The sequence below is a fragment of the Hydrogenophaga aromaticivorans genome (assembly GCF_013387465.1).
Classification (GTDB): Bacteria; Pseudomonadota; Gammaproteobacteria; order Burkholderiales; family Burkholderiaceae_C; genus Hydrogenophaga; species Hydrogenophaga aromaticivorans.
In genome coordinates this window covers 228,900-328,894 of sequence record NZ_VYGV01000015.1, presented here as the reverse complement: position 1 = coordinate 328,894, position 99,995 = coordinate 228,900, and the positions used below count along the sequence as shown (strand labels likewise).

Genomic DNA, 99,995 nt, shown 5'->3' with positions numbered 1-99,995 from the left:
CTACGGCGGTGACGGCGCTGGTCAACGAGCCCTTTTTTCAGGTTGTCAATGATCCCAAGTTCTGCCTCGGACTTGCTGTTGCCTACGCGTGGTCGTCGTTGGCGGTCATGACAATTGCCTGGGTTGGGGGACCGCCGGTTGGGTGGCCTTTGCCGGGGGGGGGGGGGGTGGCGCGGAACAGCGCGGGGGGTCGGAGCCGTAGGCCGGTTGGCCCGCCGCTAGCCGGCGCATTGGCAACAGCGCCGGGCACCGCGGACTTGAGCGGCCCCACGCCCGGGCCGGCCCTCGCCGTCGACAGCGGCAGGCGCGCCCGCATGTCGGCGATGCGCTCGCTGGTCAGCGGGTGGCTGCGCAGATAAGGGAACGAGCCGTCGTCGTTGAGGCGCGAGGCCTGCTGCAGACGGTCAAACATGTCGACAAAGCCCTGCCCCTCAAAGCCCGCGCCGGTCAGCACGCCAAAACCCACCCGGTCCGCCTCGCGCTCCATGTCGCGCGAAAAATTCAGCTGGGTCTGCATCGCCACCGCCTGGCTGCCCACGATGGCGGCATTGGCCACCTCGGTGTTGGCGCGCGCGGCCAGCGCACCCAGGATCATGGCGCCCAGCATCCAGGGCGCCAAACGGTCCTGGCTCGACACCAGGCGCGCGATGTGGCGCTGCGAGACGTGGCTGAGCTCGTGCGCCATCACCGCAGCGAGCTCCTCGGGCCGTTCGGTCACCGCCAGCAGGCCGAGGTTCACCCCCAGATACCCACCCGGCAAAGCGAAGGCATTCACCCGCCGGTCACGCGAGATCATCAGTTCCCAGGCCAGCCGCTCCGACAGCTCGGGCGGCACATCGCCGCGCGCGCGCGCCGCGCCCAGCAGCGGCTGCCAGATCGCCGACAGGTAGTCGCCCAGCACCGGATCGTCCAGGTAATCGGGGTCGCGGTAGATGTCGCGCGCGATCCGGTCGCCCAGGCGGCGCTCGGCCGCGATCGACATGTCCTGCTCGTCACCCAGGCTGGGCAGACCGCCCCGTGTCGCACCAGCCCCCGGCGCGCCACTGGGCGCCGGATTCGTCTGTGCGTTCGACAACGACACCGGTACCGCCGCCAGAGCGGCCAGCAGCACGGGGACTGAAAAGAGACGGCGGGACAACGGGAATCGGGGGGTCGTCAAAAGGCGCATCCTCGTATGATGCCGCCAACGCCCACAGGTTTCTGTAAAGACCGAGCAAAGATCCCGCCATGACCCACCCGACCACCCCAAAACCCAGCCCGCTCACCCATTTCGACGCCGAGGGACAGGCCCACATGGTCGACGTGGCCGCCAAAGCCAGCACGCACCGCGTCGCCGTGGCCGAAGGCCGCATCACCATGGAGCCCGCCACGCTCGCGCTGATCCAGAGCGGCAGCGCCAAAAAAGGCGACGTGCTCGGCATCGCCCGCATCGCCGGCATCCAGGGTGCGAAGAAGACCAGCGACCTGATCCCCCTGTGCCACCCGATCGCGCTCACTCGCGTGGCGGTCGAATTTGATGTGGAGGCGGCAACGAACAGCGTGCTGTGCCGCACCACCGCCGAATGCACCGGCCAGACCGGCGTGGAAATGGAAGCCCTCACCGCCTGCAGCGTGGCCCTGCTCACGATCTACGACATGTGCAAGGCGGTGGACCGGGGGATGACGATGGGCGGCGTGCGGTTGGTGGAAAAGCGGGGGGGGAAGAGCGGGCACTTTGTGGCGCCTGCGCTCACCACCCTTTGATTTCTCGCTTCAACACCAGCAGGTCCACAACCGCCATCGTCTCTTTCGAAAGCATAAGCACTCCCGAGCCATTACCGGAATAGATGGGCACCCCGATCAGTTGATCAGGCGACATCTCTGAACGACTCAATATGTCCTGCAATTCTTGTTCATGCTCAGCGTACTTTTCGCTCAGACTATTAAAGGGCGTACTCGCCATGACAATCTGCTCGGTAGCCAATCCATAGTCTTGCCAGAGCTTCGGTTGAACGGCGAGTGGTGGTCCGCCAAAGGCCATGTTCTTGACCCACACGGCAATATTTTCTTCATCCGCCGGCAGACGGCGCAAAGACAACATCCCGGGGCGGCCCCAAGGCAAACTCCGCCGTTGGCTCGGCGCCTGCTTGAGCGCATATTCCGGAACAAGGTACACCGGGACGACTTGAAATTTGTCGTACTCGAACACAACATAAACTGGCCTGGCCTGCGCCAATGCCCAGACACCAAAGATCAGTGCCCCGATTTGAAGGGCTCCAACGAGCGAAAAATCGACCAAGCGCTCCAGAAGGCGCTTGCGCTGGTTAAAGACCACAAAAGTCAGCAGAGGTCCCAGAACCGTATCCACAACGATCAGCCAGATGTAAATATCTTGACCCCATAACAGCTCTCTATAGGGAGAGGGATACCAGACAAAAAAAACGAGACCGGCGGCCAACATGGCCAATACCACGCTGATGGCAAGGTGTATGACCGATGCTTTGAATTTGGACTTCCAATGGATGGGCAGGCGCATGGATCAATGTGCACTCAACGCAAAATGCAAAAGAAAAAGCACAACGCTTTCTGGGTCATCCCGAACCAGCTGCGGCGTGGCTGTCAACAATCCCCAACGCCCACCTTCAATCCCCGGAAGCTGTTGCAAACAGTCCCAGTGTTGGTCCACACGATGTTGGCAGTGGTCGGGGTGGGGGTATTGATCCAGGTCAGATTCGCACCGCCGGCCGACAGCGTGGCTCCGGTGATGGCGGTGATCTGGCCGTTGGTCACGCCACTGAGCTCAAGCACGTTTCTGGTGGTTTGAAAGTCGGCCAGGGCTTCTATGCCGTTGGTGCCCGCATTGCAGCCGGTCGCAACGCCCGTTTCCGTGATGCAAAGAGCCACCTTGCTTCGAATGCCTGCCAGTTCGGTCGCAGCGCCGGAAGCACGTGTGCGCGAAACGTAGTCAGAGTATTGAGGTATGGCAATCGCAGCGAGTATGCCGATGATGGCCACAACCACCATGAGCTCGATCAGTGTGAAGCCTCGGATTGTTCTGGCGTTCATGCGTGACCTACAAAATAAAAGGGCCATCCATCATGGACGGATGACCCTGAGACCGCTCACAAGACTCTGTCTTCAGGAGCACGCGTCAAACGCCTGCTCCTGAAGATTTCCTGCAATTATGGGCAGTCGCCTTGGCCAGGCTTCAGACCACGCGTGGAGTTGCAAACGGTGCCGGTGTTGTTCCACACGATGTTGGCCGTGGTAGCGGTGGGTGTGGTGATCCAGGTCAGAGCCGCGCCGCCCGCCGATGCAGTAGCGCCTGTGGTGGTGGTGATCACACCGTTGGCCACAGTGGGCGCCACTGTGATGTTCTTGGTCAGCTGGAACCCAGTTGTAACGATGCCATTGGTGTCCCCGTTACACCCCGTGATGGCCAGCGTGTCGGCAATACACGAACTCACCGCGCTGCGCAGACCGGCCAACTCGGCGGCGGCGCCCGAAGCACGGGTGCGGGACACGTAGTCGCTGTATTGTGGAATGGCGATGGCGGCCAAGATACCGATGATGGCCACCACGATCATCAGTTCGATCAGGGTGAAACCTTTTTGCATGGAACGCTTCATGAGGAAAACTCCTTGGGGGTTGTGGGACAGAGACGCGTTCTACTGAGCAGGGTCCGTGCCAACCGGAAATGGCCTGGGTTGTGCGTTCTTTTTCACGCTTCACCCAGCGCATGTGACGATTTGTGTCCCATGATGCCTTTTGCAACTGACAATTTTTGTCACCCACCCCTGCGGTGACGTTTTTTTGTCAGAGCTCGAAGGTCTGCCCGGCGCTGAGCCAGCGGATGTCGTGGCGCACGTCGTCCACGCGGCTGGGCGTCTGGTCGAAGCGCTGGATCTCGTCCATGATGAGCCCGGTTTCGGCGGGCTTGGTGTGGGTGATGTAGATCGGGTAACGCTGGCGGCGGTCGATCTGGTCGAGCTCTTCGGCCAGGGTGCTGGGCGCGAGGTGCAGGCTGCGGCGGGCGAGTGCTTTTTCGCGGTCGCTGAAGGCGGTTTCGATGATGAGCAGGGCCACGGGCAGCTGGTTGACGCGCTGCCAGAACGCGGGGTTGCGCTCGGTGTCGCCGCTGAAGACCCAGTGGCCCGAGGCGGTGGCGGCGGCGTAGCCGCAGGCGGGCACGGTGTGCACGGCGGGCAGCACCTCGATGGCCTTGCCGCCGACCTGCAGCACCTGCCCCACGGCGATGCTCTCAAAGCGCACGAGCGGGGTGTCGGCGCTGGGAATGGCCGAAAAATCGGGCCAGATCAGGTTGTTGAAGATGTGCACCCGCAGGGCGGCGATGGTGCCGGGCAGGGCGTGCACCTGCAGCGGCGGTGCGCCCGCGGCCATGCGCAGGGCAGCCACGGCGTCGATCATCAGCGGCAGGCTGGCCACGTGGTCGAGGTGGGAGTGCGTGAGCAGCACGTGGTTGATGCGGGCCATCTCGTCCAGGCGGAGGTCGCCCACGCCGGTACCCGCGTCGATGAGCACATCGTCGTCGAGCAGGAAGGAGGTGGTGCGGCAGCCTTGCGCGATGGCGCCGGAACAACCCAGAACGCGTACCCTCATCGGTCTTGTCAGCGGTTGGCGACCCCATGGGCCGGGTTATTTGGACTCGAAAGTGGTGGTGCCGTCCCAATGGGCGACGGGCGGCAACCGCCTCATGGAGGCTACCCGTTCGGCATACAGGCGGTAAAGGACTTTTTTGGCATTCTGACGCTGCAGGTTGAGCAGGTGCACGTCGCAGGCGTCCCAGTCCTGGGCCTGCCAGGCCTTGAACGCGAGATTCCACTGCGCCAGCTCCCCGGTTTGTTCGGCCGTGAGCTGCTCGCGGCGCCCCAGCGGGGTATAGATGGTGACGGCCTGGGCCTTGCCTTTGACGCGCACCCGGTCGAGCACCTGCCAGGCGAAGCCCGGCGCCTGGGCCTGGGTGGTTTCACTGGCCACGATGTCCACGCCGTACAGGCGGGAGAGCCCCTCCAGCCGCGAGCCCAGGTTGACCGCGTCGCCGATCACGGTGTAGCTGCGGCGCACGTCGGAGCCCATGTCGCCCACACACATGTCACCGGTGTTCAGACCGATGCCTAGCTGGATGGCGGGCAGGGCGCGGCTGGCCCGCTCGGCGTTGATCTCGTGGATGGTTTGCGCCATGTCGATGGCGGTCTGCACGGCCAGGCTGGCGTGATTGGGCGTTTCGACCGGGGCGCCCCAGAAGGCCATGACGCAGTCGCCCATGTATTTGTCGATGGTGCCGCGGTGGTGGCGGATAAGCTGGGTCAGCCGGCTGAACACGGTGTTGAGCAGGGCCTGGAGTTCGGTCGGCGCCATGGTCTCGGCGATCTGCGTGAAGCCGCGCATGTCGCAGAACATCACCGTCAGTTCGCGGGTGGTGGCGGCCATGCTATAGCTGTCGGGGTCCTTCACCATTTCGTCGACCAGCTCGGGCGGCACATAGGTGCCGAAGAGCTGGGCCAGTTCGCGCTTGGACCGGCTTTCGACAAAATAGCCGTAGCTCATGTTGAGCGCAAAGGCCACGCCCGCCATCACCAGCGCGCTGGCCAGCGGCAGCACCAGCCCATGGCCGAGATACAGCCAGGTGTTGAGCCCGAGCACCACCAGCACCACCCCCAGGCTCAGGACCACGGCACGCGCCGCGCTCAACAACGGCAGCGCCAGCGCCAGGACCAGCCCGGCGATCACCAACATGACCAGTTCGTAGCCGAGTGCGTAGTCGGGCTTGACCAGGAGCTGGCCGTCCAGCAGGCCGGCGATGAGGCTGGCATGGGTTTCGACGCCGGGGTAGGTTTCACCCACCGGCGTGATCCGCAGGTCCAGCAACCCAGGCGCGGTGGTGCCGATCAGCACGATCTTGTCGGCCAGCAGGCCGGGCGCCACCCGCCCGGCGAGCACATCTGCGGCACTGAGGTAGGTGAACGACCCACCCTGGGGGCCACCGGGACCGCGGAACGGCACCAGCGTGGCCACCCTGTCGTCCACCGGAATGGCCAGCGTGGACGTCCCCTGGCGCAACCGCACGCTCTCAAGCGCCTGGTAATGGCGGCCAACCACCCGCTCGGGGGGGAAGCCCGGCTCGACGCCCGGTGAGCCGAGGACCATGCGGAACATGGCCAGCGACAAGGACTCGTAGTAGCGGCCACCGTGCTCGGCCAGCAAGGGCAGCGAGCGCACCACGCCGTCCGTGCTGGAGACGGCGTTGAAGAAACCGGCGCGCGGCGCCGCTTCGGCCAGTGGCGGGATGTTGGCCCCGTAGCCATCCCAGCGCGTGGCGAGAATGGGGCGGCCGCCCAGCGCCTCGGTTTGCATCACCGGCGCGGGCAGGACCCCGTTGGTGCGCCCGTCGCGATCGCTGGTGAAGTAGTAGCCCAACACCACCGGGCGGTCCTTGAGGGCCCGCGCCAGCAGGGCGTCGCGGTCGAGTTCGGGTTCCAGTTGTCGGACCCGCTCGGCAAAGCCGGGCTGGTCGGCGAGCGCACCGCCAGCCATTTGTTGCAGCTGGCGCAGGCCTGAGCTGTTGTCAGCTTCGGCAAACACGGTGTCAAAACCGAGCAGTGCGATGCGCTGGTCTTCGAACAGGGTGTCGACCAGCCGGGCCACGTGGTGCCGGGCCCACGGCCAGCGCCCGACCTCGGCCAGGCTTTTTTCATCGATGTCGACGATCACCACACGTTCGTCACGTGTGGCCGGCATGGTGACGCGCAGGCGTGCGTCGTAAATGATGTCGTCCAGCCGCTGCAACACGCCCATGGGCAGCACACCCACCGCGTGCAGCACGGCCAGCAGCAAGGGCAGCAAGGTGACGGCGATGCGCGGGCCGTGTCTGCTCAAGGCCGGCATGGTGGACGCCACATGGGGGGATGCAGGCCGTTCATGGCCTGCGGATCGGGCTGCAGGCCGGGTCAGGCCTGAACGAACTGCATTTGCGTGCCCGCGAGTTCGATCAGGTCACCGTTGCGCAGGTTGACCGCATCGGTGCCGATGGCGCTGCCGTTCACGGTGGGCTTGATGGCGCCTTCGACCAGCGCAACCACATAACCATGCGGGCGGCGCGTGATGGCGGCCACCGCCACACCCGGTTTGCCGATGGTGGTGACCACCTTGACCAGCGGCACCTCACGGCCCGCGGCGGCACCCGACATCACACGGATCGCCGCATTGCCCACCGGGGCAGCGGCCTCGACGGCGCCCACCACGGCACCGGAGTTGATGACCATGGTCTTTTCAAAACTGTCGGCCGCGCCGTCGTGCACGTACTTGATCTTGTACTTGCCGATTTCGACCGTGTCACCGTTCTGCAGCTGCTGCTTCTTGATGGCCTTGCCGTTCACATAGGTGCCGTTGGTGCTGTTGAGGTCTTCCAGAAACACCTGGGCACCGGACATCTGCATGACCGCGTGCTCACCGCTCACCGCCAGGTTGTCGATCACGATGTCGTTGTAGGGGCGGCGACCGAGCGTGGTGCGGTCTTTGGTGAGTTGCACTTCCTTGATGACGACACCATCGATGGAAACGATCATTTTCGGCATGGCCGACTCCTGTGGAACCTGATGAAATAATTCTTAAGAACTACCGTTGCCAAGCATACGCGACAACAAACCCCTGCGGACCTGTTTGGCGCGCGCAAGCGTCAGTATCACCGAAATATTATCGCGGCCTCCGCTCCCATTGGCGGCATCTACCAAGGCGCGACACTTTTCCTGCAGGCCGCCCGTCGACATCAGTATCGCGGCAAGCTGTTGATCGGACACCATGTCGCTCAGGCCGTCGGAGCAAAAGAGGTACAGGTCGCCGTCTTCAACGCGGTATTCGTTGACTTCCAGCAACACCGTGTCCTCGACCCCCAGGGCCCGGGTGACGAGGTTCTTGTGGGTCGCGAACTGGGCCTGTTCCTGGGAAATCAGGCCGGCGTCGATCTGCTCCTGCAGCAACGAGTGGTCGCGCGTGATCTGTTGCAGGGTGTTGCCCCGCAGGCGGTAGCAGCGCGAGTCGCCTACATGGCCGATCATCGTTCGCGTTCCCATGAACACCCCCATGACCATGGTGGTGCCCATGCCGGCGTACATGGGGTTGGAGTTGGCGGCGTTGAAGATCGAGCGGTTGGCGTTGTCGATGCAGATCTCCATCGCCCGTTTGAGTTCGCGGGCGTTGGCCTCGTGCCCGCCCTCGACCAGCCAGCGGCCCAGCTCCTCCTTGATGAACGTGGTGGCCATGGCGCTGGCCACTTCACCCGCGTTGTAGCCGCCCATGCCGTCGGCCAGCACCACCAGATGGTTTTCAGCATCCAGGGCGACCGTGTCTTCGTTGTTGTCACGGACCAGGCCAGGGTCCGTGAGGGCGGCGTACTCAAAGTTCATGTTGAGCGGGTTTATACCTTTAGATGTGATCCGTCATCGTTCTTGATTTGCACTTTTGTCACATATTCCGCGACATCGGGGGCGGCGTCCATGGGGATTCAAGGACGGCGGGGTTCGACCTGTGTGGTTTCAAAGTGGCCGGACTGGCTGCTGGCATTGTCGCGCATTGAAATACCGGTACCGACCAGGGTAGCCGCCAGCGCCTGCAGCCGCTTCAGTTCGGCCGCCATATCGGCGCCGGTCTGGTAGCGCTGGGCGGGCGACTTCGACAGGATTCGGGTGAGGAGGTCTGTGATGCCGGCCGGCAGTTCGGGTCGTAGGGTCCGCACGTCGGGTGGGCTCTGGTTGGCGATCTGGAACATCAGAGCGGCCATGGAATCGGCCCGGAACGGCAGTACGCCGGTGAGCAGCTGGAACAGCATCACCCCCAGCGAATAGAGGTCGGAGCGCCCGTCGATGTGCTGCCCGGCCAGCTGCTCGGGGGACATGAAGCTGGGGGTGCCCAGCACCATGCCGGTCTTGGTGCGGCTGGAGTCGGTGATGCGTGCGATGCCGAAGTCGGTGACTTTCACCGTGTCGGCATCGGGCGCATACATGATGTTGGCGGGCTTGATGTCGCGGTGCACCACGTTTTGCCGGTGCGCGTAGTCCAGCGCCAGGGCCACCCGTTCGCCGATGCCCAGCACCGTGGCCACGGGCAGCAGCTGACCCGCGCGGGTGTGTTCCACCAGATCGCGCCCCGGCAGGAATTCCATGGCGATGTAGGCCAGATCGTGCTCTTCACCGGCGTCGAAGATGGTGACGATGTGCGGATGCTGCAGGCGCCCGGCGGTTTCGGCCTCGCGAAAGAACCGCCCACGCGCGTCCTTGAGTTCCTCGCCTTCGAACTCGCTGCTCAGGGCCAGGGTCTTGATCGCAACCACACGACCGATCTTCGGATCGCGTCCCTGGTACACCACACCCATCGCGCCCTTGCCCAGCTCCTTTTCGACGCTGTAGCGCCCGAGCATGGGTTTCTCCACCCCGTTGCCGCTGAGCAGCAAGGTGCCGCCCGGGTGCGAGGCCGACGCGCCCTGTCCCAGCATCACCGTCTCCGAGAGGTTCTTCGCCCGCTTCAGCCGCGACCGCACGTCCGCATCGCCCCGGTCCAGCTGGGTCATGTGTTCGTACACCGACTGCGCCTTGTTGAACTGGCGCTTGCGCTCGAAGTCCAGCGCCAGCTGCTTGAGGTTGTCCATCAGCGCCTCACTGTGCGGCACGCGGCGCAGGCGGTCAAAGGCCATGTCGAGCTGGCCCTGGCCTTGCAGGGCCAGACCCATCAGGCGGTTGGTTTCGGCGGACTCGGCATCGGCCTGGACCTTGCGCGCCTCGGTGACACCGAAGCGCCGCGTGACCAGGGCCAGGTGGCCCACCAGCAGCAGCGCGGCCGGAAACACCAGCTGCAGCCAGACCGCCGAATAGGCCAGCAGGCCGTACTCGGTCCCGAGCAGCGCGACAAACATCCCGGCCGTCACCCAGGCGCCGGCGGCGGCCGACAGGCGCGGCAACAGGAACACGAGGTAGGCCGTCACCAGACCCAGCACCGCCAGCACCGCGGCGCCTCCCCAGACCGGCTGCGCAATGAAATGCCCGCTGAGGATGCTGGACGTGATGTGTGCCAGGATGCCCGCCGGCGACATGGCGGGCGAAACGGGCGTGGCAAACAGCGTGCCCACCCCGGCGGCGGTGGCGCCGATGATCACGACCTTGCCAGCGTATTTGGTGGCCGGGATGCGGCCCGAGACCACGTCGTAGAACGAGTCGGTGGTGAACGCGGGGCGTCCGCCGCGATCGGCATAGAACTGGGGCAGCACAACACCCGAGGCATCGGTATCGATGCGCGTGCGACCCAGCATCACCCCTTCGCCGGGCAGCAGGCGGATGTCCTGAACCCCCAGGTTGAGGCTCTGGGCCGCCACCATCAGACCCATGGAGGGAACGCCGTGACCGTCGAAGTGCAGGAGCAGGGGTTCGCCGCGCACGGTCCCGTCGCGGTCGGGCAACTGGTTCAGATGGGCCACGGCGAGTGCCGCCTGGCCGATGGCTTCGAGGGGCTGCTGGGCCGCGGAGGCGGCCACACCGAAGCCCTGGGGGTCGGGCACAGCGCTTTTCTGTGCGAAAGCGGGCAGCGGTTGATCGGGTCGCCCCTGGGGTTCACCCAGGACGTAGAGCGAAGGCACGACCACGTTCCCCGCCTGACCCAGACTCTTCACCAGACGGGCATCCGTATCGAGATCCTGTTCAGCGGTGTCGATAAAAGCCTGCAGGCGCTGGCGCGCATCGGGGCCCAGGTCGGCCCAGGCGGGCGCAGAGGCGTCGCCCGAAAGCAGTTGCTCGCGCAAGTCGCGCAAGCGGGTCAGCCCCCGATCGGTCTGCGGTTCGAAGAAAAAGGCGGTGTGCGCCACCGTTTTGGCGCCCGCCGCCGCGAGCTGATCGATCAGCCGGGCGTGCACCTCGCGCGGCCAGGGCCAGCGCCCGATGTTCGCGATGCTCTCATCGTCGATGGCAATGATGGCCACACGATCGCTGGGCGTTCTGTCGCTGCGGGTGCTGGCGAAATCGTAGTACCGGCGCTCCAGTCCGCCAAACAGGTCGGTCGCAAAGTGCAGTGCAAAAGCCGCCACGACCACCACGAGGGCAATGATCGCGTCGGAAGGTTGACCGCGCCGGCGACGCGCCAACGCGGGCTTCACACTGGAGTTGCTGGACAAAGCCCGACTTCCTCTTGCTAAAGCGAATGGCCCGAAAGAAAAGGGCCCGGCCTGGCATCGCGCGATCTGAGCCACGCCAACCGGGAACGGAGTGCACCACATGGTGAAACTCTGGCAGTCTGTTTCATTCTGCCAGACCCGATCGGACGGAAACCGGGCAAAAGCCACGGGTGGCGAGGTTTTGCACAGCCGAAAAAAAGGCAACGCAAGCGTTGCCTTTGTCGCGTCAGCCTCAGGGCCGTTTCACAGCTGCGCCTTGAGCAGCTTGCCCAGCTCGGACGGGTTGCGCGTGATGATGAAACCCGACTCTTCCATGATGGCGAGCTTGGCATCGGCCGTGTCGGCGCCACCGGAGATCAGCGCACCGGCGTGGCCCATGCGCTTGCCGGGAGGGGCCGTCACGCCGGCGATGAAGCCGACGATGGGCTTCTTCATGTTCGCCTTGCACCACATGGCGGCTTCGGCTTCGTCCGGACCACCGATCTCGCCGATCATGATCACGGCGTCGGTGTCGGGATCGTCGTTGAAGGCCTTCATCACGTCGATGTGTTTCAGGCCGTTGATCGGGTCACCACCGATGCCGACGGCGCTGGACTGGCCCAGACCCACTTCGGTCAGCATGGCCACGGCTTCATAGGTCAGCGTGCCCGAACGGGACACGACGCCGATGCGGCCTTTGCGGTGGATGTGGCCGGGCATGATGCCGATCTTGATCTCGTCGGGCGTGATCAGGCCGGGGCAGTTGGGGCCCAGCAGCAGGGTCTTCTTGCCGCCGGCGGCTTCCTTGGCCTTCATGCGGTTGCGCACTTCCAGCATGTCCTTGACCGGGATGCCTTCGGTGATGCAGACCGCCAGGTCCAGATCTGCCTCGACGGCTTCCCAGATGGCGGCGGCAGCGCCAGCGGGCGGCACGTAGATCACCGACACGGTGGCGCCGGTCTGCTGCGCGGCTTCCTTGACGGAGGCGTAGATCGGGATGTTGAAGATCGACTCACCGGCCTTCTTCGGGTTCACGCCAGCCACGAAGCAGTTCTTGCCGTTCGCGTATTCCTGGCACTTCTCGGTGTGGAACTGGCCGGTCTTGCCCGTGATGCCCTGGGTGATGACCTTGGTGTCTTTGTTGATGTAGATCGACATGGTGTTTCTTCTCCGGGCTTATTTGACGGCAGCAACGATCTTGGTCGCTGCTTCGGCCATGGTGTCGGCAGCGATGATCGGCAGGCCGGATTCGGCCAGCAGCTTCTTGCCCAGCTCTTCGTTGGTGCCCTTCATGCGCACCACCAGCGGCACGCTGAGGTTGGTCGCCTTGCAGGCGGTGATCACGCCGGTGGCGATGGTGTCGCACTTCATGATGCCGCCGAAGATGTTGACCAGGATGCCCTTGACCTTGGTGTTCTTGAGCATGATCTTGAAGGCTTCGGTGACCTTCTCGGCGGTGGCGCCGCCGCCCACGTCCAGGAAGTTGGCCGGCTCGCCGCCGAACAGCTTGATGGTGTCCATGGTGGCCATGGCCAGACCGGCACCGTTCACCAGGCAGCCGATGTTGCCGTCCAGGCTGATGTAGGCCAAGTCAAATTTCGAGGCCTCGATTTCGGCCGGATCTTCTTCGTCCAGATCGCGGTAGGCCACGATCTCGGGGTGGCGGAACAGCGCGTTGGCGTCGAAGTTGAACTTCGCGTCCAGCGCCATCAGGTTGCCCTTGGAATCGCAGTTCAGGGGGTTGATCTCCACCAGGGACGCGTCGGTGTCCATGTAGCACTTGTAGATCTTGGCGAAGATGTCCACGGCCTGGTCCACGGAAGCGCCGGTCAGGCCGATGGCGGCAGCCACCTTGCGGGACTGCGCTTCGGTGATGCCGGTCAGCGGATCGATCAACTCGGTGACGATCTTCTCGGGCGTGGAGTGGGCCACTTCCTCGATGTCCATACCGCCTTCGCTCGATGCGATCAGCGCCACCTTCTGGGTCGCGCGGTCGGTGACCAGCGACACATACAGTTCGTTCTTGATGTCGGCGCCGTCTTCGATGTAGAGGCGGCGCACCTTCTGGCCTTCTGGGCCGGTCTGGTGGGTCTTGAGCTGCATGCCCAGGATCTCGCCCGCAAGGCGCTTGACGTCTTCGATGGTCTTTGCGACCTTCACGCCACCGCCCTTGCCACGGCCGCCGGCGTGGATCTGGGCCTTGACGACCCAGACCGGACCACCCAGTTTCTGCGCGGCTTCCACCGCTTCCTGCACCGTGAACGCGGCAATGCCACGCGGCACTGGCACACCAAATTGACGCAAGATTTCCTTGCCTTGGTACTCGTGAATCTTCATGAGGTCTCTCTCAGACTGGGGGTTTTCTTGAACCGACCGAACAGCGAACGGCCGGCGCGCAGGCACTGGACACAGCAACCGGGGAATGTATCATGCTGCGACGCACCAAAGAGGTGTGATCGCGTTCACATAATGCATAATTATATTGACGCATCTCTGAACCAGAACTGACAAGGCAACCAGCGTCATGGCCAAGATCTTCATCGACGGCGAAGCCGGCACCACCGGCCTGCAGATTCGCGAGCGTCTTCAACAGATGCCTGCTATTGAATTGCTGAGCATCGCTCCCGAACGCCGCAAGGACCCCGAGGCCAAGCGCGAACTCATGTCGCAGGCCGATCTGGTGATCCTCTGCCTGCACGACGATGCGGCCATCGAGTCAGTGGCCATGATCGACAGCATGCCGGGCCGGAAACCCCGGATCATCGACGCCTCCACCGCGCACCGCTGTGCGCCCGACTGGGTTTATGGCTTCCCCGAACTCTGTGTCGATCAGCGCGAGGCTGTGATGAAAGCCGATCGCGTGGCCAACCCCGGCTGCTACGCCACCGGTGCCATCGCTTTGCTGCGTCCGCTGGTCGATGCCGGGCTGCTACCCAAAAACTTCCCCGTTTCGCTGCCCTCGGTGAGCGGTTATTCGGGCGGCGGGCGCAGCATGATCGAAGCCTATGAAAAGGGCGAGGCGCCGCTGCACGAAGCCTATGCGCTGGGCCTCGCGCACAAGCACATTCCTGAGATCCTTCGCTACACCGGTATGAGCCGGCGGCCGATCTTCATCCCCGCGGTGGGCAATTTCCGACAGGGCATGCTGGTGCAACTGCCACTGCACCTCGACGACCTGCCCGGAGCACCGAAGGCCAGCGACCTGCACGATGCGCTGGTGGCCCATTACGCGGGCAGCGTCTCGGCCGGCGGCTGGGTCAGCGTGGAGCCCGCCCCGGAGAGCGGCAAGCTCGACGCCACCGCCCTCAACGACACCAACCGGCTGGAACTGCGGGTGTTTGCCAACGAGGCCCATCGCCACGCCGTGCTGATCGCGCGCCTGGACAACCTGGGCAAGGGCGCCAGCGGCGCCGCGGTGCAAAACCTCCAGCTCATGCTCGGTCTCTGAGCGGAACATCCGCTCAGTTCGACCGACCGGGTTCGCTGCGGGGCTGGTTCACCACCTGCTGCAACAAGCGCAGGTCTTCCGTCACCCGGTCCGAATAGGCCTCGAACTGGTCGGCCACCATGCGGCGAGCGTCGCCCCGCTTGCCCGCCTGCTCCAGCGCGAGCACATTGCACGCCACGTGGTGGAACATGCGGTGGTGCGAGAGCAAGGCGGTGAAGCCCGGGAAGGTGCCCAGGCGGGCACGGGCCTGACCATGGATCCAGCGGCCCAGATCACAGCGGTCGTCGCGGCAGATGTCTTCGACCTCCAGTCCGGCCTCGGAGTGGTGGCCGGCCAGGTGCGCCAGCAGGTGCTGTTTCCACTGCTGGTGGGCGACCACGGCGGCGTCGATGTCCAGGCCTTGCGCAGCATCCGCCGCCTCTGCCTGCAGCTGGTTGTCGTGCACCGCCCCAACAGCACCAAAGAACCGCCGGAATAAAGCCATGGTTTGTCTCCAGGGACACGCATCAAGGCGTGCTTTTGAATACCCCGGATGGTACTGCGAACACCTGGCTTTCAGACTCTCAGTCCGCGTCGCGCCCGCCCACCACCCTTCGAATGACATCCCCACCGAAGCCGCGCGCGGCCAGGAAGCGCATCTGCCGGGCCTGCCCCGCGGCATCGGCGGCCGGCTCACCGAACTTGCGACGCCAGATCTCGCGCGCGCGCTCGAATTCGGAACCCTGCAGATCGGCCACCGCCGTGGCCACGGCTTCGGCGCTCACGCCCTTGGCCTGCAGCTCGTGCTTCACGCGCGACGCCCCGAGCCGGCTGGCACGCCGGTGCAGCACCGACGCCACCACACGCTGCTCATCGATGAAGCCCTTGGCCTGCAGCTCATCGAGTGCGCGGGCCAGTTCACCGGGCTCGGTTTCGTGGGGCTTGAGCTTTCGCTCCAGCTCGGCGCGCGAATGCTCGCGGCCGGCAAGCAGACGCAGGGCGCGGCCTTTGAGTGACGGCTGATCAAAGCCCATTTCAGCCTGCCGTTATCGATTGGCGCGTGCGATCCACCGGGACGCTTATTCGGCGATGGCGGCTTTCTCCGCCTTGGCGGTCTTGCCACCTTTGGCCGGTGCGGCGGCTTCGTCGGTGGGCAGGAGCGGCACGCCGAGCTCGGTGCGCACCTTGTTCTCGATCTCGACGCGCAGGTCGGGGTTCTCGCGCAGGAATTCGCGTGAGTTGTCGCGACCCTGGCCGATCTTCTCGCCGTTGTAGGCGTACCAGGCGCCGGATTTTTCGATCACCTTGTGCAGCACGCCCAGGTCCAGGATTTCGCCTTCGCGGCTGATGCCTTCGCCAAACAGGATGTCGAACTCGGCCGTCTTGAACGGGGACGCCACCTTGTTCTTCACCACCTTGACCTTGGTTTCGTTGCCGATCGAGTCCTCGCCCTTCTTGATCGTGCCGGTGCGGCGGATATCGAGGCGCACCGAAGCATAGAACTTGAGCGCGTTGCCGCCGGTGGTGGTTTCGGGGCTGCCGAACATGACACCGATCTTCATGCGGATCTGGTTGATGAAGATGACCATGCAGTTGGTCTTCTTGATGTGGGCGGTGAGCTTGCGCAGCGCCTGGCTCATCAGGCGGGCCTGCAGGCCGGGCAGGCTGTCGCCCATCTCGCCTTCTAGTTCGGCCTTGGGCGTGAGCGCGGCCACCGAGTCGACCACGATCAGGTCGACCGCACCGGAACGCACCAGGCTGTCAACGATTTCGAGCGCCTGTTCGCCGGTGTCGGGCTGGGAGATCAGCAGGTCCTGCAGGTTGACGCCGAGCTTCTGCGCGTACTGGATGTCCAGCGCGTGTTCGGCGTCGACAAAAGCACACTGGCCGCCCACTTTCTGCATTTCGGCGATGGCCTGCAGGGTGAGCGTGGTCTTGCCCGAGGATTCCGGGCCGTAGATCTCGATCACGCGACCCCGCGGCAGACCGCCGACGCCCAGCGCGATGTCCAGCCCGAGCGAGCCGGTGGACACGACCTGGATGTCTTCGATCACCTCGCCCTCGCCCAGTCGCATGATCGTGCCTTTGCCGAACTGCTTTTCGATCTGGGCCAGCGCGACCTGCAGAGCCTTGGCCTTTTCGCTGTTGACGGGGTTGTTCTTGACGGCTGCGTCCATTTGATGCTCCTGAGCGAGTGAGTGGGTGTTCGCTTCCAGCAGGTGTTTTTGTGTACAGGCTGGATGCTTGAACAGCAGTTTACAGCGATATACATTTCGAACAAGTCAATTTTTGGTCAGTTTGACTTACCATTTGACCACCCCCCTGCGCCGCTGCGCGGCTTCCCCCCAGGGGGACCACGCCCTTGGCCCGGCAAAGCCGGTTCTTCGGCGTGTGCTGGGCTAAAAGACACCTCCTCCGACTGGCTGAACCGATGAACGAAGGACTCCCCTTGGCGGCTGGCGACGACCGCTGGCGCTCCGGCCACCTGGGCCGTCTGATGGGTCTCGCCTTGCGCCGTTTTGACGAACGCGTGCTCGATCTGATGGCGCGCGACGCGGCTGTGCCGCTGGCGCTCTCCAACCTCGCCGCGCGCGCGCAGGTGGGTGCGGCCCACATCCACATCACGCGCCATCTGGCGCTCAAGGGCTCGCGCCTGACCGAGCTCGCCCGGCAGGCCGGCATGAGCAAGCAGGCCATGGGTGATCTGGTGACACAGTGCGAGGCCTGGGGCCTGGTGCGGCGCGAACCCGATCCGCTGGATGCGCGCGCACGCCGCATCGTGTTCACCGAAACCGGCCTGCTCTGGCTGGAAGCGTTTCGCCAGGCGGTGGCACAGGCCGAGGCGGAGTTTCGCGCCCAGGTCGGCGCCGAGGTGGCCACCGTGGTGGCGCTGGGGCTGGAGGCGTACGGCACCTGAACGGCCGCTTGGCGCGCGCTCTCGCGTCCCATGAGTCGGGGGTTTCTCCCGCAACCGACCCCGCTGGCGAGGCCTAAAATGGTCGAGGAGACCATGCCGCCGCCAGCCGGTTGTGCGGCTGACAGTGCCCCCACAACAGGCCGCCCGACCGGCCGCAAAGGAAACCCGCATGCGCATCCTGATTGCCGAAGACGACCAGGTTCTGGCCGATGGTCTGCTGCGCAGTCTTCGCGCGGCCGGCGCGGCCGTCGACCACGTGGCCAGCGGCAGCGAAGCCGACGCCGCGCTGATGACCAACAACGAGTTTGACCTGCTGATCCTGGATCTGGGCCTGCCGAAAATGCATGGTCTGGAGGTGCTCAAACGCCTGCGCTCGCGCGGTTCGGCGCTGCCGGTGCTGATCCTGACCGCGGCCGACAGCATCGAGGAACGCGTCAAGGGTCTGGACTACGGCGCCGACGACTACATGGCCAAACCGTTTTCGCTGCAGGAACTCGAAGCGCGCGTGCGCGCCCTCACGCGCCGTGGTATGGGCGGCGCCAGCTCCACCATCAAACACGGCCCGCTGGTGTACGACCAGGCCGGCCGCGTGGCCACCATCGACGGCAAGATGGTCGAACTCTCGGCGCGCGAACTCGGCCTGCTCGAAGTGCTGCTGCAGCGCGCCGGGCGGCTGGTGAGCAAGGACCAGCTGGTCGAGCGCCTGTGCGAGTGGGGCGAAGAGGTGAGCAACAACGCCATCGAGGTCTACATCCACCGCCTGCGCAAGAAGATCGAGAAGGGCCCGATCCGCATCGCCACGGTGCGCGGCCTGGGTTACTGCCTTGAAAAGATCCCTGGATGAAGGCTCCCCCCGCGCCGGGCTTGCAGCCCGTCACCCCCCCAGGGGGCAGCACTGGTGGCCCGGCAAAGCCGGCTCCACAGTGCTCTGGGTTGGAACCCGTCGCTCCGGACAAGTTTGCGATAAACCGCCGCAGCTGACATGTCCGATCCCAAAAAGCACGACAACGGCCAGATGTCGTTCGGGCTGTTCCAGCGCGAGCAACGCAGCCTGTTTGGCGAGATCCTGGACTGGATGCTCACGCCGCTGCTGCTGCTGTGGCCGCTGTCGCTGGCGCTGACCTGGTTCGTGGCGCAGGGCATTGCCAGCAAGCCGTTTGACCGTGCGCTGGAGTTCAACCTGCAGGCGCTCACGCAGTTTGTGGTGAACCAGAACGAAAAGGTGAGCTTCAACCTGACGCCGCAGGCGCGCGACCTGCTGCGCGCCGACGACAGCGACCTCGTCTACTACCAGGTGCTGGACCCCCGCGGCGAGCTCATCAGTGGCGAGGGCGACTTTCCCCTGCCGCAGGACAACGAAACCCCCGAACCGGGGCGGGTGATGCTGCGCGACGACATCGTGCGCGGCGATGAAGTGCGTGTGGCCTACGCATGGCTCTCGCGCAACCAGGACCCCAAACGCCTGGTGCTGATGCAGGTGGCCGAAACCAAGGGCAAACGCTCCACACTGGCCACCGAGATCATCAAGGGTGTGATGGTGCCGCAGTTCGTGATCCTGCCGCTGGCGGTGCTGCTGGTGTGGATGGCGCTGGTGCGCGGCATCCGCCCGCTCAACGAACTGGAGCAGCGCATCCGCGCGCGCAAGCCCGACGACCTGAGTCCGATCGAAGAGTCGTTCATTCCCCAGGAAGTGGCGCCGCTGGTCTCGTCCATCAACGACCTGCTGACGCGGCTGAAGACCTCGCTGAGCACGCAGAAACGCTTCCTGGCCGACGCGGCCCACCAGCTCAAGACGCCGCTGGCGGGGCTGCGCATGCAGGCCGAGCTGGCGCAACGCGAGAGCGATCCGCAGGAAATCCGCGGCTCGCTGCAGCAGATCGCGCGCTCCAGCACCCGCGCCACCCACACCGTCAACCAGCTGCTGTCACTCGCCCGCGCCGAAACCACCGGCCGCACGTTGCCGACGGCGCGCATCGACCTCGCACGGCTCGTGAAGGGGGTCGTGCAGGACTCCGTGCCACGGGCGCTGGAGCACGGGATCGACCTGGGTTACGAAGGGCCCGAAGAGATGCCGGCGGATTGCCTGATGGAAGGCAATCCGACCCTGCTGCAGGAGATGACGCGCAATCTGGTGGACAACGCCATCAACTACTCCGGCCGGGATGGCGTGGTCACGGCGCGCGTGCTGCTGGACCGCTTCAGCGGCGTGATGATCCTGCAGGTCGAGGACAACGGCCCGGGCATCCCGGAAAACGAGCGCGAACTCGTGCTGCAGCCGTTCTACCGCGCGCTGGGCACCAACGTCGATGGCTCGGGCCTGGGCCTGGCCATCGTGCACGAGATCGCCCAGCAACACGGCGCCGTGGTGTCCATGGAGGACGCCCAGCCGGACCGTACCCACCGGGGTCTGCGCGCGTCGGTGCGTTTTGCGCCCCGCAAGTCCCCGGACAAGGACTGAGGCCCGGCGACGCGGCCGCGGAAATTCAGGCCGCCATGGCCGGCTGGTACACGTTGAGCTGCAGCTTCTCGCGCTCCACCGCGCGCGCCACGGCCGGCAGTGCCGCGAACCGCTGGGCCAGCGCCCAGGTGGAGGGGAAGGTGGTGGGATCGATGCCCGCGTAACCGCCCCAACGCAGCAGGGTCAGCGCGTAGGCGTCGAGCGCGCCCGGCTTCTCGCCCGTGAGCCAGGGTGAAGCCTGGGCCGCGAGCACCTCGATCTCGCCCAGCAGACCCCGGTAGCTGTTCGCGGCGAACGCACGAATGACCTTCTGCGCGCCTTCGTCCTCGGTGAACTTCTGCGGCATGAACACATGGGTGAAGGTGGGGTGCACCGTGTTGTTCATCCAGGCCAGCGTGGACAGCGCACGCGTGCGCGCCAGCCCCGACGCGGGCAGGATGCCGGCCTGTGGAAACTTCGCATCCAGGTGCAACAGGATGGACACGATCTGGGTGACCACCTCGCCGTCGTCCACCAGCACCGGCACCTGGCCGCGCGGGTTGAGCGCCAGATACTCAGCCGAGCGCTGCTCGCCCTTGTGCAGCTTGACGCTGGCGGGTTCGAATGGCGCACCCGAGAGTTCCAGCATGCTGTGCGGCACGAACGAGCAGGCGCCGGGGGCGAAATAAAGTTTGAGACTCATGGTGTGTTGTCTCCTGAATCAGCTGAGGTGTTTGCCCAGCACGCCGGCGATTTCAAACATGGTCACCTGCGGCTTGCCGAACACCGGTTCCAGCTTGGCGTCGGCGTTGATGTTGCGCTTGTTGGCCGCGTCCTGCAGACCGTTGGCCTTGATGTAGTCCCACAGCTTCTTCACCGCTTCGGGGCGCGACACGGCATCGGCACCGATCACCGCGGCCAGCGCCGCGCTGGGCTGCTTGCCGCTCGCGGCAGTGGTCTTGCGCGGCGCCTTGGGCGTTTTGACCGCGGGCGCCTTATTGGCTGCGGCTTTCTTCGCAGGCGCGGCCTTCTTGGCCGGGGCGGCTTTGCCAGCCGCCGCGCGCACGGGTGCGCCGGCCGCGGTCTTGCGCGGCGGGAACTTGGACGGTGCGAACTCGAAGTTCACCTTGCCCGCTTCCTTGTCCCAGGCCAGGAAGGCCTTGAACGCACGGCGCGTGCGCATGGAGACGAACTTGTCGAGCAGGTCGGTCTTGCCGGTTTCCAGCAACTTGCTCATCTGCTCGCGCGCCACCGGCTGCTGCAGGATGATCTTGCCGCTCTTGAAGTCGCAAGTCGGTGTGGCCTGCGCCATCGTCGGCACCGACTTCTCGCAGACGTAGTTGGCGCCGTGTTCGTGCACCGCTCCGCCACACTTGGGGCAGGCGCCGAGCGATTCGCTGCCGGTGAAATCGACCAGCTCACCGGTCTCTTCGTTTTTCTTGTCGTCACCGAAGTCGAATTCGAGTTTCCAGTTCTTCTCTTCTTCGTTGAACTTGATGACGATCTCGGCCACGAAGGGCCAGCCCGCCTTGGAGCGGAAGCCTTCCAGCGGGCCGATCTTTTTGGTCGCCAGCAGCTGTTCGGCCTCTTCGGGCTCGAAGGTGCGACCGGCCGGCGACTTGCCGAACGAGAAGCCGCAGCCCTCGCTGTTGCCGTCGGTGCCGGTGCAGCCGTAGCGGCGGTAGTTTTCTTTCACCACGCCGCCGCAGTTGGGGCAGGGCGTTTGCAGGGTGGCGTAGTTGCCGGGGATGGTGTCGCGGTCGTATTCCTTGGCCTTCTTCACCATGCGCTCGGTCATGGCGGCGATCTCGCCCATGAAGGCGGCGCGGCTGAGCTTGCCGTGCTCCATCTGCGCCAGCTTGTATTCCCACTCGCCGGTGAGCTCGGGCTTGGAGAGTTCTTCCACGCCCAGGCCTCGCAGCAGTGTCATGAGCTGGAAGGCCTTGGCCGTGGGGATGATCTCGCGGCCTTCGCGGAACATGTACTTCTCGGTCAGCAGGCCTTCGATGATGGCCGCGCGCGTGGCAGGCGTGCCCAGGCCTTTTTCCTGCATCGCTTCGCGCAGCTCGTCGTCATCCACCAGCTTGCCGGCGCCTTCCATGGCGCCCAGCAGGGTGGCTTCCGAATAGCGTGCGGGTGGCTTGGTCTTCAGGCCTTTGGTCTCCACCGATTCGGTGCGCACGGTCTCGCCTTCGCGCACCGGCACCAGGTTCTGCCCCTTGTCGCCCTCTTTGGCATCCACCACGTCTTCGGCGGCTTCCTTGCCATAGACCGCCATCCAGCCCGGCTTGACCAGCACCTTGCCTTCGGTCTTGAAGTGGTGATTGACCACACTCGTGATGCGGGTCGTGACCATGAATTCGGCGCTGGGGAAGAACACCGCCAGGAAGCGGCGAACCACCAGGTCGTACAGCTTCTGCTCGGCTTCGCTCAGCCCGTGCGGCGCCTGCAGCGTGGGGATGATGGCGAAGTGGTCCGACACCTTGCTGTTGTCGAAGATGCGCTTGCTCGGGCGGATGTAGCCGCCGTCGAGCGCGGTGCGCGCGTGCGGCGCCAGGTGCTTCATGCCGCTGCCGGCCAGCATCTCGAAGGTCTGCTTCACCGTGGGCAAATAGTCCTCGGGCAGGGCGCGCGAGTCGGTCCGCGGGTAGGTCAGGGCCTTGTGGCGCTCGTACAGGCTTTGCGCCAGCTGCAGCGTGGTCTTGGCCGAGAAGCCGAAGCGGCCGTTGGCCTCGCGCTGCAGGCTGGTCAGGTCGTACAGCAGGCCGCTGGCCTGCGTGGTGGGTTTGCTCTCTTCCTTGACGCTGGCGGCCTTGCCGCGCACCGCATCGGCGATCGCCTGGGCTTCGCGCTGGCTCCAGACGCGGTCGGCGCGCTGCTCCAGGTCGGCGTCATCGCCGGTGGGCTTCTTGAACGCGGGGTCGAACCACTTGCCCGGGTACTCGCCGGCCTCGGCCAGGAAGGCCGCGTGGATTTCCCAGTAGTCGCGGCTGCGGTGGGCGCGGATCTTTTCTTCGCGCTCGACCACGATGGACAGCGTGGGCGTCTGCACCCGGCCGACCGTGGTGAGGAAAAAGCCGCCGTCGCGCGAGTTGAACGCGGTCATGGCGCGCGTGCCGTTGATGCCGACCATCCAGTCGGCCTCGGAACGGCTGCGCGCGGCGTCGGCCAGTCCCTGCATCTGTGCATCGCTGCGCAGGTGTTCAAAACCGTCGCGGATGGCCGCCGGCGTCATGGATTGCAGCCACAGGCGCTGCACCGGCTTGCCCAGCGTCTGGTACGAGCCGCCCTTCAGGCCACCGGCGTACTGTTCGATCAGCCGGAAGATCAGCTCGCCCTCGCGGCCCGCGTCACAGGCGTTGATGAGTTTCGTCACGTCCTTGCGCTTGGCCAGGCGCACCACCGCCGACAGGCGCGACTTGGTCTTGTCGATCGGCTTGAGTTCAAAGTAGGGCGGCAGCACCGGCAGGTGGGCGAAGCTCCACTTGCCACGTTTGACGTCGAACTCTTCGGGCGCGGCGATCTCCACCAGGTGGCCCACGGCGGAAGTGACGACGTAGGTGTCACTCTCGAAGTGGTCATCGTGCTTGTCGAACTTGCCCGCCACCGGGGTGAGCGCTCGCACGATGTCCTGGGCCACGGATGGCTTCTCGGCAATGACCAGGGTTTTGGCGAAACCTTCAGCAGTTTTCATCTCTACAATCAGCTTTCACGCGCGCATGCACGCGCACACATGGGTACGCACACACACGCGCGCACCTGCATGAATCAACCTTACCAAAAATTCCGGCCGTGACGAAAACCGCAGGTTTCGCAAAAAGCCCCCGCCAGACGCGCGCCGCTTCCGCCACCAAAACGCCCGCTGCCAGCAGCCGGCGCATCCAGACGCGGCGCTCCGGCGTGCACGGCAAGGGCGTCTACGCCGTCGTGGATCTGGCCGAAGGTGAGACCCTGATTGAATACGTGGGCGAGATCATCAGCTGGGACGAGGCGCTCAGGCGCCACCCCCACGACCCCAGCGATCCGAACCACACCTTCTATTTCCACATCGATGAAGGCCACGTCATCGACGCCAAGGTGGGCGGCAACTCCTCGCGCTGGATCAACCACAGCTGCAACCCCAACTGCGAAGCCGAGGTGGACGACGGCCGGGTCTTCATCCGCGCCCAGCGCAACATCGCCGCGGGCGAAGAGCTGTTCTACGACTACGGCCTGGTGATCGACGAGCCCTACACCCCGAAGCTCAAGGCCGAGTACCCCTGCTGGTGCGGCGCCAAGAACTGCCGCGGCACGCTGCTGGCGCCGAAGCGCGGTGGCCGTGCCACGAAACTGGGATGACCCCCCTGCGCCGCTTCGCGTCTTCCCCCCAAGGGGACAACACCAGCGCCCCGGCAAAGCCGGTTGCGCGGTGTTCTGGGCTGCAGGCGCGCCTCTCCGACCATGTCTGACCTGCTCGCCCACGTCGAGGCCGTCTGGCAGGCGGTCGTGCCCGATCTGCCGGGTTTCACGGTCGAGGTGCTGCCCAGCATCGACTCCACCAGCAGCGAGCTCATGCGCCGCGCGCGCGCCGGGTTGATGGAGCCGGTGCTGCTGGCGGCCGACGAGCAGACCGCCGGGCGCGGTCGTCTGGGCAAGGGCTGGCACAGCAAGGCCGGCCAGTCGCTCACCTTTTCGCTCGCGCTGCCGCTGGCGCCGGCCGACTGGTCCGGCCTGTCTCTGGCGGTCGGCGTGAGCCTGGCCGAGAGCCTGCACCCGGATGTGCGGCTCAAGTGGCCCAACGACCTCTGGCTGCACCAGCGCAAGCTCGGTGGCATCCTGGTGGAAACCGCCAGCAACGGCACATCGGTCGGCAGCGCTGCCACACACCCGCGCTTGGTCGTGGTGGGCGTGGGCATCAACATCGCCCGCCCCGAAGCCGCGGCCGTGAGCGCCCTGGCCAGCCCGGACGCGCTGCTGCCCGCCATGGCGCCCGCCGGCTTGTCCGAGGTGCTGGTGGGCCTGACCGCGGGCGAGGCGCTGGCACGGGTGGCGCCCGCGCTGGTGCGCGACATCCAGGCCTTTGAGTCGCAAGGCTTCACCGCCTTTGCCGAGCGTTTCGCCCGGCGCGATGCGCTCCAGGGGCAAAGTGTGCGCCTGTCCGACGGCACCCAGGGAACCGCCTGTGGTGTGAGCCCGCAAGGGGCCTTGCTGGTTCAGACCGACCAGGGCATGCAGGCGGTCACCAGTTCGGAAGTGAGTGTGCGGCCATGTTGAGGGTGGTGATCTGGTTGCTGGTGCTGGCCAACGCGGGCTATTTCGCCTGGACCCAAGGGTACCTGGGCGCCCTGGGCCTGAAACCGGTGGTGCAGTCCGAGCCCGAGCGGTTGCGATCCCAGATCAAGCCCGAGGGCTTGCGCCTGCTCAACGCCCCCCGGCCGGCCGAGGCGCCATCGAACGCCACGGCACCGACGGCGGCGCCCCCAACACCACCCGCTCCAGCGCCAGAGGCAATGGCAGCGACCACGGTTGCGGCCCCCGAAGTCCCTGCCAAGCCCCAGACCGACAACACGCCCGCCACCGCTTGTTGGCAAGCCGCCATCTACTCGCCAGCCCAGGCCGATGTGTTGCGCAGTGCCCTGCAACAACTGGGCCTGCCCGACGGCGCCTGGCGGCTCAACGAAGTTCTCAGCGGAGGCCGCTGGATTGTCTACATGGGACGCTACAACGACGAGCAGATGGCGCGCAAAAAGACCGAACTGCGCGACATCAAGATCGAATTCCGGGAAGTCACGGTGCCAGCACTCGGACGCGGTCTGGCGCTGGGCACCTTCTCCAGCGAAGCCTCGGCCGAACAGGCCCTGCAGGACCTGAGCAAAAAGGGCGTGCGCACCGCGCGCGTGGCGGTGGAGCGGCCCGAAGGCACCAACTTTGTCCTGCGCCTGCCCGCCGCCACCGAAGCGCAGCGCAACGCTGTGAGTGGCCTCGGCGCTGCTCTCGCGGGCAAAAGACTCCAGCCCTGCGAATGAAAAAAAGCCGCTGTTTTCACAGCGGCTTTTTTTCATTCCAGGGCACCCGTAGAGCCGGCTCCGCCGGGCCACCGGGTGCGGCCCCTTCCGGGGGAAGCTACGAAGCGGCGCAGGAGGTGCCTTATCCAGCGACCACGCGTGCCATCTCCAGGCACTTGTTGGAGTAGCCCCACTCGTTGTCGTACCAGGCCACGACCTTGACGAAGGTGCTGTCCAGCGCGATGCCGGCGTCGGCGTCGAACACGCTGGTGCAGGTCTCGCCACGGAAGTCGGTCGCCACGACCTTGTCGGTGGTGTAACCCAGCACGCCCTTGAGCGCGCCTTCGCTCTGCGCCTTCATCTCGGCGCAGATCTCGGCGTAGCTGGCTTCGCTGTTGAGTTCCACGGTCAGGTCGACCACCGACACGTCGGACGTCGGCACGCGGAAGCTCATGCCGGTCAGCTTCTTGTTCAGCTCGGGAATCACCACGCCCACGGCCTTGGCAGCGCCCGTGCTCGAAGGAATGATGTTCTCCAGGATGCCGCGACCGCCGCGCCAGTCTTTGTTGGACGGGCCGTCCACGGTCTTCTGCGTCGCGGTGGCAGCGTGAACTGTCGTCATCAGGCCGCGCTTGATGCCCCACTTGTCGTTCAGCACCTTGGCCACAGGGGCCAGGCAGTTGGTGGTGCACGAGGCGTTGGAGATGATGGCCTGGCCGGCGTAGGTCTTGTGGTTCACGCCGTAGACGAACATGGGGGTGTCGTCCTTGGAGGGCGCAGACAGGATGACCTTCTTGGCGCCCGCGTCCAGGTGCTTCTGGGCCGTGACCTTGTCGAGGAACAGGCCGGTGGATTCGATCACGACGTCGGCGCCGACGTCGGCCCACTTGAGGTTGGCGGGGTCGCGCTCTTGCGTCAGACGGATGGTCTTGCCGTTGACGACGATGTTGCCGCCTTCGACCTTGACGGTGCCCTTGAAGCGGCCGTGCACGCTGTCGTACTGCAGCATGTAGGCCAGGTAGTCGGGTTCGAGCAGGTCGTTGATGGCGACGACTTCGATGTCGGCAAAGTTCTGGATCGCGCTGCGCAACACGTTGCGCCCGATGCGGCCGAAGCCGTTGATACCGATCTTGATGGTCATGTCCTGTACTCCTGTGGATGGATGAAAAATCAAACGAAACCGATTACTTGGTCAATACGGTGCGCACCGTGTCGGCCACGTTCTGGGCGGTGAAACCGAAGTGTTCGAACAGCGCCGGCGCCGGGGCGGACTCGCCGTAGGTGTCGAGGCCGACGACCGCGGCCACGCCGTATTTCCACCAGCCGTCGGTGGAGCCCATTTCCACCGCGATGCGCGGCAGGCCTTTGGGCAACACTTCCGCCTTGTAGGCCGGATCCTGGCGGTCAAAGGTCGTGGTGCTGGGCATAGAGACCACGCGCACCGCGATGTTGTAGGCGCGGGCCAGCAGGTCCTGCGCCTTGAGCGCAAGCTGCACTTCGGAGCCGGTGGCGATGATCACCGCCTGGGCCTTCTTCTTCAGTCCCACTTCGCTGGGCTCAGCCAGCACGTAGGCACCGCGGCTGATGTCGCCGAGGTCGTGCTTGGGGGCGTAGGGCAGGTTCTGGCGGCTCAGCAGCAGCGCAGTCGGCTTGTTGCTGTTTTGCAGCGCCACAGCCCAGGCCACGGCGGTCTCGGCGGTGTCGCCCGGACGCCAGACGTCCAGGTTGGGGATCAGGCGCAGGCTGGCGGCGTGTTCGACCGACTGGTGGGTCGGGCCGTCCTCACCCAGGCCGATGGAGTCGTGCGTGAAGACGTGGATCACGCGCTGCTTCATCAGCGCGGCCATGCGGATGGCGTTGCGGCTGTAATCGGAGAACGTGAGGAAGGTGCCGCCGTAGGGGATGAAGCCACCGTGCAGCGCGACGCCGTTCATGATCGCGGCCATGCCGAATTCGCGCACGCCGTAGTTGATGTGGCGGCCACCCTGGCCGGCCTCGTTCTTCACCACGTTGCCGGCCAGATCGAAGCGCAGGTTAGGCGTGGACTTGGTGTTGGTCAGGTTGGAGCCGGTCAGGTCGGCGCTGCCACCCAGCAGCTCGGGCAGGGCGGCCGTGAAGGCTTCCAGCGCGATCTGGCTGGCCTTGCGGCTGGCCACGGTCTCGGCCTTGGTGTGGGCCGCGAGCACGGCGTCCACAGCGACCTGGTGGAACTGCTTGGGCAGCTCGCCCTTCATGCGGCGGGTGAATTCCTTGGCCAGCTCGGGGAAGGCAGCCTTGTAGGCGGCGAACTGCGCGTTCCAGGCGGCTTCAACGGTTTTGCCGGCGGCCTTGGCGTCCCAGGCGGCGTAGACGTCTTTCGGAATCGCGAACGGGGCGTGGGGCCAGCCCAGGGCTTCGCGGGTGAGCTTGATCTCTTCGATGCCCAGCGGCTCGCCGTGGGCTTTGGCGGTGTTGGCGCGGTTCGGGCTGCCCTTGCCGATGGCGGTCTTGCAGCAGATCAGCGTGGGCTTGTCGGCGCTGTTCTTGGCGGCGGCGATGGCCTTGTCCACGGCGTCGGCGTCGTGGCCGTCGACCGCGCGGATCACGTTCCAGCCGCAGGCTTCAAAACGCTTGGGCGTGTCGTCGATGAACCAGGGCGCGACCTGGCCGTCGATGGAGATGCCGTTGTCGTCGTACAGGGCGACCAGCTTGTTGAGCTTCCAGGCGCCGGCCAGCGCGATGGCTTCGTGGCTGATGCCTTCCATCAGGCAGCCGTCGCCCAGGAAGACGTAGGTGTTGTGGTCCACGATGGCGTGGCCTTCGCGGTTGAATTCGGAAGCCAGCAGCTTCTCGGCCAGCGCCATGCCCACCGCGTTGGTGAGGCCCTGGCCCAGCGGGCCGGTGGTGGTTTCGACGCCGGGCGTGTGGCCGACCTCGGGGTGGCCCGCGGTCTTGCTGCCGAGCTGGCGGAAGTTCTTGAGTTCGCCGATGGGCAGCTTGTAGCCGGTCAGGTGCAGCAGCGCGTAGATCAGCATGGAGCCGTGGCCGTTGGACAGCACGAAGCGGTCGCGGTTGGCCCAGGCGGGGTTGGTGGGGTTGTGGCGCAGGTGGCGGCCCCACAGCGCAACGGCCATGTCGGCCATGCCCATGGGTGCGCCGGGGTGGCCCGAGTTGGCGGCCTGCACCGCGTCCATGGCGAGCGCGCGGATCGCGTTGGCCTGGGTCTGCGGCGACACCGTGGGTGCGGCGGCAGGGACGGCGGCGGGGGCGGGGCTGAAGGGGGTGTTGGCGTCGTCGGACATGGATGAACCGTGGTGAGGTGGGATGACAGCGCCCAGGGCGCCAAACCCGAGATTTTATCGGGCCGCCCGTCCGGCCCTGGCGGCTCGTGAATAATGCAGACGTGACCTTGCCCCACACCACCGCGAAAGCCACCATCCCCGCCATGATCCTGGCCGCCGGGCGCGGCATGCGCATGCGCCCGCTGACCGACGTGACACCCAAGCCTTTGCTGCGGGTGCAGGGCAAGCCGCTGATGCAGTGGGAGATGGAAGCGCTGCACCAGGGTGGCTTCTCCCGACTGGTGGTCAACACCGCCTGGCTGGGCGAGCAGATCGAGCAGGAGTTCGCCGACTGGCCACAAGCCCACCCGGGCGCCGAGGTTGCGTTTTCACACGAAGGCCAGGACTTCGGCTACGCGCTCGAAACCGCGGGTGGTATTTCGCGCGCGCTGCCGCTGCTGGGCGAGGTGTTCTGGGTGCTGGCGGGCGACGTCTACGTGCCCGGCTTTCCCTTCACCCAGGCCAGCGTGGACCGCTTCAGCGCCAGCGGCCTGCTGGCGCATATCTGGCTGGTGCCCAACCCGGCGCACAACCCCCAAGGCGACTTCGGCCTGGCCGCCGACGGCCGGGCGCTGAACCAGGCCGACCAGAAACACACCTACAGCACCATCGGCCTGTACCGCCGCGCGCTGTTTGAAGCCCCGTGGTGCGAAACCATCCCCGGCAACCCGCAGGGCACCGCCGCACCTCTGGCGCCGCTGCTGCGCCAGGCCATGGACGCCGGGCTCGTGAGCGCCGAGCTCTACACCGGCCCCTGGACCGATGTCGGCACACCCGAGCGCCTGAAAGAACTGGGCTGAAGCAATCGGCTCCCCCCGCGCCGCCTGCGGCGTGCCTTGCAGGCCGCGTCATCGTCGGAGCCGATGCCTCTTCGTCCCGTCGAAGCCGGTTCCACCGCATCCTTGGTTGAACTGCGCGCCGGACAGTGGCACTGCGGGGTCGTTGCAAAACACGGAGAATGCGTCCATGGACGCACACACCTCCCACGCCCTCTACACCCAACGCCGCGCGCAGCTCGCTGCCCAGCTCGGCCCCGGTGGCATCGCCATCGTGCCCACCGCGCCCGAGCAGCAGCGCAACCGCGACAGCGACTTCCTGTTCCGGCACGACAGCTACTTCTATTACCTGACCGGCTTCACCGAACCCAAGGCTTGGCTGGTGATCACCGCCGAAGGCGAGAGCACGCTGTTTTGCAACCCGAAAGACGCCGAGCGCGAGATCTGGGACGGCCTGCGGCTGGGCCCGGACGCCGCGCCCGACGCGCTCGGCGTGCAGGCCGCGTTTTCCGTGGCCGAACTCGACCAGCGCCTGCCCCGGCTGCTGGAAAACCGCAGCGTGGTCTGGTACCCGTTTGCCACCCACGAGGGGCTGGAGAGCCGCGTCAATCAGTGGCTGCAGCCGGTGCGTGCCCGCGTGCGCTACGGCGCCCTGTGCCCCGAGTCGCAGCGCGACCTCTGCGCCCTGCTGGACGAGATGCGCCTGACCAAGGATGCGCACGAACAGGACGTGATGCGCCGCGCCGCGCAGATCAGCGCGCGTGCCCACATCCGCGCCATGCAGCGCTGCGCCGCCATGCTGCGTGCGGGCCAGGACGTGCGCGAGTACCACCTCGACGCCGAGCTGCTGCACGAGTTCCGCCAGCAGGGCTCGCAGTACCCGGCCTACGGCAGCATCGTCGCCGCCGGCGCCAACGCCTGCATCCTGCATTACCGCGCCGACACCGCGCCCATCCGCAGCGGCGAGCTGGTGCTGATCGACGCCGGCTGCGAGCTCGACGGCTACGCCAGCGACATCACCCGCACCTTCCCCGCCAACGGCAGCTTCACCGGCCCGCAGCGCACGCTGTACGACCTGGTGCTGGCCTCGCAGGAAGCGGCGGTGACGGCGACGAAAGCCGGCGCGCGTTTCACCGACCCGCACGAAGCCACGGTCGCCGTGCTGGCGCAGGGCCTGCTCGACGTCGGCCTGCTCGACAAGAACAAGGTGGGCAGCGCGCAGGACGTGATCACCAACCGCAGCTACTTTCCGTTCTACATGCACCGCACCGGCCACTGGCTGGGCATGGACGTGCACGACTGCGGCGGCTACGTGGAACCGTCGGAGATCGGTACCGTCAACGAACGCAAGGACCCGCTCTCGGGCGAGCTCATCAAGGACCGCCCCAGCCGCATCCTCCAGCCCGGCATGGTCCTCACCATCGAGCCCGGGCTGTACGTGCGCCCGGGCGAGGGCGTGCCGGAACACTTCTGGAACATCGGCATCCGCATCGAAGACGACGCCATCGTCACCGCCACCGGCTGCGAACTCATCAGCCGCGGCGTGCCGGTGCAGGCCGACGAGATCGAAGCGCTGATGCGCGGCTGACGCTCGTCGCGGCGACTTCGTCAACGATGCGTGTCCTGAGCGTCAACACCGGCAACGCCCGTCCCCTGCGGATCGGTACACGCAGCGTGCTTTCGGCCATCGGCAAAGCGCCGGTCAGCGGCCCGGTGGCCGTGGGTCCGCTGGGCCTGGCCGGCGACGAGCAGGCCGACCCGAGTGTTCACGGCGGGCTCGGCAAAGCGGTCTACGCCTATCCGGTGGAACACCTCCCGTTCTGGCAGGCGCAGCGCCGGGATGCCGGCGTGAGCCTGTTCGACGAAGCGCTGCCGCCCGGCTTCATGGGCGAGAACCTCGGCATCGAAGGCCTGCTGGAGCACGAGGTCTGGATCGGCGACGAGCTGCACTTTCCTGGTTGCGTGCTGCGCGTGACCGCGCCGCGCGAGCCCTGCTTCAAGTTCAACGCCGTCATGGGGCTGAACCAGGCGGGTCGGCTCATGATGGAGCGGCTGTGTTCCGGCTTTTACCTTGCCGTGGTGCGGACCGGCACCATCCAAGCGGGTGAGGCCTTCCAGCTGGTGCCGGGCACCCGTGGCCTGCGGGTCAGCGAGGCGTTCGCCGCCAAACGCCTGAAACACCTGCGTTGATCCACCGATCGGGCGTCATGGTTTTCGGGTAGAACCCCAGCATGAACACACAAGAAGCCCAACTGCGCGTCCTCTGCCTGACGATGAACCCCTCGGTCGACCTGGCGACCGAAACCGAGCGCGTGGTGCCCACGCACAAGCTGCGTTGCGGCGACACGCTGCACGACGCGGGCGGCGGCGGCATCAACGTGGCGCGCGTGCTCACCCGCCTGGGCGGCGAATGCACGTCGCTGTGTCCCACCGGCGGTTCGGCCGGCCACTGGCTGGAGACGCGCATGCGCGAAGAGGGCATCCCCAGCGTGTTCCTGCCGATCGCCGACGAAACGCGCGTCAGTTTCACGGTGCACGAACACAGCACCGGCGCCGAGTTCCGCTTCGTCATGCCCGGCCCGCACCTGACCGAAGGCGAATGGCAGGCCTGTCTGAGCCATCTGGAACAGCTGCCCGAATTCCCCGACCTGCTGGTCGCCAGCGGCAGCCTGCCGCCCGGCGCGCCGGTGGATTTCTATGCGCGGCTGGCGCGCCTGTGCCGCGAGCGCGGAGCGCGCCTGGTGCTCGACACCTCGGGGCCGGCGCTGGCCGCCGCGCTGGCCGAGGGCGTGTACCTCTTCAAGCCCAACCTGCGCGAACTCGCCGAACTCAGCGGTGAGGCGCTGGAGGCCCCAGAACAGTGGCTGGGCGCGGCCCGCCAGCTGATCCAACGTGGCATGACCGAAGTCGTGGCACTGACGCTGGGCCACCTGGGCGCCCTGCTGGTCACGCGCGACGCGAGCTGGCGCGCCGCACCGCTGGACATCCCCGTGGCCAGCGCGGTCGGCGCGGGCGACAGCTTCGTGGGTGGCATGGTGGCCGCGCTGCAGCAGCACCAACCTTTGCAGGAAGCCTTTGCGCTCGGCGTCGCCGCCGGTTCCGCCACGCTGCTCTCGATCGGCACCGGCCTGTGCAGCCCCGAGGATGTGCAGCGCCTGCTGCCGCAGGTGCAGATCCAGCCGGCGGACTGAGGTCCGCGCGCGCCCTCAGACCGCCGGGTCCGTCTGAACGTTGCGCGGCACGGCCCGCACCGGCTCGCTGTAGCCACAGAGCACCCGCTCCAGCGCCGAGCGGCTGGGCGTTTCCACGAACAGGCAGGGCTTGCCGTGGCGCTTGCAGTGTTCCTTCACGCGCCAGTAAGCGTTGTGGCTGATGCAGCCCACCTGGCAGATCACCAGATCGGCCGACTGCAGCATCGGCCCCAGCTGCCCGGCCTTGTCCTCCTCACCGCCGTCGTGGTGCAGAAAACGCGCGCCCTTGTCTTCGATCAGCTCCCGGTAGACGGGGATCACCCGCGTGCGCCCGCCCACACACAACACGGCGCGGTCGAGCATGGACAGGCCTTCGTCCTGAAGCGCCTGGCGGGTGTCCCGTGCAGGCTCCACAGAGCAGGCCGGCACCGGCTGCGCCGCCGACAGACTCGCCTGATTCAGCGCCCGGCGCAGTTGCTGGTTGTGTTCCAGCAGTTGCCGGTTGTCTTCGACCAGTCGCTGCCGCAGCGGCAGGTCCGGGCTGTGCCGCTTCAGATCGGCCAGTTGCGCCAGCGCCTGCTCCTGAGCGGTCTCAGCGCGGATGCATTCGGCGCGCAGGCGCATGTGTTCGGCCTCGTGCAAGGCGTTGCGTTGCGCCTGCTCCTGCACCGTGGTCTGCAGCCGCTGCTGCACGAGCAGCAGCGCGTCGCCCAGCTTCTGGTTCTCCTGCACCAGCGACTGCAGGCGGGTCTGGTCCACCCGCGCGGCCATGCCCACCTGGTGCTGCAGCATGTGCACCTGGCCCAGCACGGCAAATTCGAGTTCGGGGGTGCAGCGCGCATGCGTCAGCACTGCCCAGAACACACCCGCCCAATCCATGCCCATGCAACTCTGGTCCCACCACCGGGCCAGCGCTTCGGGGGACTTCAGCCGCAACGACTGTCGGACACACAGCCCGTGGCGCTGGTCCAGCTCGCGCTGCACCATCTCGGCCAGCGGCGTGCGCCGGCGGCATTCGCTCACCAGGGCGATGTGCATCTCGTATTCCGTGCAGCCCTCCAGGGCCAGGCCGGCCTTTCGCGCCAGTTTGTGCAACTCGGGCAGGCGCAGGCACACGCCCGTGACCGGGCAGGCCGCGTGGTTGCCGAGTTCCCACAGCTTGCGCCGCGCGGAACTTCGCCGCTCGGGCCCTGTGGTTTCACGCCCTGACGGCGCCTGCCCGCCGGCTGGCAGGGCATAGCGGCTCACGAGATCGCCCAGGAACCCGGTTTCCGAGGGGGGCTTGCGGTTCAGGCACATGGCGCGCTTCAGTGAACCGGGCCCGCGGCGGCGTTCATCACCAGGCAGCCCGCGCGCAAGGCCCGCTCGATCACGGGATCGGGCCCGTGCGCCTGCCAGTGGTTCACCAGGGCATCGTGTGTGTCGCGGCTGTGCCAGACGGCGGCCTTGCGCCAGGCGCTGGCGCCCGGCTGGCCCAGGATCAGCCGCACCAGCGTGGTGTGTGCGTCGGCGATCGCCGCCGCGGCCTGCGAACGGCAGCCCAGCTCCAGCTGCAGCCCCGACAGACACAGGCTGCTGCTCACCAGCGCCGCCAGGCAGGCGTCCTCGCTGTCGGTGCGCCCCGCTTCCAGCTGGTCCCGCGCGAGGCCCAGTGCCTCGTGGTAGAAGCCCATCGCCTGAAAAACCTGGCCCAGACGATGGGCTCTCGACGCCTGTTGCATGGCCTGCGTCCAGCCCGGCATGGCCGCGAGCGGAACGAAATACCCACTCTGGCCGGTATCAACGGATGGCTGTGACATGAGAACCCCCTGGAAGTGCATCACTGGCCGATCGCCAGTTTTTAAATGATAACTATTCTTATTTAAAACGCAAGATATCGATGAACGGCTTTGGCGTGTTCTGCTTGATAAAGGTCAACAAACCGCTTTCAAACACTCTGGAAATTCGGATCGCATCCGGCAGGATGGAGCGGATCGACAGAACAAAAATGTGTTCACAATCTTATTGATAATTGTTATCATTTGACTCCAGCCCGCCATTGACCGGCCCAGCGCGCGCCCCGTCCCGACGGGGCGTTCTGTTGCCTACCTGCCGTCAAGAGCCAGCCAAACCCTTCCTTTCCAGTGAAGACACGTGCTGTCTCTTGTGATGATCCAAATACTCCACCACCACCCCGTCGGCCTTGCCGCAGCCCTGCTCGCCAGCGGCCTCATCACCCTCCCGGCCCATGCCCAATCCACGACCACCGCTGCCGCGGAGGCGCCGGAACTGGCCACCGTCGTGATCAAGACCAAGCGCGAAAACCGCGTCTCCAAAGGCGCCACCAACCTGCCCATGGAAGTCAAGGACACGCCGCAATCGATCAGCACGATCGACAAGGAAACCTTGCGCGACTTAGGCACCACCGACAGCAACGACGCGCTGCGCTACGGCACCGGCCTCAACGTCGAAGAGTGGGAGACCAACCGCACAAACTACAACGCACGCGGCTTCGAGGTCATGCTGACCCAGATCGACGGCCTGGGCATGACCAACGACTGGGGTCTCGTCGTCGGCCAGCAGGACACCTACCTGTACGACAAGATCGAATTGATCCGCGGCGCCAACGGTCTGCTCACCGGCGTCGGCAACGCCTCGGGCACCATCAACTACGTGCGCAAGCGGCCCACCAACAAGGACGGCGGCGAGGCCCTGTTCTCCGTCGGGTCCTACGGTCTCAAGCGCGCGGCCCTGGACTACAACAAGGTGCTGACCCAGGATGGCCAGTGGGCCGGCCGCCTGGTGGTGGCCCAGGACGACAAGGATTCCTACCTGCGTGGGCTGAGCAACCAGCGCACCGCCATCTCCGGCATCGTCGAAGGGCAGATCGGTCTCGACGGCGTGCTGACCCTGGGCCTGACCTACCAGGATGCCCAGCAGCGTTCGCCCATGTGGGGCTCGCTGACGCTGCCCTATGCCGATGGCACGCTGGCCGAATTTGACGTGTCGGCCTCGACCGCACAGGACTGGACGCGCTGGGACACCCGCACGCACAACGCCTTCGTGGAGTACGCACACATGCTGTCCCCCGACTGGGAAGCCAAGGTCAGCTACAACCACACAGAAGGCTCCAGCGCCACCAAGCTCTTCTACGCCTACTCGTTCACCGGCCACCTCAACGACGACAACACCGGCCTGATCGGCTGGCCGTACCGCAGCGAGAGCAAGTCCAGCAGCGACATCCTCGATGTCAACCTCACAGGCCGCTTCAACGCTTTCGACCGACAGCACGATGCGGTGTTCGGGCTGAGTCATTCCAGGCAGGAGACCCTGACCGAGGCTTACGCCGTCGACAGCTTCCCGGTGCTGCCAGCGTTCCCCTATGCGGGCAACGTGTTTGCCGAACCTGCCTGGGGGGCGAAGTCCGTCGCCTCGGAAGGCGACCAGAACATCACCCGCCTGTACGCCGCCAGCCGCCTGGCGCTGACCGACAAGCTCAAGGGCATCGTCGGCGTCAACGCCATCAGCCTCCAGCGCGACGGCACCTCGATCTACGGTGGCGGCGTCAACCTCGAAAACGAAACGACCCAAAAGGCCAGTCCCTACATCGGCGCGACCTACGACATCACGCCCGACGCGCTGGCCTACGCTTCGTACTCCGACATCTTCCAGGCGCAGGACCAGCGCATGGTCAACGGCGCCTTCCTGGCACCGATGAAGGGCATCAACGCCGAGGTCGGTGTCAAGGCCGAATGGTTGAACCGCAAGCTGCTGACCACCTTCGCCGTCTTCACCGCCGAGCAAAAGGGCCTGGCCACCCAGGCTGGTTTCGACGCCGTGGCCCAGCAGTACTACTTCGAACCGAAGGACGTGAAGGCCAAGGGCTTCGAGATCGAGGCCACCGGCCACGTCGGCGCGGACACCCGGCTCACCATCGGATTCACCACGCTCAACCTGAAGGGACCGGATGGCAAGGACATCTACGAATGGGTGCCACGGCGCACGCTGAAGCTGCGCGCCGACACACGCGTGGCGACGCTGCCCCAGCTGCGGGTGGGCTCGGGTGTGCGCTGGCAGTCCGACGTTTCGAAGAACGGCGGCGCACGACAGGATGCCCATGTGCTGGTCGATGCGTTCGCGGCCTATGAACTGTCCAAGGCAGCCACCTTGCGCCTGAACGTCAACAACCTGCTCGACAAGAAGTACCTGAAGACCGTCCAGTACGGTGCCATCTACGGCGCGCCCCGCACCGCGGCGCTCACGCTGGAATACCAGCTGTGAGGGTGGCGAACGCGAGGAACACCGAATGAAACACCACACCCTGCGCTGGCCCGCCATCACCGCCCGGGTCGCCGCCGGCGTCTTCGGCGGCTACGCCTTCACCTGGGGCTTCGCGGCCGCCGGCGTCGCCGCGCTGGTGGGCCTGGGCGTCGAGTACCACGACGCCGAGACGGGCGTGCTCATGCTCGCCTTCCTGCTGTTCCTCGGCCTGTTCCTGTGGTCGTTCACAGCCACCAGCCTGCTCCACGTGTGGACCGTGCTGGCCGGCGGCGCAGCGCTGCTGTTCACCGCCGCCTGGGCCATCCAGCGCGCCATCCTCGCCTGAAAGGACATCCCATGTTCCAGAACTTCCGCCAGTCCATGACCTGGCTGCACACCTGGTTCGGCCTGGTGATCGGCTTCGTGCTCATCGTGGTGTTCTTCTTCGGCTCGCTCTCGGTGTTCGACCGCGAGTTCGACCGCTGGGCGTTGCCCGACACGCGCTTCGACCCGCAGCCCATGCCCTCGTTCGACCAGGTGCTGCTGCCGGCGCTGCAGAAGATCGAGCCCGACGAAGCCGACTACGCGGCCAACATGCCCCTGCTGCACGACCCGGCCAAGGGGCCGCTGACGCCACGGATCGAACTGCCCGCCGACGAATACTGGGCCTACACCACACACCGCGACCCGGTGCTGAGCATGGGCGTGGGCTTCAAGGTGCCGCTCGCCAAGGACCCGGATGGCCACAACCACATCCACGGCAACGCGACTATCGATCCACGCAGCGGTGCCGCCGTGCGCGCCGACCAGCTCAAGATCGGCAGCGAGTGGTTCTACCCCATGCACTACAGCCTGAACTGGCCGTGGATGAACCTCGGCATCTTCATCGTCGGCCTGGCCGCGCTGGTGATGCTGGCCGCGCTGGTCTCGGGCGTCGTGATGCACCGCAAGGTCTTCCGCGAGTTCTTCACTTTCCGGCCGAAGAAGCACACCCAGCGCAGCGCGCTGGACCTGCACAACCTGACCGGTGTGGTGGCGCTGCCGTTCCACTTCTTCTTCGCCTTCACCGGCCTGGTGATCTTCGGTGCCTTCTACTTCCTGCCGGTCTCGCAGTTCCAGCTCAAGGGCTTGCACGACCAGCACGAGGTGGTGGAGGCCGCAGAAACGGGGCTGCCGCACCAGGCGGCCGGTGTGCCGGCGCCGCTGGCCTCGGTGGACGCCATGGTGGCGCAGGCCAAGCAGCGCTGGGCCGGGCGCGACATGGCCGGCGAAGTGGGTTTTCTCATGGTGCACCACGTGGGCGATACCAACAGCTACGTCAGCGTCTACCGCGCCGGCAGCGACCGCGTGGCCCTGGTGGGCGAGGGCATCCACTTCAAAGGCAGCACCGGCGAGCTGCTGTTTGAAGATCCGCCGCGCAGCCCCGTCTCTGAGGTCAACGAGTTCCTGACCGGCCTGCACCTGCAGCACTTCGAACACTGGCTGCTGCGCTGGCTCTATGTGCTGGGCGGCCTGCTGGGCTGCGTGTGCATCGCGACCGGTTTCATCTTCTTCGTCGAGAAACGCAAGCGGCAGCACGCCAAAACCGGTGGCCAGGGTAGCCGGGTGGCCGACGCGCTGGCCGTGACCACCGTCACTGGCATGGTGATCGCCGCCACCGGCATGCTGGTGGCCAACCGGCTGCTGCCGGCCGATCTGGCGGGCAAGGGCGACTGGGAAATGACCGCCTTCTTCGGCGTCTGGGCGCTGGCGATGCTGCACGCTTTCGTGCGCAGCGCGCCGGTGGCGCAGGCGCGCTTGAACCCGGCCTGGCGCGAGCAGTGCTGGACCATCGCGGCGCTGGCGGTGGCGGCGGTGCTGCTCAACGGGCTCACCACCGGCGACCACCTGGTCAAGACGGTGTTCACCGACACCTACTGGGCGGTGGCGGGTGTGGACCTGAGTCTGCTGGTCAGCGCCGGCATCGCCGTCGCAGTGGCGCGCCTGCTGACCCGGCGCGAACAAGCACAGTGCCCGACGCCCGCCCAGGCGGATACGAACAGCAGCGACAGCGCAGCGGAGGTGGCCCATGTCTGAGCTGTCCTGGCTGATCGCCGCCACCGCGCTGTCGCTGAGCGGCATGGCCTGGCTGGCCCTGGCGATGGAGGTGCACTGGGGCCAGGTGATGCACCGGCCGGCCTCACAAGCCCCCCGCACCCGCCAGCTGCTGCGCGGCCTGGGCGCGCTGGCGCTGCTGCTCTCGCTGCTGGCCTGTCTGATGGCCGACCGGCCCTCCATGGCCGCGCTGGTCTGGATCATGCTGATGGCCGGCAGCGCGGTGGCCGTGGCCCTGACCCTGAGCTGGCGGCCGCGCTGGCTGCGCGCGCTGGCCATCGGCTGACGGCCCATGCACCACCCCCTTGCGGTCCCGCTGCAGGCCGCCGGTCTGCGCCAGACTTTCAGCCGCCTGGAGGTGCTGAGCCAGTTCTGCCTGGCCGGTGACCAGGCGAGCACCGGCGCCGAGGTCTACGCCGGCCTGACCCGGCGCGGTGTGCCGATGGCCTACAGCACCGTGTACCGCATGCTGCAGACACTGAGCTACGCCGGCTTGCTGCTGCCCGCCGGCACACACGGGCGCCACCCGTGCTACCGGCCGTCATCCGCCGTCCTGAACGCCTGGCAAGCCCGGCCTTCACCGGTTTCCGGGGTGGGTCTGTCCGGGCCGACTTCCCCATCCGCTTGATTTGCATCAAGCCAACTTCAGGGAGACGCCACTCGGGCAATAAACTAAACTAGAATCGTTCTCATTAACTTTACCGAAGGAGTTTTCATGCAACTGCGAGCCCTGACCCTGGCGATGGCCACCCTGACCGCCAGCACGCTGTTCGCCAGCCTGCCCGCCCACGCCGCCACGCCCATGGCCACCACGGCCGCCGCAGCCGCCGCAGCCGCGGTGGACCACAAGGCGGTGGCCACGCACTACGCCGCGCTGGTGCACGCCAACTACGCCGACACCCTGGCCGCGGCCAAGGACCTGCAGGCCACCATCGCCGCCTTCATCGCCGCCCCTTCGGCCGAAGGCCTGAACAAGGCGCGCAAGGCCTGGCTGGACGCGCGCGAGTTCTACGGACAGACCGAGGCCTTCCGTTTCTACGGCGGCCCGATCGACGACGCCAACGGCCCCGAAGGCCAGATCAACGCCTGGCCGCTGGACGAGGCCTATGTGGACTTCGTGACGGGCAAACCCAAGGCCGGCATGGTCAACAACCCCAAGTTCAAGATCACCAAGGCCGCGCTGACCAAGGCCAACGAGCGCGGCGGTGAAGAGAACATCAGCGCCGGCTGGCACGCCATCGAGTTCCTGCTCTGGGGCCAGGACGTGAGCGAGGCCGGCCCGGGCCAGCGCTCTTTTGAAGACTACGTGAAAGGCAAGGGCGAAAACGCCGAGCGCCGCGCCCAGTACCTGAGCACCGCCACCGAGCTGCTGGTCGACGACCTGTCGGCCATGGTCAAGGCCTGGGAGCCGAACGCGAAGAACTACCGCGCCAGGTTCGAGAAGGGTGGCAAGGAATCGGTGCGCAAGATCATCGTCGGCCTGGGTTCGCTCTCGCGCGGTGAGCTTTCCGGCGAACGCATGGAAGTGGCGCTGAACTCGCAGGACCAGGAAGACGAACACTCCTGCTTCTCCGACAACACGCACCGCGACGTGGTGACCAACGCCAAGGGCATCCAGAACGTGTGGCTGGGCCAGTACCAGAAGCGCGACGGCAGCCAGCTGGAAGGGCCGGGCGTGCGCGACCTGGTGGCCGCCAAAAACCCGGCTCTGGCCGAGAAGACCACGGCCCAGATCGCTGGATCGGTGAGTGGCGCCGAAGCCATTCCTGCGCCGTTCGACCGCGCCATCTTCAAGGGCTCGGCCGGCCGCCCGGCCGTCGAGAAGACCATCGCCAGCCTGGTCGAACAGTCCAAGCTGCTGGTGGAGTCCGCTTCCGCCGTCGGCATCGCCAAGCTGACGCTGGTTGAACCCTGAATCAACGGCCCACCCTCGCGCCGCGCCTGCGGCGCGTCACCCCCTCAAGGGGGCGATGCCTGTGGCCTGGCAAAGCCAGTTCCACGGCATCCATGAAAACGCCCCTCCTTCTGCAGCCAGTCTGCATTTTTCGGACTTCTTCGCCATGTCCACTTTTCCCACAGCCACGCGCACCGCGCTAGCCATGGGGGCGATCGCCGCCGGTTCGGCGGTGTTCGCCCTGCACGGACCCACCACCGCGGAAACCGACCCGGACCCGCTGGGCGAACGCACGGGCGGCCAGGCCACGGTCTTCGCCACCGGCCGCAACGCCTTCTCGTTCCCGCACGCCAACCTGGACGATCCGGAGCGCACCCGCTTCGTGATCGGCAACTCGTTCTTCAAACGCAACTGGGTCGAAGCGCCCGCCTCCACCACCGCGCGCGACGGCCTGGGCCCGCACTTCATCGCACGCTCCTGCGCCGGCTGCCACGTGATGGACGGCCGCGGTGCACCGCCGGACTGGAAGCGCACCCTGGGCCCCGAGCCGGAGAACACCGTCGCGCTGCTGATCCGCCTTTCCAAGCCCGGCACGCCCGCCCCGCACGCGGGTGTGGTGCCCGACCCGACCTACGGCGACCAGTTCAACAACGCCGGCATCCAGGGCGTCAAGCCCGAGGGCCAGGTTGAAATCCGCAGCACGCCGGTCCGCGGCCGCTTTGCCGATGGCACGCGCTACACCCTGCAGAAGCCGCACTACCAACTCACCCAGCTGGGCTATGGACCGATGAGCCCGGGCGTGATGCTCAGCCCGCGCATCGCGCCGCACCTGGCCGGACTGGGCCTGATCGAAGCCATTCCCGAGAGCGAGATCCTGGCCAACGCGCGCGACCAGGCCGCGGCGCCCGGCCCCATCAAGGGCCAGCCCAACCGCGTGTGGGACGCCTTCGCGCAGAAAGAAGTCATCGGCCGCTTCGGCTGGAAGGCCAACACCGGCAGCATCGCGCACCAGAGCGCGGGCGCCTTCAACGGCGACATGGGCATCACCACCAGCGTGTTCTGGCAGGAGGCCTGCACCGCCGCGCAGAAGGATTGCCAGGCCGCCCCGCACGGCGGCGGCAAGCGCAGCGGCCACGACGGCCTGATCCCGTCCGCCCAGGCCACGGCGCAGGTGCCCGAGATCGACGACGAAACGCTGAGCCAGGTGGTCTTCTACACCGCGACCCTGGCCCCGGCCGCGCGCCGCCAGCCCGACAACCCGCAGGTGCTGCGCGGCCAGGCGCTGTTCGCGCAGGCACAGTGCGCCACCTGCCACCGGCCCAGCTACACCACCGGCAACACCTTGTTCCCCCGCTTGACCAGCGCCCGCATCAGCGGCCAGCGCATCTGGCCCTACACCGACCTGCTGCTGCACGACATGGGCGAAGCGCTGGCCGACGGCCGACCCGATTTCCTCGCCAACGGCCGGCAATGGAAGACGCCACCGCTGTGGGGCATCGGCCTGTTCAAGGACGTCAACGGCCACCAGCGCCTGCTGCACGACGGCCGCGCCAACGGCGTGCTAGAAGCCGTGCTCTGGCATGGTGGCGAGGCGCAGGCGGCCAAGGACCAGGTGCTCAAGTTCAACGCCCGCGACCGCGCAGCGCTCGTGAAGTTTGTCGAGTCGCTTTGATGAAGCCCTCAGACAAACTGACGCGGCGCCGGCTGCTGGCGGCGCTGGCCGCTGGCGCGGTGCTGCCAGCCACCCCCGTGTGGGCCCAGACCAGCGGCCCGGTGGCCTTCCCCTACTACAGCGGCGAGCAGGCCCTGCAAGGCCTGTACGGTCTGCACCTGCCACCCCTGGCGCGCACTTTCGAGACCGCGGCGCAAGCCCTGAGCGTGGCAGCCCGGACCCACTGCGCCGGCCCAGCCACGCCAGCCCCGCTGCTGGACGCCTGGCGCCAGGCCCTGCTGGCCTGGCAAGCCCTCGCCACCCCCGGCCTCGGCCCGGTGATCGAGCGGCGCTCGCAGCGCCAGATCGACTTCTGGCCCGCACGGCCGGCCCTGCTGGACAAGGCCCTGGCGCGCGCGCCGAAAACGCTCGCCGACATGGAGCGCATCGGTACCCCGGCCAAGGGCTTTCCGGGCATGGAGCGGCTGTTGGCTGGCCAGCCCTCCGACAACCACTGCCCCTACCTCGTGCTGATCGCCGAAGGCATCGAAGCCGAGGCCCGCGCCCTGCGCGAGGGCTTCGATGCCCTGGCGGCCCGCGACTGGACCGCCGACGAAGACGCCGCCCGCGGCGCCTTCGCGGAATGGATCAACCAGTGGCTCGGCGGCCTGGAGCGCCTGCGCTGGATCGAGATCGAGCAGCCGCTGCAGCGTGCCAAGACCGCCGGCCAAGGGCATCGGCCGGCCTTTGCCCGCCAGCGCATGGCCGACAACCTCGCCGAATGGCGCACCCAGTGGCAGGCGTTGAACGCTCAGGCCCAGCTGCAGCCAGCGCAACGCACCGAGCCCCCACCACCCGGCCAGGCGCTGATCCCGATCGAGGCCCTGCTGATGGGCAAGGGCCACATCGCGCTGGCCGGGCGCTGGGGGCAGGCACTGGACGCCGTCTCGGCCGCTGTGGCGGGTTTGCCGGCGCAGCCGGGCGAACGCGAACTCATGGCGCTCTCGAGGACCATGAAAACGGTGACCACGCTCTACCAGGGCGAGGTCGCTTCGGCGCTGGACGTGCCGCTGGGATTTTCCGATGCGGACGGTGATTAGAAAGAGACCCCCTGCGCCGCCTCCGGCGTCTTCCCCCCTGAGGGGGGACGCCACCAGCGGCCCGGCAAAGCCGGTTCCGCGGTGGCCGCTGGGTGAAGGCATCGCACGCCGCCATGTGATGCTTTGGGCGGGCAGCATGGCTTTGCCGTCGGCATGGGCTGCGCGGCAGCACCGAACCACCCTGCTCGCCGCCTGGCAACAGGATCAAGAGCAGCGCATCGGTCTGCTGTCGGCGGACGACAGCCAATGGTCGGTGCAGTGTTCGCTGGTCGTGCCGACGCGCGCGCACGGGCTGTGGGCCGAGGCGGGCGGCAGCGTGCTGGCCGTGGCGCGCCGCCCCGGCGACTGGCTGCTGCGCTGGCGACCCGGTCAGGCCAAAGCGCAGTGGCACTGGATCGACGGCGACCGCCGCTTCAACGGCCACGTGATCACCAGCGCCGACGGCGCCACGCTCTGGACCACCGAGACCGACCTCGACACCGCACAGGGCCGGCTGGGCGTGCGCGACGCGGCATCGCTGGACAAGACCGGCGAGTGGGCCACGCACGGCATGGACCCGCACGAATTGCTGGCCCTGCCGCAGGCCGTGGGCGGGCTGCCCGCGGGCACGCTGATGGTGGCCAACGGCGGCATCCCCACCTTGCCCGAAACCGGGCGCAGCAAACGCGAACGCGGCCGCATGGACGCATCGCTGGTGGCGCTGCACCCTGCCAGCGGCGAGCTGCTCGGGCAATGGCGCCTGGACGATCCACACCTGAGCATCCGCCACCTGGCCTGGGACCCGGTCAGCGGCACGCTGGGCATCGCGCTGCAGGCCGAACACCCCGACCAAGCGGCGCGGCGGGCCGCCCCCGTGCTGGCGGTGTGGGACGGGCGCACGCTGCGGGCGGCCGAGGGACAGCCCGCAATGGCCGGCTACGGGGGCGACATCTGCGCCCTGCCGCGCGGCGGCTTTGCCGTCAGCTGTCCGCGTGTCAACCAGCTGGCTCTTTTTGGTGCGCAGGGCCGATGGCGCCAAGCCATCGAACATGTCGAGGCCTACGCGCTGGCCTCGGACCGCCAACAGTGGTGGCTCGCCAGCAGCCGGGGGCAGGTCGGGTTGTTGCACGGTGCCACCGATGGCACCGATGGCGCAGAGCCTTTGCACACGCGCGCTCCGGACCGCGACACGCTGGCCCTGCAAATCGAAAACCACTGGGTGCTGATGGCGGGTTGAAGCACCGGCCGCTCAGGAACGCAGGGCCTCCGCATCGTCACCCACCCGGTCGCAGGCCTGACCGCTGCGCCGGCACTGGCCCTCCGCGTCCAGCCAGGGGTGGGCATGGCCCACGCAGCCGGTCTGGCAGATCACCGCCTGGGCCTCCCGGGCGCCGGCCTCCACCGGTGGCCGCGACCTCACCGCCGGTGATCGGCGGCGCAGCACGGTGGCCGCCCCCAACCCCCAGAACACGCTGGTGCGCAGCAGCACCAGCTCGGCGCGCAGACGCAGGTTCTCGCCTTCCAGCGCAGCGACGCGGCTGGACGAAGACCGCAGCAGCTCGGTGCAGCGGCTTTGAAGACCGCCGATCTGGCGCATCAGCACCCCGTGTTCCTGCGCCAGTTCCCGCGCCATGGTCCACTCGTTGCAGGTCGCCTGTTGCACCACCGTGCTGCTGTGCTGGGTCATCCGGTTCTCCCTGTGCGGGGGTTGGCATGGGCCGCGTCTGGCGACGGTTGCCGCTCGGCCCAGTCCACACAATGGATCACGTGGCCGTCGATATCCGCGAAGGCAAACGCCCACGCCCCCCAGGGCTGCAGGGCCGGCGCTTCAGCGGGCAAACGGTGCGCGTGCAGCGGCTGCCCACCGGACACCCCGGTGCGCAGCGGCCACAGGATGGCCTGGCGCAAGCTGGCGTGCAGCGCCCTGGTGGCGCAGCCGTGAATGGGCACGTCCCCGCGAGGCAGAGCGGCTTCAGCGGTGGGCCGCGCGTCGGCCAGCGCGTCGGCCCGGGACGTTCCCGCATCCGCAGGCGCACCCCGCCAACGCAAACGCCACCCAACGCTTGCCCGCCCCGAGCCAGCCCAGGCGGTGAGCGAGGGCCTTTTCGGCACGCATCTGCGCCAGGCGTTCGCGCACGGAGGGGGTGACGACATGCGGTTCATGGGCGGGGTGGGCGGTCATGGGGGGTTGTCAGGCAGGCGTCCCGTGGGCGGGAAGTCCGGCGTGTTCTGGCCGATGTGCCAGCACACACCGGAGGGATCGATGAGCACGAACTCGGTGATGCCCCAGGGCTGTTGCACCAACGGTGTGAGGCGTGCGCCGTAACGCCCGGCCAGGTCCTGCGCCTCCACATGCGCGCGCCAGGCGCCCACATCCGGCACCAGCACATGCATGACCAGGTTTTCCGCCAGCGCCTTCTCGTAGAAATCCTGCAGCAGGAAGGCACAGCCGTCGACGCTGAAGGATGCGACCCCGCCACCCACGGAGCACTCGGTGAAGCCCAGATCGGCGAAAAAGCGCCGGGACAGCGCAAAGTCCCTGGCCGGCACGAAGGCCTTGATCTCGGTCGCCCGCAGGGCGCTCGCGCGGCTCATTGCACGTTGACCGGTGCGGCATGCCACAACGGCGAGGGCTGCCGGTCCGGGCCCGCCATTGGCGCGGCTTCTGCGGCCAGCTGCCAGCGCGTGCGCAGGTTGGCCAGCATGTTCCGCATGAGCGGCGAGACGTGGGGGTGCCCGGACAGGAAGAACAGGTTGGAAACCAGTTTTCGCGCCATCAGGCTGCGATTCGGGCAGTCCGCCGCAGCTTGAGCGTAGCCGGTCATGAGCGCCAGCGTACCGGCCGTCAGGGCCTCGACGGAAGGCAGATGGACGCCGTCTTCGTCCGGGTCTCGGGCTTCGTTGCCAGGTGGGTGCATGGGCTTCTCCGTGATGGGAAGGGCGTGTCGGGATTCCACAGCCTTCGAGTTCGATATCAAATCATATGAGAATGATTCGCATTTGTAAAGTAAACCATACGGCCACCGTCGCAAAGGCGGTCGAATGACGACAATGGTTTTTTGCCCCAACCCAAAGTCCACCCAGAAAGGAACCCCCTCATGAAAGGCGACCCCCAGGCCATCAGCCATCTGCAGGCGCAGCTGAAGAACGAACTCACCGCCATCAACCAGTATTTCGTGCACTACCGCATGCTCAAGCACTGGGGATTCGACAAGCTGGCCAAGAAGGAGTATTCGGAGTCCATCGGCGAGATGAAACACGCCGACTGGCTCATGGACCGCATCTTCGTGCTCGATGGCCTGCCCAACCTGCAGGATCTGGGCAAGCTGAACATTGGCGAGAACGTGCCCGAGATGCTGGCCAGCGACCTGGCGCTCGAACGCGGTGCCCAGACCACCATCAAGGACGGCATGGCCCACTGCGAGAGCGTGCACGACTACGTCTCGCGTGACCTGCTGCAGAAGATCCTGGACGACACCGAGGAACACATCGACTTTCTCGAAACCCAGATCGACCTCATCGACAAGGTCGGCCTGCCCAACTACCTGCAGAGCCAGATGGGCGAGCCCAGCTGAGCGGGCGACCCGTCCGAAGACCTCGTGCAGGCATGGGGTGTTCCGGCGCAAACCGGGATACCCCACAAATCATCCGGGTTATTCTCCGAATTGAATACGATCAATTATCATTTGTAGGCCCATCCCTTCCAGGAACCACCTGCCATGATCGTTTGTGTTTGCCACCGCGTCAGTGACCAGACCATTGCCCGTGCAGCACGTTCGGGCATGGCCTTTGACGACATCCAGCTGGAGCTCGGGGTGGCCACGCAGTGCGGCAAGTGCGAGAGCTGCGCGCGTTTGGTGTGGTCAGAATGCCGGTCGGGTCAGCCCACCGCGCACCTCAAAATCGACGAACTGCGGCAGCAGCTGGCCCGAGGGACGCTGCAACTGGCCCCGGTCTAAAGACCGTTTCTCCGCGCGCCCGCGGCGCGCAACCCGATTCGGCGCAACATTCCGCCCGTGCTTGACGCCTGTCCGGCCGCACGGTTCTGCGCCGCGCCGGGCCATTCCATCTGAAAATGTCACGCCAGATTGACCCGCTACGCAATATTGCGGACTGGGCATTTCGGGGTCGCACATTTAGAATGCGCAATTCGCTTTCACATTGCAAGATGAGAACCCAACAGGAGACAAGGCCATGACCACGGAAAACAGCCAGGACAACAAGCGTGCCGAGCTCAAGCGCGCCGCGCTCGAATACCACGAGTTCCCCACCCCTGGCAAAGTGGCCATTGCCGCCACCAAGCAGCTGACCAACCAGCGCGATCTCGCCCTGGCCTACTCGCCCGGTGTCGCCGCGCCCTGCGAAGAAATCGTCGCCGACCCGAACAACGCGTTCAAGTACACCAGCCGCGGCAACCTGGTCGCCGTCATCACCAATGGCACGGCCGTGCTGGGCCTGGGCGACATCGGCCCGCTGGCCGCCAAGCCGGTGATGGAAGGCAAGGGTGTGCTGTTCAAGAAGTTCTCGGGCATCGACGTGTTCGACATCGAGATCAACGAAAAAGACCCGGACAAACTGGTCGAGATCATCGCGTCGCTGGAACCCACCTTCGGCGGCATCAACCTCGAAGACATCAAGGCGCCGGACTGCTTCTACGTCGAGCGCAAGCTGCGCGAGCGCATGAAGATCCCGGTCTTCCACGACGACCAGCACGGCACCGCCATCGTGGTGGGTTCCGCCATCTTCAACGGCCTGAAAGTCGCTGGCAAAGACCCGAAAAAGATCAAGCTGGTGACCTCGGGCGCAGGCGCTGCGGCCCTGGCCTGTCTGGGCTTGCTGGTCAAGCTCGGTATCCCCCGTGAAAACATCTGGGTGACCGACCTGGCGGGTGTGGTGTACGAGGGCCGCACCGAGCTGATGGACGAGGACAAGATCCAGTTTGCCCAGAAGACGGCCCAGCGCACGCTCTCCGAAGCCATCGAAGGCGCCGACGTGTTTCTCGGCCTGTCGGCCGGCGGCGTGCTGAAGAAAGACATGGTGGCCAGGATGGCGCCCAAGCCATTGGTCTTTGCGCTGGCGAACCCGAACCCCGAGATCACGCCAGAAGACGTGAAAAGCGTGCGCGACGACGCCATCATGGCCACCGGTCGCTCCGACTACCCGAACCAGGTCAACAACGTCCTGTGTTTTCCCTACATCTTCCGTGGTGCGCTGGACGCCGGCGCCTCCACCATCACCGACGAGATGGAGATCGCGGCGGTGCACGCGATCGCCGAACTGGCGCAGGCCGAGCAGAGCGACGTGATCGCAGCGGCTTACGCAGGCGAACAGCTGATGTTCGGCCCTGAATACCTGATTCCGAAACCCTTCGACCCGCGGCTGATGATGAAGATCGCACCGGCCGTGGCCCAGGCCGCCGCCGACAGCGGTGTGGCGCTGCGCCCGATCGCCGACATGGACGCCTACCGCCAGCGCCTGCAGAGCTTCGTGTTCGCCTCGGGCACCATCATGAAGCCGATCTACGCCGCGGCCAAGACCGCCGCGAAGAAGCGTGTGGCCTATGCCGAGGGCGAAGAAGAACGCGTGCTGCGCGCCTGCCAGATCGTGGTCGACGAAGGCCTCGCCCGCCCGACACTGATCGGCCGCCCGGCCATGATCGCCGAGCGCATCGAAAAATTCGGCCTGCGCCTGAAGGAAGGCCTGGACTACGACGTCGTCAACGTCGAGCAGGACCACCGCTACCGCGAACTCTGGCAGACCTACCACCAGATCATGGAACGCCGCGGTGTGACCGAGCAACTCGCCAAGATCGAGATGCGCCGCCGCCTGACCCTGATCAGTTCCATGCTGCTGCGTCGCGGCGACGTGGACGGCGTGATCTGCGGCACCTGGGGCAACACCCAACTCCACCTGGACTACATCGACCAGGTGATCGGCAAGCGCGAAGGTGCGAACTGCTACGCCGCCATGAACGCGCTCATGCTGCCAGGCCGCCAGGTGTTCCTGGTGGACACCCACATCAACTACGACCCCACGGCCCAGCAGCTGGCCGAGATCACCAAAATGGCCGCTCGCAAGATGATGCGCTTCGGCATCACGCCCAAGGCCGCGCTGCTCTCGCACTCCAACTTCGGCTCCAGCAACCAGCCCAGCGCCCTCAAGATGCGCGAGACCCTGTCCATCCTGCAAACGAATGCACCATGGCTGGAGGTTGACGGCGAAATGCACGGGGATGTGGCGTTGGACGCCGATGCACGGCTTTCGATCATGCCGCGCTCGGCCCTCAAGGGCGACGCCAACCTGCTGGTCTGCCCCAACATCGATGCCGCCAACATCGCCTACAACCTGCTCAAGACCGCGGCAGGCGGCAACATCGCCATCGGCCCCATGTTGCTCGGTGTGGCCAAACCTGTGCACATTCTCACAGCCAGCGCCACCGTGCGCCGGATCGTGAACATGACGGCCCTCACCGTTGCCGAGGCGAACGTTTCCCGCTGATCCCTTGGGAAAAAGCAAGCGCTAACTTTTCCACACATTTTTGCCACTGCAGATTGCCTGTTTATTCAGCAATCGCTTGCAATTTTGTAACGCTTCGGGCACACTACCAGCCTTGAATCACAGGGTTAACCCGCCCCGTCAACACCTCCACAAGACCTGTCTTGTCGGAGTGCCGGAGGCGGGTTGATCACATCAGGAGCAGGGATTTCATGGGTCTGGATCGGATCCGGTGGACGAGGAATTGGGCGGTATCGGCCGCCCTGCTGGTGGCCATCAGCACCTTTGTGGTGCAAGCCCGATCACCCGCGTTCAGCAGCCTTCCAGGTTCGGCCGTCGCCTCCGTGGCGTATTCGGGTCTGCCCGTGCAGGGCCAGGAGGTGATGTCGCAGATTCGGCAGGGTGGTCCTTTCCGGTATGAGAAAGACGGCACCGTGTTTGGCAACCGGGAGCGGTTGCTGCCGGGTCAGAAGCGAGGTTACTACCGCGAATACACCGTGCCCACTCCGGGTTTGAACCACCGGGGGGCAAGGCGGATCGTGTGTGGAGGGCTGAAACCCCGGGCACCTGATGGTTGTTATTACACCGAGGATCACTACAGCAGCTTCAGGCTGATCGTGCAGTGATCCGGAGCGCAGTGAGCAGATTTTTAACTTTGACTTTAGAAAGAGACGCGGAGATGGACACGCCACTTCGTAACGTAAAACCCAATATCGTTCAGTCGATTCGCGCTTATGGCGTGAAAGACCTGCAGGCTGCGGCCGAGCAGTTGGGTCATCACTTTCTGTACGCCAACCTGGCCAAAGCCCAGAGCAAGCAGGATGTGCTGGAGTTGATCGCGGCGCAGTACACCCTGCCGTCGCACTTCGGCAAGAACTTCGATGCGCTCTACGACTGCATGACCGATCTGGTCCACAAGTCGGGTCCGCAGACCGGTTTCATTGTCGTGCTGGAGCACATTCCGGCCCATGCCAAGTTCGACAAAGAAGCGCGCGAGCAACTGCTCGACATCTTCCGCGACACCGCCGACTACTGGAGCGACCGCAAGATCCCGTTCCGCTGCTTCTATTCCTTCTCGGTCGCTCGCGCGTCCAAAGGCGAAGCACCGATCGAGGTGGAAAACGAAGAGCCGATGCCAACCGACAAGCTCCTGGACGTGAGCCCGATGGCGCTGCGCATGAGCAGCCCGTTCAACGCCGGGTATTGGCTGGCTGCGGCCTGACCTGACTGGACCACCCCCGCGCCGCCTTCGGCGTCACCCCCTCAAGGGGGCGGCACTGGCGGCCCGGCAAAGCCGGTTCCGCGGTGCCCTGGAAGGAAAAAAGCCGCTGCATCGCAGCGGCTTTTTCATGCCTGCGTGTTTTCTATTGAACAGCCTGGGCGAGCGCCACGTACTCCTGCACCGGCACTTCTTCAGCGCGGCGCTGCAGGTCGAACGTGCCGGCAAAGTCGCGGGCTTCCAGCCACTTGCCGAGCGTGTTGCGCAAGATCTTTCGCCGCTGGCTGAAGGCGGTTTGCACCAGTTCGCCGTACAACTTGATGTCGATGGCCGGCGGTTGTGCCAGCGGGACCATGCGCACGATGGCGCTGTCCACGCGCGGCGGTGGATCGAAGCTCTCGGGGGGCACGAACAGCACGTTGTCCATCGCGTAGCGCCACTGCAGCATGACGGACAGGCGGCTGTAGTCCGCCGTGGCCGGTCGGGCCACCATGCGGTCGATCACTTCCTTCTGCAGCATGAAATGCTGGTCCTGAATCACCGCCACATGGTCCAGCAGGTGGAACAGGATAGGCGTGGAGATGTTGTAGGGCAGGTTGCCCACCACCCGAACCCCGACACGATCCACCTGCCGCGGCTCTGATGCGCTCCCCGGCGCCGAACACAGTTCATGTGCCAACGCCGTGAAGTCCACCTTCAGCACATCGGATTCGACCACCGTCAACTGCGGATGGGCACGCAAGCGCAGGGCCAGATCACGATCCAGCTCAATGACCGTCAAGTGGCCCAGGCGCTCGACCAGGGGTTGCGTGAGCGCTGCCAACCCCGGTCCGATCTCGACCATGTGATCGCCCGGCAAGGGCGCAATCTCGCGCACGATGGCATCGATGATGCCCTGGTCGGTCAGGAAGTGCTGACCAAAGCGCTTGCGCGCAATGTGTTTCATGAAGACTGCAACGGTCCGCGATCAGGGCCGCGGATCTTCGCGGTATTCCACGAAAGCGCGTGCGCGGACGTCTTGTGACCAGCTCAGCAGCACCGACTGGGCTTTCTGATCCCGCAACCGGGCGCGGGCCACTTCCCGCTGCTCGCGCTCGCTCATGGCGGTATCGCGGCGCTCATCGACCCGGATGAGGTGCACGCCGAAACGCGAAACCAGCGGCGGCGACATCTCGCCGGGTCGCAGCTTGTCCATCGCTTCTTCAAACTCGGGGACAAATTGCCCCGGGTTGGTCCAGCCCAGATCGCCCCCCTGGCGGGCCGAACCGTCCTGGCTGTGCTCGCGCGCCAAGGCCTCAAAACTGGCCTGTCCGCTGGCCACCTGCTGCCTGTACCGATTGAGTCGGGCGACCGCATCGGCCTGGCTGAGCTGGGGCCCTGTGCGCAACAGGATGTGGCGCGCGCGGGTCTGGGTGACGGTGAATGCGGGCGAAACGCCCTGACGCTTGTCGATCAGCTTGAGCACATGAAATCCCGCCGCGCTGCGCACCGGCCCTGCGATACCCCCTGCGGTCAGCGAACGGGTTGACTCGACGAACAGCTCAGGCAACCGGGACACCGGACGCCAGCCAAATTCACCGCCGCTGGTGCCCTCAGGCGCATCGGAAAATTCCCGCGCCAGCGCAGCAAAGTCACCACCTGCGCGCGCGCGATCGGCCACGCTCTGGGCCCGGGCCTGCAGCTCGGCGATGCGCGCAGCACTGGCCGTATCGGGCACCTGAACCAGCACATGCGCCAGACTCAATTCCAGGGCGTCGGGGTTGTTGGCGCCCTGCTCCCGGATGAATGCGTCGATGTCGGATTCGCTCACCTTCACCCGAAGTTCCACTTCGCGTTCGCGCACGCGTTGCAGCAACAGCTGGCCCCGCAGTTCGTTGCGCAGGCGGTTGATGTCCATGCCTTCGGCGGCCACACGCTGGCGAAACTCTTCCACGCTGAGCTGGTTCTGGGCGGCGATCGACTGCTCGGCCTGGGCGAGGGACGCCTCGTCCACACGCAGCCCCAACTCAGTCGCCTCCTGTTGCTGGGCCCGCTCGGCCACCAGCTGTTCCAGCACGAGGCGCGCCAGCTCCTCCCGCGGCGGTAGCGCGACGCCACGTTGGGCGTACTGTTGTTCGACACGCATCAGGCGTTGCCGCACGTCGTTGTTGGTCACCGGCTCGGAATTGACCAGCGCAACGATGTAGTCCACCGTGCGCGTGGCCACGGACGGCTGTTTGATGCTTGCCTGAGCAAGCTCGCTGCTCAACCGCAAGGACTGGGCGGAAACAGGGTTCAGCGCGAACAGTGCCAGCCCACACAACAAAGCAGGCAAGGAGCGCGGGCGGGCATTTTCGGTCATGAGGGTCAATATGGATCAGTCGTACTGCTGGAAACGGCTTGGCGGGACGATCTCTTCACGCAGGTACTGGTATTTCGGTACGTTGCCCTGCAGGGTCTGAAGCGAGCTCGCGCCAACACGGGAGAAGCCGGAAAACTCGAGCTGGAACAAAATGCTCTGGTTGGCCGTGGTCCTGCTTTGCTGCAGACGGGACAACACGACGCGCCCCAGCCAGCAACCGGCATCGTATTCAAATCCGGCCACGAGGTCGATGATCTTGCGATCCGGCATGCTGTAGTTCATGCGCCCAACGGTATACCACTGGCCTGGCCCCAGCGCGCGCCCCGGCACACGCGTCGAGGCACCCCCCCACAGGTCGGCGATGGGCCATTGCCAGCCGAGATCAATCTGCTCGCTGACGCCGCGCTGGATGCGATAGGCGGCGCTGAGCACCCTGAAGGGCCCCGGCGTGTAACGACCACCCATGGTGGTCCTCACGCTCTCCCCGCTCTTGGGGTTGTACTGCAGGTTCGTATCAAACGACCACAGGGGATCCCACTGAACACGGGCGGCCAGTAGCATGTTGCTCACCCGCTCGGTCACCGGGACACCGCCCGGCAAAGTGACATTCTGGTCCTCGAGCAGCACGCGCTGGGCCATGCCCAGTCGAATCACCTCGGCGCCATTGTCGGCGTCGAGCAGCCGGGAGTTGACCCCCAGGGTCACCGCCCGGGTGTCCGAAATGCGGTCGTTCCCGTTGTAGGCGTTCTCTGAAAACATGGTCGCCAGGTTGAAGTCCCGTGCACCAGAGTCGAAGTTGGGCAGGCCCGTCTGGTCACGGAAGGGTGTCCAAGTGAAGAACGCCCGGGGCTCCAGCGTCTGGGTGTACTGGCGCCCGAAGTAGGCGGCCGGTCGTTCGAACACCAGACCACTGTCCAGGCTGACGGTGGGCACCGCCCGCGAGGCCGATGTGGGAACCCCTGTGGCATTGTCAAACTGGTACTGGGTCGCATGCAGGCGCGCACGCGGCTGCACAAACCAGCCGGGGGACTGCCAGCGACGGGTGATCTCTGCCACCGCCAGAGATCGATCCCCCCCGGATTTGACTTCTCCGGCCGTGGACAGAATGGAGCGCTGGAAGCGGGTGAAATTGGTCTGCACCGACATGTCCCATCCGGGCGACCCCAGCAGCGTCTGGTCGTACTTCTGATAGTTCAAAGCCAGCGATGGCAGCCGATCATAGGGCGGGGTGAAGGGCGCGCTCACATCCTGCAAGGACTGCCATTGGTAGACCCCGGCATTCACCGACCAGGGGCCGCGAACCCAGCCCAAATCAGCTTCGTTCCGCAGAAGACGCGAGGTCAGGGAAGTGATCGAGCGGGGAAAGTCGCGCCAGTAGTTGTCATCGCCCACGCGGTTCAGGTTCGCACGCAGGCTGATCGGGCTTCCGCCACCAACATTGGCTGTCAGTCGCTGACTGTGCTGCAGCGAGTACGCCCAGCGGTCTTCGTCGCGCAGCCGGTCCGACGGCATGAACGCTGCGCGCAGCCGTCCCGTGTAACTCGGCTGCAGGTAGCGGAACTCACCGGCCAGGTCCACACCCCGCTTCGTCATCAGGGACGGCGCGAGCGTGGCGTCCATGTTGGGCGCTAGGTTGAGGTAGTAGGGCGCTGTCAGCTGCACGCCGCTCTGGTTGTCGATGGCCATGCTCGGCGGCAAGACACCCGACTTGCGCTTGTCCGACAGCGGGAACGTGAAATAGGGCGCAGCCAGGATGGGCACGCCCTTGAACTCCAGCACACCGCCCTTGGCGGTACCCACGTCCTCTACCGTGTCCAGTTCGATGCTGGTGGCCCGCACCAGCCAGTCCGGCATCCAGCGGCTGCCCGGCGGGCGCTCGCAGGTGGAATAGCGCCCGTCGTGCACCACCATCGTGTTCCTGTCCAGGAAATCGATGCGGCTGGCGTCGCCGCTGGCCTGGTTCTTCAACAACTGGTAGGTGGGTTCCGAAAAATGGCCCTTGTAGGTCTCCACGTTCATCTGCAGCTCGGGGCCCTGGAAGCGGTCGCCGTTGCGGTTGATCAGGACATGGCCCGTGGCGAGCGCCTCATTCGTGCGCTGATCGAATTCGACCCGATCCGCACGAATGACCGTGTCGTGGCGCCGGAGCTCCACCTCGCCCTCCAGCACGGTGACATCGTCGGTCTTGCCTTGCATGCGCTCACCCCACACGAAGGTCGGCAGCTGTTTGCTCGTTTCCGGCGGCAGCGTCTCCTGCAACATGGCGCCGGGTTTGAGTCGCACCGATTCCCCGGCATCGGCATCCTGCGCCCAAACCGGTGCCGGCACGGCGCCAGCTCCCAGCGCCAGCGCCGCAATGGCGCCCTGCACCGCCCATGCCAGGCGGGTCGGTTCGGGACAGGCGCCGCTCGCTGCACGCGTGGTGCGGGAAGACGCTGGGAAGGGGTTGTGAGCAGGTTTCAAGGCGGTGTGTGGCAAAACGGCCGACTCTGAATGCTGTAGGAACTCGGCACCGCTGCAACAGGTCGGCGGAACCACGAAACGCCCGCCCGGAACCAGGTCGGCGGCGCGATGGATTTGTAGAATCTGCGGCGATTATCCTATGCCTGTTGCCCCGCCCCGGCGACCGTCGCTGACGCCCCCTCCAACACCCTCCCCAGACATGCCCCCCATCACAAACGCCGTTGCGTGGACGGACCCGCAACGCGAAGCCGCTTTCACAGCCTGGCTGCGTCCCCTGGCCCGCCAGCACGGCCTGCTGGAGGCCACGCTGCGCCCGGCTTCCGCTGACGCCAGCTTCCGCCGCTACCTGCGGCTCGACGGCCTGAGCGGCGACAGCCTCATCATCATGGATGCGCCACCGGCACATGAAAACTGCCGACCCTTTGTGCAGGTGGCTGCGCTGATGCGCGAGGCCGGCTTGCTGGTGCCCGATGTACTGGCCTGGGACGAGCCGCAGGGTTTCATGCTGCTGAGTGACCTGGGCCACCAGACCTTGCTGGACGTGATCAACCCGGACCAGCCGCAAGCCAACCACGCCCACTACATGGCCGCACTCGACAGCCTGCTGGCCTGGCAGCTGGCCTCGAAACCCGGTGTGCTGCCACCCTACGACGAGCCGCTGCTGCGCCGCGAGCTGCAGCTGTTCCCCGACTGGTACCTGGCCCAGCACCGCCAGACCACGCTGCAGGGCAAGGACGCCGAAACCCTGAGCAAGGCCTTCGACAGCATCGTCCAGCGCAATCTGGCCGCGCCCAGCGTCTACGTGCACCGCGACTTCATGCCCCGGAATCTGATGATGCCGACCCGGCCCGGCACCACGCCCGCTCAGCAACTCGGTGTGCTCGATTTCCAGGACGCGGTCTACGGCCCCATCACCTACGACGTGGCCAGCCTGATGCGCGACGCCTTCCTGAGCTGGGAAGAAGACTTCGTCATAGACGTCACCGTGCGCTACTGGGAAAAGGCCCGCAAGGCCGGCCTGATGGACTTCGAAGACTGGCACAGCGATTTCGGCGCCTTCTACCGCGCGGTGGAATGGATGGGCCTGCAGCGCCACCTGAAGGTGGCCGGCATCTTCGCGCGCCTCACGCTGCGCGACGGCAAGCCGAAGTACCTGGCCGACGCGCCACGCTTCATCCACTACATCCGCAACACCACGCACCGCTACCGAGAGCTCGGACCCTTCCTGCAACTGATCGACAAGATCGAAGGCTTCGAGGCCGCTTCGGGCTACGCCTTCGGGCGGGTCTGAGCGACACCACATGCCGCGCTTTCACTGTCCCGTCCCGCTCACCCTCGGTACCGACCTGGAGCTGCCACCCGCCGCAGCGCGCCACGTCCAGGTGCTGCGCCTGCAACCCGGTGGCGTCATCACGCTGTTCAACGGCGAAGGCGGCGAATACAGCGCCACCATCCTGCGCATGGGTCGCTCCGATGTGGCCGTGCGCATCGACCACCACGCGCCGGTGGAACGCGAAGCCGGCCGCCGCGTGCACCTGGCTGTGGGCATGCCCGCCAACGACCGCATGGACTGGCTGGTGGAAAAAGCCGCCGAACTCGGCGTGGTCAGCATCCAGCCCCTGCACACCGCCCACAGCGTGCTGCGCCTGGCCGGCGAGCGCGCCACCAAGAAACAGGCGCACTGGCAGTCGGTGGCCATCGCCGCCTGCGAACAGTGCGGCGGCAACCGGGTGCCCGCCGTGAAGCCGGTGGCCGATCTGGCGGCTTGGCTTCCGGCGTCGGCCGACGTGGCCGCGCTGCGCTGCGTGCTCTCGCTCGCGCCCGGCACCCGCCCCCTGACCGAGGTGCTGGGCGATGCCCCCGCCGACGCCGGGGTGCTTTTCCTCAGCGGCCCCGAAGGCGGCCTGTCGGCCAGCGAAGACGCGCAGGCGCGCGCGGCCGGTTTCGTGCCGGTCACCCTCGGGCCTCGCGTGCTGCGCGCCGAAACCGCGGCGCTGGCGGCGCTGGTGCTGGCGCTCAGCGCCGGCTGAAGAAGTCCCAGATCAGTTCGTTGGCCGAGATCGCGCTGGCGCCCGGCTGCTCGCCGCGCACCTTGCGCCCACCGGGCCAGGAGTGGCCGCCGGTCTCGGTCACGCACAGTTTCACCTCGGCGCCGCCCCGGCAGGATGAACGGGTTTCACACCACGCTCCCGGCACCTCCAGCACACGCCGTGGCGCAGCCTCGCAGCCATTGAGTCGGGCCCATCTGGCCACCGTGTCGGGCACCGACACGAAGTCCGCGTGGGTGTCGGAGGCGCTGCCCGAACCGCCATTGAAGAGAACCCGGTCGTCGTCGAGCGCGTGGATGTGCAGCACCGACACGGGCGCAGAGGGCGCGCAGGCCGGCGTGCCGTCGGTGCCGGCCACGGAGGCGATGGCCTTGAAGGTGTCGGCCATCTCGCAGGCCAGCCGGTACGAGAGCATGCCGCCGTTGGACATGCCCTGGGCAAAGATGCGCCCCGGGTCGATGTTCAGGCGCTGGCGCAGATCGGCCACGACGGCGCGCACGAAGCCCACGTCATCGACCTGCCGGTCGCGCGCCTGGCCACAGCACAGGCCGGCGTTCCAGGTGGCCAGCTTGCCCGAGCGCAGGCGGCTGGTGCCGTTGGGAAACACCACCACGTAACCCGCCTGCTCGGCGTGCGAGACCAGCCCGTAATAGCGGTCGTCGGCCTGGATGTCCATGTTGCCACCGCCCCCATGGAAGGACAGCACCATCGGCATCGGTATCGCCGGGTCGTAGCGCGCCGGCACGTGCACGCGGTACTCGCGCGTCAGGCCTCCGTGGCGCAGGCTGAAGCGGTGCTCACCGGGCCGGGTGATCGGCACCGGCGCGGCCGGTTGCGGCGCCCGGTCCTGGCGCTGCTGCAGCCAGTCGCGCAGGCGTGGGCGCTCGGGGCGCTCCTGCGCGCTGGCCGGCGGTGGCGCCAGCCCGGCGCCCAGGATCAACAGAGCGAGGGCCAGCCCCCAAGCTTTGTTGGATGTCATGCACGCTCTCCGCAAACGGTGGTGGCGCGATCTTGCCGCAGGAATGGCCCGGCAGCGCGTGCTGCGTGCGGCCACCGCCGCGCGGGCCTGACGCTGCGCCGGTGCGCTTCAGGCGGTGGTGGCGTACATGGCCTTGCCATCGTTGAGGTAGAGCCAGCCCTTGACGATGCGGTAAATGAACCAGATCAGGTTGCCCAGCAGGACAAAGGCGCCCACCACCAGAAACAGCGTGAGCACGCCGATCACGCTCCAGAGCAGCGCGAACCAGAAGGTGCGGATCTGCCAGCGGAAATGGCTTTCCAGGTAGGTGCCGGCCACGTCGTCCTTCTTCACATAGTTCATCACGATGGCCACCAGGCAGGTGATGCCGAGCAGCAGCGACGACGCGTACAGCGCATAGATTACCGTCGTGAGGGTTTTGTTGGCGTCGGCGGCCTTCGGTTCAGCGGTGGTGTTCATGGCTCCTCCTGAGTTGAGCGGTGTCTTGGCGGATGGTGTGAGCGGCCCGAGGCCTGTCCTTGGCACTATACCGTCGGCTCTGCGACCCCGGGCGCGAGCGCGGCCTTGTATAAACAGCCCCTTATGAACAAAAACCTCTGGCTCCTGGCCGCCGCGCAAGGCCTGTTCCTGACCAACAACGTGGTCTTCATCGCCATCAACGGCCTGGTCGGCCTCTCGCTCGCGCCGCTGGGCTGGATGGCCACCTTGCCCGTCATGGGCTACGTGGTGGGCGGGGCCTTGTCCACGCCGCTGGTGGCGCGCACCCAGAGCGCATTCGGCCGCAAGGGCTCGTTCCAGATCGGGCTGCTGGTGGCGCTGGCTTCGGTGCTGCTGTGTGCCTGGGCAGCGTTCGACAAAAACTTCTGGCTGCTGGTGACCGCCACCGTGATCGCCGGTTACTACAGCGCCAACGGCCAGCTCTACCGTTTTGCCGCCGCCGAACTGGCCGCCCCGGATTACCGCGAAAAGGCGGTCTCTTTGGTGCTGGCGGGTGGTCTGGTGGGCGCGGTGCTCGGCCCCAACCTGGCGAGCCGCACGCGCAACCTGTTCGAGGTGCCTTTCGCAGGCGCCTACCTGGCTCTGGCGCTGGTGGCGCTGATCTCGATGGCCATCATGGCCTTCCTGAAGTTCCCGCCGCTGCCGCCCAGGAAGGCCAATGCCGACACCGGCCGACCGCTGCGCCAGATCATGAAACAGCCGGTTTTCATCGTGGCCACCGCCGGCGCCGCGCTGGGCTACGGCGTGATGAACCTGCTGATGGCGGCCACCCCGCTGGCCATGCAGGTCTGCGGTTTTCCGTTCGACGACGCCGCGCTGGTGCTCGAATGGCACGTGATCGGCATGTTCGCGCCAGGCTTCTTCACCGGCCACCTGATCAAGCGCTTCGGCACGCTCACCATCATGGGCGTGGGCGTCGTGCTCAACATCGCCTGCATCGCCGTGGCGCTCACGGGCGTGAACCTGCACCAGTTCCTGATCGCGCTGTTCCTGCTCGGCGTGGGCTGGAACTTCCTCTTCACCGGCAGCACCACACTGTCGCTGCAAGCCTACAGGCCTGAGGAAAAAGACCGCGCACAGGCCGCCATCAACTTTTTTGTTTTCGCCACCATGGCCCTCACGTCGTTCGCCTCCGGCGCACTGGTCACCACGCAGGGCTGGCTGTGGCTGAACGTGGGCTCACTGGTGCCCGTGGCCCTCACCGGACTGGCGCTGGCGTGGCTTGCGTGGGTCCGCCGGCAAGCCCACAATCCCGCTTGACCCGCTGCGCGGGCTTCCCAGGGGGCCGCGCCGGTTCTCCGGTGTGTGCTGGAGGGCGTTGCCTCTGGTGTGCTTGATGACACATGCACCCGTCATCATCGATCTCTTTTTTGTGGAGGTGTCCCATGGGACTGTTGGATTCACTGGTGGGCGCGGCGCTCGGTGGCGGGCAAGGTGGTCAGACGCAAGCAGGCACGGGTGGTCTGGATCCGCAGGTGCTCATGGGCATCGTCGCTGCGCTGATGAACAACGGCGGCGGCCTCTCGGGCATCCTGGCCAAGCTGCAGCAGGGCGGTCTGGGCGACGCGGCGCAATCGTGGGTGGGCACGGGCGCCAACCAGCCCGTCTCGCCCGACGCACTGGGTGGCGCACTGGGCCCGGACCTGATGGGCATGATCGCCAGGCAGTTCGGCGGCAACCAGCAGCAGGCCGCCGGCACCCTGGCCGACCTGCTGCCCGGCCTGATCGACCAGCTCACGCCACAGGGCCAGCTGCCGGCCGACAACGGCTTGGGAGGCCTGGGCGCGCTGCTGGGTGGAGGTCAGGGTCGCGGCGGCATGGATGCGGGTGACCTGATGGGCATGCTCGGCGGCCTGATGCGCAAATAAGCCCGCTCGACCCCAACTGAAACGGCCTCTTCGCAGGCCGTTTTGTTGGCGGGCGTCTCAGGCTGGCGCCTGCAGATCGAGCCAGGTTTTCAGCGCTGCGTAAGCCCTCGACGGATCTGCCTCGTTGAAGATCTCGTGGAACTGGCCATCCAGGCACTGGCTGGTCACCAGTTCGCGCGGCGCCACGGCGGCAAACGCGCGGCTGCCTTCGGGTCGCACCAGACGGTCCGCGCCCGCGTACATCAGCAAGGTGGGCACGCGCCAGTGGGGCGCCGCGGCCACCACGGACGGGCCGTTGCTGTCGATGAAATACGCCAGCCGCGCCGAGATGCGGTCGTGCACCAGACTGTCCTGCTGGTAGGCCTGCACCACATCGGCATCGTGCGATATCTGGCGCGCATCGAGTCCGTTGGACAGCGCGAGGTTGGGCGCCCAGCGGTACAACAGCCGCACGAGCCACTTCTGCAGCGGGCCGATGCCCGCGTCCAGCGCGGGCGACGACAGCACCAGCCCGTCCACCGGCGCCAGGTTGCGGTGCACGAAGGTGGCGGCCACCAGACCGCCCATGCTGTGCCCGAAGAGGATCAGCGGACAGGCCCAGGGGTTGGCGAGGTGGCGGCGGGTGTCGTCCAGCACCTCGGACAGGTCGGTCAGCAGCGCATCGTCGTCGGGCAAAACACCCTGCGCGCCGCCGGACTCGCCATGGCCTCGCTGGTCGTAGGCGCGCACGCAAAAGCCCCAGTCGTTGAGCCGTTGGGCGAGCGCGTCGTAGCGCCAGGCGTGTTCGCCCAGGCCGTGCACGATGAGCACCACCGCCCGCGGGCGCATGCGCAAAGGCAGGGGCCAGTCGTAGAGGGCGAGGTTCAGTCCGTCGCGCAGCGTGAACGGGGCTTGGGTGGTATCGGACATGGGGCCAGCAGCTTCGGAATTGAACAAGAGCTCAAGGCATGCGGGCCATGACCTGCGCCACCGCGGCCGTGAGGCGGCGTGCGTAGTCGAGGTGCAGGAACTCGTTGGGGCCGTGCGCGTTGCTCTTGGGTCCGAGCACGCCGCAGACCATCATCTGCGCCCGGGGAAAGCCCTGGCTGAGCATGTTCATCAGCGGGATGGTGCCGCCCTGGCCGATGGTGCCGCAGGCGGCGCCGAAGTGGGCCTGCGAGGCGCCCTGCAGCGCGTCTTCGAACCACGGCGCGGTGCTGGGCGCGTTCCAGCCGGTGGCCGCGCCTTCGCCATCGAAAGTGACGCGCGCCTGGTAGGGCGCGTTGTCTTCCAGCAGGGCCTTGAGCTGCTGCACGGCGGCGGGCGCGTCCACCAGCGGCGGCAGGCGCAGGCTGAGCTTGAACGCGGTGTAGGGCCGCAGCACGTTGCCGGCGTTCTGCAGCGTGGGAAAACCGTCGGCGCCGGTCACGCTGAGCGTGGGCCGCCAGGTGCGGTTGAGCAAAGCCTCCACCGGGTCGGTGGTGGTGGGCAGGGCGAACACGCTGGAGCCACCGCAGTCGTGGTGCGCCCAGGGAAAACGTTTGTAGAGCTCGTCGCCCAGGATGGCGGCGGTGGCCTGCGCCTGCGCCAGCCGTTCGGCGGGCACTTCGCAATGAAAGCTCGCGGGCAACAGCCGACCGGTGGCGCTGTCTTCCAGACGGTCCAGCACCTGCCGCATGATGCGAAAGCTCGACGGCACAAGGCCCGAAGCGTCACCGGAGTGGATGCCTTCGGTGAGGATCTCCACCTTCAGCACACCGCTGGCCATGCCGCGCAGGCTGGTGGTGAGCCAGAGCTGGTCGTAGTTGCCGGCGCCGCTGTCCAGACAGATCACCAGGCCCACGTCGCCCAGCCGGGTGCGCAGCGCGTCCACATAGGGGAGCAGATCGGCCGAGCCACTTTCTTCGCAGGTTTCGATCAGGCCGACGATGCGCGGGTGCGCCACGCCCTGGTCCTTGAGTGCCTGCACCGCAGCGATGCTGGCGTAGACCGCGTAGCCGTCGTCGGCACCGCCGCGGCCGTAGAGCTTGCCGTCATCGATCTTCGGTGTCCAGGGGCCGAGGTCGCTGCGCCAGCCGGTGAACTCGGGTTGTTTGTCGAGGTGGCCGTACATCAGCACGGTCTGGCCGGAGGCAGGTGCTGGCGTGCCGTCTTTTCCGGCACTGGCCGGCACTTCGAAAAACAGCACCGGCGTGCGCGGCACACCGTTGGCATCGTTGAGCCGCACGATCTCCAGTGTGAGGCCAACGACGGCTTGCGCGCGCACCCAGTCGGCCGCGCTCTGCAACACGCGTTCGAGCAGACCGTTCCGGGCCCACTCGGGATCGAACATGGGCGACTTGGCCGGCACCTCGATGTAACGCACCAGCTCGGGCACGATGCGCTGCGTCCAGGCGGTGTCGACCTGGGCCTGCAAGGCCAAAGGGTCCAGCGGGGGCAGCGGTTGGGGCAAGCGGGCGTTCATGGTGTTGATCTCCGGACCGGGCCCAGCGGCCCACGATCAACAAGTATAGGCAGGCCTGCCACAGCGCCGTGTCGCAGGGCCATCGCAGCGCACGGCCCTCTCGAGAACGGGTTTTGTGCGCCCGGCTTCTCAGCCCGGCACCGCCGCGCCAGCCAGCCGGAACACGCGGACCACCTGGGTCAAACTGGCCGCCTGGTCTTTCAGGCTTTCCGCGGCCGCGGCACTCTGTTCCACCAGCGCGGCGTTCTGCTGCGTCATCTGATCGAGCTGCGTCACCGCCACATTGACCTGCGCGATGCCCTGGCTCTGCTCGGCCGTGGCCGAACTGATCTCGCCCATGATGTCGGTCACCCGCTGCACGCTGGCGACGATCTCGTCCATGGTCGATCCGGCGTCGGCCACCAGGCGCGTGCCGGCATCGACCTTGTCCACGCTGGTGCCGATCAGGGTCTTGATTTCCTTCGCCGCTTCGGCACTGCGCTGCGCCAGGTTGCGCACCTCGGCCGCCACCACCGCAAAACCGCGCCCTTGTTCACCCGCACGCGCCGCCTCCACCGCGGCGTTCAAGGCCAGGATGTTGGTCTGAAAGGCAATGCCATCGATCACGCCGATGATCTCGCTGATCTTCTGGCTGCTCTGGTTGATCTGGTCCATGGTGGTGACCACCTCGGCCACCATGGTGCCCCCGCGGCGTGCGATGCTGGCGGCCGATTCGGCGAGCTGGTTGGCGGTGCGCGCGGCGTCGGCGCTGTGGCGCACCGTGCTGGTGAGCTCTTCCATGCTGGCCGCCGTCTGCTGCAGGTTCGACGCGGCCTGTTCGGTGCGGGCCGAGAGGTCCTGGTTGCCGCTGGCGATCTCCACCGACGCGGTGGTGATGCTGTCGGTGGCGTTGCGCACCTTACCCACCGTCTGGCGCAGCGACGACACCATCTCACCCAGCACCGCCAGCAGGCTGCCGGCGGGCGCGTGGCGCAACTCCACGGCCAGATTGCCGTTCGCCACGTCCTTCATCACCGCCACCGCCTCGACCGGATCGCCACCGATCTGGCGCGTCACACTGCGCAACGTCGTCCAGCCGATGCCGCCAATGATCAGCAGCGCCGCCAGACCCACCCCGAGGTTGGTGAGGACCGCATGGCGCACCTGCACGTCGAGGTCGTCCGTGTACAGACCCGAACCCACCATCCAGTTCCAGCCGTCGACCTGGATCACGTACTGCAGCTTGGGAACCGGCTCGGTGCCGCCGGGACGCGGAAAGTTGGTCTGCACAAAGGCGCGTCCGTTGCCGCTGTTTCGCAGGCCCTCGACCAAGGCCACGATGATGTCCACACCGTTGCCGTCCTTGACCTTGCCGATCATGTCCTGACCCGACCATTCGGGCTTGAGCGGGTGCATCACACCAGCTCCCGCCAAGGTCCAGATGTAGTAATAGTCCTTGCCCTCGGCGCCGTAGCGCGCCATGCGAAGGGCATCCTGGGCGGCGCTCTGGGCCTCGGCCTCGGTCATCTTGCCGGCGGCAGCCTGGGCACGAAAACCCTCCACGATGGTGTGTGCCGACTGCACGCCGGTGACCAGCTGGCCCTGCAGACCTTCGGTGATCTGCCGGCGCGACTGCAAAACCGACAGGGTGGCGATGACGGCGATGCCGACGACGGCAAAGAGCACCAGCGTGATGATCTTCTGGCGAAAGCTCAAGTTGTCCAACATGGATTGTTCGGTTGATGGTAGAAAAAACGGATCAAGCCTGCAGGCGGAACACCCGCACCACCTCGGCCAGGCGGGTCGCCTGGTCTTTCAGGCTTTCGGCGGCGGCGGCACTCTGTTCGACCAGGGCGGCGTTCTGCTGCGTCATCTGGTCGAGCTGACCCACCGCGGTGTTGACCTGGCCAATGCCCGCCGATTGCTCGGTGGCGGCCGTGGTGATTTCGCTGATGAAGGCCGAGATCTTCTCGGCATTGACCACGATCTCGTTGATGGTGCTGCCGGCCTCCGCCACCAGCCGGGTGCCGGCGTCCACCTTGTCCACGCTGGTGCCGATCAGTCCCTTGATTTCTTTCGCCGCTTCGGCGCTGCGCTGCGCCAGGTTGCGCACCTCAGCCGCCACCACCGCAAAGCCGCGGCCTTGTTCACCGGCACGCGCGGCTTCCACCGCCGCGTTCAGCGCCAGGATGTTGGTCTGGAAGGCGATGCCGTCGATCACACCGATGATGTCGCTGATCTTCTTGCTGCTGTGGTTGATCTCATCCATGGTCGACACCACCTGGCCCACGACGTGGCCACCGCGCACGGCCACCTCGGCGTTGGCCACCGCCATCGCGCTGGCCTGGCGCGCGGCATCGGCGCTCTGGCGCACCGTGCCGTTGATCTGCTCCAGGCTGCTGGCGGTCTGCTGCAGGTTGCTCGCTGCCTGCTCGGTGCGGGTGGACAAATCCTGGTTGCCCGAGGCGATCTCCGCGCTGGCGGTGCCGATGCTGTCCGTGCTGCTGCGCACTTCCCCGACGATGCGCACCAGCGCCGACTGCATGCCCCCGAGTGCGGTCATGAGCTGGGTGAGTTCGTCCCGGCCGACCGTGGAAATCGTCTGGGTCAGGTCGCCCTGCATGATGGCGGTGGCCACACGCTGGGCCTGGTCCAGCGGCTGGCAGATGCTTTGCATGTTGGCCAGCGTCGAGGGCACCACCACCAGCGCCGCCAGAGCCAAGGCAACGCCGAACCACAGCGTGGTCTGTCCGCTGATGTAGGCCTCTTCCTGCTGCAGGCTGGCGGCCTCCTGCATGATGATGCCCTGAATCTTCTGCATGTCGACCAGCAAGGCGGCGTACTGATCGTGTGCCCGGCCCAGCATCCGGTTGGCCACGGTGGCGCTGTCATAGCCGCCGCTCTTGATCTGGGCCACCACGGGTTCGACCGCAGCCACGTAGTCGTTCAGCCGCTTCTGCATCTCCAGTAGCACGGCGTTGTCTTCGTCCGCATCACCTTGCATCATGTGTGCGATCTCCTTGTTGACCTCCTCGCGGGCCTTCTCCCACTGCAGATTGGCCAGCGACATCTGTTCCGGTGACTCGTACTGGATGACCATGTCCTTTTCATGGCGGCTCATGTCGGACAGCGCAACTCGCAGGCGCGACAGCGTGAGGGTTTCCTCAAACGCGTGCCCCACGAACTCGTGACTCACCGCGGACTGGCGCGACATGCCCCACAGGCCCGCACCGCCGACGATGCCCAGCAGCAACAGCACCACACCGATGGCACCGAGCATGCGCACACGGATTGAGAACAGGCGCATCAAAGGTTGCAAGTACATGGAAAACTCCGAATGACTGAAATGAGTCCGAATCAGGATCCCCGGGATCCGTGATCAATCTTGAAAATCTGTACGGCCTGGGTCAGGCGCTGGGCCTGGTCCTTCAGGCTCCCGGCCGCGGCGCTGCTCTCTTCCACCAGCGCAGCGTTCTGCTGCGTCATCTGGTCGAGCTGGTTCACTGCGGTGTTGACCTGGCCGATGCCGCTGCTCTGCTCACCGCTGGCCGCGGTGATCTCGCCAATGATGTCGGCCACGCGCTGCGCGTTGGCCACCACCTCGCCGATCGTGCTGCCGGCCTCGGCCACCAGGCGGCTGCCCGCCTCCACCTTGTCCACGCTGGTGCCGATCAGCACCTTGATTTCTTTCGCCGCTTCGGCGCTGCGCTGCGCGAGGTTGCGCACTTCAGCGGCCACCACGGCAAAGCCGCGGCCCTGCTCACCGGCCCGCGCCGCTTCCACCGCGGCGTTGAGCGCCAGGATGTTGGTCTGGAACGCGATGCCGTCGATCACGCCGATGATGTCGTTGATCTTCTTGCTGCTGTGGTTGATCTCGTCCATGGTGGCGACCACCTGGCCCACCACCTGCCCGCCGCGGATGGCCACCTCGGCGTTGGCCACGGCCATCTGGCTGGCCTGGCGCGCCGCGTCGGCGCTCTGGCGCATGGTGCTGTTGAGTTCTTCCATGCTGGCCGCGGTTTCCTGCAGGTTGCTCGCGGCCTGCTCGGTGCGCGCCGAGAGGTCGCTGTTGCCGCTGGCGATCTCGCTGCTGGCGGCTTCGATGTGCACAGCCGACGCCTGCACCGAGGCCACCACGATCTGCATGCGTTGCAGCGCATCCTGGAGCGCACGCGCACCCGGCGTGCTGACCGCATGCGCGCTGACGTCCAGCGCAATGCCGTCGGCCTGGTTGACCGAGCGCACGAGGCGCGTGAGTTCGGCGCCCTCGCGGGCGGTGCGACCCATGCCGACAGCGAGAACCACTTCCAGACCGGTCTGAATCACCACGTACGCCGCGTGCAGCAGCACACGCGCGAAATTGGCTTCGGTGGTGCAGTAAAAGCCCAGGCCTGCGGCCTGCAGGCGGTCAAACAGCACGTGGTGCACCGCAAACAGCCCCGCCGCAAAAACGATCGGCCGCCAGTCGAGGTAGACCAGCAACAACGCCAGCGTGACGAACACACCAAAGTGGTATTCCAGCTCGCCGTGCGCCAGCTGGATCTGCAAGGCCACCAGCGACACCAGGGCGAGGGCCAGCGTCAGACGCGAACCCAGCGTACCGCGCCCGAGCGCGTAGGCCGCGGCGCCCAGGCCCAGGAAGACCAGTGCGCCGACGATGGCCAGCGTCGGCTCGTAGTAGAGAAACCCGATCAGCACGGCCGCCGCCGCGCTCAGGGCGATGGCGGCGAGCATCACCATGTCGCCCAGCAGGGCCTGGGGATGGCCGGTGTCCTTCAGCGCGGGGTGGGCGTGAATGTTCATGGCGGGCTTTCAGAAAGGGGGGCGCTTCGGCGAGAGATGTCCGGTCGCTTCGTCAGAAGCTTTCCCAGTCGCCCTCGTCGCCCGCAGCCACGGCGACCTTGGCGGGTTTGACCGGAACGGCCCTGGCGACAGGCGCGGTGGGCGCACCGGCGCTGGGCGTCGGGGCGCGCTCTGGCGCCGGGCGCTTGAGCTGGAGCGCTGCCCGGGGTGCTGCGATGGCGGGTGTGTGCAGCGTTTTCGCGGCGGGCCGGGCGCCCGGAGTGGGCGCGGTGCGCGCCGCAGCCTGATGAACCACCTTTGGGGTGAACGCGGCCGCGCTGCTGCCATCGATGCGGAACACGGACACCACCTGCGCCAGACGCGTGGCCTGGTCCCTCAGGCTCTCGGCGGCGGCCGCGCTCTCTTCCACCAGCGCGGCGTTCTGCTGCGTCATCTGGTCGAGCTGGTTCACCGCGGTGTTGACCTGGCCGATGCCGTCGCTCTGCTCGCCCGAGGCGGCGGTGATTTCACCAATGATGTCGGAGACGCGCTGCACCGAGCCCACGATCTCGCTCATGGTCTGACCAGCGTCGGCCACCAGGCGGGATCCAGTTTCGACCCGGTCCACGCTGGCGCCGATGAGGCCCTTGATTTCTTTCGCCGCCTCGGCGCTGCGCTGCGCCAGGTTGCGCACCTCGCCGGCCACCACCGCGAAGCCACGGCCCTGTTCACCAGCGCGCGCCGCTTCCACCGCGGCGTTGAGCGCCAGGATGTTGGTCTGGAAGGCGATGCCGTCGATCACGCCGATGATGTCGCTGATCTTCTTGCTGCTGTGGTTGATCTCGTCCATGGTGGTGACCACCTGGCTGACGACCTGACCACCGCGCACGGCGATCTCGGAGGCGCTGGCGGCGAGCTGGTTGGCCTGGCGCGCGGCGTCGGCACTCTGGCGCACCGTGGCGGTGAGCTCTTCCATGCTGGCGGCGGTTTCTTCCAGGTTGCTCGCGGCCTGTTCGGTGCGCGCGCTCAGGTCCTGGTTGCCGCTGGCGATCTCTGCCGATGCGGTGTTGATGCTGTCGGTGGCGCTGCGCACCTGCTGCACCGTCTTCTGCAGCGAGTCTTTCATGGTGGACAGCGCACCGAGCAGGTCGCCCAGCTCGTCGCGGCGGTCCACCTGCACGCTGCGCGTGAGGTCACCGCCGGCCACGGCACGGGCCAGTTCCACCGCCGTGGACAGCGGCACCGTGACCGACCGGCTGATCAACCAGGCCACCACGGCGCCGAGCGCCAGCGCGAAGCCCGCCATCAGGCCGATGATGAGCATCTCGGTTTTGACCGCCTGCCCGGCCGCCTGGTCCGCCAGTTCGACCAGTTCACGCTCGTGTTGCTGGAGCTTTTCCATCGACCCGATGTAGCTCTCCACCGCCGGGATCAGGCCGGTTTGCAGAAGGTCTTCGGCCTGGGGATCGGCGGCGGCCAGCGCCGCGAAGTAGGCTTTGCGCACCGCGATGTACTGCTTGCGGCGCTCGCCCACCGCGCCCAGCAGGTTCTTGCCCTGCTCCGAATCGACGCTGTCTTCCAGCGCTTTCTGCAGCCCATTGATGCGGTCGGTGGTCTGCGCGATCAGGGGCTTGAAATGGGCATCCACCTGGGGGTCGTTGCCCGACTTGGCCATGGCCATCACGCGGTTGATGTTGAGCCGCGTGTGGCTCACCCATTCGTCGGCCAGCGCCGAACGCTGACCCATCGCTTTCAGATTGGTATGGGCATCGCGGGCTGCGTTCAGGCCGCTGAGTGCCACGCCGGTGAGGGCGCACAGCAGCAGCAGCACCGCACCAAATCCCAAGGCCAGGCGCTGGGTGATTTTGAGGTTGTTGAAGCGCATGGCTATTTTTCCTGGGTTGCGGGGAACACGTTCAGAAGCTTTCCCAGTCGCCTTCGGCCGCGGCAGAAGCACTCACCTTGACGGGCTGGGGGCTTGCGGGGAGTGACAGCGGCGCAGGACGCCTGGGCGCAGGCGCTGCCAGCGGGCGGGGAAGTCCGGTTGGGCGCGCCGCTGCCACGGCAGGGGTTTTGCCCAGTCTGGGCTCGGCCCGCACGGGGGCCGATGGCCTGCTGGTTTCGGCCACGGGCACCGCCGCACCGGCTCCCTCGATGCGGAAGACCTGCACCACCTGCGCCAGGCGCTGGGCCTGGTCTTTCAGGCTCTCGGCTGCGGCGCTGCTCTCTTCCACCAGCGCCGCGTTCTGCTGCGTCATCTGGTCAAGCTGGTTCACCGCGGTGTTGACCTGGCCGATGCCGCTGCTCTGCTCACCGCTGGCCGCGGTGATCTCGCCAATGATGTCGGCCACGCGCTGCGCGTTGGCCACCACCTCGCCGATCGTGCTGCCGGCCTCGGCCACCAGGCGGCTGCCCGCCTCCACCTTGTCCACGCTGGTGCCGATCAGCACCTTGATTTCTTTCGCCGCTTCGGCGCTGCGCTGCGCGAGGTTGCGCACTTCAGCGGCCACCACGGCAAAGCCGCGGCCCTGCTCACCGGCCCGCGCCGCTTCCACCGCGGCGTTGAGCGCCAGGATGTTGGTCTGGAACGCGATGCCGTCGATCACGCCGATGATGTCGTTGATCTTCTTGCTGCTGTGGTTGATCTCGTCCATGGTGGCGACCACCTGGCCCACCACCTGCCCGCCGCGGATGGCCACCTCGGCATTGGCCACGGCCATCTGGCTGGCCTGGCGCGCCGCGTCGGCGCTCTGGCGCATGGTGCTGTTGAGCTCTTCCATGCTGGCCGCGGTTTCCTGCAGGCTGCTCGCCGCCTGCTCGGTGCGCGCCGCGAGGTCGTTGTTGCCGCTGGCAATCTCCCGGCTGGCGGTCTCGATGCCGGCACTGGATTGCTGGACCTGCGCCACCAACCCACGCAGCGACGACTGCATGCCCGCCAGCGCGCCCATGAGGCTGGCCGGTTCGCGCACCGGCGGCATGGCGCCTGTGAGGTCGCCGTCGGCAATGCGGCGCAGGGCGGTGCGCGCCACGGCCGGGTCGCCGCCAATCTCGCGACGCAGGGTGCGCTGCACCACGAGGCCCAGCACCACCGCCACCCCGATCGCCAGCGCGGCCAGCGCCATCGCCAGCCAGCGCGCGCGGTCGGCGCTCTGCTTGACGCTCTGGTGGGTCTGCACCGACAGCTGGCCGGACGCATCCCGGAGTTCCAGCAGTTCGGCTCGCAGCTTGCGCCAGGCCGGTGTTTCGTCGCGGTTGAGCACCTCGATGGCCTGGGCGGCGTCGGTCTTGACCAGCGCCAGCACCTTGTCCTGCGCCTGGGCCTGGGCGCCGCGCAGCGCGACCAGAGAAGCCAGCGCCGGTTCCACCGGCGTGCCCCGGGCCGACTGCAGCGTCGCCTGGTGCGCGTCGTCAAAAGCCGAGCGCGCGGCCTGCAGGTTGTCGTAGGCCTTGGGGTTGGCAGGGTCCAGCACGATGTTGCGCAACGCCTGGCCCATCTGCAGCCCCTGGGCGTACATCTCGCGCACGCTGTTGGCCATGGCCTGCTCGGTCTGGATGTACTGGTCGAACTCCTGCTGGGTCTGCACCAGGGCCCAGATACTGCCACCCAGGCTGGCGACAAACAGCACCGCCGGCGCCACAAAGGCAAGGATCAATCGGGTGTTGAAGTTCATGAAATCCATTCCGTGGTGTTGCGGTCGCCCGCCGTGGAGAAAGGACCCCGGCGCGTGGCGGACAGACGCAGCGCGGGCAAGGCCATGCAACTGGCCCGCGCGCGCCGACTGTCCATGTCCCCGCTCATGGGTCGCACCCGCCGCTCACTGCAGGCTCTGGGAGGTGTCCATGAGGCCCATGTCGGCGCTGGACATCAGCGCCTCGATGTCCATCAGGATCAGCATGCGCTCGCCCACGCTGGCGATGCCGGTGATGAAGCTGGTGTCCACCGTGGTGTTCATCTCGGGCGCGGGCTTGATCAGCTCGCTGCTGAGCTCCAGCACGTCGGACACCGAATCCACCACCGCACCGACCACGCGACCGTGCACGTTGAGCACGATCACCACCGTGAAACCGTTGTATTCCACCTTTTCGCAGCCCAGCTTGGTGCGCAGGTCCACCACCGGCACGATCACGCCGCGCAGGTTGACCACGCCCTTGATGAACGCCGGTGCATTGGCGATGCGCGTGGGCTCTTCGTAGGAGCGGATCTCCTGCACGCGCAGGATGTCGATGCCGTATTCCTCCGCGCCCAGGCGGAAGGTCAGGAATTCGGCTTTCTTCGCCGCTGCGGCAGCGGCTGCGCGGTCACTGGTCTGGCGCGCGATGTGGCTGCCTTCGTGCTGCATGTCCATGGTGAGGCTCTTTCGGTTCGGCGGATCAGAAACTTTCCCAGTCGTCGCTCGCACCGCCGGCGGGCACGGCCACGGGTCTGGGCGCACTGGCTTGCAAGGGAGCGGCGGCGGTGGCCTGGGTCTTGACGGCCGGACGGAACGCGGTACGCACCGGGGCGGGACGGGCTTTGGCGCGCGCCGGCTGATTCGCCACCGCCACCGGCACCGGCGCAGGGCGGGCCGCTGTCACGTGGCCCGAGAGCCGGAACACACCCACCGCCTGCACCAGTTGCTGAGCCTGCTGCTGCAGGCTGGAAGCCGCAGCGGCACTTTCTTCCACCAGCGCGGCGTTCTGCTGGGTGGCCTGGTCCAACTGGCTCACGGCTTGGCTGACCTGGTTCACACCCGCGTTCTGCTCGCTGCTGGCGCTGCTGATCTCGCCCACGATATCGGTCACGCGCCGGATCGAGGTCACGATTTCCTGCATCGTGCTGCCGGCGCGGTCCACCAGGGCCGTGCCCTGATCCACACGCTCCACACTGGCGTTGATCAGTCCCTTGATTTCTTTCGCCGCCTCGGCGCTGCGCTGCGCCAGGTTGCGCACCTCGCCGGCCACCACCGCGAAGCCACGGCCCTGTTCACCAGCGCGCGCCGCTTCCACGGCGGCGTTGAGCGCCAGGATGTTGGTCTGGAACGCAATGCCGTCGATCACGCCGATGATGTCGCTGATCTTCTTGCTGCTGTCGTTGATGTCTTTCATGGTCTGCACGACCTGATCCACCACCTCGCCACCCTGTACCGCCACCGTGCTGGCGCTGGCCGCGAGCTGGCTGGCCTGGCGCGCGTTGTCAGCGTTCTGGCTGGCAGTCGATCCCATTTGCTCCATCGAGGCCGAGGTTTCTTCCAGCGCCGAGGCCTGCTGCTCGGTGCGGCTGGAGAGGTCCGAATTGCCCTGGGCGATCTGCGCGCTGGCCGTGGCCACGCTGTCAGCCCCCTGGCGCACATCGGTCACCACACGGGTGAGCGAAGTCTGCATGTCTTTCATCGCGGCCAGCAGGGGCGTGAATTCGTCGCGTGCGTCATCGTTCACCGATGTGGTCAGGTCGCCATCGCGCACCCGCTCGGCAACGGCCTGGGTGAGGGCCACACGGCGGCGCAACAGCGAGGCCACATACGCCGAGAACACCATCAGCACGACCAGCAGGACCGCCGCCAGAATGGCAATCAGATTGGCGGTGGTCAGCGCGCCTTGCTGGATCTTCTGGATGTCGCTGCCCAGTCCCTGGGTCTGGATCTCGACACCGCCATTGAAGGCCTTGAGCAACTGGTTGCGCGTGGGGATCGTCACGTCCACCAGGTAGGCAAAGGCTTCTTCCTTCTTGCCCTCCTGGATCAGGGCGATGTTGGCCTCACCCACCTTCCAGAAACCAGCCAGCAGGGGCGGCAAGGTGGCGAAATGCGCCTTGCCTTCTTCTGAAAACAGACGCTTCTCGTAAGTCGAGAACAACCCGTCCATGTGCTTGCGCTTGTTGGTGATGTACGCCAAGGTCTCCTGCAGCTCCTGGGGATTGCGCGCCAGGATGGCGTGGCGGATTTGCAGCGAGACCTGGGTCACGTTGAGCTCCAGCTCGGCCACGGCGTTGAGCTGCGGCACACGGGTGCTTCCTGTGAAACCGGCCAGGTCGGCGGCCTGGTTCAGGCTGGTGTACGCGTACACGCCCAAAGCGGCGAGCGCCAACGAAATGGCGATACTGACCGCGTAAAGCCGGCGGGCAATGCCGAACGTGAATCCTGGATTCATGATGTCTTGACCTTCTTAGAATTAATTAGCGCTTGAAACAGCGGCCCTTTCGGGTCTGCGCAAAGTCCGAAATGGCGTGAGCAGAAAACTTTTTCCCCCCACCAGCGCGGGAGAAACAGCGCTCGTTGGTTCTACGTTGGTTCTATATCGACGCCAACGCGCATCAATGAAGTGCGAAATAGGCGTGCGTGTGCCAACTTGTTCGCACTATTTGGTTTTAGAAGGGGCGTCTCGCAGGTGTCGCGCAGCCGGTGGGCGCTCTGGTAATTTCGCACCATGAACGCGCACAACCCCCATCTGGCCGCCACCCCCTGCATCGACAGCGACCACCCCGAGGTGGTCGCCTTCGCGAGCACGCACGCGCAGGGCAGCAACGACCGCGAACGCGCGGTGGCGCTGTACCTGGGCGTGCGCGACGGGCTGCGCTACGACCCGTACCGCATCGACCTGTCCGAACACGGCATGAGAGCCAGCACCGCGCTGGCCCTAGGCAGCGGCTGGTGTGTGCCCAAGGCGGTGGCCCTGGCGGCGGTGGCGCGCGCGGCCGGCATCCCGGCGCGACTCGGTTTTGCCGATGTGCGCAACCACTTGTCCACCGAACGCCTGCGCCGGACCATGCAGACCGATGTGTTCGCCTGGCACGGCTACACCGAGCTCTGGATCGACGGCGGCTGGCGCAAGGCGACACCGGCGTTCAACCTGTCACTGTGCGAGAAGTTCGGTCTGCTGCCGCTGGAGTTCGACGGCGTGCAGGATTCGCTCTACCACCCGTTCGACCGCGCGGGCCAGCGGCACATGGAGTACGTGGCCGAGCGCGGCAGCTTTGACGACCTGCCGCTGGGCGAGATCACAGCGACATTCGCCGCGATCTACCCTGGCCTGCTCGCCGCCAGCGCGGCAACGCCTGGCGACTTCGCGGCCGACGCCGCGCGCGAAGCGGGCGGCGCCTCAGCTTGAGAAGCGGAACACCGCCGTGCTGGCCAGCAGGTTGGGCAGGGTCCGGACCTCGTGGCCTTCGTGCAGGCCGAAGCTGTCTTCGATGGTGAGGCCGTTGCGCCGCGCGAGCACCTCGAAGTCGCGGTAGGTACCGACGCGGATATTGGGCGTGTCGTACCACTGGTAGGGCAGGCGCTTGGTCACCGGCATGTGGCCCTGCAACACCGCCAGCCGGTTGGGCCAGTGGGCGAAGTTGGGGAAGGCCACGATGCCCAGGCGGCCCACGCGCGCGGTCTCCAGCAGCATGGTCTGGGCGTTGCGCAGGTGTTGCAGCGTGTCGATCTGCAGCACCACATCGAAGGCGTCGTCATTGAACATGGTCAACCCGCCTTCGAGGTTGAGCTGCAGCACATTGACACCCCGCTTCACGCAGGCCAGCACCTTGGCATCGTCGATCTCCACGCCGTAGCCGCTGCAGCCGCGCGTGGCTTGCAGGTGCGCCAGCAGGGCGCCGTCGCCGCAACCCAGGTCGAGCACGCGCGAGCCCGGCGGCACCAGCCGGGCGATGGATTCCAGAATGGCTTTTTCGCTCATGCCCGATCCCCCGAAAGCTGACCAACGGTGTGCTCGAAGTAGGCCCGCACCGCCTGGTGGTAACGCGGATCGTCGAGCAGGAAGGCGTCGTGGCCGTGCGGCGCATCGATCTCGGCGTAGCTCACGTCACGCCCGTTTTCCAGCAAGGCCTTGACCATCTCGCGGCTGCGCGTGGGCGAGAAACGCCAGTCGGTGGTGAAGCTCACCAGCAGGAACCGGGCTTTCGCGCGCGCCAAAGCGGCACTCAGGCTGCCGCCGTGTTCGCGCGCGGGGTCGAAATAGTCGAGCGCACGGGTGATCAGCAGGTAGGTGTTGGCGTCGAAGTACTCGCTGAACTTGTCGCCCTGGTAGCGCAAGTAGCTTTCGATCTGGAACTCCACGTCCTGCGTGGTGTAGCGGTAGGCCAGCTCGGCGGTCTCGGTCGGGTCTTCCCCGTTGGCGGTGCGCAGCGAACGACCAAATTTTTCGTTCATCACGTCGTCGCTCAGGTACGTGATGTGGCCGATCATGCGGGCGATGCGCAAGCCACGCCGGGGCAGCGTGCCTTCGCGCAGGTAGTGGCCGCCATGGAAATCGGGGTCGGTGACGATGGCGCGGCGCGCCACCTCGTTGAAGGCGATGTTCTCGGCCGTGAGGTTGGGCGCGCTGGCGACCACGATGGCGTGGCGCACGCGCCCGGGGTGCTGCAGCGTCCAGCTCAGTGTCTGCATGCCGCCCAGGCTGCCGCCCATGACGGCGGCCAGTTGCTCGATACCCATGACGTCGAGCAGGCGCGCCTGCGCGTTGACCCAGTCTTCCACCGTGACCACGGGGAAGTCCGCACCCCAGGGCTGACCGGTGGCGGGGTTGGTGTGGGTGGGGCCGGTGGAGCCGAAGCAGGAGCCGAGGTTGTTGACGCCGATGACGAACCAGCGGTCGGTGTCCACGGCCTTGCCGGGACCGATCATGTTGTGCCACCAGCCTTCGCTGCGGGGCAGCGGCTGGCCGCCGGCGTCGGCGTGCCAGCCGGCGACGTGGTGCGAGGCGTTGAGGGCGTGGCACACCAGCACCGCGTTGGAGCGGTCGGCGTTGAGCGTGCCGTAGGTTTCCACCACCAGCTCGTAGGCGGGCAGCACGGCGCCACTCTTGAGCGGCAGCGGTTCGGTGAACCGGAACGTTTGGGGCGTGACGATCACTGCGGTTTCCCCTGCCGGGCAGGGTCCAAAAACAAAAAACCCGGTGCCGCCAAGAGCGAGACCGGGAATCCCCCCTTTAGCGGCATTTCTTAAGCGCCCGCAATCTGGATCAAATCGGCGCTGCTGGCGAGTATAAATTGAAGCGCTGCGAGCGGGCAGCCCCCGCCGGCACACCCCGTGTTTCAGGAAATGTTGCGAATCTGCATCGCAGGATTGGACGCTTTCAGGCGCCCGAAAAATTGTCACTATCCATGCGGCATTCAGCGCATAATCCTTCCGCGAGAGCCATCAGGCCTCGCTTGACAAGTGATCGGTTGGTTTCGCGTGCTACAGGTTTTTGTGTGCTAACGGGGCTCCATCGCTATTTTTCTCAGTGTTATTAGGAGTCCCAACCATGGGCAACAAACTGTACGTGGGCAACCTGCCCTACACCGTGCGTGACGAAGACCTGCAGCAAGCTTTCAGCGCCTACGGCTCTGTCAACAGCGCCAAGGTCATGATGGAACGTGACACCGGCCGTTCGAAAGGCTTCGGCTTTGTCGAAATGGGCAACGACGCAGAAGCGCAAGCTGCTGTTGAAGGCATGAACGGCCAGTCCCTGGGCGGTCGTAGCCTGGTGGTCAACGAAGCCCGTCCGATGGAAGCCCGTCCTCCCCGCACCGGCGGCGGCGGCTTTGGCGGCCCCCGCGGTGGTGGCGGCGGCTTCGGTGGTGGCGGCGGTGACGGCGGCGGCTTCCGCAGCCCCTACGGCGGCGGTGGTCGTCGTGATGGCGGCGGTGGCGGTGGTCGCGGCGGTTACTGATCGCTTACCCCTTACAGCCCGGTTGTTGTGACCGGGTTGCTCAAAAAAAGCCCTTCGGCCTGCCCGAATGGCTTTTTTTTCGTCTGCAGAAGTTGAAGACCGTGCCTTGTGTCAGGGTGGTCTGAGGCCGATATGCGTCAGCGGCACTTCAGCCATGATGGGGTACCAACGCGCCATCGATCCTGTGCACGTCAACCCAGCGTGTCATTGAGAATGTTGGTCGCCCAGGCCATGGCGAAGAGCGCTTCCGTGGCAGTCGGGCGGTCGGACAGTCCGCCCGCGTCTTTGGCCGGCACCATGGTTTTCTTGGCGCTGTCGTAGCGGTACACCGCGGCCACGTGAATCACCTCCGACTGCGAGACGAAGCTGTAGCAGGTGTTGGCAATGATGGGCAGGGACGGAACAGGCATGCCCAACGACTGCGCAGCGATCGCCCCGGCGCACACTTTGGCTTCCTGGTTGGCCATGTGCGCGGACTTGGGCATGCCGGGTGCACCCGCGATCGAATCCCCGAGCACGTAAACACCCTTGGCGGCGGTCGACTCGTAGCTCAGGAAGTCCACGCCGCACCAGCGGTCGCCCACATTGGACAGACCGCTGCTGCGGGCAATGGCGCCGGCGCGCTGTGGCGGAATCACGTTGATCACCTGCGCCTTGACCTTGCCCTGCAGATCGAAGCTGAGCGTACCGCTCTGGGTGTCCACCGCTTTCAGGTCGGCGTTCGGCACGTACTCGATCTGCGCGCCGTAGCGGCTTTTCCAGACCGCTTCAAACAGGCCTTTCTTGGCCTGAATTTCCGGATTGGCATCAAACACCAGCAGCTTGGCACCGGGTTTGCGCGTCTGCAGGAAATGGGCGATCAGGCTGGCCCGCTCATAGGGGCCAGGCGGGCAACGGTAGGGCACCTTGGGCACCGTCATGGCCACCACACCGCCGTCGGGCAACGCCTGCAGCATCTGGCGCAGCTGCTGGGTCTGCTCGCCCGCCTTCCAGGCGTGGGGCACGCGCGCCTGCTGGGCCGCGGTCTGCAAACCGTCGATGCCGTCGTACACGTAGTCAACCCCTGGCGCCACGATCAGCCGGTCATAGGGAATCTTCTCGGTCCCCACGCGCACCTCGCGCAGGCTGGTGTCGATCGCGTCGGCCCGGGCCCGCACCCAGCGCAGCCCGCTCTGGGCGACCAGGCGGCTGTAGGGCCGCGAGATGTCCCGCAGACTCAGCCCACCATGGATCACGCGGTTGCTCATCGGGCACATGACGAACTCGCTGGCGGGTTCGACCAGCGTGATCTGCAGGGCGGGGTTGAATCGGTGCAAGTAGCGCGCGGCTGTGGCGCCCCCGAATCCACCCCCGATGATGACCACCCGTTCACCGCTTTGCGCAGCCACAAAGGGTGATGCCAGTGTTGAAGCCGCGGCCAGACCGGCCTGGAGAAGTGCACGTCGCTGGGTCATGCCGGGAGCTCTCATTTGAGTGCGGAAAAATGGTCGGCGATGCGGGATAGCTCCTCGTCGCTGTAGCCTTTGGCGTGCTGGTGCATGATGGTGCCCTTGAGCTGGCCACTCTTGTAGCCCAGCAGCTTGCCCAGCAGATCCTTGGCGGGACGCCCGCCGATGGCCAGGCCCGTACCTTCGGCCCGACCGTCAGGTCCGTGGCAGGCCATGCAACTGGCCGCCCAAACCTGGGTCTGGAATGCAGCCGGGTCTTTGGACTGGGCTTGCGCAGTCACCACCCACCCCAGGCCCAGGCAGCAGATGGCCCAAAACCTGTGGCCAGAGGCACGCTTCTTGACCAAGGACGGTGTGGGTGGGGCGAGGGTGTTGCGGGTCATCTCTGCCACTTTGGCGGAAAACCAGGTCTTGTGCCGTGATTTTTTACGCAACTTGTGACGTGCGCAGCACCACGAGCCCACCTTCGACAGTGAGCAAAATTGCACCGTATTGCTTTTGCATTCTTTCCCGATTCAGTCCTGTAACGCGATCGCGCTACCTCCCTGAGAACGCCCCCGGGTTTCAGGCTGCCGCGTCTTCGCCTTGCCGGTGCTTGCGTGGCCGGCCGGCCAGCAAGCGGTCGAAAAGGCCGTTCGGCAGCAGGCGCAGCAACTTGGCCACCACCCCCATCTGCCAGGGGATCACCCGGTAGCTGGTTTGTGCGGCGATGGCGTCGAAAGCCGTCGCCGCAAAGACTTCCGGACTCAACAGAAAGGGCATGGCGTAGCGGTTCTTTCGGGTGAGCGGTGTGTCCACATAGCCGGGCAAGAGCGTGACCACACCCACACCACTGCTGCGCAGCTCGCCGCGCAGGCTCTCGCAATAGGCTACGACCGCAGCCTTGCTGGCGCAGTAGGCCCCGTGCCCGGGCAAGCCACGAATGGCCGCCACGCTGGCGATGCCCACCAGCGTGCCACTGCCGCGCCGGGCCATGGCGGCCACAAAGGGCTGGAAGGTGGCAGCCATGCCGGTGTTGTTGGTGGCAAAGGTGCGCGCCATCACATCGATGTCGTCCCTTTCGGCGGTGTCCATGCCGATGCTGATGCCGGCGTTGGCGATCACCACATCGGGCAGGCCCTGGTCAGCCAGACAGTCGGCACCGGCGGCCACGATGCTCGTGGTGTCGGACACATCGGCGTTATAGATCCGGCAGGTGCTGTCATCCCAGCCCTGGGCCTGCGCCCAGGCTTGCAGCTCGCCGCTGCGGCGGGCCACCAAAGCCAGCCGGTAGCCCGCCCGCGCATACCGCAGCGCCAGCGCCTGGCCGATGCCGCTGGACGCCCCGGTGATGAACACCAGGGGGGCTGGCGGCAGGTCGTGCGACATGGAGGGCGCTGGGTGCAGAGAAAGGGAGCGCCTCAGCGCGGCGCGAGCTGGGCGCGAACCCGGCCATTGAGTTCGACGACGCGCGAATCACCGCGGTAGTCGAGCGTGTCCGCCGTCATTTGGTCCTTGTCACGGATCAAGAGCACCGGAAGATCCGATTCGATGTGTTCGGGGTCGGTGCTCACCCGCAGAAATTCGCCGTGGAACTCCATGCGCGGCAAGCGCTGGCCAGCGGCGTTGCGTGCGGCCTGGCGCACCACCACCGCATCGCCCCTGAGCTCGTAAACCGTGCCCTCGCCGTTGCTGATGATCTCGCGCGCCGTGGCTGTGGAGAGCTGGCGCTGCGCGCTGTAGGTGCGGATGCGTGCGGTGTCGATGACCGTGCGGTCCGTGTCGGGGTGGTGGCGGGCCTCGGCGCCGTAGACCTCGGTTTGCAATGTCCCGTTGGGCGCAAACACCTTGACGGAAAACCGCCGCATGAAAAAGTCGGGTTCGTTGGTGAGCAGTCGCTCGGGCTCGGGCTCCATGGGCTGGGGCGTGGCCTGCAGCAGGAGGTAGGACGCCAGCGCCAGCGGCATCATCAGCAACACCGGCAAGTACAGGGAGAGCTGGTCCCAGACCCGGCTCAGGCCCCTTTGGCGCTTCTTCACCTGGGGATCGGTGGGTGCGGGCGCGTTCACGATGCAGCCACCTCCAGCTCACCCGCATAGTGACCGCTGGCCACCAGCAACAGATCGCACAGCTCGCGCACGGCACCTGCACCCGGCAGGCGCTGTGTGACATGGTGGGCCAGGGCCAGCAGTTCGGGATGGGCGGTGGGTGGTGTGCAGGCGAGTGCGGCACGCCGCAGCATGGGCAGGTCGGGCCAGTCATCGCCCATGGCCGCCGCGGCCGACCAGTCCAGCCCCAGCTCGGCCAGGATGGCCTCCGCCGCCGGCCGCTTGTCTTCGGTGCCGAAACGCGTGTGGACCACACCCAGGGCTTTCAGTCGCGCGCGCAACGCCAGCGAATCGCGCCCGCTCACCACAGCCGGCGTGATGCCGGCCCGCTGCAGCAGCTTGATGCCATGACCGTCGAGCGTGTGGAAGCGCTTGAGGGTCTCACCCGACTCGCTGAAATACAGCCCACCATCCGTCAGCACACCGTCCACGTCGAAGAACACCACACGCACAGGCTGCGCGCGCAACAACAGCTCGGGCGGGAAGTTCAGCGTGGGAAGCAGCGGCGGCAGATCAGAAGACATGGGGCAATGCTAACTGGAGAGGATGCGTTCGAGTGAAGTGCCTTCCGTCAGGGCGCCGCGGAACCGGCTTTGCCGGGCCGCCAGCGCCGCCCTGGGGGGTGACGCCGCAGGCGGCGCGGGGGTGGGCCAAGTCCTGCGGCTCGGTGGGTCAAATGACTTTCGCCCGCATGAGATCATTGCTGTTGAGCGCGCCGGTCAGGCTGCCCGCATCATCCACCACCAGCAAGCTGGTGACACGGTTCGACTCCATTAGGTCCGCGGCTTCCACCGCCAGGGCATCGGCCCGCACGGTGCGCGGGTTGGGGTGCATGACTTCGCGCGCAGTGAGCGCGCGCAGGTCCACGCTGCTGCCGGACTTTTCGATCAGGCGGCGCAGATCGCCATCGGTGAACACGCCCAGCACCGCGCCCTCGCCATCGACGATGGCGCTCATGCCCAGGCCCTTGGCGCTGATCTCGCGCATCAGCGTCATCAGATCGGCATCCAGGCGCACGCGCGGCACACCGTCGCCGCTGCGCATCACGTCGCTCACATGGGTCAGCAGCTTGCGCCCCAATGCGCCGCCGGGGTGGGAGCGGGCGAAGTCGTCGGCCTTGAAGCCCCGCGCGTCCAGCAGCGCCACGGCCAGCGCATCGCCCATGGCGAGCTGGGCCGTGGTGCTGGCGGTGGGGGCCAGGTTGTGGGGACAGGCTTCCTTTTCGACCGAGGCGTCGAGCACCACGGCGGCGTGCCGGCCCAGGGTCGACTGCACGCGGCCGGTGAGCGCCACCAGGGGCACGCCCATGCGCTTGATCAAGGGCAGGATGGCCGTGAGCTCTTCGCTCTCTCCGCTGTTGCTGATGCCCAGCACCACATCGGCCGCCGTGATCATGCCCAGGTCGCCGTGGCTGGCCTCGGCCGGGTGCACGAACATCGCGGGCGTGCCCGTCGAGGCGAGGGTGGCGGCGATCTTGCGACCCACATGGCCGCTCTTGCCCATGCCCATGACCACCACACGACCGCTGCTGCCCAGCACGAGGGCCACCGCGCGGGCAAAGCTGTCGTCCATGCGGTCGGCCATGGCGTTGACGGCTGTCGCCTCGATGCTGAGGGTTTCGCGGGCCAGGGACAGGGCGCGCACCGGGTCGAACGTGGGGGGCAGACTCATGCCCGGATTATCGTCGCTGGACCCGGTCCGGGCTGTCGCGGCGAGCCCTTACCATTGCCTCATGAATTCGCTGGACATCACCCTGCTCTACCTGCTGGCCGCCGTGCTGGGCGTGGTGGTGTGCCGCCAGTTCAAGCTGCCACCCATGCTGGGCTACCTGGTGGTGGGCGTGGTGATCGGGCCGAACGCGCTGGCACTGGCACAGAACTCCAGCGGTGTGCGCTACCTGGCGGAATTTGGCGTGGTTTTCCTGATGTTCGTGATCGGACTGGAATTCAGTCTGCCCAAGCTGCGGGCGATGCGGCGCCACGTGTTCGGACTCGGCCTGTCCCAGGTGGTGCTCACCCTGCTGATCACTTCAGCCGCTTCGCTTGCCATGGCCTTGCTGCTGCCCACCTGGTGGAAGGTGTCCTGGCAGATCGCGGTCGCGCTGGGCGGCATCATGGCAATGAGCAGCACGGCCATCGTGATCAAGATGGTGGCCGAGCGGCTGGAGCTGGAGTCGGAACACGGCAAACGGGTGGTGGGCATCTTGCTGTTCCAGGACTTGGCCGTGGTGCCGCTGCTGGTCCTGATCCCCGCGCTCGGCGCAGCCCCGGAAGACCTGTTGCCTGCCCTGGGTCTGGCCCTGTTCAAGGCGGTGGTGTTGCTGGGGGTGTTGCTCACCGGCGGCCAGAAGGTCATGCGCTGGTGGCTCACGCTGGTGGCCCGGCAGAAAAGCGATGAGCTGTTCATGCTCAACCTGCTGCTGATCACACTGGGCCTGGCGTGGCTGACCGAACACGCCGGCCTGTCGCTCGCGCTGGGCGCGTTCGTGGCGGGCATGCTGATTTCGGAGACCGAATTCAAGCACCAGGTGGAGACCGACATCCGGCCGTTCCACGATGTCTTGCTCGGGTTGTTCTTCATCACCATCGGCATGATGCTCGACTGGCGGCTGGTGCTGGAGCGCTGGCCACTGGTGCTGCTGCTGCTGTCGCTGTCGGTGGCGTTCAAGCTGGCCCTGATCACCGGGTTGACGAGGGTCTGGGGCGCGAGCATGGGGGTGTCGCTGCGCGTGGGCCTGTACCTCGCGCAGGCTGGCGAGTTCGGGTTGGTGCTGCTCACGCTGGCAGGACAGAACAACCTGGTGCCACCGGCGCTCTTCAACCCCATCCTGGCGTCGATGGTCGTGTCCATGCTGGCCACACCCTTTGTGATCCTGTACGCCAACGACATCGTCAGCCGGGTGGTCGGCAGCGACTGGCTGATGCAGTCGGTGCAGATGACCAGCATCGCGCGCAAGGCGATCAACGCCGACAAGCACGTGATCATCTGCGGCTACGGTCGCTGCGGCCAGAACCTGGCGCGGCTGCTGGAAGCCGAAGGCATTCCCTACATGGCGCTCGATCTGGACCCCGACCGCGTGCGCCAGGCCGCAGCCGCCGGAGATTCGGTCGTCTTTGGTGACGCGGCGCGCCTGCAGGCCCTGATCGCCGCCGGCCTGCACCGCGCCAGCGCGGTGGTGATCACCTACATCGAGACGGCCAGCGCGCTCAAGGTGCTGCACCACACCCACGAACAGGCCCCCCAGGTGCCGGTGGTGGTGCGCACCATCGATGACGCGGATCTGGAGAAGCTGCGCAGCGCTGGCGCCACCGAGGTGGTGCCTGAAGCGATCGAGGCTAGCCTGATGCTGGCCAGCCACGCGCTGGCGCTGGTGGGTGTGCCGATGCGGCGCGTGATCCGCGTCGTGCAGGACCAGCGCGACGCGCGCTACAACCTGCTCAAGGGCTACTTCCACGGCGCGGACGACGATGGCATCGAAGAAGCCGAACACGAGCGCCTGAACACCGTGACGCTGCCGTCGGCCGGTCGCACGGTCGGCAAGACGCTGGGCAGCCTGGCACTGGAAACCGTGGGCGTGCGCGTCGCCAACCTGCGCCGGTCCAGCGGCCACGGCGTACCCTTCGACGACGACACGGTGCTCGAAGGCGGCGACACCCTGGTGCTCAGCGGCAAGGCGCCTGCGCTGGCGCTGGCCGAAGACCGGTTGCTGTCGGGTTGACGGACCGGTTCCCTTCTGCACCCCTCTCAAACCCCAGCGCACCGGCGCTCCTCAAACCGGATCACAGCATGGACAGCACCGACTACCTCAAATCCCACATCCGGACCGTGCCCGACTGGCCTGCGCCCGGCGTGCAGTTCCGCGACATCACGCCCCTGCTGCAGGACCCCCGGGTGTTCCGCGTGCTGATCGACACCTTTGTGCACCGCTACATGGAGCCGTCCCTGCGCCCCACCGTGGTGGCCGGGCTGGACGCGCGGGGCTTCATCATCGGTTCGGTGGTGGCCTACGAACTCGGCCTGGGCTTCGTGCCGATCCGCAAGAAGGGCAAGCTGCCCTTCACCACGGTGGAAGAAACCTACGAGCTGGAATACGGCAGCGCCACGGTCGAACTGCACACCGATGCGGTCAAACCGGGCGACCGGGTCCTGCTGATTGACGATCTCATCGCCACGGGCGGCACCATGATGGCGGGCGCACGGCTGCTGGAGAAACTGGGCGCCGAGGTGATGGAAGGCGCCGCCATCGTGGACCTGCCCGAACTGGGCGGTTCAGAGCGGCTGCGGGCCAGCGGGCTGCCGCTGTTCACGCTGGTGAATTTCTCGGGCCACTGAAGCCCGGGCCATCGCAGCGGCGGAGCCCCGGTCCGCGCCGACGAAGGCGCGGGACGCTTGGAGGCATCACGAGCTGCCGCCGGGCCGTCCCAAGGCAGGTCAGCCCCCTCGGGGGGCAGCGACCCGCGCAGCGGCGGAGTGTGGGGGTGTCATCCCTACAGTTTTCCGTACTGCGTTTCGCTCAGCGCTGAAAAATCGCTGTGCGATTCGGGCGGGGGAACATCGGCCTCCGTGTCCAGCCGGTGCGCCGGCAGCGCGGGCGTCTGCAACGCCCGGCGGAACGCATTCACCTCATCAGCCGCCACAGGCTGCGCGCGGCCACTGGACGGCGTGAGCACCGGGACCGGGATCGCGGTGGGGTTGTCCGACGTGGCCAGGCGCTGTGTCTGCGCGGCCACCGCCGCCTTGAGCGCGATGCCCCGCTGGTCGTGCACCGCCTTGCGCCGCCAGTAGACCCCCTGCACCGCCATGGTGTGGCGCTTGTCGGCGCTGCTCTGGATCCAGCGTTCAATCTCCAGCAGGTATTCATCGGGCATGACGTCGGCGGGCAACGCCAGATCAATCAGCACCAGAAACCGGTCTCCGTTGGCGTCGAGCGTGAGCACCTTGAATTCGTAGCTGGTCGACAGCACCCCGGCACGGATCAGGGACTCGCGCACCACCGAGAACAGCTGCTCCCGACGCAGGATCCGCCGGCCACGGCGCGGCGAGATCAGGGGCAAGGTGGTCTGGCTGAAGGAACGGCGTGGCTTCGCACGGCCACCGTTGGCAGCGGGATCTGATTTTCTGGCTTGAAGCCACCGCAATAGAGACATGGTCGAAGTATGCGTTGCCGGGTGCATCGCGATGTGAGAAAAAGTGCGGGAATATTGGAGCAAATGGCGCGTGCGCCACTTGATTCAGGTCACAGCCACGCGTTTGGGCCGGTTGTACATGCGGCGCGCCAGCACCGCGGCCATGGCCACCGACAACTCCAGCGCGATCGGCGGAAAACGGGTGGAAAGCTCTCGAAAACGCAAAGGCGTGAGGCACCAGAGCCGGCTGGGCGCACCCGCCTGCACGGTCGCACTGCGCGGCAGGTGGCTGAAAAAAGCACCCTCACCCAGCAGTGACCCGGGGCCCACCAACGCGATGCGCACACGCTCCTTCGCGTCTTCGTAGTGCACCGTCAGGCTGCCCGTCTCGACAAAATAGACCGTCCGGTCCTTCACACCCTGCTCGATCAGCACCTGTCCCTGCTGCAGGGACACTGGCTGCAGGAAGTCGGCCAAACCCTGCCACTGTGCCTCGGTCAGGTTCAATGGCACCGCATCCAGCGCGCCGCTCTGCCTCATCGCCTGGGCCAGGCCCATGATGTCGGCACGCATCGGCGCTGGTAGGCTGGCGTTCATCCGGCAACGTTAACCGTGAGGGGCCCGCGCGTGCAAGCCCGCGCCGTGTGCATTAACGGCTGCTTACAGTTGCGCTCCAGACGGTGTCGCAAGAACGCCAGGCGGTGCGCTGGGGACTATTTGCCGATGCAAAAGCGCGAAAAAATCTCGCCGAGCAGGTCGTCGGCGCTGAATTCGCCGGTGATTTCACCCAGCGCCCGCTGGGCCAGACGCAATTCTTCGGCCATCAGGTCCAGGTGTTCGGCCTGCGCGGCCAGCAGCGTGTGCGCGCCGTCGAGGTGTGTGCCCACACGCGCCAGCGCCTGCAGGTGGCGTTCGCGCGCCATGAACAGGCCGTCGCCCGCGTGCTGCCAGCCGGCCAGGTCCAGCAGGCGCTGGCGCAGGGCCTCCAGTCCGTCGCCGTTTTTGGCGGAAATCGCGAGCTCGCCCGCCCGTGCGCGATCCGACAGCATGGCCCGGGCGCTGTCGCTGCACTGATCCAGCTTGTTCCACACCTGCAGCACGGTCACCCCGCCGGGCAGGGCGGCAGCGATGTCCGCATCGGCGGATTGGTAGGCCAGGCTGTCGCTGCGGGTGAGATCGTGCAGGAACAGCACCGCGTCGGCCTGGTGGATCTGTCCCCAGGCGCGTTCGATGCCGATCTTTTCCACTTCGTCCACGTCCGGGCTGTCGCGCAGACCCGCGGTGTCGATCACGTGCAGCGGCACGCCCTCGATCTGGATCGTCTGCTGCACCACATCGCGCGTGGTGCCGGCCACCGGGGTCACGATCGCCAGCTCGGCGCCGGCCAGCGCGTTGAGCAGCGAGCTTTTACCCGCGTTGGGTTGCCCGGCGATCACCACCGTGAGCCCGTCGCGCAGCAGTGCGCCCTGCCGGGCCTGCGCCCGCACATCGGCCAGCGCGGTGCGCAGGCGCTGCAGCTGACCCGTGGCGTCGGCCTTCTTCAGAAAGTCGATCTCCTCTTCCGGGAAATCCAGTGTCGCCTCGACCAGCATGCGCAGGTTGATGAGCGCGTCGCGCAGCGCGTGGATGCGCTCGGAAAACACGCCCGCGAGCGAGCGGCTGGCACTGCGCGCCGCGGCTTCGGTGCTGGCATCGATCAGGTCGGCCACCGCCTCGGCCTGCGCCAGGTCGAGCTTGTCGTTGTGGAACGCACGCTCGGTGAACTCGCCGGCGCGCGCCGGGCGCAGGCCGGGCAGCAGCAGCTGGTCTTCTGCAACGGGCGCCTGTGCCACCTGCAGACAGCGCGCCAGCAGCAGCTGCAACACCACCGGTCCGCCGTGGCCCTGGAGCTCCAGCACGTCCTCGCCGGTGTAGGAATGGGGTCCTGGAAACCACAGCGCCAGGCCATGGTCGATGGGCTGGCCGTCCGCATCGGGGAACGGCAGGTAAGTGGCCTCGCGCGGTTTCAGCACCCGTCCGAACAGGGCCTGAACGAACGCCGCCAACCCCCTGCCCGACACCCGCACGATGCCCACCGCCCCGCGACCGGGCGCGGTGGCGATGGCAACGATGGGGTCGCGGGAAGCGGAGAGCATGGGCAGATTCTGCGGCAAGCGGTTTCAGAAATGGAAAGGGCCCGCAAAGCAGGCCCAGCCGAGTGAAGTGCCCCCTCACAGGGATGCCGCGGAACCGGCTTTGCCAGGCCGCAGGCATTGTCCCCCTGTGGGAAGCCGCGCAGCGGCGCAGGGGGACTCGATCTACTTCTTGAAAAGCTCCAACGGGTTCGTGATCTTCAACGGCACGCCCATGCGCTTGTTGATGAAAGCCTGCTGGGCGATCGTCAGGATGTTGTTCGTGATCCAGTACAGCACCAGGCCGGCCGGGAAGAAGAAGAACATCACCGAGAACATCAGCGGCATCATCCACATCAGCTTGGCCTGCAGCGGATCGGGTGGCAGCGGATTGAGCGCGGTCTGGATCACGGTGGTCACGGCCATCACCAGCGGCAGGATGAACCACGGATCGGGCGAAGACAGGTCGGTGATCCAGGCCATCCAGGGCGCATTGCGCATTTCGACGCTGGACAGCAGCACCCAGTACAGCGCGATGAACACCGGGATCTGGATCAGGATCGGGAAGCAGCCACCCAGCGGGTTGACCTTTTCCTCCCGGTACATCTTCATCATCTCCTGCTGCATCTGCTGCGGATTGCTCTTCAGGCGCTCGCGCATTTCCATGATGCGCGGGTTGATCGCCTTCATCTTGGCCATGCTCCTGTAAGCGCTGGCGTTGAGCCAGTAGAAAGCCGCCTTGATCAGCACCACCAGCAGCACGATCGCCCAGCCCCAGTTCTGCACGAAGCTGTGGATTTTTTCCAGCAACCAGTAGAGCGGTTTGGCCAGGATGGTCAGCCAGCCGTAGTCCTTGACCAGCTCCAGACCGGGGGTGATGACCTCCAGCACTTTTTCTTCCTGCGGACCGATGAAGAGCTGGGCCTCGACGGCCTTGCGCTGACCCGGCTCGATGGCCGGCAGGGTGGTGATGGCACCCACGGCATAGAGGTTGTTGTCCACGCGGCGGGCGAAGTTGTCACGCGCCACACCGCTGTCCAACACCCAGGCCGAAGCAAAGTAGTGCTGCACCATGGCCACGTAGCCGTCGGTCGAGCTCTTCTCGAAAGTCGCCTTGTTCTTGTCGATGTCGGCAAATTCGATCTTCTGGTACTTCTGCGCGCCGGTGTAGACGGCCGGGCCGGTGAAGGTGGAATAGAAGGGGGTTTCGCTGCTGGTCTTGTTGCCGTCTCGCACCAGCTGCACGTAGAGCTGCGGGCTCACGGCCTGGCCGCTGTTGTTCACCACTTCGTGCTGCACCGAGATGTCGTAACGACCTCGGGTCAGGGTGTAGGTCTTGACCAGCTTGACGCCACCCACCTCGGCCGACTCGAAGCGCACCTGCAGCTCGTTTTGCCCGTCGGTCAACGCCGTCGGGCCGGCCACCACGGTCATCGGTGTCTTGTGGGTGGGGAAGTTGCCCCCGATCAGGCCGGACTGTGCCAGATAGGTCTGGGTGTCGTTCTGGACCAGCAACGCAAACGGCTGCGTGCCCAGCGTCGTGCTCGCGTGCTTGAGCAGCTCGGCACCGATGAGCGAGCCACCCTCGGTGTTGAACACGAGCTTCAACACGTCGGTGGTGACTTCATGGCGAACCGCGGCGGGCGCCGGTGCGGGCGTGCCCTGTGGCGCCACGGCAGCGCCAGGCGTCGTTGTTGCTGGATTGCTGCCAGGAACCGACGCGTCGGCAGGGGTTGCCGGCGGGGCATCCTGAGCGGCGGGTGCGGTCACCGCCGCCGACGGGAAAAACGTCGGCGCTTTGCCGTTGTGGATCTGCCACTTGTCCCAGATCAGGACCATCGAGAAACCAAAAACCACCCACAGGATGGACCGACGGATGTCATTCATGACGGGTTCTTCTTTTCTGAGGAAGGGGAAACCAGATGGGAAAACAGGCTGGGCACCACATCGGGCACCGGATCGTGGCCACCCTCGCACCAGGGTCCGCAGCGACCCAGGCGCCTGAGCATGAGGTAGCCACCGGCCAGTGCACCGTGCCGCTCCAGCGCACCGATCGCATAGACGGAACAGGTGGGTTCAAAACGGCAGCTGCTGCCCAGCCAGGGACTGAGCAGCAAACGGTAGCCCTTGACCAGGCCCACCAACGCCTGGCGCGGCCAGTCAGACACCATGGGGCGCCTCCGTACTGGGGGCCACAACGGCCGGGCTGACCGGAGCAGGACCGATCACGCGGCCCAGCAACTGATCCAGCTCGGCGCGAACCGCGCGCTTGAGCACATCGGAAGTCGCACTCACAAACAGCTTGCGGCTGAACTCGCTGCGCAGGCGAACCACCAGCGCTGCCTGCGGCAAACCGGTCGCGACGTGGCGGGCGGCTTCGTAGATCTGGCGACGGATCGCGTTGCGCGTGACCGCGCGGCGCGCCCAGCGCTTGGGCAGGAGCACACCCAGCCAGACATCGGCCACAGGAAACAGGGGACGGCCCAAATGCTCGCTCACGAGCGACGCTCGGTGCAAGGCGAAGTGGGGGGTTTTGGCCACAGGGGCTCCCGCCATGACGGCCTGGAACTGCTGCCGGGACCGGATGCGCTGCATGGCCCGTTGCGCCTCACTATCGGTCACCGGAAGCCGGGAACGGAAGCTGGGACCGGCCAATACCGGCGGAGCACGTTCCGGCTCAGAGAGCCAGACGCTTGCGGCCCTTGGCGCGGCGAGCGTTGATCACGGCACGGCCGCCACGGGTCTTCATGCGGACGAGAAAGCCGTGGGTGCGGGCGCGGCGGACTTTGGATGGCTGGTAAGTGCGTTTCATGATGCTCAGTAAATGTCGGGGAAACCCGCAATTATCGCAAATAAAATCAAGGCCCGGCAAGCACTTGGCCGCTTTTCTGTCTGCCTTACTTCAGAAAGCCCCTGCCGGGCAGGGCAACACAGGGGGAGAACCGCCTTGTGGATAAGTCACCGGCCACACTACAATGGCCGGTCTGCCCCGAGTCATTTGTCCACAAAAATACAGCGTTCGCCTTTCCCAGCATGATCGAGGGCACCCCCCCAGACACCCCATCCAACGACGCCCAGCCCCTCTGGCTGGCCTGCGTCGACAAACTCGCGCAAGAAATCCCCGAGCAGCAGTTCAACACCTGGATCCGGCCGCTCTCAGCCAGCGTGTCCGCCGATGCCTCCAAGGTCGTGGTGTCGGTGGCCAACCGCTTCAAGCTGGACTGGATCCGGGCCCAGTACGCGTCCCGCATCGCCTTGCTGCTGGAGGCCATCCAGGGCACACCGGTGACTCTGGAGTTGGCGCTCGCTCCGCGTGAAGGCCCCAGCAGGACATCGCCTGCGCCCCGTACAATGCAGGACCAGGTGCTGGCCGAGCTGCCCGATCTGGCACCTGCAGAGATCACGAGCCCGCGCGCCCCCAAGTCCCGGCTCAACCCGGCGCTGACCTTCTCCACCCTGGTGGAAGGTTCGGCCAACCGCATGGCGCGAGCCGCGGCGATGCACGTGGCGGGCAGCCTAGGCCAGCTTTACAACCCGCTGTTCATCTACGGTGGCGTCGGCCTGGGCAAGACCCATTTGATGCACGCGATCGGCAACCACCTGCTGTCCGACCATCCACAGGCCAAAGTTCTCTACATCCACGCCGAACAATTCGTCTCGGATGTGGTCAAGGCCTACCAGCGCAAGACTTTTGACGAATTCAAGGCCCAGTACCACTCGCTGGACCTGCTGCTGATCGACGATGTGCAGTTCCTCGCCAACAAGGAGCGCACACAGGAGGAGTTTTTCAACGCCTTCGAAGCGCTGCTGGCCAAGAAGTCGCACATCGTGCTGACCAGCGACACCTACCCCAAGGGCCTGCCGGACATCCACGAGCGCCTGGTTTCGCGCTTCGATTCGGGCCTCACGGTGGCGATCGAGCCGCCCGAGCTGGAAATGCGCGTGGCGATCCTGATCAACAAGGCGGCGGTGGAAAACGCCGTCATGCCCGAGGAAGTGGCGTTTTTTGTCGCGAAGAACGTGCGCTCCAACGTGCGCGAACTCGAAGGCGCGCTGCGCAAGATCCTGGCCTATTCGCGTTTCAACCAGAAAGAGATCTCGATCCAGCTGGCGCGCGATGCGCTGAAAGACCTGCTGTCGATCCAGAACCGGCAGATCAGCGTCGAGAACATCCAGAAGACCGTGGCCGACTATTACAAGATCAAGGTCGCGGACATGTACAGCAAGAAGCGCCCGGCCAGCATCGCCCGGCCGCGCCAGATCGCCATGTTCATCGCCAAGGAGCTGACGCAGAAAAGCCTGCCCGAGATCGGCGAGCTGTTTGGCGGCCGCGACCACACCACGGTGCTGCACGCAGTGCGCAAGATCGGCGCCGAACGCCAGCAGAACACCGAGCTCAACCAGCAGCTGCACGTGCTGGAACAGACGCTCAAGGGCTGACCGGCGTGAGGCCGTGCGCACCCGCTCGCCACCGCCGGCACAGCCGGCATCTGACGGGACAGGTGTTTTCAGGAATCGCGCTTCAAAAAGGCGAAAATAGGCGGTATTTGGCTGACAGAAAGCCCTGCTTGGGGCAAGGGAAGTCCCACCCGCCAACCGGCAACCAGAGACGAAAGAGTCTGACATGATCGTTTTGAAATCGACCCAGGACAAGGTGTTGGCTGCGCTGCAGTCGGTCGCGGGCATCGTTGAACGCCGCCACACGCTGCCCATCCTGGCCAACGTGCTGGTGCGCAAGACCGGGTCGGCCGTGCAGCTGACCACCAGCGATCTGGAGATCCAGATCCGCACCACCGCGCAGCTCGACGGTGACGACGGCAACTTCGCCACCACCCTGGGTGCGCGCAAGCTGATCGACATCCTGCGCACCATGCCCGGCGACCAGTCCGTCAGCCTCGAATCGAGCGCCGGCAAGCTGATCCTCAAAGGTGGCAAGAGCCGCTTCACGCTGCAGAGCATGCCGGCCGAAGACTTCCCGCTGGTGCAGGAATCGGCCAGCTTCGGCCCGGTGTTTGCCGTGCCGCAGAAGACGCTGAAAAGCCTGCTGGGCCAGGTGTCGTTCGCCATGGCGGTGCACGACATCCGCTACTACCTGAACGGCATCCTGTTCGTGGCCGAAGGCAAGCAGCTCAGCCTGGTCGCCACCGACGGCCACCGCCTGGCTTTTGCCAGCGCCACGCTGGACGTGGAAGTGCCGAAGCAGGAAGTGATCCTGCCGCGCAAGACGGTGATCGAACTGCAGCGCCTGCTGTCCGACAAGGAAGGCGCGATCGAGATGCAGTTCGCGTCCAACCAGGCCAAGTTCAGCTTCGACGGCATGGAATTCGTCACCAAACTGGTCGAGGGCAAGTTCCCCGACTACAACCGCGTCATCCCGCGCAACCACAAGAACATCATCACGCTCGGCCGCGTGCCGCTGCTGGCCTCGCTGCAGCGCACCGCCATCATGACGAGCGAGAAGTTCAAGGGCGTGCGCCTGAACATCGAGCCCGGCGTGCTGCGCGTGGCTTCGAGCAACGCCGAGCAGGAAGAAGCGGTGGACGAACTCGACATCGATTACGGTGGCGACACCATCGAGATCGGCTTCAACGTCACCTACCTGATCGACGCGCTGCAGAACATGTCACAGGAAATGGTTCGCATCGAACTGTCCGACGGCAACAGTTCGGCGCTGCTCACGAACCCCGACGACAACGCCTTCAAATACGTTGTCATGCCGATGCGGATTTGATCGTTCCCGATCCAGGTCCCCCCAAAGCCCGACCCGCTGCACAGCGGGTTTGGCCTTTCTAGCGTTTCTGAAAAGTCCACCATGTCCGAAGCCAACAAGCCCGCAGAACCCGAATCCGTTGCCGTCAACACCGGTGAAGCAGGGTCCGCCAGCTCCAATTTCCAGCCCACCATCGACGCCCACCAGGCCGGCGCGAGCGAAGGGTATGGCGAGGGTGCGATCCAGATCCTGGAAGGGCTGGAAGCGGTGCGCAAGCGCCCGGGCATGTACATCGGCGACACGTCCGACGGCACCGGCCTGCACCACCTGGTGTTCGAGGTGGTGGACAACTCGATCGACGAAGCGCTGGCCGGCCACTGCGATGACATCGTCGTCACCATCCACAGCGACAACTCGATCAGCGTCACCGACAACGGCCGCGGCATCCCCACCGGCGTGAAGATGGACGACAAGCACGAGCCCAAGCGCTCGGCCGCCGAAATCGCGCTGACCGAGCTGCACGCCGGCGGCAAGTTCAACCAGAACAGCTACAAGGTCTCGGGCGGCCTGCACGGCGTGGGCGTGAGCTGCGTGAACGCGCTCTCGCAATGGCTGCGCCTGACCGTGCGCCGCGAAGGCCTGGTGCACCAGATCGAGTTCGCGCGCGGCTTCGTGCAGAACCGCCTGCTGGAAACCACCCCGAACGGCATCGAGATCTCGCCCATGCGGACCTCGGGCGCGACCGAGAAGCGCGGCACCGAAGTGCACTTCCTGCCCGACTACGACATCTTCAAAGAAAACGCCGACTTCCACTACGAGATCCTGTCCAAGCGCCTGCGCGAACTCTCGTTCCTGAACAACGGCGTGCGCATCCGCCTGAAGGACGAACGCAGCGGCAAGGAAGACGACTTCTCCGGCGCCGGCGGCGTCAAGGGCTTCGTCGATTTCATCAACAAGGGCAAGACAGTTCTGCACCCCAACGTGTTCCACGCGCTGGGCGACCGTGCGAGTGACCAGGGCACCAACATCGGCGTTGAAGTCGCGATGCAGTGGAACAGCGGCTACAACGAGCAGGTGCTCTGCTTCACCAACAACATCCCGCAGCGCGACGGCGGCACCCACCTGACCGGCCTGCGCGCCGCGATGACGCGCGTCATCAACAAGTACATCGAAGAAAACGAGTTCGCCAAGAAGGCCAAGGTCGAAGTCACTGGCGACGACATGCGCGAAGGCCTGTGCTGCGTGCTCAGCGTCAAGGTGCCCGAGCCCAAGTTCAGCAGCCAGACCAAAGACAAGCTGGTGTCCAGCGAAGTGCGCGGTCCGGTGGAAGACATCGTCAGCCGCCTGCTGAGCGACTATTTGCAGGAACGCCCGAACGACGCCAAGATCATCTGCGGCAAGATCGTCGAAGCCGCCCGCGCCCGCGAGGCTGCGCGCAAGGCGCGCGAAATGACGCGCCGCAAAGGCGTGCTCGACGGCATGGGCCTGCCCGGCAAACTGGCCGACTGCCAGGAAAAAGACCCGGCGCTGTGCGAGATCTACATCGTCGAGGGCGACTCCGCCGGCGGCTCCGCCAAGCAGGGCCGCGACCGCAAGTTCCAGGCGATCCTGCCGCTGCGCGGCAAGATCCTGAACGTGGAAAAAGCGCGCTACGAAAAGCTGCTCACCTCCAACGAAATCCTGACGCTCATCACCGCGCTGGGCACCGGCATCGGCAAAGCCGGCGGTGACGGCAATGGCAACGGCGGCTCGGGCGGCACCGGCGCCGACGACTTCAACGTCGCCAAGCTGCGCTACCACCGCATCATCATCATGACCGACGCCGACGTCGACGGCGCCCACATCCGCACCCTGCTGCTCACCTTCTTCTACCGCCAGATGCCCGAGCTGGTCGAGCGCGGCCACATCTACATCGCCCAGCCGCCGCTTTACAAAGTGAAGGCCGGCAAGGAAGAGCTGTACCTGAAAGACGGCCCCGCGCTGGACGGCTTCCTGCTGCGCATCGCGCTGAAAGACGCCAAGGTGTCCACCGGCGGTGCGACCAACACCGTGCTCGAAGGCGACACCCTGGGCGAGCTCGCCCGCAAGCACCAGGTGGCGGAGCGCGTGATCACGCGCCTGTCCAACTTCATGGACGCCGAAGCCCTGCGCGCCATGGCCGACGGCGTGTCCATCAAGCTCGACACCGTGGAAGAGGCCGAAGCCAGCGCCGTGGCGCTGCAAGCCAAGCTGCGCGAACTCACCACCAGCGGCGTGCCCGCCGAAGTGGCCGGCGAGTTTGACGCCCGCACCGACAAACCCATCCTGCGCATCAGCCGCCGCCACCACGGCAACATCAAGAGCAGCATCATCACGCAGGACTTCGTGCACGGCGCCGACTACGCGGCTCTGGCCACCGCCGCCGACACCTTCCGCGGCCTGCTGGGCGAAGGCGCCAAGGTCATGCGCGGCGAAGGCGACAAGCAGAAAGAAGAAAAGGCCAGCGACTTCCGCACCGCCATGCAGTGGCTCATCAGCGAAGCCGAGCGCACCACCAGCCGCCAGCGCTACAAAGGCCTGGGCGAAATGAACCCCGCCCAGCTCTGGGAAACCACCATGGACCCCACCGTGCGCCGCCTGCTGCGCGTGCAGATCGACGACGCGATCGAAGCCGACCGCGTGTTCACGATGCTGATGGGTGATGAGGTGGAACCGCGGCGGGATTTCATTGAAACCAACGCGCTGCGGGCGGGGAATATCGACGTCTGATGACCATTGTAGAGAGACCCATAAGCTGAGAAACCAGGACCCATAAGTTGAGAAACTTATGGGTCTCTTTCTTTGGGTAGTCGTTTTCTTAGCGCTCTCGCGTCTCTGGTTACCATTGCTGACAACCACCAGCGGCGTCAGCGCGTCCCTGGTCAACGCTCTCTCAGGGAAACGCATGCTCACAGGTGAAATCCGCAGCCAAACCGACGCCATCTGGAACGCCTTCTGGTCTGGCGGCATCTCGAATCCCATGGAGGTGCTGGAGCAAATCACCTATCTCCTGTTCATCCGCCGCCTGGATGATGCGCACACGCTGGAGGAGAGCAAGTCTCAACTGCTCAAGATTGCGATGACCCATCGGGTATTCCCGGTGGGTAAGGACGTCAAAGGTCGGGCTTACGACGACCTGCGCTGGTCGAGGTTAAAGAACTTCGCCCCCGCCGAGATGTACACGGTGGTCGGCGAACACGTGTTCCCATTCCTGCGCGAGATGGGGGGTGATGGCTCCACATACAGCCAGCACATGAAAGATGCGCGGTTCACCATTCCCACGCCCGGCTTGCTGGCCAAGGTCGTGGACATGTTGGACCACTTGCCCATGGAGGACCGGGACACCAAGGGTGACCTTTATGAGTACATGCTCGGCAAGATTGCCGCGGCCGGACAGAACGGCCAGTTCCGCACGCCGAGACACATCATCAAGCTGATGGTCGCGCTCACGTCGCCGACGCCCAAGGACGTTATTTGTGACCCGGCCAGCGGCACCTGCGGCTTCCTGGTCGCTGCTGGTGAGTACCTGCGCGAGATGCACCCCGAACTGTTCAACGACGCATCAGCCAGGGCGCACTTTCACCATGCCATGTTCCATGGCTACGACTTCGACAACACCATGCTACGCATCGGCAGCATGAACATGGCGCTTCACGGGGTCGAGAACCCCGACATTCGCTACAAGGACTCCCTCGCCCAAGACCACGCCGGCGACGAAGAAAAGTACAGCCTCATCCTGGCGAACCCACCGTTTGCGGGCAGCCTGGACTACGAGAACACCGCCAAAGACCTGCAGAGCATTGTCAAGACCAAAAAGACCGAGTTACTTTTCCTGGCGCTGTTCCTGCGCTTGCTGAAGCCAGGTGGCCGGGCAGCAGTCATCGTGCCAGACGGCGTGCTCTTCGGCTCAAGCAAGGCACACAAAGAACTGCGTCGCATGCTGGTAGAAGAACAAAAGCTTGACGGAATCGTGTCGCTGCCGGCCGGTGCCTTCAAGCCCTACGCGGGTGTGTCCACCGCCATTCTTCTGTTCACCAAGACAAACTCGGGCGGCACGGACCACGTGTGGTTCTACGACATGCAGGCCGACGGCTGGAGCCTGGACGACAAGCGCCAGCCGCTGTTGGGGGAAGCCAAGCTGGGTCCGACACCGACCTCACCACTCAGCGAGACCGAGCACGCGAAGAACAACCTGCCCGATGCGCTGTCGCGCTGGGTCCAGCGTAGTGGCAGCGAGAAGAGCCGACCGCGCACTGCACAGAGCTTCTGCGTGCCCAAAGCTGACATTTCCGCGCAGGACTATGACCTGAGCCTCAACCGCTACAAGGAAGTGGTGCACCGGATGGTCGAGCATGAATCACCGCTAACCATCTTGTCCAATCTGAAAACCTTGGAGGCCGAGATTCAGGCGGGCATGGAGGAGTTGGAGGGGATGCTGAAGTGACAGCTACTCGAATTGCGCTCGCGGACTTCTGCCAGATTGTTCAAGGCGGCCGTCATAAGCTCTCCGGCAATGACTTTGTCGAGCACGGCTTTCCCGCATATGGTGCGGGCGGCATGAACGGGCTGCTACCGGCGTTCGAGTTTGAAGAGGCGGCCGTTGTTCT

General features: G+C 66.1%; 91 protein-coding genes and 1 pseudogene (1 of these 92 only partly in view). 39 read left to right on the top strand and 53 right to left on the bottom strand.

What is annotated here, in order from left to right; all coding sequences use genetic code 11:
- Positions 1-82: 82 nt before the first annotated feature.
- Positions 83-1,111, bottom strand: coding sequence for a M48 family metallopeptidase (locus F3K02_RS27610; RefSeq protein ID WP_425485610.1), 1,029 nt, complete (start codon positions 1,109-1,111; stop codon positions 83-85).
- A gap of 116 nt (positions 1,112-1,227) precedes the next feature.
- On the opposite strand from F3K02_RS27610, the gene moaC reads away from it, so the two are divergent.
- Complete coding sequence (gene moaC / locus F3K02_RS16845; RefSeq protein ID WP_177136783.1) at positions 1,228-1,743, top strand: cyclic pyranopterin monophosphate synthase MoaC; 516 nt, start codon at positions 1,228-1,230, stop codon at positions 1,741-1,743.
- Here the strand turns inward: moaC and F3K02_RS16840 are convergent.
- From F3K02_RS16840 to sucC, 10 genes are all read right to left on the bottom strand, one after another.
- Positions 1,730-2,515 carry a hypothetical protein gene (locus tag F3K02_RS16840; protein ID WP_177136782.1) on the bottom strand — a complete coding sequence of 262 codons (786 nt, stop codon included), beginning with the start codon at positions 2,513-2,515 and terminating at the stop codon, positions 1,730-1,732. The two genes, moaC and F3K02_RS16840, sit on opposite strands and share 14 nt — an antisense overlap.
- 83 nt (positions 2,516-2,598) lie before the next feature.
- The gene (locus tag F3K02_RS27810) at positions 2,599-3,045 is read right to left on the bottom strand and encodes a pilin (protein WP_177136781.1); all 447 of its coding nucleotides are present in this window, start codon (positions 3,043-3,045) and stop codon (positions 2,599-2,601) included.
- Positions 3,046-3,161: 116 nt separating this feature from the next.
- Positions 3,162-3,608, bottom strand: a complete 447-nt coding sequence (locus F3K02_RS27805; protein WP_177136780.1) for a pilin — start codon at positions 3,606-3,608, stop codon at positions 3,162-3,164.
- A 187-nt stretch (positions 3,609-3,795) separates the two neighbouring features.
- Positions 3,796-4,599 (bottom strand): 3',5'-cyclic-nucleotide phosphodiesterase, encoded by an 804-nt coding sequence (locus tag F3K02_RS16825; protein ID WP_177136779.1) that lies wholly within the window; start codon positions 4,597-4,599, stop codon positions 3,796-3,798.
- 36 nt (positions 4,600-4,635) lie between these two features.
- Positions 4,636-6,885: a CHASE2 domain-containing protein gene (locus F3K02_RS16820; RefSeq protein WP_177136778.1), complete on the bottom strand. Its 2,250-nt coding sequence runs from the start codon at positions 6,883-6,885 to the stop codon at positions 4,636-4,638.
- 62 nt (positions 6,886-6,947) lie between these two features.
- On the bottom strand, positions 6,948-7,574 hold the full coding sequence (locus F3K02_RS16815; RefSeq protein ID WP_177136777.1) for an FHA domain-containing protein: 627 nt from the start codon (positions 7,572-7,574) through the stop codon (positions 6,948-6,950).
- 33 nt (positions 7,575-7,607) lie between these two features.
- Complete coding sequence (locus F3K02_RS16810) at positions 7,608-8,402, bottom strand: Stp1/IreP family PP2C-type Ser/Thr phosphatase (protein ID WP_177136776.1); 795 nt, start codon at positions 8,400-8,402, stop codon at positions 7,608-7,610.
- A gap of 98 nt (positions 8,403-8,500) precedes the next feature.
- A complete protein-coding gene (locus F3K02_RS27800; RefSeq protein ID WP_281362818.1) occupies positions 8,501-11,152 on the bottom strand; it encodes a CHASE2 domain-containing serine/threonine-protein kinase in 2,652 nt (883 codons plus the stop codon).
- Between the two features lie 243 nt (positions 11,153-11,395).
- The gene (gene sucD / locus F3K02_RS16800) at positions 11,396-12,289 is read right to left on the bottom strand and encodes a succinate--CoA ligase subunit alpha (RefSeq protein ID WP_177136774.1); all 894 of its coding nucleotides are present in this window, start codon (positions 12,287-12,289) and stop codon (positions 11,396-11,398) included.
- Between the two features lie 18 nt (positions 12,290-12,307).
- A complete protein-coding gene (gene sucC / locus F3K02_RS16795; RefSeq protein ID WP_177136773.1) occupies positions 12,308-13,468 on the bottom strand; it encodes an ADP-forming succinate--CoA ligase subunit beta in 1,161 nt (386 codons plus the stop codon).
- A gap of 187 nt (positions 13,469-13,655) precedes the next feature.
- Between sucC and argC the strand changes: the two genes are divergently transcribed.
- Positions 13,656-14,579: an N-acetyl-gamma-glutamyl-phosphate reductase gene (gene argC, locus F3K02_RS16790; protein ID WP_177136772.1), complete on the top strand. Its 924-nt coding sequence runs from the start codon at positions 13,656-13,658 to the stop codon at positions 14,577-14,579.
- A gap of 13 nt (positions 14,580-14,592) precedes the next feature.
- On the opposite strand, the gene F3K02_RS16785 is transcribed toward argC, so the two are convergent.
- The 3 genes from F3K02_RS16785 to recA form a co-directional block, all read right to left on the bottom strand.
- Complete coding sequence (locus F3K02_RS16785; RefSeq protein ID WP_177136771.1) at positions 14,593-15,063, bottom strand: CZB domain-containing protein; 471 nt, start codon at positions 15,061-15,063, stop codon at positions 14,593-14,595.
- Positions 15,064-15,142: 79 nt separating this feature from the next.
- Positions 15,143-15,592 carry a recombination regulator RecX gene (gene recX / locus F3K02_RS16780; RefSeq protein WP_177136770.1) on the bottom strand — a complete coding sequence of 150 codons (450 nt, stop codon included), beginning with the start codon at positions 15,590-15,592 and terminating at the stop codon, positions 15,143-15,145.
- 45 nt (positions 15,593-15,637) lie between these two features.
- Positions 15,638-16,735 carry a recombinase RecA gene (gene recA, locus F3K02_RS16775; RefSeq protein WP_177136769.1) on the bottom strand — a complete coding sequence of 366 codons (1,098 nt, stop codon included), beginning with the start codon at positions 16,733-16,735 and terminating at the stop codon, positions 15,638-15,640.
- Between the two features lie 254 nt (positions 16,736-16,989).
- Between recA and F3K02_RS16770 the strand changes: the two genes are divergently transcribed.
- From F3K02_RS16770 to F3K02_RS16760, 3 genes are all read left to right on the top strand, one after another.
- Entirely contained in the window at positions 16,990-17,475 is a 486-nt protein-coding gene (locus F3K02_RS16770; RefSeq protein WP_177136768.1) for a MarR family winged helix-turn-helix transcriptional regulator, read from the top strand.
- A 169-nt stretch (positions 17,476-17,644) separates the two neighbouring features.
- The gene (locus F3K02_RS16765) at positions 17,645-18,319 is read left to right on the top strand and encodes a response regulator (protein WP_177136767.1); all 675 of its coding nucleotides are present in this window, start codon (positions 17,645-17,647) and stop codon (positions 18,317-18,319) included.
- A gap of 138 nt (positions 18,320-18,457) precedes the next feature.
- The gene (locus F3K02_RS16760) at positions 18,458-19,933 is read left to right on the top strand and encodes a sensor histidine kinase N-terminal domain-containing protein (protein WP_246309539.1); all 1,476 of its coding nucleotides are present in this window, start codon (positions 18,458-18,460) and stop codon (positions 19,931-19,933) included.
- A 25-nt stretch (positions 19,934-19,958) separates the two neighbouring features.
- Here F3K02_RS16760 and F3K02_RS16755 read toward each other — a convergent pair whose 3' ends face one another.
- A complete protein-coding gene (locus F3K02_RS16755; protein ID WP_177136766.1) occupies positions 19,959-20,615 on the bottom strand; it encodes a glutathione S-transferase family protein in 657 nt (218 codons plus the stop codon).
- 18 nt (positions 20,616-20,633) lie between these two features.
- Positions 20,634-23,606: a DNA topoisomerase III gene (locus tag F3K02_RS16750; protein WP_177136765.1), complete on the bottom strand. Its 2,973-nt coding sequence runs from the start codon at positions 23,604-23,606 to the stop codon at positions 20,634-20,636.
- Positions 23,607-23,791: 185 nt separating this feature from the next.
- Between F3K02_RS16750 and F3K02_RS16745 the strand changes: the two genes are divergently transcribed.
- The 3 genes from F3K02_RS16745 to F3K02_RS16735 all read left to right on the top strand — a co-directional run bounded on the left by F3K02_RS16745 (position 23,792) and on the right by F3K02_RS16735 (position 25,917).
- The gene (locus tag F3K02_RS16745) at positions 23,792-24,250 is read left to right on the top strand and encodes an SET domain-containing protein (RefSeq protein WP_304922716.1); all 459 of its coding nucleotides are present in this window, start codon (positions 23,792-23,794) and stop codon (positions 24,248-24,250) included.
- A gap of 102 nt (positions 24,251-24,352) precedes the next feature.
- Positions 24,353-25,165 carry a biotin--[acetyl-CoA-carboxylase] ligase gene (locus F3K02_RS16740; protein ID WP_177136764.1) on the top strand — a complete coding sequence of 271 codons (813 nt, stop codon included), beginning with the start codon at positions 24,353-24,355 and terminating at the stop codon, positions 25,163-25,165.
- The gene (locus F3K02_RS16735) at positions 25,159-25,917 is read left to right on the top strand and encodes an SPOR domain-containing protein (protein ID WP_177136763.1); all 759 of its coding nucleotides are present in this window, start codon (positions 25,159-25,161) and stop codon (positions 25,915-25,917) included. The genes F3K02_RS16740 and F3K02_RS16735 overlap by 7 nt, the downstream gene beginning before the upstream one ends.
- Before the next feature lie 121 nt (positions 25,918-26,038).
- On the opposite strand, the gene gap is transcribed toward F3K02_RS16735, so the two are convergent.
- Both gap and tkt read right to left on the bottom strand, forming a co-directional pair.
- The gene (gene gap, locus F3K02_RS16730; protein ID WP_177136762.1) at positions 26,039-27,037 is read right to left on the bottom strand and encodes a type I glyceraldehyde-3-phosphate dehydrogenase; all 999 of its coding nucleotides are present in this window, start codon (positions 27,035-27,037) and stop codon (positions 26,039-26,041) included.
- A gap of 43 nt (positions 27,038-27,080) precedes the next feature.
- Positions 27,081-29,177 (bottom strand): transketolase, encoded by a 2,097-nt coding sequence (gene tkt / locus F3K02_RS16725; protein WP_177136761.1) that lies wholly within the window; start codon positions 29,175-29,177, stop codon positions 27,081-27,083.
- 143 nt (positions 29,178-29,320) lie between these two features.
- Between tkt and F3K02_RS16720 the strand changes: the two genes are divergently transcribed.
- The 4 genes from F3K02_RS16720 (at position 29,321) to F3K02_RS16705 (ending at position 33,183) form a co-directional block, all read left to right on the top strand.
- Complete coding sequence (locus F3K02_RS16720; protein WP_177136798.1) at positions 29,321-30,016, top strand: nucleotidyltransferase family protein; 696 nt, start codon at positions 29,321-29,323, stop codon at positions 30,014-30,016.
- 166 nt (positions 30,017-30,182) lie between these two features.
- Positions 30,183-31,580, top strand: a complete 1,398-nt coding sequence (locus F3K02_RS16715) for an aminopeptidase P N-terminal domain-containing protein (protein ID WP_177136760.1) — start codon at positions 30,183-30,185, stop codon at positions 31,578-31,580.
- 26 nt (positions 31,581-31,606) lie between these two features.
- Entirely contained in the window at positions 31,607-32,182 is a 576-nt protein-coding gene (locus F3K02_RS16710) for an MOSC domain-containing protein (protein ID WP_177136759.1), read from the top strand.
- A 41-nt stretch (positions 32,183-32,223) separates the two neighbouring features.
- Positions 32,224-33,183: a 1-phosphofructokinase family hexose kinase gene (locus F3K02_RS16705; protein ID WP_177136758.1), complete on the top strand. Its 960-nt coding sequence runs from the start codon at positions 32,224-32,226 to the stop codon at positions 33,181-33,183.
- 15 nt (positions 33,184-33,198) lie between these two features.
- On the opposite strand, the gene F3K02_RS16700 is transcribed toward F3K02_RS16705, so the two are convergent.
- Together F3K02_RS16700 and F3K02_RS16695 are read right to left on the bottom strand one after the other, a co-directional pair.
- Entirely contained in the window at positions 33,199-34,482 is a 1,284-nt protein-coding gene (locus F3K02_RS16700; RefSeq protein ID WP_177136757.1) for a DUF2325 domain-containing protein, read from the bottom strand.
- An 8-nt stretch (positions 34,483-34,490) separates the two neighbouring features.
- Positions 34,491-34,982, bottom strand: coding sequence for a hypothetical protein (locus tag F3K02_RS16695; RefSeq protein ID WP_177136756.1), 492 nt, complete (start codon positions 34,980-34,982; stop codon positions 34,491-34,493).
- A gap of 349 nt (positions 34,983-35,331) precedes the next feature.
- Here F3K02_RS16695 and F3K02_RS16690 point away from each other — a divergent pair, with 349 nt between their 5' ends.
- The 9 genes from F3K02_RS16690 to F3K02_RS16650 all read left to right on the top strand — a co-directional run bounded on the left by F3K02_RS16690 (position 35,332) and on the right by F3K02_RS16650 (position 45,377).
- A complete protein-coding gene (locus tag F3K02_RS16690) occupies positions 35,332-37,443 on the top strand; it encodes a TonB-dependent siderophore receptor (protein WP_177136755.1) in 2,112 nt (703 codons plus the stop codon).
- Positions 37,444-37,468: 25 nt separating this feature from the next.
- Positions 37,469-37,768 (top strand): iron uptake protein, encoded by a 300-nt coding sequence (locus F3K02_RS16685; RefSeq protein WP_177136754.1) that lies wholly within the window; start codon positions 37,469-37,471, stop codon positions 37,766-37,768.
- A gap of 11 nt (positions 37,769-37,779) precedes the next feature.
- Positions 37,780-39,498 carry a PepSY-associated TM helix domain-containing protein gene (locus F3K02_RS16680; protein WP_177136753.1) on the top strand — a complete coding sequence of 573 codons (1,719 nt, stop codon included), beginning with the start codon at positions 37,780-37,782 and terminating at the stop codon, positions 39,496-39,498.
- Positions 39,491-39,802, top strand: coding sequence for a DUF3325 domain-containing protein (locus F3K02_RS16675; protein WP_177136752.1), 312 nt, complete (start codon positions 39,491-39,493; stop codon positions 39,800-39,802). The genes F3K02_RS16680 and F3K02_RS16675 overlap by 8 nt, the downstream gene beginning before the upstream one ends.
- A gap of 6 nt (positions 39,803-39,808) precedes the next feature.
- On the top strand, positions 39,809-40,144 hold the full coding sequence (locus F3K02_RS16670) for a transcriptional repressor (RefSeq protein ID WP_177136751.1): 336 nt from the start codon (positions 39,809-39,811) through the stop codon (positions 40,142-40,144).
- Positions 40,145-40,231: 87 nt separating this feature from the next.
- Positions 40,232-41,431 (top strand): imelysin family protein, encoded by a 1,200-nt coding sequence (locus tag F3K02_RS16665; RefSeq protein ID WP_177136750.1) that lies wholly within the window; start codon positions 40,232-40,234, stop codon positions 41,429-41,431.
- Positions 41,432-41,576: 145 nt separating this feature from the next.
- On the top strand, positions 41,577-43,082 hold the full coding sequence (locus F3K02_RS16660; RefSeq protein ID WP_246309537.1) for a di-heme oxidoreductase family protein: 1,506 nt from the start codon (positions 41,577-41,579) through the stop codon (positions 43,080-43,082).
- Complete coding sequence (locus tag F3K02_RS16655; protein WP_177136749.1) at positions 43,082-44,161, top strand: imelysin family protein; 1,080 nt, start codon at positions 43,082-43,084, stop codon at positions 44,159-44,161. The genes F3K02_RS16660 and F3K02_RS16655 overlap by 1 nt, the downstream gene beginning before the upstream one ends.
- 136 nt (positions 44,162-44,297) lie before the next feature.
- Positions 44,298-45,377 carry a DUF1513 domain-containing protein gene (locus F3K02_RS16650; protein ID WP_246309535.1) on the top strand — a complete coding sequence of 360 codons (1,080 nt, stop codon included), beginning with the start codon at positions 44,298-44,300 and terminating at the stop codon, positions 45,375-45,377.
- A gap of 12 nt (positions 45,378-45,389) precedes the next feature.
- Here F3K02_RS16650 and F3K02_RS16645 read toward each other — a convergent pair whose 3' ends face one another.
- The 4 genes from F3K02_RS16645 to F3K02_RS16630 all read right to left on the bottom strand — a co-directional run bounded on the left by F3K02_RS16645 (position 45,390) and on the right by F3K02_RS16630 (position 47,058).
- Positions 45,390-45,827, bottom strand: coding sequence for a hypothetical protein (locus tag F3K02_RS16645; protein ID WP_177136747.1), 438 nt, complete (start codon positions 45,825-45,827; stop codon positions 45,390-45,392).
- Positions 45,824-46,090: a hypothetical protein gene (locus F3K02_RS16640; RefSeq protein WP_177136746.1), complete on the bottom strand. Its 267-nt coding sequence runs from the start codon at positions 46,088-46,090 to the stop codon at positions 45,824-45,826. Before F3K02_RS16640 ends, F3K02_RS16645 begins: the two co-directional genes overlap by 4 nt.
- Before the next feature lie 228 nt (positions 46,091-46,318).
- Entirely contained in the window at positions 46,319-46,735 is a 417-nt protein-coding gene (locus F3K02_RS16635) for a VOC family protein (RefSeq protein ID WP_177136745.1), read from the bottom strand.
- Positions 46,732-47,058 (bottom strand): hypothetical protein, encoded by a 327-nt coding sequence (locus F3K02_RS16630; protein ID WP_177136744.1) that lies wholly within the window; start codon positions 47,056-47,058, stop codon positions 46,732-46,734. The genes F3K02_RS16635 and F3K02_RS16630 overlap by 4 nt, the downstream gene beginning before the upstream one ends.
- A gap of 180 nt (positions 47,059-47,238) precedes the next feature.
- Here F3K02_RS16630 and bfr point away from each other — a divergent pair, with 180 nt between their 5' ends.
- The 5 genes and pseudogenes from bfr to F3K02_RS16605 form a co-directional block, all read left to right on the top strand.
- Complete coding sequence (gene bfr / locus F3K02_RS16625) at positions 47,239-47,715, top strand: bacterioferritin (protein WP_177136743.1); 477 nt, start codon at positions 47,239-47,241, stop codon at positions 47,713-47,715.
- Positions 47,716-47,859: 144 nt separating this feature from the next.
- Positions 47,860-48,099, top strand: coding sequence for a (2Fe-2S)-binding protein (locus tag F3K02_RS16620; RefSeq protein WP_177136742.1), 240 nt, complete (start codon positions 47,860-47,862; stop codon positions 48,097-48,099).
- 235 nt (positions 48,100-48,334) lie between these two features.
- A complete protein-coding gene (locus tag F3K02_RS16615) occupies positions 48,335-50,638 on the top strand; it encodes an NADP-dependent malic enzyme (RefSeq protein WP_177136741.1) in 2,304 nt (767 codons plus the stop codon).
- Between the two features lie 209 nt (positions 50,639-50,847).
- Positions 50,848-51,261, top strand: a complete 414-nt coding sequence (locus tag F3K02_RS16610) for a guanyl-specific ribonuclease (RefSeq protein WP_177136740.1) — start codon at positions 50,848-50,850, stop codon at positions 51,259-51,261.
- 53 nt (positions 51,262-51,314) lie between these two features.
- A pseudogene (locus F3K02_RS16605) lies at positions 51,315-51,710 on the top strand (barstar family protein); the annotation flags it as partial.
- A gap of 289 nt (positions 51,711-51,999) precedes the next feature.
- Here F3K02_RS16605 and rsmA read toward each other — a convergent pair.
- The 3 genes from rsmA to F3K02_RS16590 form a co-directional block, all read right to left on the bottom strand.
- Positions 52,000-52,800 (bottom strand): 16S rRNA (adenine(1518)-N(6)/adenine(1519)-N(6))-dimethyltransferase RsmA, encoded by an 801-nt coding sequence (gene rsmA / locus F3K02_RS16600; protein WP_177136738.1) that lies wholly within the window; start codon positions 52,798-52,800, stop codon positions 52,000-52,002.
- Between the two features lie 21 nt (positions 52,801-52,821).
- Positions 52,822-54,060: a peptidylprolyl isomerase gene (locus tag F3K02_RS16595; protein ID WP_343067099.1), complete on the bottom strand. Its 1,239-nt coding sequence runs from the start codon at positions 54,058-54,060 to the stop codon at positions 52,822-52,824.
- Between the two features lie 150 nt (positions 54,061-54,210).
- Positions 54,211-56,658 (bottom strand): LPS-assembly protein LptD, encoded by a 2,448-nt coding sequence (locus tag F3K02_RS16590; RefSeq protein WP_246309534.1) that lies wholly within the window; start codon positions 56,656-56,658, stop codon positions 54,211-54,213.
- Positions 56,659-56,827: 169 nt separating this feature from the next.
- On the opposite strand from F3K02_RS16590, the gene F3K02_RS16585 reads away from it, so the two are divergent.
- Together F3K02_RS16585 and F3K02_RS16580 are read left to right on the top strand one after the other, a co-directional pair.
- Positions 56,828-57,949 (top strand): aminoglycoside phosphotransferase family protein, encoded by a 1,122-nt coding sequence (locus tag F3K02_RS16585; RefSeq protein WP_425485616.1) that lies wholly within the window; start codon positions 56,828-56,830, stop codon positions 57,947-57,949.
- A 10-nt stretch (positions 57,950-57,959) separates the two neighbouring features.
- On the top strand, positions 57,960-58,688 hold the full coding sequence (locus tag F3K02_RS16580; RefSeq protein WP_177136734.1) for a 16S rRNA (uracil(1498)-N(3))-methyltransferase: 729 nt from the start codon (positions 57,960-57,962) through the stop codon (positions 58,686-58,688).
- Here the strand turns inward: F3K02_RS16580 and F3K02_RS16575 are convergent.
- Together F3K02_RS16575 and F3K02_RS16570 are read right to left on the bottom strand one after the other, a co-directional pair.
- On the bottom strand, positions 58,675-59,685 hold the full coding sequence (locus F3K02_RS16575) for an extracellular catalytic domain type 1 short-chain-length polyhydroxyalkanoate depolymerase (RefSeq protein ID WP_177136733.1): 1,011 nt from the start codon (positions 59,683-59,685) through the stop codon (positions 58,675-58,677). The genes F3K02_RS16580 and F3K02_RS16575 overlap by 14 nt on opposite strands.
- 108 nt (positions 59,686-59,793) lie before the next feature.
- Positions 59,794-60,144 (bottom strand): DUF4870 family protein, encoded by a 351-nt coding sequence (locus F3K02_RS16570; RefSeq protein ID WP_177136732.1) that lies wholly within the window; start codon positions 60,142-60,144, stop codon positions 59,794-59,796.
- Positions 60,145-60,267: 123 nt separating this feature from the next.
- On the opposite strand from F3K02_RS16570, the gene F3K02_RS16565 reads away from it, so the two are divergent.
- Positions 60,268-61,443 carry an MFS transporter gene (locus F3K02_RS16565; protein WP_177136731.1) on the top strand — a complete coding sequence of 392 codons (1,176 nt, stop codon included), beginning with the start codon at positions 60,268-60,270 and terminating at the stop codon, positions 61,441-61,443.
- Between the two features lie 125 nt (positions 61,444-61,568).
- Positions 61,569-62,051: a YidB family protein gene (locus tag F3K02_RS16560; RefSeq protein WP_177136730.1), complete on the top strand. Its 483-nt coding sequence runs from the start codon at positions 61,569-61,571 to the stop codon at positions 62,049-62,051.
- 57 nt (positions 62,052-62,108) lie between these two features.
- Here F3K02_RS16560 and F3K02_RS16555 read toward each other — a convergent pair whose 3' ends face one another.
- The 9 genes from F3K02_RS16555 to F3K02_RS16515 form a co-directional block, all read right to left on the bottom strand.
- Positions 62,109-62,960: an alpha/beta hydrolase gene (locus F3K02_RS16555; protein ID WP_177136729.1), complete on the bottom strand. Its 852-nt coding sequence runs from the start codon at positions 62,958-62,960 to the stop codon at positions 62,109-62,111.
- Positions 62,961-62,991: 31 nt separating this feature from the next.
- The gene (locus F3K02_RS16550) at positions 62,992-64,494 is read right to left on the bottom strand and encodes a M20 family metallopeptidase (RefSeq protein ID WP_177136728.1); all 1,503 of its coding nucleotides are present in this window, start codon (positions 64,492-64,494) and stop codon (positions 62,992-62,994) included.
- A gap of 129 nt (positions 64,495-64,623) precedes the next feature.
- Positions 64,624-66,201, bottom strand: coding sequence for a methyl-accepting chemotaxis protein (locus F3K02_RS16545; protein WP_218179480.1), 1,578 nt, complete (start codon positions 66,199-66,201; stop codon positions 64,624-64,626).
- A 31-nt stretch (positions 66,202-66,232) separates the two neighbouring features.
- Positions 66,233-67,798, bottom strand: coding sequence for a methyl-accepting chemotaxis protein (locus tag F3K02_RS16540; RefSeq protein WP_177136727.1), 1,566 nt, complete (start codon positions 67,796-67,798; stop codon positions 66,233-66,235).
- A gap of 32 nt (positions 67,799-67,830) precedes the next feature.
- Positions 67,831-69,276 (bottom strand): methyl-accepting chemotaxis protein, encoded by a 1,446-nt coding sequence (locus F3K02_RS27795; protein WP_177136726.1) that lies wholly within the window; start codon positions 69,274-69,276, stop codon positions 67,831-67,833.
- Between the two features lie 52 nt (positions 69,277-69,328).
- Positions 69,329-71,140 carry a methyl-accepting chemotaxis protein gene (locus F3K02_RS16530; RefSeq protein ID WP_177136725.1) on the bottom strand — a complete coding sequence of 604 codons (1,812 nt, stop codon included), beginning with the start codon at positions 71,138-71,140 and terminating at the stop codon, positions 69,329-69,331.
- Between the two features lie 31 nt (positions 71,141-71,171).
- On the bottom strand, positions 71,172-72,926 hold the full coding sequence (locus F3K02_RS16525) for a methyl-accepting chemotaxis protein (protein ID WP_177136724.1): 1,755 nt from the start codon (positions 72,924-72,926) through the stop codon (positions 71,172-71,174).
- Between the two features lie 144 nt (positions 72,927-73,070).
- Positions 73,071-73,601, bottom strand: coding sequence for a chemotaxis protein CheW (locus tag F3K02_RS16520; RefSeq protein WP_177136723.1), 531 nt, complete (start codon positions 73,599-73,601; stop codon positions 73,071-73,073).
- Positions 73,602-73,626: 25 nt separating this feature from the next.
- Complete coding sequence (locus F3K02_RS16515; RefSeq protein WP_177136722.1) at positions 73,627-75,381, bottom strand: methyl-accepting chemotaxis protein; 1,755 nt, start codon at positions 75,379-75,381, stop codon at positions 73,627-73,629.
- A gap of 276 nt (positions 75,382-75,657) precedes the next feature.
- On the opposite strand from F3K02_RS16515, the gene F3K02_RS16510 reads away from it, so the two are divergent.
- Positions 75,658-76,338, top strand: a complete 681-nt coding sequence (locus tag F3K02_RS16510) for a transglutaminase-like domain-containing protein (protein WP_177136721.1) — start codon at positions 75,658-75,660, stop codon at positions 76,336-76,338.
- On the opposite strand, the gene metW is transcribed toward F3K02_RS16510, so the two are convergent.
- On the bottom strand, positions 76,330-76,911 hold the full coding sequence (metW, locus tag F3K02_RS16505) for a methionine biosynthesis protein MetW (protein WP_177136720.1): 582 nt from the start codon (positions 76,909-76,911) through the stop codon (positions 76,330-76,332). The two genes, F3K02_RS16510 and metW, sit on opposite strands and share 9 nt — an antisense overlap.
- The gene (metX, locus tag F3K02_RS16500; protein ID WP_177136719.1) at positions 76,908-78,086 is read right to left on the bottom strand and encodes a homoserine O-succinyltransferase MetX; all 1,179 of its coding nucleotides are present in this window, start codon (positions 78,084-78,086) and stop codon (positions 76,908-76,910) included. Before metX ends, metW begins: the two co-directional genes overlap by 4 nt.
- A 394-nt stretch (positions 78,087-78,480) precedes the next feature.
- Here metX and F3K02_RS16495 point away from each other — a divergent pair, with 394 nt between their 5' ends.
- Positions 78,481-78,888, top strand: coding sequence for an RNA recognition motif domain-containing protein (locus F3K02_RS16495; protein ID WP_177136718.1), 408 nt, complete (start codon positions 78,481-78,483; stop codon positions 78,886-78,888).
- A 191-nt stretch (positions 78,889-79,079) separates the two neighbouring features.
- Here the strand turns inward: F3K02_RS16495 and F3K02_RS16490 are convergent, their stop codons facing one another.
- The 6 genes from F3K02_RS16490 to F3K02_RS16465 all read right to left on the bottom strand — a co-directional run bounded on the left by F3K02_RS16490 (position 79,080) and on the right by F3K02_RS16465 (position 84,094).
- Entirely contained in the window at positions 79,080-80,342 is a 1,263-nt protein-coding gene (locus F3K02_RS16490; RefSeq protein ID WP_246309532.1) for an NAD(P)/FAD-dependent oxidoreductase, read from the bottom strand.
- 11 nt (positions 80,343-80,353) lie between these two features.
- Positions 80,354-80,617 (bottom strand): c-type cytochrome, encoded by a 264-nt coding sequence (locus F3K02_RS16485; protein WP_210823681.1) that lies wholly within the window; start codon positions 80,615-80,617, stop codon positions 80,354-80,356.
- A 283-nt stretch (positions 80,618-80,900) separates the two neighbouring features.
- Positions 80,901-81,704, bottom strand: a complete 804-nt coding sequence (locus F3K02_RS16480; RefSeq protein ID WP_177136715.1) for an SDR family oxidoreductase — start codon at positions 81,702-81,704, stop codon at positions 80,901-80,903.
- 32 nt (positions 81,705-81,736) lie between these two features.
- Entirely contained in the window at positions 81,737-82,384 is a 648-nt protein-coding gene (gene lptC, locus F3K02_RS16475) for an LPS export ABC transporter periplasmic protein LptC (protein ID WP_177136714.1), read from the bottom strand.
- Positions 82,381-82,947 carry a KdsC family phosphatase gene (locus tag F3K02_RS16470; protein WP_177136713.1) on the bottom strand — a complete coding sequence of 189 codons (567 nt, stop codon included), beginning with the start codon at positions 82,945-82,947 and terminating at the stop codon, positions 82,381-82,383. The genes lptC and F3K02_RS16470 overlap by 4 nt, the downstream gene beginning before the upstream one ends.
- 148 nt (positions 82,948-83,095) lie before the next feature.
- Positions 83,096-84,094 carry a KpsF/GutQ family sugar-phosphate isomerase gene (locus tag F3K02_RS16465; protein WP_177136712.1) on the bottom strand — a complete coding sequence of 333 codons (999 nt, stop codon included), beginning with the start codon at positions 84,092-84,094 and terminating at the stop codon, positions 83,096-83,098.
- 61 nt (positions 84,095-84,155) lie between these two features.
- Between F3K02_RS16465 and F3K02_RS16460 the strand changes: the two genes are divergently transcribed.
- Together F3K02_RS16460 and F3K02_RS16455 are read left to right on the top strand one after the other, a co-directional pair.
- Positions 84,156-86,141 carry a monovalent cation:proton antiporter family protein gene (locus F3K02_RS16460; protein ID WP_177136711.1) on the top strand — a complete coding sequence of 662 codons (1,986 nt, stop codon included), beginning with the start codon at positions 84,156-84,158 and terminating at the stop codon, positions 86,139-86,141.
- A gap of 68 nt (positions 86,142-86,209) precedes the next feature.
- Positions 86,210-86,755, top strand: coding sequence for an adenine phosphoribosyltransferase (locus tag F3K02_RS16455; protein WP_177136710.1), 546 nt, complete (start codon positions 86,210-86,212; stop codon positions 86,753-86,755).
- A 155-nt stretch (positions 86,756-86,910) separates the two neighbouring features.
- On the opposite strand, the gene F3K02_RS16450 is transcribed toward F3K02_RS16455, so the two are convergent.
- The 7 genes from F3K02_RS16450 to rpmH all read right to left on the bottom strand — a co-directional run bounded on the left by F3K02_RS16450 (position 86,911) and on the right by rpmH (position 92,472).
- A complete protein-coding gene (locus tag F3K02_RS16450; RefSeq protein ID WP_177136709.1) occupies positions 86,911-87,570 on the bottom strand; it encodes a hypothetical protein in 660 nt (219 codons plus the stop codon).
- 84 nt (positions 87,571-87,654) lie between these two features.
- Positions 87,655-88,146: a Crp/Fnr family transcriptional regulator gene (locus tag F3K02_RS16445; RefSeq protein ID WP_177136708.1), complete on the bottom strand. Its 492-nt coding sequence runs from the start codon at positions 88,144-88,146 to the stop codon at positions 87,655-87,657.
- A gap of 116 nt (positions 88,147-88,262) precedes the next feature.
- The gene (mnmE, locus tag F3K02_RS16440; RefSeq protein ID WP_177136707.1) at positions 88,263-89,684 is read right to left on the bottom strand and encodes a tRNA uridine-5-carboxymethylaminomethyl(34) synthesis GTPase MnmE; all 1,422 of its coding nucleotides are present in this window, start codon (positions 89,682-89,684) and stop codon (positions 88,263-88,265) included.
- A gap of 162 nt (positions 89,685-89,846) precedes the next feature.
- Positions 89,847-91,547, bottom strand: a complete 1,701-nt coding sequence (gene yidC, locus F3K02_RS16435; protein WP_177136706.1) for a membrane protein insertase YidC — start codon at positions 91,545-91,547, stop codon at positions 89,847-89,849.
- On the bottom strand, positions 91,544-91,831 hold the full coding sequence (gene yidD, locus F3K02_RS16430; RefSeq protein ID WP_177136705.1) for a membrane protein insertion efficiency factor YidD: 288 nt from the start codon (positions 91,829-91,831) through the stop codon (positions 91,544-91,546). Before yidD ends, yidC begins: the two co-directional genes overlap by 4 nt.
- Positions 91,821-92,255 carry a ribonuclease P protein component gene (locus tag F3K02_RS16425; protein ID WP_177136704.1) on the bottom strand — a complete coding sequence of 145 codons (435 nt, stop codon included), beginning with the start codon at positions 92,253-92,255 and terminating at the stop codon, positions 91,821-91,823. Before F3K02_RS16425 ends, yidD begins: the two co-directional genes overlap by 11 nt.
- Positions 92,256-92,337: 82 nt before the next feature.
- Positions 92,338-92,472, bottom strand: a complete 135-nt coding sequence (gene rpmH / locus F3K02_RS16420) for a 50S ribosomal protein L34 (protein WP_177136703.1) — start codon at positions 92,470-92,472, stop codon at positions 92,338-92,340.
- A gap of 221 nt (positions 92,473-92,693) precedes the next feature.
- Between rpmH and dnaA the strand changes: the two genes are divergently transcribed.
- From dnaA to F3K02_RS16395, 5 genes are all read left to right on the top strand, one after another.
- Entirely contained in the window at positions 92,694-94,100 is a 1,407-nt protein-coding gene (gene dnaA, locus F3K02_RS16415) for a chromosomal replication initiator protein DnaA (protein WP_177136702.1), read from the top strand.
- A 184-nt stretch (positions 94,101-94,284) separates the two neighbouring features.
- Positions 94,285-95,391: a DNA polymerase III subunit beta gene (gene dnaN / locus F3K02_RS16410; protein WP_177136701.1), complete on the top strand. Its 1,107-nt coding sequence runs from the start codon at positions 94,285-94,287 to the stop codon at positions 95,389-95,391.
- 81 nt (positions 95,392-95,472) lie between these two features.
- Complete coding sequence (gene gyrB / locus F3K02_RS16405) at positions 95,473-98,118, top strand: DNA topoisomerase (ATP-hydrolyzing) subunit B (RefSeq protein WP_177136700.1); 2,646 nt, start codon at positions 95,473-95,475, stop codon at positions 98,116-98,118.
- A gap of 175 nt (positions 98,119-98,293) precedes the next feature.
- Complete coding sequence (locus tag F3K02_RS16400; RefSeq protein WP_177136699.1) at positions 98,294-99,832, top strand: type I restriction-modification system subunit M; 1,539 nt, start codon at positions 98,294-98,296, stop codon at positions 99,830-99,832.
- A protein-coding gene (locus tag F3K02_RS16395; RefSeq protein WP_177136698.1) for a restriction endonuclease subunit S crosses the window boundary here: on the top strand, positions 99,829-99,995 show its beginning. It continues 949 nt past the right edge of the window; only the first 167 of its 1,116 coding nucleotides appear in the window; the start codon lies at positions 99,829-99,831; the stop codon falls past the right edge of the window. Before F3K02_RS16400 ends, F3K02_RS16395 begins: the two co-directional genes overlap by 4 nt.

What these genes read in the sequence shown, in the direction of transcription:
- F3K02_RS16705 (WP_177136758.1), top strand. Translation starts at nt 32,224, where the DNA reads ATGAACACACAAGAAGCCCAACTGCGCGTCCTCTGCCTGACGATGAAC.
- F3K02_RS16840 (WP_177136782.1), bottom strand. Translation starts at nt 2,515, where the DNA reads ATGCGCCTGCCCATCCATTGGAAGTCCAAATTCAAAGCATCGGTCATA.
- F3K02_RS16460 (WP_177136711.1), top strand. Translation starts at nt 84,156, where the DNA reads ATGAATTCGCTGGACATCACCCTGCTCTACCTGCTGGCCGCCGTGCTG.
- F3K02_RS16635 (WP_177136745.1), bottom strand. Translation starts at nt 46,735, where the DNA reads ATGAGCCGCGCGAGCGCCCTGCGGGCGACCGAGATCAAGGCCTTCGTG.
- F3K02_RS16690 (WP_177136755.1), top strand. Translation starts at nt 35,332, where the DNA reads ATGATCCAAATACTCCACCACCACCCCGTCGGCCTTGCCGCAGCCCTG.
- moaC (WP_177136783.1), top strand. Translation starts at nt 1,228, where the DNA reads ATGACCCACCCGACCACCCCAAAACCCAGCCCGCTCACCCATTTCGAC.
- mnmE (WP_177136707.1), bottom strand. Translation starts at nt 89,684, where the DNA reads ATGCTCTCCGCTTCCCGCGACCCCATCGTTGCCATCGCCACCGCGCCC.
- F3K02_RS16615 (WP_177136741.1), top strand. Translation starts at nt 48,335, where the DNA reads ATGACCACGGAAAACAGCCAGGACAACAAGCGTGCCGAGCTCAAGCGC.
- recX (WP_177136770.1), bottom strand. Translation starts at nt 15,592, where the DNA reads ATGGGCTTTGATCAGCCGTCACTCAAAGGCCGCGCCCTGCGTCTGCTT.
- F3K02_RS16820 (WP_177136778.1), bottom strand. Translation starts at nt 6,885, where the DNA reads ATGCCGGCCTTGAGCAGACACGGCCCGCGCATCGCCGTCACCTTGCTG.
- sucD (WP_177136774.1), bottom strand. Translation starts at nt 12,289, where the DNA reads ATGTCGATCTACATCAACAAAGACACCAAGGTCATCACCCAGGGCATC.
- F3K02_RS16675 (WP_177136752.1), top strand. Translation starts at nt 39,491, where the DNA reads ATGTCTGAGCTGTCCTGGCTGATCGCCGCCACCGCGCTGTCGCTGAGC.
- F3K02_RS16550 (WP_177136728.1), bottom strand. Translation starts at nt 64,494, where the DNA reads ATGAACGCCCGCTTGCCCCAACCGCTGCCCCCGCTGGACCCTTTGGCC.
- F3K02_RS16515 (WP_177136722.1), bottom strand. Translation starts at nt 75,381, where the DNA reads ATGAATCCAGGATTCACGTTCGGCATTGCCCGCCGGCTTTACGCGGTC.
- F3K02_RS16490 (WP_246309532.1), bottom strand. Translation starts at nt 80,342, where the DNA reads ATGACCCAGCGACGTGCACTTCTCCAGGCCGGTCTGGCCGCGGCTTCA.
- F3K02_RS16495 (WP_177136718.1), top strand. Translation starts at nt 78,481, where the DNA reads ATGGGCAACAAACTGTACGTGGGCAACCTGCCCTACACCGTGCGTGAC.
- F3K02_RS16545 (WP_218179480.1), bottom strand. Translation starts at nt 66,201, where the DNA reads ATGTTGGACAACTTGAGCTTTCGCCAGAAGATCATCACGCTGGTGCTC.
- F3K02_RS27805 (WP_177136780.1), bottom strand. Translation starts at nt 3,608, where the DNA reads ATGAAGCGTTCCATGCAAAAAGGTTTCACCCTGATCGAACTGATGATC.
- F3K02_RS16755 (WP_177136766.1), bottom strand. Translation starts at nt 20,615, where the DNA reads ATGAGTCTCAAACTTTATTTCGCCCCCGGCGCCTGCTCGTTCGTGCCG.
- F3K02_RS16580 (WP_177136734.1), top strand. Translation starts at nt 57,960, where the DNA reads ATGCCGCGCTTTCACTGTCCCGTCCCGCTCACCCTCGGTACCGACCTG.
- F3K02_RS16450 (WP_177136709.1), bottom strand. Translation starts at nt 87,570, where the DNA reads ATGTCTCTATTGCGGTGGCTTCAAGCCAGAAAATCAGATCCCGCTGCC.
- F3K02_RS16610 (WP_177136740.1), top strand. Translation starts at nt 50,848, where the DNA reads ATGGGTCTGGATCGGATCCGGTGGACGAGGAATTGGGCGGTATCGGCC.
- gyrB (WP_177136700.1), top strand. Translation starts at nt 95,473, where the DNA reads ATGTCCGAAGCCAACAAGCCCGCAGAACCCGAATCCGTTGCCGTCAAC.
- F3K02_RS16650 (WP_246309535.1), top strand. Translation starts at nt 44,298, where the DNA reads ATGGCTTTGCCGTCGGCATGGGCTGCGCGGCAGCACCGAACCACCCTG.
- F3K02_RS16680 (WP_177136753.1), top strand. Translation starts at nt 37,780, where the DNA reads ATGTTCCAGAACTTCCGCCAGTCCATGACCTGGCTGCACACCTGGTTC.
- F3K02_RS16465 (WP_177136712.1), bottom strand. Translation starts at nt 84,094, where the DNA reads ATGAGTCTGCCCCCCACGTTCGACCCGGTGCGCGCCCTGTCCCTGGCC.
- F3K02_RS16630 (WP_177136744.1), bottom strand. Translation starts at nt 47,058, where the DNA reads ATGCACCCACCTGGCAACGAAGCCCGAGACCCGGACGAAGACGGCGTC.
- dnaA (WP_177136702.1), top strand. Translation starts at nt 92,694, where the DNA reads ATGATCGAGGGCACCCCCCCAGACACCCCATCCAACGACGCCCAGCCC.
- F3K02_RS16770 (WP_177136768.1), top strand. Translation starts at nt 16,990, where the DNA reads ATGAACGAAGGACTCCCCTTGGCGGCTGGCGACGACCGCTGGCGCTCC.
- F3K02_RS16480 (WP_177136715.1), bottom strand. Translation starts at nt 81,704, where the DNA reads ATGTCGCACGACCTGCCGCCAGCCCCCCTGGTGTTCATCACCGGGGCG.
- F3K02_RS16765 (WP_177136767.1), top strand. Translation starts at nt 17,645, where the DNA reads ATGCGCATCCTGATTGCCGAAGACGACCAGGTTCTGGCCGATGGTCTG.
- F3K02_RS16660 (WP_246309537.1), top strand. Translation starts at nt 41,577, where the DNA reads ATGTCCACTTTTCCCACAGCCACGCGCACCGCGCTAGCCATGGGGGCG.
- F3K02_RS16575 (WP_177136733.1), bottom strand. Translation starts at nt 59,685, where the DNA reads ATGACATCCAACAAAGCTTGGGGGCTGGCCCTCGCTCTGTTGATCCTG.
- F3K02_RS16720 (WP_177136798.1), top strand. Translation starts at nt 29,321, where the DNA reads ATGATCCTGGCCGCCGGGCGCGGCATGCGCATGCGCCCGCTGACCGAC.
- yidC (WP_177136706.1), bottom strand. Translation starts at nt 91,547, where the DNA reads ATGAATGACATCCGTCGGTCCATCCTGTGGGTGGTTTTTGGTTTCTCG.
- F3K02_RS16695 (WP_177136756.1), bottom strand. Translation starts at nt 34,982, where the DNA reads ATGTCACAGCCATCCGTTGATACCGGCCAGAGTGGGTATTTCGTTCCG.
- F3K02_RS16540 (WP_177136727.1), bottom strand. Translation starts at nt 67,798, where the DNA reads ATGTACTTGCAACCTTTGATGCGCCTGTTCTCAATCCGTGTGCGCATG.
- sucC (WP_177136773.1), bottom strand. Translation starts at nt 13,468, where the DNA reads ATGAAGATTCACGAGTACCAAGGCAAGGAAATCTTGCGTCAATTTGGT.
- F3K02_RS16740 (WP_177136764.1), top strand. Translation starts at nt 24,353, where the DNA reads ATGTCTGACCTGCTCGCCCACGTCGAGGCCGTCTGGCAGGCGGTCGTG.
- dnaN (WP_177136701.1), top strand. Translation starts at nt 94,285, where the DNA reads ATGATCGTTTTGAAATCGACCCAGGACAAGGTGTTGGCTGCGCTGCAG.
- F3K02_RS16620 (WP_177136742.1), top strand. Translation starts at nt 47,860, where the DNA reads ATGATCGTTTGTGTTTGCCACCGCGTCAGTGACCAGACCATTGCCCGT.
- F3K02_RS16810 (WP_177136776.1), bottom strand. Translation starts at nt 8,402, where the DNA reads ATGAACTTTGAGTACGCCGCCCTCACGGACCCTGGCCTGGTCCGTGAC.
- F3K02_RS16785 (WP_177136771.1), bottom strand. Translation starts at nt 15,063, where the DNA reads ATGGCTTTATTCCGGCGGTTCTTTGGTGCTGTTGGGGCGGTGCACGAC.
- F3K02_RS16425 (WP_177136704.1), bottom strand. Translation starts at nt 92,255, where the DNA reads ATGCAGCGCATCCGGTCCCGGCAGCAGTTCCAGGCCGTCATGGCGGGA.
- F3K02_RS16520 (WP_177136723.1), bottom strand. Translation starts at nt 73,601, where the DNA reads ATGGACATGCAGCACGAAGGCAGCCACATCGCGCGCCAGACCAGTGAC.
- metW (WP_177136720.1), bottom strand. Translation starts at nt 76,911, where the DNA reads ATGAGCGAAAAAGCCATTCTGGAATCCATCGCCCGGCTGGTGCCGCCG.
- F3K02_RS16700 (WP_177136757.1), bottom strand. Translation starts at nt 34,482, where the DNA reads ATGTGCCTGAACCGCAAGCCCCCCTCGGAAACCGGGTTCCTGGGCGAT.
- F3K02_RS27810 (WP_177136781.1), bottom strand. Translation starts at nt 3,045, where the DNA reads ATGAACGCCAGAACAATCCGAGGCTTCACACTGATCGAGCTCATGGTG.
- F3K02_RS16760 (WP_246309539.1), top strand. Translation starts at nt 18,458, where the DNA reads ATGTCCGATCCCAAAAAGCACGACAACGGCCAGATGTCGTTCGGGCTG.
- F3K02_RS16400 (WP_177136699.1), top strand. Translation starts at nt 98,294, where the DNA reads ATGCTCACAGGTGAAATCCGCAGCCAAACCGACGCCATCTGGAACGCC.
- F3K02_RS16715 (WP_177136760.1), top strand. Translation starts at nt 30,183, where the DNA reads ATGGACGCACACACCTCCCACGCCCTCTACACCCAACGCCGCGCGCAG.
- F3K02_RS16645 (WP_177136747.1), bottom strand. Translation starts at nt 45,827, where the DNA reads ATGACCCAGCACAGCAGCACGGTGGTGCAACAGGCGACCTGCAACGAG.
- F3K02_RS16445 (WP_177136708.1), bottom strand. Translation starts at nt 88,146, where the DNA reads ATGAACGCCAGCCTACCAGCGCCGATGCGTGCCGACATCATGGGCCTG.
- F3K02_RS16555 (WP_177136729.1), bottom strand. Translation starts at nt 62,960, where the DNA reads ATGTCCGATACCACCCAAGCCCCGTTCACGCTGCGCGACGGACTGAAC.
- argC (WP_177136772.1), top strand. Translation starts at nt 13,656, where the DNA reads ATGGCCAAGATCTTCATCGACGGCGAAGCCGGCACCACCGGCCTGCAG.
- yidD (WP_177136705.1), bottom strand. Translation starts at nt 91,831, where the DNA reads ATGGTGTCTGACTGGCCGCGCCAGGCGTTGGTGGGCCTGGTCAAGGGC.
- F3K02_RS16710 (WP_177136759.1), top strand. Translation starts at nt 31,607, where the DNA reads ATGCGTGTCCTGAGCGTCAACACCGGCAACGCCCGTCCCCTGCGGATC.
- rsmA (WP_177136738.1), bottom strand. Translation starts at nt 52,800, where the DNA reads ATGAAACACATTGCGCGCAAGCGCTTTGGTCAGCACTTCCTGACCGAC.
- F3K02_RS16825 (WP_177136779.1), bottom strand. Translation starts at nt 4,599, where the DNA reads ATGAGGGTACGCGTTCTGGGTTGTTCCGGCGCCATCGCGCAAGGCTGC.
- F3K02_RS16655 (WP_177136749.1), top strand. Translation starts at nt 43,082, where the DNA reads ATGAAGCCCTCAGACAAACTGACGCGGCGCCGGCTGCTGGCGGCGCTG.
- F3K02_RS16670 (WP_177136751.1), top strand. Translation starts at nt 39,809, where the DNA reads ATGCACCACCCCCTTGCGGTCCCGCTGCAGGCCGCCGGTCTGCGCCAG.
- F3K02_RS16570 (WP_177136732.1), bottom strand. Translation starts at nt 60,144, where the DNA reads ATGAACACCACCGCTGAACCGAAGGCCGCCGACGCCAACAAAACCCTC.
- F3K02_RS16510 (WP_177136721.1), top strand. Translation starts at nt 75,658, where the DNA reads ATGAACGCGCACAACCCCCATCTGGCCGCCACCCCCTGCATCGACAGC.
- F3K02_RS16750 (WP_177136765.1), bottom strand. Translation starts at nt 23,606, where the DNA reads ATGAAAACTGCTGAAGGTTTCGCCAAAACCCTGGTCATTGCCGAGAAG.
- F3K02_RS16470 (WP_177136713.1), bottom strand. Translation starts at nt 82,947, where the DNA reads ATGTCTTCTGATCTGCCGCCGCTGCTTCCCACGCTGAACTTCCCGCCC.
- F3K02_RS16815 (WP_177136777.1), bottom strand. Translation starts at nt 7,574, where the DNA reads ATGCCGAAAATGATCGTTTCCATCGATGGTGTCGTCATCAAGGAAGTG.
- F3K02_RS16735 (WP_177136763.1), top strand. Translation starts at nt 25,159, where the DNA reads ATGTTGAGGGTGGTGATCTGGTTGCTGGTGCTGGCCAACGCGGGCTAT.
- F3K02_RS16560 (WP_177136730.1), top strand. Translation starts at nt 61,569, where the DNA reads ATGGGACTGTTGGATTCACTGGTGGGCGCGGCGCTCGGTGGCGGGCAA.
- F3K02_RS27795 (WP_177136726.1), bottom strand. Translation starts at nt 69,276, where the DNA reads ATGAACATTCACGCCCACCCCGCGCTGAAGGACACCGGCCATCCCCAG.
- bfr (WP_177136743.1), top strand. Translation starts at nt 47,239, where the DNA reads ATGAAAGGCGACCCCCAGGCCATCAGCCATCTGCAGGCGCAGCTGAAG.
- F3K02_RS16455 (WP_177136710.1), top strand. Translation starts at nt 86,210, where the DNA reads ATGGACAGCACCGACTACCTCAAATCCCACATCCGGACCGTGCCCGAC.
- tkt (WP_177136761.1), bottom strand. Translation starts at nt 29,177, where the DNA reads ATGTCCGACGACGCCAACACCCCCTTCAGCCCCGCCCCCGCCGCCGTC.
- gap (WP_177136762.1), bottom strand. Translation starts at nt 27,037, where the DNA reads ATGACCATCAAGATCGGTATCAACGGCTTCGGCCGCATCGGGCGCAAC.
- F3K02_RS16665 (WP_177136750.1), top strand. Translation starts at nt 40,232, where the DNA reads ATGCAACTGCGAGCCCTGACCCTGGCGATGGCCACCCTGACCGCCAGC.
- F3K02_RS16530 (WP_177136725.1), bottom strand. Translation starts at nt 71,140, where the DNA reads ATGCGCTTCAACAACCTCAAAATCACCCAGCGCCTGGCCTTGGGATTT.
- F3K02_RS16565 (WP_177136731.1), top strand. Translation starts at nt 60,268, where the DNA reads ATGAACAAAAACCTCTGGCTCCTGGCCGCCGCGCAAGGCCTGTTCCTG.
- rpmH (WP_177136703.1), bottom strand. Translation starts at nt 92,472, where the DNA reads ATGAAACGCACTTACCAGCCATCCAAAGTCCGCCGCGCCCGCACCCAC.
- F3K02_RS16525 (WP_177136724.1), bottom strand. Translation starts at nt 72,926, where the DNA reads ATGAACTTCAACACCCGATTGATCCTTGCCTTTGTGGCGCCGGCGGTG.
- recA (WP_177136769.1), bottom strand. Translation starts at nt 16,735, where the DNA reads ATGGACGCAGCCGTCAAGAACAACCCCGTCAACAGCGAAAAGGCCAAG.
- F3K02_RS16685 (WP_177136754.1), top strand. Translation starts at nt 37,469, where the DNA reads ATGAAACACCACACCCTGCGCTGGCCCGCCATCACCGCCCGGGTCGCC.